119 protein-coding genes (2 of these 119 cut by a window edge) are annotated in these 112,099 nt (G+C 55.1%); 55 read left to right on the top strand and 64 right to left on the bottom strand.

Going from position 1 to position 112,099, the window contains the following annotated elements; translation table 11 throughout:
• The 9 genes in view from AB8B75_RS09585 to AB8B75_RS09625 are tightly spaced (at most 25 nt apart) and all read left to right on the top strand, a layout consistent with a single transcriptional unit that may run on beyond the window.
• Positions 1–766 carry the 3' portion of an ester cyclase gene (locus AB8B75_RS09585; RefSeq protein WP_405361715.1) on the top strand. 284 nt of this gene lie to the left of the window's left edge, so 766 of the gene's 1,050 nt are visible here — the last part of the coding sequence; its start codon lies beyond the left edge, outside the window; its stop codon occupies positions 764–766.
• Positions 763–1,524: an SDR family NAD(P)-dependent oxidoreductase gene (locus AB8B75_RS09590; RefSeq protein ID WP_405361716.1), complete on the top strand. Its 762-nt coding sequence runs from the start codon at positions 763–765 to the stop codon at positions 1,522–1,524. Before AB8B75_RS09585 ends, AB8B75_RS09590 begins: the two co-directional genes overlap by 4 nt.
• On the top strand, positions 1,524–2,540 hold the full coding sequence (locus tag AB8B75_RS09595) for a LacI family DNA-binding transcriptional regulator (RefSeq protein ID WP_405361718.1): 1,017 nt from the start codon (positions 1,524–1,526) through the stop codon (positions 2,538–2,540). Before AB8B75_RS09590 ends, AB8B75_RS09595 begins: the two co-directional genes overlap by 1 nt.
• Positions 2,537–3,505, top strand: a complete 969-nt coding sequence (locus tag AB8B75_RS09600; RefSeq protein WP_405361719.1) for an ester cyclase — start codon at positions 2,537–2,539, stop codon at positions 3,503–3,505. The genes AB8B75_RS09595 and AB8B75_RS09600 overlap by 4 nt, the downstream gene beginning before the upstream one ends.
• A 25-nt stretch (positions 3,506–3,530) precedes the next feature.
• A complete protein-coding gene (locus tag AB8B75_RS09605) occupies positions 3,531–4,142 on the top strand; it encodes a pyridoxamine 5'-phosphate oxidase family protein (protein ID WP_405361721.1) in 612 nt (203 codons plus the stop codon).
• A complete protein-coding gene (locus tag AB8B75_RS09610) occupies positions 4,139–5,104 on the top strand; it encodes a cupin domain-containing protein (RefSeq protein ID WP_405361722.1) in 966 nt (321 codons plus the stop codon). Before AB8B75_RS09605 ends, AB8B75_RS09610 begins: the two co-directional genes overlap by 4 nt.
• Complete coding sequence (locus tag AB8B75_RS09615) at positions 5,092–5,703, top strand: class I SAM-dependent methyltransferase (RefSeq protein WP_405361724.1); 612 nt, start codon at positions 5,092–5,094, stop codon at positions 5,701–5,703. Before AB8B75_RS09610 ends, AB8B75_RS09615 begins: the two co-directional genes overlap by 13 nt.
• A gap of 10 nt (positions 5,704–5,713) precedes the next feature.
• Complete coding sequence (locus tag AB8B75_RS09620) at positions 5,714–6,835, top strand: cobalamin-independent methionine synthase II family protein (protein WP_405361725.1); 1,122 nt, start codon at positions 5,714–5,716, stop codon at positions 6,833–6,835.
• 5 nt (positions 6,836–6,840) lie between these two features.
• The gene (locus AB8B75_RS09625) at positions 6,841–7,536 is read left to right on the top strand and encodes an RraA family protein (RefSeq protein ID WP_405361963.1); all 696 of its coding nucleotides are present in this window, start codon (positions 6,841–6,843) and stop codon (positions 7,534–7,536) included.
• 9 nt (positions 7,537–7,545) lie between these two features.
• Here the strand turns inward: AB8B75_RS09625 and AB8B75_RS09630 are convergent, their stop codons facing one another.
• From AB8B75_RS09630 to AB8B75_RS09665, 8 genes are all read right to left on the bottom strand, one after another.
• Complete coding sequence (locus AB8B75_RS09630) at positions 7,546–8,778, bottom strand: mandelate racemase/muconate lactonizing enzyme family protein (protein ID WP_405361726.1); 1,233 nt, start codon at positions 8,776–8,778, stop codon at positions 7,546–7,548.
• 68 nt (positions 8,779–8,846) lie between these two features.
• Complete coding sequence (locus tag AB8B75_RS09635; RefSeq protein WP_405361728.1) at positions 8,847–9,938, bottom strand: Zn-dependent alcohol dehydrogenase; 1,092 nt, start codon at positions 9,936–9,938, stop codon at positions 8,847–8,849.
• Positions 9,939–10,030: 92 nt separating this feature from the next.
• Positions 10,031–11,251 (bottom strand): MFS transporter, encoded by a 1,221-nt coding sequence (locus tag AB8B75_RS09640; RefSeq protein ID WP_405361729.1) that lies wholly within the window; start codon positions 11,249–11,251, stop codon positions 10,031–10,033.
• A gap of 3 nt (positions 11,252–11,254) precedes the next feature.
• Positions 11,255–12,580, bottom strand: coding sequence for a lyase family protein (locus tag AB8B75_RS09645; RefSeq protein WP_405361730.1), 1,326 nt, complete (start codon positions 12,578–12,580; stop codon positions 11,255–11,257).
• Positions 12,581–12,608: 28 nt separating this feature from the next.
• Positions 12,609–13,397 (bottom strand): 3-oxoadipate enol-lactonase, encoded by a 789-nt coding sequence (pcaD, locus tag AB8B75_RS09650; RefSeq protein WP_405361732.1) that lies wholly within the window; start codon positions 13,395–13,397, stop codon positions 12,609–12,611.
• Positions 13,394–14,395 (bottom strand): threonine/serine dehydratase, encoded by a 1,002-nt coding sequence (locus tag AB8B75_RS09655; protein WP_405361733.1) that lies wholly within the window; start codon positions 14,393–14,395, stop codon positions 13,394–13,396. Before AB8B75_RS09655 ends, pcaD begins: the two co-directional genes overlap by 4 nt.
• The gene (locus AB8B75_RS09660) at positions 14,392–15,216 is read right to left on the bottom strand and encodes an alpha/beta fold hydrolase (RefSeq protein ID WP_405361734.1); all 825 of its coding nucleotides are present in this window, start codon (positions 15,214–15,216) and stop codon (positions 14,392–14,394) included. Before AB8B75_RS09660 ends, AB8B75_RS09655 begins: the two co-directional genes overlap by 4 nt.
• A complete protein-coding gene (locus AB8B75_RS09665; RefSeq protein ID WP_405361735.1) occupies positions 15,216–15,902 on the bottom strand; it encodes a haloacid dehalogenase type II in 687 nt (228 codons plus the stop codon). Before AB8B75_RS09665 ends, AB8B75_RS09660 begins: the two co-directional genes overlap by 1 nt.
• A gap of 181 nt (positions 15,903–16,083) precedes the next feature.
• Here AB8B75_RS09665 and AB8B75_RS09670 point away from each other — a divergent pair, with 181 nt between their 5' ends.
• Positions 16,084–16,512, top strand: a complete 429-nt coding sequence (locus tag AB8B75_RS09670) for a peptidylprolyl isomerase (RefSeq protein ID WP_405361737.1) — start codon at positions 16,084–16,086, stop codon at positions 16,510–16,512.
• 30 nt (positions 16,513–16,542) lie between these two features.
• On the opposite strand, the gene AB8B75_RS09675 is transcribed toward AB8B75_RS09670, so the two are convergent.
• The 4 genes from AB8B75_RS09675 to fabA form a co-directional block, all read right to left on the bottom strand.
• A complete protein-coding gene (locus tag AB8B75_RS09675; protein ID WP_405361739.1) occupies positions 16,543–16,875 on the bottom strand; it encodes a hypothetical protein in 333 nt (110 codons plus the stop codon).
• A gap of 77 nt (positions 16,876–16,952) precedes the next feature.
• Positions 16,953–17,744: an enoyl-ACP reductase gene (locus AB8B75_RS09680; RefSeq protein ID WP_405361741.1), complete on the bottom strand. Its 792-nt coding sequence runs from the start codon at positions 17,742–17,744 to the stop codon at positions 16,953–16,955.
• Between the two features lie 10 nt (positions 17,745–17,754).
• Positions 17,755–18,984 carry a beta-ketoacyl-ACP synthase I gene (fabB, locus tag AB8B75_RS09685; RefSeq protein WP_405361743.1) on the bottom strand — a complete coding sequence of 410 codons (1,230 nt, stop codon included), beginning with the start codon at positions 18,982–18,984 and terminating at the stop codon, positions 17,755–17,757.
• 25 nt (positions 18,985–19,009) lie between these two features.
• Positions 19,010–19,519, bottom strand: a complete 510-nt coding sequence (gene fabA, locus AB8B75_RS09690) for a bifunctional 3-hydroxydecanoyl-ACP dehydratase/trans-2-decenoyl-ACP isomerase (RefSeq protein WP_405361745.1) — start codon at positions 19,517–19,519, stop codon at positions 19,010–19,012.
• A 206-nt stretch (positions 19,520–19,725) separates the two neighbouring features.
• On the opposite strand from fabA, the gene irr reads away from it, so the two are divergent.
• Complete coding sequence (gene irr, locus AB8B75_RS09695) at positions 19,726–20,145, top strand: Fur family transcriptional regulator Irr (RefSeq protein ID WP_405361747.1); 420 nt, start codon at positions 19,726–19,728, stop codon at positions 20,143–20,145.
• Between the two features lie 67 nt (positions 20,146–20,212).
• On the opposite strand, the gene AB8B75_RS09700 is transcribed toward irr, so the two are convergent.
• Positions 20,213–21,082 carry a hypothetical protein gene (locus AB8B75_RS09700; RefSeq protein WP_405361748.1) on the bottom strand — a complete coding sequence of 290 codons (870 nt, stop codon included), beginning with the start codon at positions 21,080–21,082 and terminating at the stop codon, positions 20,213–20,215.
• A gap of 110 nt (positions 21,083–21,192) precedes the next feature.
• On the opposite strand from AB8B75_RS09700, the gene miaB reads away from it, so the two are divergent.
• The 6 genes from miaB to metK all read left to right on the top strand — a co-directional run bounded on the left by miaB (position 21,193) and on the right by metK (position 28,062).
• Positions 21,193–22,521: a tRNA (N6-isopentenyl adenosine(37)-C2)-methylthiotransferase MiaB gene (gene miaB, locus AB8B75_RS09705; protein WP_405361750.1), complete on the top strand. Its 1,329-nt coding sequence runs from the start codon at positions 21,193–21,195 to the stop codon at positions 22,519–22,521.
• Between the two features lie 242 nt (positions 22,522–22,763).
• Positions 22,764–23,780 carry a PhoH family protein gene (locus tag AB8B75_RS09710; RefSeq protein ID WP_405361751.1) on the top strand — a complete coding sequence of 339 codons (1,017 nt, stop codon included), beginning with the start codon at positions 22,764–22,766 and terminating at the stop codon, positions 23,778–23,780.
• A 37-nt stretch (positions 23,781–23,817) separates the two neighbouring features.
• Positions 23,818–24,315: an rRNA maturation RNase YbeY gene (gene ybeY / locus AB8B75_RS09715; protein WP_405361753.1), complete on the top strand. Its 498-nt coding sequence runs from the start codon at positions 23,818–23,820 to the stop codon at positions 24,313–24,315.
• Positions 24,316–24,351: 36 nt separating this feature from the next.
• The gene (locus tag AB8B75_RS09720; RefSeq protein ID WP_405361754.1) at positions 24,352–25,248 is read left to right on the top strand and encodes a hemolysin family protein; all 897 of its coding nucleotides are present in this window, start codon (positions 24,352–24,354) and stop codon (positions 25,246–25,248) included.
• Positions 25,249–25,250: 2 nt separating this feature from the next.
• Complete coding sequence (gene lnt / locus AB8B75_RS09725) at positions 25,251–26,780, top strand: apolipoprotein N-acyltransferase (protein ID WP_405361755.1); 1,530 nt, start codon at positions 25,251–25,253, stop codon at positions 26,778–26,780.
• A 100-nt stretch (positions 26,781–26,880) separates the two neighbouring features.
• Positions 26,881–28,062, top strand: coding sequence for a methionine adenosyltransferase (gene metK / locus AB8B75_RS09730; RefSeq protein ID WP_405361757.1), 1,182 nt, complete (start codon positions 26,881–26,883; stop codon positions 28,060–28,062).
• A gap of 34 nt (positions 28,063–28,096) precedes the next feature.
• Here the strand turns inward: metK and AB8B75_RS09735 are convergent, their stop codons facing one another.
• Positions 28,097–28,975 carry a response regulator gene (locus AB8B75_RS09735; protein WP_405361965.1) on the bottom strand — a complete coding sequence of 293 codons (879 nt, stop codon included), beginning with the start codon at positions 28,973–28,975 and terminating at the stop codon, positions 28,097–28,099.
• Between the two features lie 140 nt (positions 28,976–29,115).
• Between AB8B75_RS09735 and AB8B75_RS09740 the strand changes: the two genes are divergently transcribed.
• The 5 genes from AB8B75_RS09740 to rpsA all read left to right on the top strand — a co-directional run bounded on the left by AB8B75_RS09740 (position 29,116) and on the right by rpsA (position 34,600).
• Positions 29,116–29,817, top strand: coding sequence for a tRNA (guanine(46)-N(7))-methyltransferase TrmB (locus tag AB8B75_RS09740; RefSeq protein ID WP_405361759.1), 702 nt, complete (start codon positions 29,116–29,118; stop codon positions 29,815–29,817).
• A 78-nt stretch (positions 29,818–29,895) separates the two neighbouring features.
• Positions 29,896–31,248: a 3-phosphoshikimate 1-carboxyvinyltransferase gene (gene aroA, locus AB8B75_RS09745; RefSeq protein WP_405361761.1), complete on the top strand. Its 1,353-nt coding sequence runs from the start codon at positions 29,896–29,898 to the stop codon at positions 31,246–31,248.
• 6 nt (positions 31,249–31,254) lie between these two features.
• On the top strand, positions 31,255–31,872 hold the full coding sequence (locus AB8B75_RS09750) for a (d)CMP kinase (RefSeq protein ID WP_405361763.1): 618 nt from the start codon (positions 31,255–31,257) through the stop codon (positions 31,870–31,872).
• A gap of 259 nt (positions 31,873–32,131) precedes the next feature.
• Positions 32,132–32,677, top strand: coding sequence for a hypothetical protein (locus AB8B75_RS09755; RefSeq protein ID WP_405361765.1), 546 nt, complete (start codon positions 32,132–32,134; stop codon positions 32,675–32,677).
• Between the two features lie 141 nt (positions 32,678–32,818).
• Positions 32,819–34,600 carry a 30S ribosomal protein S1 gene (gene rpsA, locus AB8B75_RS09760; protein ID WP_405361767.1) on the top strand — a complete coding sequence of 594 codons (1,782 nt, stop codon included), beginning with the start codon at positions 32,819–32,821 and terminating at the stop codon, positions 34,598–34,600.
• Positions 34,601–34,673: 73 nt separating this feature from the next.
• Here the strand turns inward: rpsA and AB8B75_RS09765 are convergent, their stop codons facing one another.
• On the bottom strand, positions 34,674–36,317 hold the full coding sequence (locus AB8B75_RS09765) for an NAD(P)-binding domain-containing protein (protein WP_405361769.1): 1,644 nt from the start codon (positions 36,315–36,317) through the stop codon (positions 34,674–34,676).
• A gap of 561 nt (positions 36,318–36,878) precedes the next feature.
• Here AB8B75_RS09765 and ihfB point away from each other — a divergent pair.
• From ihfB to AB8B75_RS09795, 6 genes are all read left to right on the top strand, one after another.
• Entirely contained in the window at positions 36,879–37,163 is a 285-nt protein-coding gene (ihfB, locus tag AB8B75_RS09770; RefSeq protein ID WP_405361771.1) for an integration host factor subunit beta, read from the top strand.
• The gene (locus AB8B75_RS09775) at positions 37,163–37,513 is read left to right on the top strand and encodes a lipopolysaccharide assembly protein LapA domain-containing protein (protein WP_405361773.1); all 351 of its coding nucleotides are present in this window, start codon (positions 37,163–37,165) and stop codon (positions 37,511–37,513) included. The genes ihfB and AB8B75_RS09775 overlap by 1 nt, the downstream gene beginning before the upstream one ends.
• A gap of 45 nt (positions 37,514–37,558) precedes the next feature.
• Positions 37,559–38,203, top strand: a complete 645-nt coding sequence (locus AB8B75_RS09780) for a phosphoribosylanthranilate isomerase (protein ID WP_405361775.1) — start codon at positions 37,559–37,561, stop codon at positions 38,201–38,203.
• 45 nt (positions 38,204–38,248) lie between these two features.
• On the top strand, positions 38,249–38,617 hold the full coding sequence (locus AB8B75_RS09785) for a hypothetical protein (protein WP_405361777.1): 369 nt from the start codon (positions 38,249–38,251) through the stop codon (positions 38,615–38,617).
• 29 nt (positions 38,618–38,646) lie between these two features.
• Positions 38,647–39,879, top strand: a complete 1,233-nt coding sequence (trpB, locus tag AB8B75_RS09790; protein WP_405361779.1) for a tryptophan synthase subunit beta — start codon at positions 38,647–38,649, stop codon at positions 39,877–39,879.
• A gap of 114 nt (positions 39,880–39,993) precedes the next feature.
• Complete coding sequence (locus tag AB8B75_RS09795; protein ID WP_405361781.1) at positions 39,994–40,335, top strand: hypothetical protein; 342 nt, start codon at positions 39,994–39,996, stop codon at positions 40,333–40,335.
• Positions 40,336–40,638: 303 nt separating this feature from the next.
• Here AB8B75_RS09795 and AB8B75_RS09800 read toward each other — a convergent pair whose 3' ends face one another.
• The 5 genes from AB8B75_RS09800 to AB8B75_RS09820 form a co-directional block, all read right to left on the bottom strand.
• Complete coding sequence (locus AB8B75_RS09800; protein WP_405361783.1) at positions 40,639–41,013, bottom strand: DUF2237 family protein; 375 nt, start codon at positions 41,011–41,013, stop codon at positions 40,639–40,641.
• Complete coding sequence (locus tag AB8B75_RS09805; protein WP_405361785.1) at positions 41,000–42,187, bottom strand: serine hydrolase domain-containing protein; 1,188 nt, start codon at positions 42,185–42,187, stop codon at positions 41,000–41,002. Before AB8B75_RS09805 ends, AB8B75_RS09800 begins: the two co-directional genes overlap by 14 nt.
• A gap of 1 nt (position 42,188) precedes the next feature.
• Positions 42,189–43,244 (bottom strand): DUF2332 domain-containing protein, encoded by a 1,056-nt coding sequence (locus AB8B75_RS09810; RefSeq protein ID WP_405361787.1) that lies wholly within the window; start codon positions 43,242–43,244, stop codon positions 42,189–42,191.
• Positions 43,241–43,951, bottom strand: coding sequence for an aminoacyl-tRNA hydrolase (gene pth, locus AB8B75_RS09815; RefSeq protein WP_405361789.1), 711 nt, complete (start codon positions 43,949–43,951; stop codon positions 43,241–43,243). The genes AB8B75_RS09810 and pth overlap by 4 nt, the downstream gene beginning before the upstream one ends.
• A gap of 104 nt (positions 43,952–44,055) precedes the next feature.
• Positions 44,056–44,709, bottom strand: coding sequence for a 50S ribosomal protein L25/general stress protein Ctc (locus AB8B75_RS09820; RefSeq protein WP_405361791.1), 654 nt, complete (start codon positions 44,707–44,709; stop codon positions 44,056–44,058).
• A 149-nt stretch (positions 44,710–44,858) separates the two neighbouring features.
• Here AB8B75_RS09820 and AB8B75_RS09825 point away from each other — a divergent pair, with 149 nt between their 5' ends.
• A complete protein-coding gene (locus AB8B75_RS09825; RefSeq protein WP_405361793.1) occupies positions 44,859–46,022 on the top strand; it encodes an MFS transporter in 1,164 nt (387 codons plus the stop codon).
• 34 nt (positions 46,023–46,056) lie between these two features.
• Here AB8B75_RS09825 and AB8B75_RS09830 read toward each other — a convergent pair whose 3' ends face one another.
• Positions 46,057–47,223 carry an L-lactate dehydrogenase gene (locus tag AB8B75_RS09830; protein ID WP_405361795.1) on the bottom strand — a complete coding sequence of 389 codons (1,167 nt, stop codon included), beginning with the start codon at positions 47,221–47,223 and terminating at the stop codon, positions 46,057–46,059.
• Between the two features lie 144 nt (positions 47,224–47,367).
• On the opposite strand from AB8B75_RS09830, the gene AB8B75_RS09835 reads away from it, so the two are divergent.
• From AB8B75_RS09835 to AB8B75_RS09845, 3 genes are read left to right on the top strand one after another with little or no spacing between them, the layout of a single operon-like run.
• Positions 47,368–47,520 carry a hypothetical protein gene (locus AB8B75_RS09835; RefSeq protein WP_405361797.1) on the top strand — a complete coding sequence of 51 codons (153 nt, stop codon included), beginning with the start codon at positions 47,368–47,370 and terminating at the stop codon, positions 47,518–47,520.
• Entirely contained in the window at positions 47,517–48,473 is a 957-nt protein-coding gene (locus AB8B75_RS09840) for an Acg family FMN-binding oxidoreductase (RefSeq protein WP_405361799.1), read from the top strand. The genes AB8B75_RS09835 and AB8B75_RS09840 overlap by 4 nt, the downstream gene beginning before the upstream one ends.
• On the top strand, positions 48,466–48,939 hold the full coding sequence (locus AB8B75_RS09845; protein ID WP_405361801.1) for a MarR family winged helix-turn-helix transcriptional regulator: 474 nt from the start codon (positions 48,466–48,468) through the stop codon (positions 48,937–48,939). Before AB8B75_RS09840 ends, AB8B75_RS09845 begins: the two co-directional genes overlap by 8 nt.
• Here the strand turns inward: AB8B75_RS09845 and trpA are convergent.
• Positions 48,931–49,722, bottom strand: a complete 792-nt coding sequence (trpA, locus tag AB8B75_RS09850; RefSeq protein WP_405361803.1) for a tryptophan synthase subunit alpha — start codon at positions 49,720–49,722, stop codon at positions 48,931–48,933. The genes AB8B75_RS09845 and trpA overlap by 9 nt on opposite strands.
• A 154-nt stretch (positions 49,723–49,876) precedes the next feature.
• Here trpA and AB8B75_RS09855 point away from each other — a divergent pair, with 154 nt between their 5' ends.
• Together AB8B75_RS09855 and ychF are read left to right on the top strand one after the other, a co-directional pair.
• Positions 49,877–50,080, top strand: coding sequence for a hypothetical protein (locus AB8B75_RS09855; protein ID WP_405361805.1), 204 nt, complete (start codon positions 49,877–49,879; stop codon positions 50,078–50,080).
• 45 nt (positions 50,081–50,125) lie between these two features.
• Positions 50,126–51,223, top strand: coding sequence for a redox-regulated ATPase YchF (ychF, locus tag AB8B75_RS09860; protein WP_405361807.1), 1,098 nt, complete (start codon positions 50,126–50,128; stop codon positions 51,221–51,223).
• 163 nt (positions 51,224–51,386) lie between these two features.
• Here ychF and AB8B75_RS09865 read toward each other — a convergent pair whose 3' ends face one another.
• The 4 genes from AB8B75_RS09865 to AB8B75_RS09880 form a co-directional block, all read right to left on the bottom strand.
• Complete coding sequence (locus tag AB8B75_RS09865; RefSeq protein WP_405361809.1) at positions 51,387–54,173, bottom strand: methyl-accepting chemotaxis protein; 2,787 nt, start codon at positions 54,171–54,173, stop codon at positions 51,387–51,389.
• 90 nt (positions 54,174–54,263) lie between these two features.
• Positions 54,264–55,418: an ABC transporter substrate-binding protein gene (locus AB8B75_RS09870; RefSeq protein WP_405361811.1), complete on the bottom strand. Its 1,155-nt coding sequence runs from the start codon at positions 55,416–55,418 to the stop codon at positions 54,264–54,266.
• Positions 55,419–55,746: 328 nt separating this feature from the next.
• Entirely contained in the window at positions 55,747–56,145 is a 399-nt protein-coding gene (locus tag AB8B75_RS09875; RefSeq protein WP_405361813.1) for a hypothetical protein, read from the bottom strand.
• A 13-nt stretch (positions 56,146–56,158) separates the two neighbouring features.
• Positions 56,159–57,361, bottom strand: coding sequence for a pyridoxal phosphate-dependent aminotransferase (locus AB8B75_RS09880; RefSeq protein ID WP_405361815.1), 1,203 nt, complete (start codon positions 57,359–57,361; stop codon positions 56,159–56,161).
• Positions 57,362–57,449: 88 nt separating this feature from the next.
• On the opposite strand from AB8B75_RS09880, the gene AB8B75_RS09885 reads away from it, so the two are divergent.
• From AB8B75_RS09885 to AB8B75_RS09895, 3 genes are all read left to right on the top strand, one after another.
• A complete protein-coding gene (locus AB8B75_RS09885; protein WP_405361817.1) occupies positions 57,450–57,857 on the top strand; it encodes a multiprotein-bridging factor 1 family protein in 408 nt (135 codons plus the stop codon).
• Positions 57,841–58,107, top strand: coding sequence for a succinate dehydrogenase assembly factor 2 (locus AB8B75_RS09890; protein WP_405361819.1), 267 nt, complete (start codon positions 57,841–57,843; stop codon positions 58,105–58,107). The genes AB8B75_RS09885 and AB8B75_RS09890 overlap by 17 nt, the downstream gene beginning before the upstream one ends.
• Before the next feature lie 94 nt (positions 58,108–58,201).
• Positions 58,202–58,714 (top strand): MarR family winged helix-turn-helix transcriptional regulator, encoded by a 513-nt coding sequence (locus tag AB8B75_RS09895; protein WP_405361821.1) that lies wholly within the window; start codon positions 58,202–58,204, stop codon positions 58,712–58,714.
• On the opposite strand, the gene AB8B75_RS09900 is transcribed toward AB8B75_RS09895, so the two are convergent.
• The 3 genes from AB8B75_RS09900 to AB8B75_RS09910 are packed head-to-tail and all read right to left on the bottom strand — an operon-like array spanning position 58,708 to position 60,569.
• The gene (locus tag AB8B75_RS09900; protein WP_405361823.1) at positions 58,708–59,421 is read right to left on the bottom strand and encodes a DUF1194 domain-containing protein; all 714 of its coding nucleotides are present in this window, start codon (positions 59,419–59,421) and stop codon (positions 58,708–58,710) included. The two genes, AB8B75_RS09895 and AB8B75_RS09900, sit on opposite strands and share 7 nt — an antisense overlap.
• Before the next feature lie 6 nt (positions 59,422–59,427).
• Entirely contained in the window at positions 59,428–60,141 is a 714-nt protein-coding gene (locus tag AB8B75_RS09905) for a DUF1194 domain-containing protein (protein WP_405361967.1), read from the bottom strand.
• Positions 60,141–60,569: a VOC family protein gene (locus AB8B75_RS09910; protein WP_405361825.1), complete on the bottom strand. Its 429-nt coding sequence runs from the start codon at positions 60,567–60,569 to the stop codon at positions 60,141–60,143. Before AB8B75_RS09910 ends, AB8B75_RS09905 begins: the two co-directional genes overlap by 1 nt.
• Positions 60,570–60,750: 181 nt before the next feature.
• Between AB8B75_RS09910 and thyX the strand changes: the two genes are divergently transcribed.
• Positions 60,751–61,671, top strand: a complete 921-nt coding sequence (thyX, locus tag AB8B75_RS09915) for an FAD-dependent thymidylate synthase (RefSeq protein ID WP_405361827.1) — start codon at positions 60,751–60,753, stop codon at positions 61,669–61,671.
• Between the two features lie 641 nt (positions 61,672–62,312).
• On the opposite strand, the gene AB8B75_RS09920 is transcribed toward thyX, so the two are convergent.
• Complete coding sequence (locus AB8B75_RS09920; RefSeq protein WP_405361829.1) at positions 62,313–62,519, bottom strand: cold-shock protein; 207 nt, start codon at positions 62,517–62,519, stop codon at positions 62,313–62,315.
• A gap of 184 nt (positions 62,520–62,703) precedes the next feature.
• Here AB8B75_RS09920 and AB8B75_RS09925 point away from each other — a divergent pair, with 184 nt between their 5' ends.
• A complete protein-coding gene (locus AB8B75_RS09925; protein ID WP_405361831.1) occupies positions 62,704–63,021 on the top strand; it encodes an arsenate reductase family protein in 318 nt (105 codons plus the stop codon).
• A 2-nt stretch (positions 63,022–63,023) separates the two neighbouring features.
• On the opposite strand, the gene AB8B75_RS09930 is transcribed toward AB8B75_RS09925, so the two are convergent.
• The 5 genes from AB8B75_RS09930 to thrS form a co-directional block, all read right to left on the bottom strand.
• The gene (locus AB8B75_RS09930; RefSeq protein WP_405361833.1) at positions 63,024–63,572 is read right to left on the bottom strand and encodes a DoxX family protein; all 549 of its coding nucleotides are present in this window, start codon (positions 63,570–63,572) and stop codon (positions 63,024–63,026) included.
• Positions 63,573–64,328: a putative DNA-binding domain-containing protein gene (locus tag AB8B75_RS09935; protein ID WP_405361835.1), complete on the bottom strand. Its 756-nt coding sequence runs from the start codon at positions 64,326–64,328 to the stop codon at positions 63,573–63,575.
• On the bottom strand, positions 64,325–65,179 hold the full coding sequence (locus AB8B75_RS09940) for a DUF692 domain-containing protein (RefSeq protein WP_405361837.1): 855 nt from the start codon (positions 65,177–65,179) through the stop codon (positions 64,325–64,327). Before AB8B75_RS09940 ends, AB8B75_RS09935 begins: the two co-directional genes overlap by 4 nt.
• 85 nt (positions 65,180–65,264) lie before the next feature.
• Positions 65,265–65,567, bottom strand: coding sequence for a DUF2282 domain-containing protein (locus tag AB8B75_RS09945; RefSeq protein WP_405361839.1), 303 nt, complete (start codon positions 65,565–65,567; stop codon positions 65,265–65,267).
• 206 nt (positions 65,568–65,773) lie between these two features.
• Positions 65,774–67,720, bottom strand: a complete 1,947-nt coding sequence (thrS, locus tag AB8B75_RS09950) for a threonine--tRNA ligase (protein WP_405361840.1) — start codon at positions 67,718–67,720, stop codon at positions 65,774–65,776.
• A gap of 194 nt (positions 67,721–67,914) precedes the next feature.
• On the opposite strand from thrS, the gene AB8B75_RS09955 reads away from it, so the two are divergent.
• Complete coding sequence (locus AB8B75_RS09955; RefSeq protein WP_405361842.1) at positions 67,915–68,160, top strand: hypothetical protein; 246 nt, start codon at positions 67,915–67,917, stop codon at positions 68,158–68,160.
• A 430-nt stretch (positions 68,161–68,590) separates the two neighbouring features.
• On the opposite strand, the gene AB8B75_RS09960 is transcribed toward AB8B75_RS09955, so the two are convergent.
• Positions 68,591–69,442 (bottom strand): helix-turn-helix domain-containing protein, encoded by an 852-nt coding sequence (locus AB8B75_RS09960; RefSeq protein ID WP_405361844.1) that lies wholly within the window; start codon positions 69,440–69,442, stop codon positions 68,591–68,593.
• A gap of 23 nt (positions 69,443–69,465) precedes the next feature.
• Between AB8B75_RS09960 and AB8B75_RS09965 the strand changes: the two genes are divergently transcribed.
• From AB8B75_RS09965 to AB8B75_RS09980, 4 genes are all read left to right on the top strand, one after another.
• The gene (locus tag AB8B75_RS09965; protein WP_405361846.1) at positions 69,466–70,218 is read left to right on the top strand and encodes an alpha/beta hydrolase; all 753 of its coding nucleotides are present in this window, start codon (positions 69,466–69,468) and stop codon (positions 70,216–70,218) included.
• Between the two features lie 9 nt (positions 70,219–70,227).
• On the top strand, positions 70,228–70,662 hold the full coding sequence (locus AB8B75_RS09970; protein ID WP_405361848.1) for a VOC family protein: 435 nt from the start codon (positions 70,228–70,230) through the stop codon (positions 70,660–70,662).
• On the top strand, positions 70,662–71,294 hold the full coding sequence (locus tag AB8B75_RS09975; RefSeq protein WP_405361850.1) for a hypothetical protein: 633 nt from the start codon (positions 70,662–70,664) through the stop codon (positions 71,292–71,294). The genes AB8B75_RS09970 and AB8B75_RS09975 overlap by 1 nt, the downstream gene beginning before the upstream one ends.
• Before the next feature lie 208 nt (positions 71,295–71,502).
• Entirely contained in the window at positions 71,503–72,213 is a 711-nt protein-coding gene (locus AB8B75_RS09980) for an alpha/beta fold hydrolase (protein WP_405361852.1), read from the top strand.
• Positions 72,214–72,222: 9 nt separating this feature from the next.
• Here AB8B75_RS09980 and phaZ read toward each other — a convergent pair whose 3' ends face one another.
• Positions 72,223–73,500: a polyhydroxyalkanoate depolymerase gene (gene phaZ, locus AB8B75_RS09985; protein WP_405361854.1), complete on the bottom strand. Its 1,278-nt coding sequence runs from the start codon at positions 73,498–73,500 to the stop codon at positions 72,223–72,225.
• A gap of 108 nt (positions 73,501–73,608) precedes the next feature.
• Between phaZ and AB8B75_RS09990 the strand changes: the two genes are divergently transcribed.
• The 3 genes from AB8B75_RS09990 (at position 73,609) to phaR (ending at position 76,695) form a co-directional block, all read left to right on the top strand.
• Positions 73,609–75,414, top strand: a complete 1,806-nt coding sequence (locus AB8B75_RS09990; RefSeq protein ID WP_405361856.1) for a PHA/PHB synthase family protein — start codon at positions 73,609–73,611, stop codon at positions 75,412–75,414.
• A 137-nt stretch (positions 75,415–75,551) separates the two neighbouring features.
• A complete protein-coding gene (locus AB8B75_RS09995; protein WP_405361858.1) occupies positions 75,552–75,998 on the top strand; it encodes a phasin, PhaP in 447 nt (148 codons plus the stop codon).
• A gap of 133 nt (positions 75,999–76,131) precedes the next feature.
• Positions 76,132–76,695, top strand: a complete 564-nt coding sequence (gene phaR / locus AB8B75_RS10000; protein WP_405361860.1) for a polyhydroxyalkanoate synthesis repressor PhaR — start codon at positions 76,132–76,134, stop codon at positions 76,693–76,695.
• Between the two features lie 4 nt (positions 76,696–76,699).
• Here the strand turns inward: phaR and AB8B75_RS10005 are convergent, their stop codons facing one another.
• From AB8B75_RS10005 to AB8B75_RS10100, 20 genes are all read right to left on the bottom strand, one after another.
• Positions 76,700–77,887: a DegT/DnrJ/EryC1/StrS family aminotransferase gene (locus tag AB8B75_RS10005; protein WP_405361862.1), complete on the bottom strand. Its 1,188-nt coding sequence runs from the start codon at positions 77,885–77,887 to the stop codon at positions 76,700–76,702.
• Positions 77,888–77,974: 87 nt separating this feature from the next.
• A complete protein-coding gene (locus AB8B75_RS10010; protein ID WP_405361864.1) occupies positions 77,975–79,279 on the bottom strand; it encodes an NAD(P)/FAD-dependent oxidoreductase in 1,305 nt (434 codons plus the stop codon).
• Between the two features lie 58 nt (positions 79,280–79,337).
• Positions 79,338–80,696, bottom strand: coding sequence for a glutamine synthetase family protein (locus AB8B75_RS10015; protein WP_405361866.1), 1,359 nt, complete (start codon positions 80,694–80,696; stop codon positions 79,338–79,340).
• Positions 80,696–81,373, bottom strand: coding sequence for a type 1 glutamine amidotransferase (locus AB8B75_RS10020; protein WP_405361868.1), 678 nt, complete (start codon positions 81,371–81,373; stop codon positions 80,696–80,698). Before AB8B75_RS10020 ends, AB8B75_RS10015 begins: the two co-directional genes overlap by 1 nt.
• 7 nt (positions 81,374–81,380) lie before the next feature.
• Complete coding sequence (locus tag AB8B75_RS10025) at positions 81,381–82,715, bottom strand: glutamine synthetase family protein (protein WP_405361870.1); 1,335 nt, start codon at positions 82,713–82,715, stop codon at positions 81,381–81,383.
• A gap of 84 nt (positions 82,716–82,799) precedes the next feature.
• The gene (locus AB8B75_RS10030) at positions 82,800–83,606 is read right to left on the bottom strand and encodes an ABC transporter permease (RefSeq protein ID WP_405361872.1); all 807 of its coding nucleotides are present in this window, start codon (positions 83,604–83,606) and stop codon (positions 82,800–82,802) included.
• Positions 83,603–84,487: an ABC transporter permease gene (locus tag AB8B75_RS10035; protein WP_405361969.1), complete on the bottom strand. Its 885-nt coding sequence runs from the start codon at positions 84,485–84,487 to the stop codon at positions 83,603–83,605. The genes AB8B75_RS10030 and AB8B75_RS10035 overlap by 4 nt, the downstream gene beginning before the upstream one ends.
• Positions 84,488–84,540: 53 nt before the next feature.
• Positions 84,541–85,275 (bottom strand): transporter substrate-binding domain-containing protein, encoded by a 735-nt coding sequence (locus AB8B75_RS10040; protein WP_405361874.1) that lies wholly within the window; start codon positions 85,273–85,275, stop codon positions 84,541–84,543.
• Positions 85,276–85,300: 25 nt separating this feature from the next.
• Complete coding sequence (locus AB8B75_RS10045; protein WP_405361876.1) at positions 85,301–86,077, bottom strand: ABC transporter ATP-binding protein; 777 nt, start codon at positions 86,075–86,077, stop codon at positions 85,301–85,303.
• Between the two features lie 128 nt (positions 86,078–86,205).
• Positions 86,206–86,946, bottom strand: a complete 741-nt coding sequence (locus AB8B75_RS10050) for a phosphate/phosphite/phosphonate ABC transporter substrate-binding protein (protein ID WP_405361878.1) — start codon at positions 86,944–86,946, stop codon at positions 86,206–86,208.
• Complete coding sequence (locus tag AB8B75_RS10055; protein ID WP_405361971.1) at positions 86,943–87,383, bottom strand: TerB family tellurite resistance protein; 441 nt, start codon at positions 87,381–87,383, stop codon at positions 86,943–86,945. Before AB8B75_RS10055 ends, AB8B75_RS10050 begins: the two co-directional genes overlap by 4 nt.
• 37 nt (positions 87,384–87,420) lie before the next feature.
• Positions 87,421–87,858 carry a TerB family tellurite resistance protein gene (locus AB8B75_RS10060; RefSeq protein ID WP_405361880.1) on the bottom strand — a complete coding sequence of 146 codons (438 nt, stop codon included), beginning with the start codon at positions 87,856–87,858 and terminating at the stop codon, positions 87,421–87,423.
• Between the two features lie 101 nt (positions 87,859–87,959).
• Positions 87,960–88,742, bottom strand: coding sequence for a 23S rRNA (adenine(2030)-N(6))-methyltransferase RlmJ (gene rlmJ, locus AB8B75_RS10065; protein ID WP_405361882.1), 783 nt, complete (start codon positions 88,740–88,742; stop codon positions 87,960–87,962).
• A 510-nt stretch (positions 88,743–89,252) separates the two neighbouring features.
• Complete coding sequence (locus tag AB8B75_RS10070) at positions 89,253–90,641, bottom strand: FGGY-family carbohydrate kinase (protein ID WP_405361885.1); 1,389 nt, start codon at positions 90,639–90,641, stop codon at positions 89,253–89,255.
• Positions 90,638–90,952 (bottom strand): L-rhamnose mutarotase, encoded by a 315-nt coding sequence (gene rhaM / locus AB8B75_RS10075; protein ID WP_405361973.1) that lies wholly within the window; start codon positions 90,950–90,952, stop codon positions 90,638–90,640. Before rhaM ends, AB8B75_RS10070 begins: the two co-directional genes overlap by 4 nt.
• A complete protein-coding gene (locus tag AB8B75_RS10080; protein WP_405361887.1) occupies positions 90,952–91,938 on the bottom strand; it encodes an ABC transporter permease in 987 nt (328 codons plus the stop codon). Before AB8B75_RS10080 ends, rhaM begins: the two co-directional genes overlap by 1 nt.
• Complete coding sequence (locus AB8B75_RS10085) at positions 91,935–92,918, bottom strand: ABC transporter permease (RefSeq protein WP_405361889.1); 984 nt, start codon at positions 92,916–92,918, stop codon at positions 91,935–91,937. Before AB8B75_RS10085 ends, AB8B75_RS10080 begins: the two co-directional genes overlap by 4 nt.
• 12 nt (positions 92,919–92,930) lie before the next feature.
• On the bottom strand, positions 92,931–94,463 hold the full coding sequence (locus tag AB8B75_RS10090; RefSeq protein ID WP_405361891.1) for a sugar ABC transporter ATP-binding protein: 1,533 nt from the start codon (positions 94,461–94,463) through the stop codon (positions 92,931–92,933).
• Positions 94,464–94,534: 71 nt separating this feature from the next.
• Positions 94,535–95,536 carry a rhamnose ABC transporter substrate-binding protein gene (gene rhaS / locus AB8B75_RS10095; protein ID WP_405361893.1) on the bottom strand — a complete coding sequence of 334 codons (1,002 nt, stop codon included), beginning with the start codon at positions 95,534–95,536 and terminating at the stop codon, positions 94,535–94,537.
• 40 nt (positions 95,537–95,576) lie between these two features.
• Positions 95,577–96,377, bottom strand: coding sequence for a DeoR/GlpR family DNA-binding transcription regulator (locus AB8B75_RS10100; protein WP_405361895.1), 801 nt, complete (start codon positions 96,375–96,377; stop codon positions 95,577–95,579).
• 187 nt (positions 96,378–96,564) lie between these two features.
• Here AB8B75_RS10100 and AB8B75_RS10105 point away from each other — a divergent pair, with 187 nt between their 5' ends.
• Together AB8B75_RS10105 and AB8B75_RS10110 are read left to right on the top strand one after the other, a co-directional pair.
• Positions 96,565–98,667, top strand: coding sequence for a bifunctional rhamnulose-1-phosphate aldolase/short-chain dehydrogenase (locus AB8B75_RS10105; RefSeq protein ID WP_405361897.1), 2,103 nt, complete (start codon positions 96,565–96,567; stop codon positions 98,665–98,667).
• 8 nt (positions 98,668–98,675) lie between these two features.
• Positions 98,676–99,914 carry an L-rhamnose isomerase gene (locus AB8B75_RS10110; RefSeq protein WP_405361899.1) on the top strand — a complete coding sequence of 413 codons (1,239 nt, stop codon included), beginning with the start codon at positions 98,676–98,678 and terminating at the stop codon, positions 99,912–99,914.
• A gap of 169 nt (positions 99,915–100,083) precedes the next feature.
• Here AB8B75_RS10110 and AB8B75_RS10115 read toward each other — a convergent pair whose 3' ends face one another.
• A complete protein-coding gene (locus AB8B75_RS10115) occupies positions 100,084–101,730 on the bottom strand; it encodes a CTP synthase (RefSeq protein ID WP_405361901.1) in 1,647 nt (548 codons plus the stop codon).
• Between the two features lie 173 nt (positions 101,731–101,903).
• Entirely contained in the window at positions 101,904–102,269 is a 366-nt protein-coding gene (secG, locus tag AB8B75_RS10120; RefSeq protein WP_405361903.1) for a preprotein translocase subunit SecG, read from the bottom strand.
• 323 nt (positions 102,270–102,592) lie between these two features.
• On the opposite strand from secG, the gene nthA reads away from it, so the two are divergent.
• Genes nthA through AB8B75_RS10135 form a run of 3 tightly spaced genes read left to right on the top strand, consistent with a single transcriptional unit; the run spans position 102,593 to position 104,213 of the window.
• Positions 102,593–103,231, top strand: coding sequence for a nitrile hydratase subunit alpha (gene nthA, locus AB8B75_RS10125; protein WP_405361905.1), 639 nt, complete (start codon positions 102,593–102,595; stop codon positions 103,229–103,231).
• A complete protein-coding gene (gene nthB / locus AB8B75_RS10130; protein ID WP_405361907.1) occupies positions 103,228–103,899 on the top strand; it encodes a nitrile hydratase subunit beta in 672 nt (223 codons plus the stop codon). The genes nthA and nthB overlap by 4 nt, the downstream gene beginning before the upstream one ends.
• The gene (locus AB8B75_RS10135) at positions 103,896–104,213 is read left to right on the top strand and encodes a nitrile hydratase accessory protein (protein WP_405361909.1); all 318 of its coding nucleotides are present in this window, start codon (positions 103,896–103,898) and stop codon (positions 104,211–104,213) included. The genes nthB and AB8B75_RS10135 overlap by 4 nt, the downstream gene beginning before the upstream one ends.
• Before the next feature lie 53 nt (positions 104,214–104,266).
• Here the strand turns inward: AB8B75_RS10135 and AB8B75_RS10140 are convergent, their stop codons facing one another.
• Positions 104,267–104,665, bottom strand: coding sequence for a DUF6524 family protein (locus tag AB8B75_RS10140; protein WP_405361911.1), 399 nt, complete (start codon positions 104,663–104,665; stop codon positions 104,267–104,269).
• Positions 104,666–104,839: 174 nt separating this feature from the next.
• Here AB8B75_RS10140 and AB8B75_RS10145 point away from each other — a divergent pair, with 174 nt between their 5' ends.
• Together AB8B75_RS10145 and AB8B75_RS10150 are read left to right on the top strand one after the other, a co-directional pair.
• Complete coding sequence (locus AB8B75_RS10145) at positions 104,840–106,132, top strand: adenylosuccinate synthase (RefSeq protein ID WP_405361913.1); 1,293 nt, start codon at positions 104,840–104,842, stop codon at positions 106,130–106,132.
• Between the two features lie 9 nt (positions 106,133–106,141).
• Positions 106,142–106,366: a DUF2842 domain-containing protein gene (locus AB8B75_RS10150; RefSeq protein ID WP_405361915.1), complete on the top strand. Its 225-nt coding sequence runs from the start codon at positions 106,142–106,144 to the stop codon at positions 106,364–106,366.
• A gap of 49 nt (positions 106,367–106,415) precedes the next feature.
• Here AB8B75_RS10150 and AB8B75_RS10155 read toward each other — a convergent pair whose 3' ends face one another.
• Positions 106,416–108,932 carry a hypothetical protein gene (locus AB8B75_RS10155; protein WP_405361917.1) on the bottom strand — a complete coding sequence of 839 codons (2,517 nt, stop codon included), beginning with the start codon at positions 108,930–108,932 and terminating at the stop codon, positions 106,416–106,418.
• Positions 108,933–109,070: 138 nt separating this feature from the next.
• On the opposite strand from AB8B75_RS10155, the gene AB8B75_RS10160 reads away from it, so the two are divergent.
• Positions 109,071–109,790, top strand: a complete 720-nt coding sequence (locus AB8B75_RS10160; protein ID WP_405361919.1) for a thiamine diphosphokinase — start codon at positions 109,071–109,073, stop codon at positions 109,788–109,790.
• On the opposite strand, the gene AB8B75_RS10165 is transcribed toward AB8B75_RS10160, so the two are convergent.
• The 3 genes from AB8B75_RS10165 to AB8B75_RS10175 all read right to left on the bottom strand — a co-directional run.
• Positions 109,708–110,625, bottom strand: coding sequence for a DMT family transporter (locus tag AB8B75_RS10165; protein ID WP_405361921.1), 918 nt, complete (start codon positions 110,623–110,625; stop codon positions 109,708–109,710). The genes AB8B75_RS10160 and AB8B75_RS10165 overlap by 83 nt on opposite strands.
• A gap of 61 nt (positions 110,626–110,686) precedes the next feature.
• On the bottom strand, positions 110,687–112,060 hold the full coding sequence (locus AB8B75_RS10170) for an L-serine ammonia-lyase (protein WP_405361923.1): 1,374 nt from the start codon (positions 112,058–112,060) through the stop codon (positions 110,687–110,689).
• A protein-coding gene (locus tag AB8B75_RS10175; protein WP_405361925.1) for a glutathione S-transferase family protein crosses the window boundary here: on the bottom strand, positions 112,061–112,099 show its 3' portion. The gene runs 654 nt beyond the window's last position; 39 of the gene's 693 nt are visible here — the last part of the coding sequence; its start codon lies beyond the right edge, outside the window — the gene reads right to left on this strand; it ends in the stop codon at positions 112,061–112,063.

Genomic DNA, 112,099 nt, shown 5'->3' on the forward strand with positions numbered 1-112,099 from the left:
TTATTGCGGGACCTTTCGTGTACCGTGGCTGGACATTCCGGCCACCGGTCACATCGTGCATCTGCGGTTTCATGAGTTCTACCGCATCGTGGATCGTAGGATTGTCGAAATGCAAGCAATTTGGGACATTCCTGAAGTAATGATGCAGGCTGGGGCCTGGCCCATGACGCCATCGCTGGGGCGCGAGTGGCATGTGCCGGGACCAGCCACCAACGACGGCATGGTACCGGGTCCTCACGACCCCGCAAAAGGGGCAGCGACCTGCCACCAAATTATTGATGCCTTGAGTTTTCTCAAAAAACACCCTTCCGAAGGTGGCCCGGAGGTCATGCAGATGGACCGGTTCTGGCACCCTCGGATGATGTGGTACGGACCCTCCGGAATTGGCAGTGGGCGTGGGATTGACGGGTTTCGCAAGTGGCACCAGATCCCTTTTCTCAATGCGATGCCCGACCGGGGTCTCTATCTGGATGAAATCGAGTACCATTTTTTTGGGGACAGAAATTATGCTGCGGTGACCGGTTGGCCTGATATGGTCCAGACCATTACAAACGGCGGATGGCTCGGGGTTGCCCCTGTTGGTCAAAAGATCGAAATGCGTAGCCTTGATTTCTGGCGTGTCGAAAACGGATTGATACGCGAAAACTGGGTGTTGGTGGATCTACTACATATGTATGATCAGATTGGGGTCGATGTTTTTGCACGCATGCGGGAATTCAACAAAGCCCGTGTGGGCTTTGATCCCGAAACAGGAGCAACGGTGTGACGGACCTGCCAAGAACACCAAAATTTGATCTCACAGGAGATCGCGCATTGGTCACAGGGGCGTCCTCGGGCATCGGTTTGGGGTGCGCCATTGCGCTTGCCGAAGCTGGTGCGCATGTGGTCTGTGCTGCGCGACGCATGGATGTTCTGCAGGCGTCCGTAAATGCGATGGCTGCGCAAGGCTGGTCCACTGAAGCGATGCAACTTGATCAGGCCGATTTGAGTGCTTTGCCTGAGGTCTTTGAGCATCCCTTTGACATCGTTATCAACTCGGCGGGTCTGGCCCGCCATGCGCCGGCCGTTGAAACCAGGCCGGAGGATTTCGACGCCGTGATGGATGTCAATTTACGAGGGGCCTATTTCCTCTCTGCACTTGCAGCCAAGGCTTTGATGGCGGCGGGAAAACGAGGGTCCATCATCCATATATCGAGCCAAATGGGGCATGTGGGGGGTATTGATCGCACAGTATACTGCGCATCCAAGCACGCGCTGGAAGGTATGGTGAAATCCATGGCCATCGAGTGGGGAAAGTCCGGCATCCGGATCAATACGATCTGCCCGACCTTCATTCGGACGCCTTTGACGGAAGTGACCTTCAAAAATCCCGAACGATTGGCGTGGATCATGGACAAGATCAAACTTCCACGCGTTGGCGAGGTTGAGGACATCATGGGTGCTGCGCTGTTTCTGGCGTCCGACGCATCAGCCATGATCACCGGGACTTCACTGAAGATTGACGGAGGATGGACAGCAGGCTGATGGGCAAGGTGACCTCATTGGAAGTAGCTGAAAAGGCGGGTGTGAGCCGGTCAGCAGTGAGTCGTGTGTTCACGCCGGGTGCATCTGTCAGTAAGCGTACAGCTGACAAAGTCCGCAAGGCTGCCGCTGACTTGGGATATCGTCCGAATGTGATTGCGCGGTCTTTGATCACCGGGCGCAGCCGGATTATCGGGCTGGTCGTGGCCTATCTGGAAAACCAATTCTACCCCGAAGCCATTGAACGGCTCTCCAAAGCGCTTCAGTCCAAGGGCTATCACGTACTTGTCTTCATGGCCTCAAATGATCATGACGCAACCCAAAGCGTGATCGATGAACTGCTAGACTATCAGGTGGATGCAATTATTGCTGCTTCTGTTGGTCTTTCGAACGACCTGACCCAACGCTGCGAGGACCTGGGTATTCCTATTGTGCTCTTCAACCGGCACCAATATGACACCCGGCTTTCAAGCGTGACATCGGACAATCTGGCCGGGGGTCGAAAACTGGCGGAGTTTCTTGTGGCAGGTGGGCACAAGCGCATCGCCTACATCGCTGGCTGGGAGGATGCCTCCACCCAGATAGACCGTGAAGCCGGTTTCAAGGCAGGTTTGGAAGATGCCGGCCAACAGCTCTTTGCCCGAGGTATCGGCAATTTCAACTTCAAAACTGCTCAGGCTGCCGCGCGCGACATGTTTGACGCTCCAGACAGACCGGATGCTGTTTTTGTGGCCAATGATCATATGGCCTTCGCCGTGATGGATGTGCTGCGCTATGAGTTGGGGTTGCGGGTGCCGGAGGATGTGTCCGTAGTGGGCTATGACGATGTCACGCTCTCGCATTGGCCGAGCTATAACCTGACCACTGTTCGCCAGCCTGCAAATCGCATGGTTGCAGCCACTGTCGACGCACTTTTGGCGCGTCTCAGCGCAGAAGACGTGACACCGCGCCGGATCACTCTCGACGGCCCTTTGATCGTCCGCGGCTCGGCCCGCAAACCGGAAGGAACTGCGCCATGAAAGGCTTCGATCCGAAATTCACGGATTTCCCGGACTACATTATCGGAATCACCAAGGAAATCTGGGAAGATCGCAACATCGCGACACTGCATCACTATTATTCGGACGATATCGTGGTGCGGTCGCCAGCCTCTGTGGTCATCGGAAATCAGAACGTAATCGGGGCGACCATGGCGACTTTGGCCGAATTTCCCGACCGCACCCTCTTGGGCGAAGACGTGATCTGGTCAGGCACCCCGGAGGAGGGCATGCTGTCTTCGCATCGGCTGCTAAGTACAGCGACACATGCGCATGACGGGGTTTACGGTAAGGCGACCGGAAAGAAACTGACCTATCGGATTATGGCCGATTGCCATGCGCACAACAATCAGATCAACGATGAATGGCTGATCCGGGATCAGGGCGCCATTGTGCGCCAGCTCGGATGGGACCCCAAGGCATACGCGGCAGATCTGATCACACGAGAAGGCGGGCCAGAAGATTGCACCAAGCCGCTCAGCGCGGCGACGGACCAACCGGGGCCTTACAAAGGTCGGGGCAATGACAACGAATGGGGCGCAAAATACGCCGATATCGTCATCCGGATCATGGACGCGGATATGGCTGCGATCCCGCTGGAGTATGACCGGGCGGTACATGTCGAATACCCCGGCGGTGCGACAGGACACAGCCATGGCGATGTCGATCAGTTCTGGATGGGGTTGCGTGCATCTTTCCCGGATGCAGATTTTCAGATCGATCACCAGATTGGGCGTGATGATCCATTGATGCCGCCACGCGCGGCGTTGCGCTGGTCTTTGACCGGTAAACATAGCGGCTGGGGCCGGTTTGGCGCGCCGACGGGGGCAGAGGTTTATCTGTTGGGCATTTGCCATGCCGAATTTGGTCCTTGGGGGCTGCGCCGGGAATATGTGATCTTTGATGAAACAACGATCTGGAAACAGATCCTTCTACATACGGGGTGATCGCGTGGAGCATTTTGGGACCCTGATGTTCACTCCGACCGTGCAAGATGCGCAAAAAGCGCACGGCTCTCGGGAGACCTATGCGAAAATGACCGAGCGCCCGGCCCCAGAGGGTTTGGGCGAAGATGAAATCACTTTTTTAACTTCGCGGACTTCCTTCTACATGGCAACGGTGTCTGAGACGGGATGGCCCTATGTCCAGCATCGGGGCGGAACAGCAGGATTTCTGAAGGTGCTTGACCCGCAAACAATCGGGTTTGCTGATTATCGCGGCAACCGTCAGTACGTCAGCACCGGCAATCTGCAGAGCAACGCGCGTGTCTCGATCTTTGCCATGGATTATCCGCGCAAGGCGCGCCTCAAACTGATCGGATACGCCACAGTCAATGATGCCGAGGACGCTCCCGATTTAGCACAAAGCCTGACCACAGAAGGCGAGAGCAAAGTCGAGCGCGTGATGTCTATAAAAGTAGAGGCTTTCGATTGGAACTGCCCCCAATACATCATCCCTCGGTTCGATACAGCTGAGATTGCAGCTCTTGTTGCACCGGAAATAGATCGACTTGAAACCGAAAACGCACAGCTGACTGCTGAATTGGCCAAATTGCGCGACCGACTTGAAAGAGAAACGAAATGACCCCTGCTGACATGGAAGCCCGCATCGTGCGATATGGTGAACTTAAGCCATGCAAAACGGCCTTTATTGACGCCCATACCCCGGGAAGTGACCAGAAGGAGAACTTCACGATCATCGGCGGCGGCGTGTCTGAGAGCCCGGATCAACATGTGCACATCACGATCCCGCATGGCTTTAATATTGGTGCTGCGGGCCAGCCGCCCAAATGCCGCAACTCTCTGCACAGCCATCGAACGGCCGAAGTGTTCTTTGTGCTCAAAGGCCGCTGGCGGTTTTTCTGGGGGCGTTGGGGCGATGCGGGAGAGGTCCTTCTCGAAGAAGGGGATATCATCAACATACCCACCGGCATTTTTCGCGGCTTTGAAAACATCGGTACTGATTACGGGATGATCATGGCGATATTGGGCGGTGATGACGCGGGCGGGGGCGTGCTGTGGGCGCCACAGGTGATTGAAGACGCCAAGGACCATGGCCTCATTCTGGGTAAAAACGGCCAACTCTATGATAGTAAAAAGGATGAGCATCTGCCTGAGGGTGTTCCCCCGATGCCCGTGCTGACCGACGAAGCGCTCAAGGAATTTCCTGAACTGCCGCCAATGGAGGTGGTCGGATTCGGTGTGCGGCGCTACAATGACCTGGTGGCCATGGCCCAAAAATCACCCTGTCTCGTAATTGGCGAAAAAGGGGTGATCCGAGACAAACCAGGGTTCGAAGTGGGGTTCATCACCCGACCCTCGGCCTCGGCAAAAATGCACCAGCATGACCGTGCATCTGTCTTGATGCCGGTGAAGGGTCATTGGAAACTGGTCTGGGAGGGCGGAGAAGTGACGCTTAACCCGGGCGATACGGCATCTGTTCCTGCAGGGCTTATGCACACATCTGTACCCTCCATGACAGGTGAAGCTGCGCTCTATCATATTGTCGGCACAGATGATCCCGCGGGTCCGACATGGCAGGGATAGCGGCAGATCCGGAAAACATCCGGGACGTCTACGAAACGCAGGCTGCGCAATATGACAGCCAACGCTCGCGCGCTCTTTTTGAGGCGCGCTGGCTTGCAAGATTTGCGGCCTGCCTCCCGGTTGGCGGTCAGGTGCTGGATTTGGGCTGTGGAGCAGGAGAGCCAATTGCAAGGTGGTTTATTGCCGAAGGCTTTCGGGTAACCGGTGTCGATTTCGCCGCCGCCATGCTCGACATCGCCCGCACCCGTTGGCCAAACGGCGATTGGCGGCAAGCAGATATGCGAAACTTTGATCTGGAAGAACGCTTTGACGGGATCGTTGCCTGGAACAGCTTCTTCCACCTCACGCAGCAGGAGCAACAGGGGTGTATCGCCCGAATGGCAGCCCACCTCAATGCCGGGGGCACACTGTTGACCACGGTAGGCCCCGATGCCGGCGAAGTAGCGGGCACTGTGGGTGATCGGCCCGTTTATCACGCGTCCCTCTCACCGGCGCAGTATGCCACCTGTCTTGAGGAAAATGGCCTACGCCTAACCGGGTATCTGGCCGAAGACCCGGAAACCAACAAACACAGCGTGCTGATGGCGCGTAAAGTCTAAGGAAACTGTCATGACCATCCAGACCACGCACGTTGGATCTTTGCCGCGAAGCCAAACGGTGGTGGATTTCATCTTTGCTCGGGAAAATGTTGAGGCATACAGTGCCGAAGATTTTGACGCAGCCATGACGCGAGCGGTCTCTGATACGGTCGCAAAGCAGGTTGCGGCAGGTGTCGACATTGTCAGTGATGGCGAGACATCGAAAATCTCCTATGCTACTTACGTCAAGGACCGCTACAGCGGGTTTTCCGGAGACAGTCCGCGCAACGCGCCTGCAGACCTAAAGAAGTTTCCGAGCTTTCTCAAACGTTTGGCTGATGATGGTGGCACACCCAAGTATGCGCGCCCCATGTGCACCGGTGAAGTGGTGTCAAAAGGGCAGGGTGAGTTGCAAAAGGACATCGACAATCTCAAGGCGGCCATGGCGGAGCATGGCGCAATGCGTGGCTTCATGAATGCCGCGAGCCCGGGTGTGATCTCGCTGTTCCTGCAAAATGATTACTACAAGACGCGAGAGGCTTATCTGGCGGCGCTCGCGGATGCGATGCGCGAAGAGTATCAGACCATCGTGGCTGCTGGTCTCGATGTGCAATTGGATTGCCCCGACTTGGCTCTTTCACGCCACATGCTTTTCAACGATCTCAGCGACGCGGAATTCCTCAAGGTCGCCGCAGCACACGTTGAGGCATTGAACCATGCCCTTGAAGATGTGCCCGAAGATCGCGTGCGTATCCACATATGTTGGGGCAACTACGAAGGGCCGCATGTGTGTGACATTGGAATGGAGAAGGTTTTTGATACGTTGATGTCTGCCAAGGCGCGCTATGTGCTCTTTGAAACATCGAATCCGCGCCACGCCCATGAATGGACTGTTTTTCGGGATCGCAAAGCGGACATTCCTGAAAACAAGGTCTTGGTGCCGGGTGTAGTGGACACAACCACCAATTTTGTCGAGCATCCCGAATTGGTCGCGCAGCGGATCGCGCGTTTTACCGGGATTGTCGGTGCGGACCGTGTGATTGCCGGGTCCGATTGTGGTTTTGGGACATTTGCCGGATTTGGCGCAGTCGATCCTGAGATCGCCTTTGCGAAACTGCAAGCGCTGTCAGACGGAGCCAAATTGGTAGGGTGACGATGATGGATGACGCGCTGTTGGATCTGCTAAGACATGTCGATACACCGACGGTCTGCAACGCCATCGAAGTGGCGCAAGGAAAGCGCGGTTTCAATGACTTTACCCGCGGTACGATGGTGGCATCGGACGGTTCGGCTCTGGCCATGGTGGGCTACGCGCGTACCGCCCGCATTCAGGCCGTGAAACCGCCAAGTGAGCCGGCGGACGTGATCAAGGCGCGCCGCATGGGCTACTACAAATACATGTCAGAAGGGCCGCGCCCCGGTGTTGCTGTAGTCCAGGATATGGATGTGCCCAACGCGATCGGGGCCTATTGGGGCGAGGTCAATACCAATATCCACAAGGCATTTGGGCTTTCAGGCGCATTGACCGATGGCGTAATGCGCGACCTCGGAGACTTGCCGGACGGATTTCCGGTGGTGGCGGGTTCAATAGGCCCCAGCCATGGGTTCGTTCATGTGATCGACTTTGATCATCCCGTCGAGATATTCGGCATGTCTGTGCCGCCGGGCGCCTTGGTGCATGCCGACCGCCACGGTGGCGTGGTAATCCCCGATGACATTATCCCGAAACTAGCGGACGCGATCGCGCAGCTCATGCGATCCGAAAAGATAGTTTTCGACGCCGTTAGGGGCAAGCGGATTGATTTTGCCGAGTTCGAAACAGTCTGGGCGGCTTTTGAAGCGGCACGTACCTGAGCGCTGTTGCTAATCTCTCGGTGCGGGTGCACCGCCTTCAAAGGCGTTGCCGTTGGCATAGTCGCAGGGTGCTTCGCGCATCTCCAGATGTAGACCCGCGCCAGAATAGGGGTGCGCGCGCGCGAGCTCTTCGTCCACTTCGATCCCCAAGCCGGGACTTTCAGGTGGCATTATGAAACCATTTTCCACGGTGATGCTGTTTTTGATCAGGGCCCTATGGAAGGGGGTCTCAATGGTTTCCGCCATCAGGAGGTTGGGGACCGAGGTGGCGAAATGAACATTAGCGGCCCATTCAACTGGACCCGCATAGAGATGCGGTGCCATTTGCGCGTTGTAAACCTCTGCCAAAGTGGCGATTTTCTTCGCCTCCCATATGCCCCCTACGCGGCCCAGAGCGGGTTGCAATATCGTTGCAGCACCTGCACGCAATACCGGCGCAAATTCCGCCTTGGTCGTCAAGCGTTCTCCGGTCGCGACAGGGATGCGCACGGCCCGGGCCACCTTGGCCATTTCTTCAACGGCATCGGGTGGAATGGGCTCTTCGAACCAAAGTGGCGCATAGGGCTCCAGCGCCTGCCCAAGCCGGATGGCGCCCGCCGTGGTGAACTGGCCATGGGTGCCAAAGAGCAAATCCGCCTTGTCGCCGACGGCCGCACGGATGGCTTTGCAAAAGGCAACAGATTGAGCAATATCGGTCATTGCAGGCATATGCCCGCCGCGAAGAGTATAAGGGCCTGCGGGGTCGAATTTGACGGCCGTGTAACCTCGGGCAACCATCGCGGCGGCACTTTCTGCGGCCATATCGGGGGATGTCCAAAAGGTGGACAGATCATGCTCTGCTTGCGGGTAAAGATAAGTGTAGGCGCGGATGGTGTCGTTCATACGCCCACCCAAAAGCGCCCAGACGGGCCTGTCTCGCGCCTTTCCCAGAATGTCCCAACAGGCAATCTCCAACCCTGAAAAAGCGCCGATTACTGTCAGATCTGGCCGCTGGGTGAAACCGGAAGAATAGGCGCGCCGAAACATCAATTCGATGTTTTCAGGGTTTTCGCCCAACATGTGACGGGCAAATACGTCTTCGATGACGGCGCGCATGGCATCCGGACCAACGGAAGTGGCATAGCATTCGCCCCAGCCCGTAATCCCGTCATCGGTCGTGAGTTTGACTAAAATCCAATATCGTCCCCCCCATCCGGGCGCAGGTGGGGCCGTCACGATGATGTCCAGATCAGCGAGTTTCATGGGCATGTCCTTTTTCCAGCAAACAGGGCCTGACGCCGACAGGACGGGCGCACACGAACCTGAGGCGGTTATCTTTCGAAAACAATGACATTGCGACGCGCAGCACCTGATTTGGTGTCGGCGATCGCCTCGTTGATCTGGTCAAGGCGCCAGCGGCCAGAGATCAATTCATCCAGTTTCAGGCGTCCTTGACCATAGAGATCAACCATCCAGGGGATGTCCCGCTGGATCACCACATCCCCCATTTTGGAACCAACCATGCCTTGGCCCAATGCGGCCAACACGACTGGTTCATATGTGGAACCTGCACCCGAGTGCGGCATGCCAACCATGATAACTTTGCCACCCTGTGCCAGATAGCGGGGGGCCTGATCATAGGCGGGGATGGCGCCTACAGTGACAATCACAGCGTCTGCGCCCCGCCCGCCAAGCGCTTTGAACGCATCTTTCCAAGGGCTCTCTTGCGTCGCCAATACGCCGTCGGTGGCGCCAAATTCAATCGCGGTTTCCAGTTTTTCGGCACTCATATCGACTGCTACAATGCGCCGCGCCCCGGCGATGCGCGCGCCCTGAATGGCGTTCAGACCGACGCCGCCCGCACCAATCACCACCACGTCCTGCCCCGCCCTCAACTCAGCTGCGTTGACCACGGCACCAACACCGGTGATTACCCCGCAAGCGATCAAGCTGGCGGCTTCCTTGGGAATGTCGGGTGCTATTCGAACCACCTGGTTTTGATCGACCACGACCTTTTCCGCAAAAGCACCTGTTGCCATCGCCTGATGTAATTTACCGCCTGTTGCGGTTTTGATCGGGCCATGATCGCCGTCATAGGGCGTTTCGCACAGCGTCGGTTTTCCACCAGCGCAACTGCCGCACGTACCACAGGCGCGGATCAGGGTCACCACTACGCTGTCGCCTTCTTTCAGGCCGCGTACACCTGCGCCGATTGCGGTAACGATCCCCGCCGCTTCGTGACCATATACTGCTGGCAGCGACCCGCCCCAAGCACCTTCCGCGTAGGAAATATCCGAATGGCAGATCGCCACGGCGTCGAGCGTGATTTCAACTTCGCCCATTTCAGGAGCGCGCAAAACAATTTCTTCGACCATTAAAGGCGCGCCAAACGTATGGCAAACAGCGGCTTTGATTGTCTGCATCGATAGGGTGCCTTTCTCTTTGAGGCCTCAGATTAAGTCAGCCTGCCGTGCTGAGATCGCACACGCAAGCTGCAATCCGACATGACGTGTCGTTATTGTGGATCACGTGTTGCGATGGCGTTTCGTGGCGGGAAACTGATGAAGACTATTAGCCCGGCTACGATCAATCCGGCGGAGAGGATGAAGGGCGCCCCGGGTAGGTAAATCGGCGCGTCATCCCGGGCAAAAGCAGCAAAGACACCCGTCATCATCATCGGTGAAAGGATCATGGCAAGCGCGCTCGCGGATGTAAGTGCGCCTTGCAGTTCGCCCTGTGCATCAGCGGGAACGGCCTTGGACATGATGCCTTGCAACGCCGGTGTGATCACCGCCGCCAGTGCTGCCAACGGTGTCAGGATCAGAGCCAAAGTGCCGTTTGTGACGAAAGCCAAAGCGAGAAAGGCGCCAATGTCAAAGAGATGTCCGTAGACAACGGTGACACGTTCTCCCAGAACACGCAGAACGATGCGGATCAGACCACCTTGCACGATGGCAAGCATAATCCCGAAGAGTGCCAGGCTAAGCCCAATAGTTGCCGGTTCCCAGCCAAAGCGTTCCTTGCCAAAGAACGCCCAGATGGCGGGGTAGACCATAAAGGCCACTTGGTAGAGGAAAAACACCACCAAGAGCGGGCCAACGCCGGGCAGTCGAGCCAACTGGCGAAAACTACCCAAAGGGTTCGCCCGCGCCCAGCGAAAAGGGCGCCGGGTTTCTTGGGTCACTGTTTCGCGCAGCACAAAAAATCCGAAGAGCGCATTGATCGCCGCGAGTGCTGCGGCCGCATAGAATGGTGCGCGGGTGCCATATTCAGCCAGCAATCCACCCAGAAGCGGACCCAGCACAAACCCCAGGCCAAAGGCCGCGCCGACAAGGCCGAAGTTTGCAGATCGATCTTCGGGCTGTGAGATGTCGGCCATGTAGGCGTTCGCTGTGGCTTGTGTTGCGGCCGTGATCCCGCCCACGACACGCCCTAAAAGCAATAATGCGATGCTACCTGCAACCGCCATCACCAGATAATCAAGCGCCATAACCACGAGGGAGGTCAATAGCACCGGCCGCCTGCCGAACCGGTCTGACAGCCCGCCAATGACTGTGCCAAACAGAAACTGCATGACAGCAAAAGTGGTCGACAACACGCCCCCCCACAGAGCGGCATTGCTGAGGTCTGCACCCTGAATTTCCTGAATCAGATCGGGCATCACCGGAATGATCAGCCCGATGCCCATGGAGTCGAGTACCACAGTGATTAAAATGAACAGAACTGCTGGTCGCATCCGTTACAGAGCCCGTGCCCGGGCGACAAAGCTGCGCGCCTCAGCAGGAGCCTGTCCCAACTGCGCGCCTGGGTCAAAGAGCGTTGCATCCAGTTGCGGGTACTTTGCCAGCGCAAGGGCGGAGAGAGGCGTGGCGCTTTCCGCAACCTCGCGACAGAGTGTTTTTACGGCGGCTTGTGCGTCCGGGCGAGGCATGTAGTCTGTCAAAGCGAAGCTGAGAGCTTCTGCGTGAAGCAGGTCGTGGCCTTGCCCGAAAGCCCGTGCCATCTGATTTGGATTAGGCCGAATGCTTTGGCTCAATAAAATGCCATGCTTCAAAGCTGCCGCGCAGCTATGCGCAATTTGGGGCACCAGCATCCATTCGGTAAACCATGAAGCCGCGTCCCGTTGGTGCTGGTGAGAGGCTGCGATCTGCATCGCGCTCAGCAAGCCGCCAATCTGCGAGGAAAGTGCCACCAGCGCAGATGCTCCTACTGGATTTTGCTTTTGCGGCATGGTGGAGGAGGCACCTGCTGCACCAAGTGTTACTTCCGCAACTTCGGTTGCAGTCAGGGCAACTGCTGTCTGTCCTATCGACCCAAGGGTTGCGGTAACCTGCGCCATCCAGCACATGATACGCTGAATTGGGCCCCGATCTGTGTGCCAGGACCTCTTTGGATCAACGAGGCCCAACCCTTCTGCCAAGGCTGCGCGCAGGGACGGGGCATCTTTTCCCAATGCAGAGGCCGTGCCGGACGCGCCCGACAGTGACACCCACAATGATCCGTCGCGCAGGGCGGGCAAAGCGTCGAGCGCATCGATCAAAGGCATTCCCCATCCCGCTAAAACTGCACTCCAACTTGTGGGCGTCGCCTGTTGTCCGTAGGTGCGTGCGGGCATAGGCAAGGCCGCATGGATATCGGCTTGTTCCGCCATCGCTTTAACGATGGTTTTGAGATCTGCCTCTGCCAGCGCAAGGGTCTGGCGCAGGCGTAGCATCAAGCCTGTATCGATGATGTCTTGAGATGTGGCACCCCAATGCAAGTATTGCGCATGTTCGGGAGCATTCATTTCCGCACGAAAGGCGCTGACCAACCCGGGCACGCAGACGCCGTTTTCGCCAGTTGCCTGTGCCAATGCGCCAGGATCGATCTGGATTTCCAGTGTGGCGCGATGAATGGCTGCGGCACTGATTTCCGGGATCACGCCGAGTTTCCCCTGCGCTTTAGCCAACGCTCCTTCGACCAGAAGCATGGCGCGCAACGCGGCGCTGTCGGAAAACAGGCGCCCCGTTTCACCGGTGTCAAAGAGACGTGCATAAAGAGGGCTGTCAAAGACACTGGCCGCCACGGTTCAGACCTGGTTTCTGCTGGCTGCGCTACACATGGCCGACCTCTTTCAAGAACCGTGTCAGCACGTCGGCGTATTCGACGGGTTGTTCAACGCACGGCAAGTGCCCGGCTTTGCGGATCAAGTGGAACTGGCTGCCGGGGACTAACTCCGTGGTTTCGCGGACCAGATCCGGCGGGGTCGCGCCATCATCGGCGCCGGCAATCCCCAGAGTGGGTAGGCGCAGGCCAGCGGTAGTGGTGTAAAAGTCAGTACCCGAAATCGCCGCTGAACAGCCTATATAACCTTGATCTTCCTGACGGGTCAGCATGTTGCGCCAAAGTTCTAGTTCGGGTTTCGACTGGAAGGCTCTGGAAAACCAACGCGCCATTGTCGCGTCCGCAAGGCTTTCTATGCCACCCTTCTCCACACTGGCTATTCGCTCTTGCCATAGCGCAGGGGAGCCAATCTTAGCGCCTGTATTCGACAGAACCATGGCGCGGATCATGTCTAATCGCTTCACCGCCAAACCCTGCGCAATCATGCCGCCGATAGACAGTCCGACAAAAACGGAGTCCCTGATCCCGAGGTGGTCCAACAGGCTTTCGGTGTCTTTCACCAAAGTACCCATCGCATAGGGACCAGAAGGGCAAGAAGACAGACCATGTCCGCGTTTGTCAAACCGGACGATGCGTAGCCCTTCGGGCAGGTGGGGCAAAATCGGATCCCACAGGCGTAAGTCTGTACCCAGCGAGTTGGCGAAAACAAGCGGTGCGCCCGCGTCTGGCCCGTCCACACGGTAATGGAGTCTGACGTGCCCCAGATCGAGAATTTTCATATCGCATCTCCTTTTGGAGAACCCTCATTTGGCGTCCGCAAGGCCTGTTGAAAGACTTCAGCGTCGACATTGCCGCCGGAGATCGTGACAATCACGTCATCCCCCTCGATTTCATCGCCATGAAAAAGGGCAGCGGCCAAAGCCACGGCCCCTCCGGGCTCCGCGACTAGTTTAAGCCGGTTGAAAGCATGTGCAACAGCCCGCAAAGCCTCGTTCTCCGTGACGGAAAACCCCGGTCCGGCAAGTCTTTTGAGTATTGGAAACGTCAAATTTCCAGGCTGCGGGGTTATGATCGCGTCGCACAAGCTGCCAGACAGCTTGCTGTTCCGTTCGATCTTGCCAGACCGCAATGATCGCGCCACGTCGTCAAAATCTTCGGGCTCCGCGGTGCGTACGCGCAGACCCGGCGCCTCCGCTTCCAACGCCAAAGCGATGCCGGAAGAAAGTCCGCCCCCGCCGCAGCAAACAATCACGTCAGCTTGCACCACGCCGACCTCAATGGCTTGCGCGGCAATTTCCAATCCAGTAGTGCCCTGACCAGCAATGACCAGCGGTTCGTCATAGGGTTTGATCAGGGTCAGGCCGCGTTCGCTGGATATCTCGGCACCAATGGCATCTCTGTTTTCACCGGCCGCCCGATCATAAAGTATGACTTCTGCGCCCAGCTTACGGGTATTGTCAATCTTCACTTCCGGCGCGTCGCGGGGCATGACGATCACGGCAGAAGTCTCATGCGCTTTGGCGGCAAGTGCCACACCTTGTGCGTGATTACCGCTGGAAAACGCAATCACACCACGCGCTTTGGCGTCCTCGGGCAAGGCTGAAACCGCAGACCATGCACCGCGAAACTTGAAGCTGCCGGTGTGTTGCAAGCACTCAGGTTTAATCCAGACGCGTCGTCCAGCGATCTCATCGAGAAATGGCGAAGACAACATCGGCGTCCGCCTAACGTGCCCTTCAAGCCTGTCTGCAGCGGCACGAATTTGTTCAATATTCACCGCAGCCTCTCGATCCAGGTTTGCAAAGCTGCAACGGCTTCTGGTTCGTCTAGAAAAGGAATATGTCCTCGGTTGGGAACGGTGACGCTGATCATATCCGGTCTGCGTCTCTCCATCTCAGAAAGCGTTTCAGCCGATAGTAGGTCAGAATTCTCGCCCCGGACGCAAGCTATGGGCAGGCCTTCCACCGCGTCGAAATAGGGCCAGAGATCGGGTGCGGCCTGTGCGCCAAGGGCTTCAATGGCATCGCGCAACTTGGGATCATAGGTGATTTCCAATCCGTTTTTCGTGTTGCGGAAGTGTTTGTGTGCCTCTTCCATCCAACGAGAAAAGGGAACATCCACAAAACCAGTGTAGTTCTGTTGCATCGCGAGCGCTGCATCCGCGTGCGTTTTTGCCGCAGGATTGCGTCCAAGGTATCCCGAGATGAATTCCAACCCCTTCGGATCGATAACTGGGCCGATATCATTCAAAGCAACACCGGACAATCTGTTTTTGGCACCTATGGCCAGGCCCATCGCGTTCAATCCACCCCGTGACGTGCCGATGATGGCCACCTTCTCAAGACCCAGAAAGTCGAGAAGTTCGATCACATCCCGACACTCGACAGGCAATGCATAGTTTTGCCAGTTCGGGTCCCAGTCAGAGTCGCCTCGCCCGCGGTAGTCCAGTTTGATAACACGCGTGCCGTCTAGAAAAGGCATTACGTAATCAAAATCCGCTGTCGTGCGAGTCAAACCAGCGAGGCACAGGATCGGCGTGCCTTCTCCTTGATCCGTATAGTGCAAGCTCAACCCGTCAGATGTGGAAAAATGCGGCATCAAAGTCCCGCCAATTCCGGAACGGTCGTCAGATCATCCAATATGTGATCTGGTTGCCATGGTAGACGATCCACTGGGTCGCCAGCACGATTGACCCAAGCCGTCGTAAAGCCATATCCCGCTGCGCATCCTGCATCCCAACCATTGGAAGATACGAAGAGAACGTCGCTTTTTTCACAGCCGAACCGCTTGGCAACAAGATCGTAAACCCTCCAGTCCGGCTTGAAGACCCCGACGCTCTCAACAGATAGCGTGTCGTCCAGCATTTCGCGTATGTCTGCAGAAGAGACCGCTCCTTCCAGCATATCGGGCGATCCATTTGACAGAATCGCTGTGGCCATCCCACCCGCTTTCAAACGGGCCAGTGTTTCCGGCACCTCCGGATAGCATTGCAGTTCCCAATAGAGCGCCAAAAGGCGTTCTTTCAGGGCCGCGTCGCCATCCAAGCCGGTTTTTTCCAGCGCCCAATCCAGCCCTTCTTGCGTGACATCCCAGAAATCGCCGTGCGCGCCTGTGACAGCGCGAAGCCACGTATATTGCAATTGCTTCAGCCGCCAATGCTCTGCAAGTGCAAGCCAACGGTCCGCGAGCTGCGGAAAGTCCGGCTCCGAGGCAGCCTGTCGTGCAGCAGCAGCCACGTCAAAGAGCGTACCATATGCATCAAAGATGCAGGTTGTGATCGGCATTTCACGTTCCTTACGCATCATCTGAACTTAGAGTGTCACGGCGTGGCTGGGGCGAAAAGGCCCAATTTTGGTTTTTGCGGGTTTACTCGGTTGAATGGGAAAGGCAGGCTGCCCGCAAATCAGGAGATCGCATGCGGTTACGTGGCCTCCCAACCCCTTTATGCAGGTGATCGGAGAATGGATGACCCAAGTTAAAAACGGCGATACCGTTGGTATCCACTACACGGGTACATTTTTGGACGGCACTACATTTGACAGCTCAGATGGGAGCGACCCATTGAAAATCGTGGTGGGATCGGGTCAGATCATATCGGGGCTGGATATGGCGTTGCCGGGTATGGCCGTAGGCGACAAAAAGACTGTCGATATCCCCAGTGAACTGGCCTATGGACCGATAGACCTTCAAATGCGCAAGAGGGTCCCGCGCGAAAGTATTCCTGCCGAAGTGCCCCTGGACATCGGTACAATGCTTAATGTCGAGACCCCTGAAGGACAGGCGATGCAGGTCATGATTGTGGAAGTAGACGAGGCGACGGTGACAATCGACGCCAATCATCCGTTGGCGGGCAAAGACCTGAAATTTGATATTGAGTTGATGTCTATCGCCTGAAAGAGGTCGGTTTGCAGCGATGCGTGTGACCTAGCCGTCAGTTTCCGGTCGGTTAACCGGCGTCCTGGATGTTGGCAGAATGCCTAGTCTTTCATTGACTTCCGCAGCTTTTTCAAGTGCTGCGGCTTGGATGCCACGAGCATCGTCGACGGAAAACTCACCTTCCATTAAGTTGGCGATCATGGGTTTTGCCACCTCAAGACCTTCCATTAGCTTGGGTCTCACGACAGGGTCTGACCACATTGCAGCTGAAAGCGTGGTCAATGTAACAGGCATCAAAAGCCATGCCATACGGCGGGCGCGACCCGCGCGTCGCATGTAGTGCGCTTGCCGCAGTGTTCGGGAATCGGCGTATCTGTACATTCTCGTATGCTGCACAGGGAATATGGCATTACTGGGGCTTCAAGGTGCCATAGAGTGGGCTTTGGACGGCCCTGTCGTTAGATGTTGTCAGCTTGAGGCATGCCCAGAACATGGTATCCCCCGTCTACGCGGATGATCTCGCCGGTTGTGCAGGCGCCTGCGTCTGAGGCCAGGTAAACCGCTGTGCCCCCTACAGCTTCAAGCGTCGCATTGGAGCGCATAGGCGCATTCTGATCGGTGTGTTTGTAGGTTTTGCGCGCGCCACCGATAGCAGCGCCAGCCAGCGTTTTCATCGGACCGGGAGAAATGGCATTTACACGGATGCCTTCTGGTCCCAAGTCATTCGCCAAATACCGCGTGGCACTTTCCAGCGCAGCCTTGGCCACGCCCATGACGTTATAGTTCGGCACTACCGTGTTGCTGCCTTGATACGTCAGCGTCATCAGCGTACCGCCGTTTTCCACCATCATCGGATGCGCCCGACGCGCGACTTCAACAAAGGAGTAGGCGCTTATGTCCATGGTTTGCTTGAAGTTTGCTCGGCTAGTGTTCAAGAAACGCCCTGTCAGTTCAGTTTTGTCGGAAAAGGCGATCGCATGGACAAGGAAATCCATGGTCGTCCAGCGTGCGCCAAGTTGATCAAAGGCTGCATCAAGCGATGAGTCGTCGGTTACGTCCACATCCACCATAAAATCGGATCCGACGGATGCTGCCAGCGGCGCCAAACGTGTCCCGAAGGCGTCACCCTGATAGGTAAAAGCCAGTTCTGCGCCGGCTTCGGCCATGGCTTTTGCGATCCCCCACGCGATGGATCGTTCATTCGCCACGCCCATGACGAGCCCGCGTTTTCCGTTCAATAACCCTGACATGTGTATTCTCTTACCCTAGAAATTTTGACAAGATCATCGATCCATTTGTGCCACCAAAACCGAAGGAGTTCGTCATCACACTGTCCAGAGCGGCGTTATCGACACGTTCGAGTGCAATTTCGCCAGCATCCAGAGCGGGATCAAGTTCGGTGACATTGATCGATTTTGTGATGAAGTCGTTATCCAGCATCAACAAGCTAAAAATGGCTTCCAAAGCACCGGCTGCTCCTTGCGCGTGCCCGGTCATTGATTTGGTCGAACTCACAAGCGGTGTTGACCCTTGCCCAAAGACGCGTCGCACCGCTTCGATCTCACCAACATCGCCTACCGGAGTCGAAGTACCGTGGGCGTTGATGTATCCAACGGCCCTGCCTTCAGGCAGCGTACTGAGCGCAACGCGCATCGCACGTTCCCCGCCTTCGCCGGAAGGGGCGACCATATCATGTCCGTCCGAAGTGGCGGCGTAGCCCGTGACTTCAGCGTAGATTTTGGCACCGCGGGCCAGCGCATGTTCCATTTCTTCAAGGACGACGATGCCGCCGCCTCCCGAGATTACGAACCCGTCGCGGGTTGCGTCGAACGCTCGGCTCGCAGTTTCCGGTGCATCATTGTATTTGCTGCTCATTGCGCCCATCGCATCGAAAAGGCACGACAGTGTCCAATCAAGTTCTTCACCCCCACCTGCGAACATGACATCCTGTTTGCCCAAGATGATCTGTTCCGCGGCGTTGCCGATGCAATGCAATGATGTCGAGCAGGCCGATGTGATCGAGTAGTTGATGCCCTTGATCTTGTAAGCCGTGCTCAGGTTGGCGCTGACAGTGGAGGACATGCACTTGGGCACGGCAAAGGGACCAATACGCTTGGTTGCACCTGTTTTTTTAACCACCTCATGGGCCGCGAGCATGGCAGACGTTGAAGGGCCGCCAGACCCTGCCACAAGCCCGGTCCGCGGATTAGAAATCACGGTTTCGTCGAGACCCGCATCAGCAATCGCCTGTCCCATCGCGATATAGGCGTAGGCGGCCCCTGGACCCATGAAACGCAGCGTGCGTTTATCAATGTGCTCGGACGCGTCGATTTTCAAGGTGCCTGCCACCTGACTGCGAAATCCATGTTCCGCCATTTCAGGGCTGGAGACGATACCGCTTTTCCCCGATTTGAGCGAAGCCAGCACTTCCTCGGCGTTATTTCCGATCGATGAAACAATGCCCAACCCTGTCACAACAACGCGGCGCATGGTGTTCTCCTTCGTTTTCTTGACGTCAACTATCCGACAAGGCGACGCGCATGCCAGTCACTTCGTAAATGGTTTCGCCATCTGCCTCCACCCGGCCATTGGCGACCCCCATTGTCAAGCGACGGGTTTGTAGCGCTTTTGTGAAATCGACGTGATACGTCAGCATTTTGCGGTCCGGGCGGACCATGCCGGTCAGCCGCACCTCGCCCACGCCAACAGCCATGCCGCGCCCGGTCCAGCCGCGCCAACCCAGGTTGAACCCAGTTAACTGCCACAGGCCGTCCAAACCCAAACAGCCAGGCATGATAGGGTTGCCGGGAAAATGACACTCGAAAAACCACAAGTCCGGATGAATATCGAACTCGGCCACCACATGGCCTTTGCCATTGCTGCCGCCGTCGTCCGAAATATCCGTAATCCGGTCCATCATAAGCATTGGCGGCTCGGGCAATTGAGCGTTTCCGGGACCGAACAACTCTCCGCGCGCGCATTTCAGCAGGTCGTCTTTGTCAAAACTGTTGGGGTATTGGGCCATTCTGGCGCGTCTCCTGCTCGGCTATTTTCTTGGTTCAGACCCTCTAGCATTGGGTTTACCGGCTCTGCAAGAGTGCGAGAATTACCGGCATGTTGTCCATGCGCAAGAGCGCCTGCGTCAAACCGCCGGGACAAATTCACCTGAATCAATTGAAAATGACTCGCAATACGCACTATATAGGACGTGAAACGGTGCAAGAGGATGCGATGGCTACTGCACAACAGGACATAGGAGCTTCTTGGCTGGCGACGGCAGGGCTGCGCCCGACACGTCAGCGTGTAACGCTTGCAACACTCTTGATCGGAGATGGTCAGGACCGTCATGTCACGGCCGAAAGTTTGTTTGCCTCAGCAAAAAAGCAAGGCGAGGCGGTGTCCTTGGCCACAGTCTACAACACTTTGCGGGCATTTTGCGATGCAGGGCTGATGCAGGAAGTCACCGTCGATGGATCAAAAAGCTATTTCGACACCAATACCCATGATCACCCGCATTTTTATTGGGAAGATGAGGCGAAATTGACGGATGCGCCCTCTGACCAACTTGTGATTGCGCAGATACCCGATGCGCCCGAAGGTGCGGAAATTGCTTCCGTTGATGTTGTGATCAGGTTGCGCCGCAAGTCCTGAACCCTGGTTGCTAAGCACGAGTGCTGTGGCAATTGATTCGTGTCAGGGCGGGTACAAAATGGTTTTCCTAAAACCACTGGCCGGGTTCGATCAGTCCTAAATCCAGCAACTGCTGCGAATTCCACTCGAACTTTTCGGAGTTGTGCCATCGGAAGGTCTTGATGTCATGTCTACTGCCGGGATTTCGTTTCAGAGCTTTGGCCGCCCGGAAGGAACAGACCGCCGCTGTGATGTTATGGTGCCAAGGGCAGGCATATGTATTGTACTCTTCTTCCGAAAAACTGTGATCTTCGCGCAGAGTGACGCCGGGTTTTGCCCGGAATAAGGAGATTCTGTTGATCTTGCGGCGGCTGGTCGGGACATGCTCTTCGAAACGCCACCGTAAACCGCCGAAGAAATCTAACTGGCGTTCTTTGGGTTGCGCCACGTTTGCGCAGTGATTGCGGGCCAAGGCATAGTAGCCCGATCGGTCCAGATGGGCGTGCCGAAGCGACACCGCATTCGGGCAGGTCGAGAGGTCGTCTGCATAAAGATCGATGACATATGTCAGCATGGCCTCACGCCGCTCTTCTTCATGGAATGACAACATTTCGTTGACGCTGCGGGCTTCACAAAACGGGAAAAACAAATACTCCGCGTTGAAACAAAAGAACATCCAAACACCAGGGGCGGCTGCGGCCACCTGGTTTACGGCCGCCTGGACGTCGCTCTCAAGCGATGCGTCGAAATCAATGCGGTGCACAACGTCTTTTAAATCTGGCGGTAAATCGAATACGTCCGGTATGAATGCCAGCACCTTGGCAAACCCGATTTCCTTGTGATGACGAAGGGTTGATGCAATTTCAATCTCGTCTTCGACAAAAATCATCGCAATGGGCCCCTGTTGGAGGGCCATCGCATTGGATGTCAAAAATTCTGTGAGATGTTTATATTGCATCGAGCGCTCCGACGCGCACCTTGCGGCAGAATCAGTTAACCCCACCTTTATTGCAAGCCTCAGCAGGGGCTGGTAAGCAGCGCGCTAACCTCTTTGACACGGATGTTCCAATGACCGTTCCCAAAAAGCTATTCATCAAGACCTATGGTTGTCAGATGAACGTATACGATAGCGAGCGCATGGCGGAATCACTCTGCGATCAGGGCTATGTGGAGACATCCTCCGCGGAGGGCGCGGACATGATCCTGCTCAACACGTGTCACATCCGTGAAAAAGCAGCGGAAAAAGTCTATTCGGAACTTGGGCGCCTCAAAAGCCTGAAAACGCAAAACCCTGATCTGAAGATTGGCGTGACGGGCTGTGTCGCACAGGCCGAGGGCGAGGAAATCATGCGCCGTCAGCCTGCGGTGGATCTGGTGGTCGGTCCGCAATCTTACCATCGCCTTCCGCAGATGGAGGCGCGTGTGCGCGCTGGCGAAACTGCCCTGGACACGGATTTCCCCGAGGAAGATAAATTTGCAACCTTGAAAGGGCGCACCAAGGCAGCGCGCGCGCCTTCGGCGTTTCTGACCGTGCAGGAAGGTTGCGATAAGTTCTGTGCCTTTTGCGTTGTGCCTTATACCCGCGGTGCCGAATCGAGCCGTCCCGTCCCGCGCATCCTTGACGAAGCCCATGAATTGGTAGAGCGCGGTGTCCGCGAAATCACTTTGCTGGGTCAAAACGTCAATGCCTATCATGGTGCAGGCGTAGATGGATCAGATCAAAGTCTTGCTCAATTGATATGGGCCTTGAACGAGATCGATGGTTTGGAACGCATACGGTTTACCACATCGCATCCCAATGACATGACCGACGACCTGATCGAGGCACATGGCACGTGTGAAAAGCTCATGCCGTACCTCCACTTGCCTGTGCAATCCGGTTCCGATCGCATCTTGAAGCGCATGAATCGCAGCCATACCGCCGAAAGCTATTTACGGGTAATCGACAAGATTCGAGCGGCGCGCCCCGATATCGTTTTGTCTGGTGATTTCATTGTTGGTTTTCCTGAAGAAACCGAGGCTGACTTTCAGGCGACGCTCGAATTGATCGAATCTGTGAAATATGGATATGCCTATTCGTTCAAATACTCGACCCGCCCTGGCACACCGGCCGCAGAGCGCGCGCAGGTTGATGCGCTTGTGGCAGATGAACGTTTGCAGCGTATCCAGGACCTGATTACCCGCCAGCAACACGATATTCTGAACAGTATGGTTGGACGTGATCTACACGTTCTGGTCGAAAAAACCGGACGCAACCAGGGGCAAATGGTTGGAAAGTCGGAGTATTTGCATGCAGTACATATCGAGGATTCGAAGGCCACGATTGGGGAGATCGTGCCGGTGAAGATAACCGAGGCCAAGCGAAACTCTCTGGCGGCCAAGCATATCGTAATCTAGCGGCACATTAATTGAATGTCTCCGAAAGCTTGGATGCTGGAAACGGGGATTTGACGGAACAGATTAACGCTATTTTTCTCGCGAAATCCGGTATTTCGTAATTTCCGGAACTCATCTGGACAGTCTTCAGATTCTTTTCCGAAAAAAGAATGTTTCAACTTTGTGATTACGTTGCGGTTGCTCTTGCGCCGCACGCGTGTAATTGGCACCGTCGTGTGAAATTCATGCTCGAGGAGCAGCGCTTGGCCCCTAGCGACCAAAGTCCAACAGATACTCTTGCCGCGATCCCGGGCGGCACGGTTGAATTCCCTAACAACAGATTGCTGATTGATTTGTGCGGTGCCTATGACGCCAATCTTGCACAAGTTGAAAAGGCTCTTGGCGTTCAGATTATTCGACGCGGAAACCAGTTGGCCGTTATGGGCGACGTGGACTCTCGAACTGACGCAAAACGCGTGCTGCACGCGCTTTATGCTCGACTGGAAAGCGGACGCGCGGTCGAAGCCGCGGATGTGGACCGCGAATTGCGCATGGGTCCTTTTGAAGAAGCAACCGGAACTCAGGATGGGGATCAGTTGGAAATGCCCATCGGAAACCGTATTGAAATCCAGACCCGTAAAAAGAACGTCGAGCCGCGCACCGACGCACAAAAAGCCTACGTGCAGTCCTTGTTTGAAAACGAGCTTGCTTTTGGCATTGGGCCTGCAGGGACGGGCAAGACCTATCTTGCGGTGGCGGTTGGCATATCCATGTTCTTGACGGGTCAGGTTGATAAAATCATTCTGTCTCGACCGGCCGTGGAAGCAGGGGAGCGCCTGGGCTTTTTACCGGGAGATATGAAAGATAAAGTCGACCCCTATATGCAGCCGCTCTATGATGCGCTCAGCGATTTCCTGCCAGGCAAGCAGCTTGCCAAGCTTTTTGAAGAAAAGCAGATCGAAATTGCCCCTTTGGCCTTCATGCGTGGCCGCACCTTGTCAAATGCCTTTGTAGTGCTGGATGAAGCGCAAAATGCCACGTCCATGCAAATGAAAATGTTTTTGACCCGGCTAGGCGAAGGGTCGCGCATGGTGATCACCGGTGATCGGACGCAGGTGGATTTGCCTCGGGGCGTACCGTCAGGGCTTGGGGATGCTGAACGTTTGCTAAAAACGATTCCAAAGATCAGTTTCAACTACTTCACCTCGAAAGACGTTGTGCGGCATCCATTGGTGGCAGCAATTATTGAGGCCTACGAAGCCGAAACACCTCCCACTTGAGGCATCAAAGGCCCGGTATTTTGACCGGACATGCGACATGTTGACTATTGCGATCGAAACAACTGGTTGGCTGGGAATAGATTTGGAATCTTTGGCCGAACGTGCGGTTGCTATGACGCTTGCGCATCTTGAATTGCCACAAAAAGACGTAGAAACTTCATTGCTTGGTTGTGACGATGCGCGGATGTGTCAATTGAATTCGGATTTCAGGAATAAGTCCGTTGCGACAAATGTCCTGAGTTGGCCTTCGGTTGATCTTTCCGCCACTGTCGAAGGGACCCAACCGCAACCGGCAGAACCCGATTTCGAGGGTGTGATCGACTTGGGGGACATTGCAATTGCCTATGAAACCTGCGCAGGCGAAGCTGGTGATTTGGGAAAGTCGCTTGAAGCGCATGCAACCCACCTGATCGTTCACGGTATGTTACATCTTTTAGGCTACGACCACATCCGTGACGGCGATGCTACGGTAATGCAGGCATTGGAAATCGAAATACTTGGCAAATTGGGTTTGGATGACCCATATATGACGTGATCGGTCTAGTGCCGAGCCATTCTAGAACAGGACCCAATGGGCGACAACGACGGACAGTCTGACGCAGCGCAGCGCGCGCATGTCGAGGCAGACACAATTTCAGAACCTGATCCTTCAAGGCCAGGTGGATTTTTCAGCAGGGTCATTGGGGCTTTGAGCCCATCTGAATCCGACATGGCGGCGCCTGTTTTATTGGCTTCGCAGGAACGACCTGAAACTCATGGCATGATGAACCTGCGGCGCATGCGCGTCGAAGATGTTTCCATACCAAAGGCTGATATCACCGCGATTCCGGTTACCACTTCTCTCGAAGAGGTCGTGACGGTTTTCAAGGAAAGCGGTCTTACCAGGCTGCCCGTCTATGACGGGACACTCGATACACCCATCGGTCTGTTGCACCTTAAGGATTTGGCGCTGATCCACGGGTTTAACGGCGATAGCCATAGCTTTGATATGCAGGCGATGTTGCGTCCATTGCTTTTTGTACCACCGTCAATGACCATAGGCGTGTTGCTTACAAAAATGCAGGCCGAACGCCGCCATATGGCGCTGGTCATCGATGAATATGGCGGTGTTGATGGCCTAGTGACAATTGAAGACCTTATCGAACAAGTCATCGGCGAAATTGAAGATGAGCATGATATTGATGAAGGTCTCTATTGGACGCAGGAAAAACCGGGCTGCTACCTCGCCCTTTCAAAAACACCACTTGAAGATTTCGAAGCCGAAATCGGCATGTCGCTGACGGACCATGAGCAGGTTGACGAAGAGGAAATCGACACTCTTGGCGGTCTTGTCTTCATGTTGTCAGGGCGTGTGCCAGCGCGTGGCGAAGTGGTGGTGCATCCGGACGGTCCCGAATTCGAAGTGCTTGACGCAGATCCAAGGCGCATCAAAAGACTTCGTGTTCGCATCGCGGCACCGGTTCTCTAAACGTGAAAACCGTCCCCGATCGGCTTGGACACTGGGAATGGTACAAAAGGTTGCCACTTTCGGGTCAGGCAGGCATAGCGCTCGTATTGGGCGCGATCGCTGCTTTGGGACAAGCCCCATTTAATCAGCCGATCGTCATGTTGTTGAGTTTTGCGCTCGTATTTTTGATCCTAGGCAATTGCCGCCGACGCGGCGACGCGGGCCTGATAGGCTGGTCGTTGGGCGTTGGATACTTTGGCGTAGCACTCTTCTGGATCGTTGAACCCTTTCAGATTGATCCTGATAGGCATGCCTGGATGGCACCGTTCGCGCTCGCTTTCATGAGCATGGGATTGGCTCTGTTTTGGAGCGGCGCCTTTTGGTTTGCACGTTATCTGTCTTCACGCACGTGGCCCTTGGTCTTTACATGGACGGCGGCGGAGGTATTGCGCGCCTATCTTTTCACGGGTTTTCCCTGGGCAAGCCCGGCGCAGGCTTTGGTGTCCGGAGCAGCTGGCCAAGGTCTTGCTTGGGGGGGACCGCATGGGGTGATGCTGTGGCTGATGTCAATCGCTTCGGCGCTTTCTTTTCCGTTGGCATACAGAAAGTGGCGAGTCCTTGGCGTTGTCCAGTTGGTCTTGCTCTGCAGTGCGACAGCTTTGTTCTATAAATCGCCCTCCGCGTCGCCGTCTGCAACGACCGGTCATTGGGTTCGCCTAATTCAACCTAACGCTGCGCAGCATCTCAAATGGCAACCGGATTTTGTACAGTCGTTCTTTGATCAACAATTGCGATTCACCGCAGCGGCCCCGAAAGAAGGAGCCTTGCCGCCCAGTTTGACCGTTTGGCCGGAAACGTCCATTCCCTGGGCCCTGGACCAGGCTCAGCTTGCATTCGACCAGATCGCCTCATCTGCGCGTGGGCAAACTGTTGCACTCGGACTGTTGCGCCGCAGCAATGGCGCGCTTTACAACTCTATGGCAGTTTTGGACGCTACCGGTGCGGCGCAGCAAATCTATGACAAACATCATCTTGTTCCGTTTGGTGAATACATCCCGTTCGGGCATTTTCTGACCCAATTCGGCATTACCGGTCTGGCACAATCATCTGCCATTGGATTTGCCGGTGGTCCTGGCCCCCAAGTGCTTGATTTTGGTGTCTTAGGTCTTGGAGTGCCTTTGATTTGCTACGAAGCTGTATTTGCTCACGGGCTGAATACGACCGGTCCACGCGCTGATTTTTTGCTACAAATCACCAACGACGCATGGTTCGGTCAGAATGCCGGCCCACAACAACACCTCGCCCAGGCGCGCATGCGTGCAATTGAACAAGGTCTTCCGCTGATGCGGTCCGCAAATACTGGTATATCTGCCATGATCGATCCAAAGGGACGTGTCTTGGCTAGCTTGCCGATGGGTGTTGCGGGGTTTCTGGATGCGCCCCTCCCCGCGCCGGGTAAAGTCACCCTTTATGGCAGAACGGGTGATATCCCCATTATTGTGCTGCTGACGCTGGTACTGTTGAGCACAGTGCTGGGTAAATTCCGACGTTGAGAATTCGATTGACGGTCGAAGTTGATCGACGTAAGCACGCCCAACCTTTCCACAACGGCTTCCTGGCGCGGCAAGGCATTTTTTCTTATCGGAGCGTTTCATGTCTCGAAAAAACTACGTCTTCACCTCAGAATCCGTTTCTGAGGGCCACCCAGATAAAGTGTGTGACCGTATTTCTGATGCGGTGTTGGATGCTTTTCTTGCTGTTGAACCTGAAGCGCGTGTTGCAGCGGAAACTTTTGCGACAACCAATCGTGTAGTGATAGGAGGAGAAGTTGGTCTTTCGGATCAGGATACTTTGAAAGATTATATAGGGCGCATTGAAGGTATCGCCCGGGCTTGTATCAAGGACATCGGGTATGAGCAGGACAAATTTCATCACGCAACCTGCGAAATTACCAATTTGTTGCACGAGCAGTCTGCTCATATCGCACAAGGCGTAGATGCCAGCGGCAACAAGGATGAAGGGGCCGGCGATCAGGGTATCATGTTCGGCTTTGCAACGAATGAAACCCCAGAATTGATGCCTGCGCCGATTCACTATGCGCATGCGATCCTGCGCCGACTGGCCGAAGTCCGCAAGGACGGTACAGAACCAACGCTGCGACCGGATGCCAAAAGCCAGTTGTCGGTTCGCTATGAAGATGGCAAGCCCGTAGGGGTGACGTCTATCGTGCTTTCAACCCAGCACGCTGACGAAAGTCAAACGTCTCAAGACATTCAGGCTATTGTTGAGCCGTATATCCGCGATGTTCTTCCCGACGGTTGGATCACGGATGAGACAGAATGGTGGGTCAACCCGACCGGCACTTTCGTCATTGGCGGGCCTGACGGTGATGCCGGTTTGACAGGTCGCAAGATCATTGTCGACACCTATGGCGGTGCTGCTCCTCATGGCGGCGGCGCATTCTCTGGCAAGGATCCGACCAAGGTCGACCGCTCTGCCGCCTATGTGGCGCGTTATTTGGCGAAAAACGTTGTGGCTTCTGGTCTGGCTGACAAGTGTACGATACAATTGAGCTACGCAATTGGTGTCAGCAAACCGCTTTCCATTTATTGCGATACATTCGGCACAGGCGAGGTGGATGATAGCGCCGTCGAAAAGGCGATTGGTCAGATCATTGACTTGACGCCACGTGGTATCCGCGAGCACTTGCAATTGAACAAACCAATCTACCAGCGTACGGCGGCCTATGGACACTTTGGTCGTGCACCGGATGCCGATGGCGGCTTTAGTTGGGAAAAGACAGATCTGGTAGATGCGCTGAAGGCGGCCGTCTGAACACAGTCCCAAAGCTGCTTTGAGTACCGGTATGTTATTTTTTGAGTTTGCTGAACAAACTTGGTTTGGCGGCTTTGTCACCTGACTTCAATGGTGATTTCTTTGCCTGAGGAGCACGAATGCGGCGCGGTTTGGCCGAGATTGACGGCGCGGAATTTTCAGGCTGGTTTTCATCTACGGTGCCTGTGCCCGCAGTTTCCTGAGTGGTCCGTCCCGCGACCGTCTTGTGGTCGAAATCGATGTTTTGACAACGCTCGATGTCGTCCAGGAACAACTTCAATCTCCCGCAGGACCTTTCTATCCGGTTACAGCGGTCCAAAAGCGTTTCGGTCGTGAGTTCAGGTTCTTCGCGCAGTTCTCGGAGTTGGCGAACAATGCGGCTCACAACGGGTTTAACTTCATTGTGACTCTCTTTTGCGAGCCCTTCCAGCAAGGCTTCTAAGTTCTGGGTTTTGCACTGCTGCGTTTCCAGTTTGATGGAAAGCCGTGACTTTTGGAGGGCATTCATGGAAGCACGTCTAAATGAGGAGGGGGTCAGATCGTCCTTTGCGATGTAGTCGCTGCATCCACGTTTCAACGCTTCGATAGCAATGCCATTCTGTCCGTCGCCTGCGATGATTATTGTTGCAGCTTTTTTGTTGTTCGGATCGAATTGAATAGCTTCGAGCGCTTGTAATCCGGTTCCGTCAGGTAAGTTGCAATCCATAAAAATCAGGTCAAATTTATGGGCGTTCAACCTTGATTTCATCGTCGCCAAACAATCCGATTGAACAACATGTGTTTCAAACTCCAATGAGTCAATCAGTCGGATCAAATGCGCCCGTTCGAACCTTTGGTTGTCCACAATCAGTATTTTGGCTGATTTTGGCAGTTCCGCTGCTTCCGGGCGCAGTTTTGCGAAAATTTTTCCCATCTGACTCAAGGCCCATTCTCCCCTGGAGCAACCAAAACTGAAAAGCAACTGTATCGCTTTCTCCTTAATTCTTGGTGAAACCTGCCAGTGGTTCGGCGGTGAGCGTTGCATAGATGTTAAGACCGGGTTAAAGCCCGCCGATGTCTAAAAACATGCGCCCACGCCGGAATTTTTACGGTCGTTTAAAGGGAAAAACCCTCAAGCGTTCGCAGCGGACGTACCTTGATGAAGATCTAGCTGCCTTATCGCCGGGACCTGTCGGTTGGGATGAAAACCCGAAAAGAACACCGCTTGATCTGGTCCAACTCTTTGGTGGGAAAAAGATCTGGCTGGAAATCGGTTTTGGGGGTGGGGAGCATATGGTGCATCAAGCCAGCAACAATCCCCATGTCGGCATCATAGGCGCAGAACCCTACATCAATGGCGTTGCGATGCTCTTGGGTAAAATTCGGCGTGCAGGTGTTGAAAACCTCGCTGTGCATCCCGGAGATGTGCGCGATCTTTTCGATGTCTTGCCGATCGCGTCGATCGATCGCGCCTTTTTGCTATATCCGGACCCTTGGCCAAAAACGCGCCATCACCGACGGCGCTTTGTGACTGCCGAGCATTTGGAACCCTTGGCCAGAACGTTGAAACCCGGCGCAATTTTTCGTGTTGCGACAGACATTGAGGACTACGTGCGTCAGACGCTCGAAGAAGTCCCACAGCACGGTTTTGATTGGTTGGCCGAAGGTCCAAATGACTGGCGCGCGCCTTGGGATGACTGGATCTCTACACGCTATGAGCAAAAGGCGCTGCGCGAAGGGCGGACCCCTCACTATTTGACGTTCCGAAAGACCTGACTTGCCTTTGGATAGGGCTGGACCCTCAGAGACGTAAACGCTAAGCCTGCGCCAAATCAGATCAGTTTGAGAAACCTTATGTCTAGCCACGGCGCGCCTATTCCGATGACCTCACGCCCCTGTGGGCCGTTAACCGGGATGGCGCAAGTGCCGGGCGACAAATCGATCTCGCACCGGTCTTTGATCCTGGGTGCGATGAGCGTCGGGAAAACCGAAATTACCGGCCTTCTGGAAGGCCAGGATGTGCTCGATACAGCGCGGGCAATGCGCGCCTTTGGAGCTGGGGTCACAGATCATGGCGGTGGGACATGGTCCGTTCACGGCGTTGGTGTCGGCGGGTTCGCGGAGCCTGATAACGTGATCGATTGCGGCAATTCCGGCACAGGAGTGCGCCTGATCATGGGAGCTGTTGCGACTTCGCCGATCAGCGCGACGTTCACGGGGGATGCATCATTGAACGGTCGCCCGATGGCCAGAGTTACAGATCCACTTGCGCTTTTTGGAACACAAGCTTTTGGTCGGGCAGGGGGGCGATTGCCGATGACGCTTGTCGGCGCTGCGGATCCGGTGCCGGTGGAATATACTGTGCCAGTGCCGTCGGCGCAGGTGAAATCCGCAGTGTTGTTGGCGGGCCTGAATGCGCCTGGCCAAACCGTTGTGAAAGAAGCAGAAGCCACGCGGGATCACACGGAACGTATGCTCGCCGGTTTCGGTGCGGAAATCACAGTTGAAAAAACGGAAGAAGGCCGCGTGATCACGCTCACCGGACAACCAGAGCTCAAACCGCAAAAAATTGACGTGCCACGCGACCCTTCGTCAGCCGCCTTTCCTGTTTGCGCCGCGTTGATCGTACCTGGCTCGGATGTGCTGGTTCCGGGAATTGGCCTCAATCCCACCAGAGCTGGGCTCTATACGACCTTGCGGGAGATGGGCGCCTATCTTACCTACGAAAATGAGCGGACAGAAGGCGGCGAACCAGTGGCCGATCTGCGAGCCCGCTATTCACCTGACCTAAAAGGCATCGAGGTGCCTCCTTCGCGCGCGGCCAGCATGATTGATGAGTATCCGGTGCTCTCCGTTGTTGCCGCTTTTGCCGAGGGGCAGACCATGATGCGCGGCGTTAAAGAACTCCGGGTAAAAGAAAGCGACCGAATTGATGCCATGGCGGTTGGCCTGCGTGCAAATGGCATTGCGGTCGATGAAGGCCCGGACTGGTGGGCGGTGACCGGTCTTGGCGCTGGTAAGGTTCCGGGCGGGGAGACTTGCGCTAGCCAGCTTGACCACCGGATTGCGATGTCATTCCTGATCCTTGGCATGGCGTCGCAAAACCCAGTCAGCGTTGATGATGGTGGACCAATTGCAACTTCTTTTCCCATATTTGAACGGCTGATGGCCGAATTGGGTGCGCAAATAGTACGCTCCGATTCTTGATCAAGCATGACAGAAACCTTCACAATAGCCGTTGACGGCCCTGCTGCAGCAGGGAAGGGAACGATCGCCAAAGCGCTCGCAGAACACTTCGGATTCGCGCATCTCGACACTGGTCTTTTGTACCGAGCCGTGGGGGCCAAGCACCTACTGGGTGTGGATCCTGCCAAAGCCTCTCAAACGCTGACAGCGGAAGACTTGCAAGGCGATGATCTGCGCGGCCCCGAAGTGGCGCAGGCTGCGAGCAAAGTAGCTGTCATCCCGGAGGTGCGGGCGGCTTTGTTGAGTTTTCAGCGCAGTTTCGCGTGCCGTGCTGGTGGTGCTGTTTTGGATGGTCGCGACATCGGAACCGTTATTTGCCCACAAGCGAATGCCAAGCTTTTTGTGACTGCCAGTCCCGAGACACGCGCCGACCGACGCTTTGCCGAGCTGGCAGCAAAGGGTGCCGCGACCAGTCGCGCACAAGTTTTGGCTGATGTGAAGGAGCGCGATGAGCGCGACCAGGATCGCGTCGAGGCACCGCTCAAACCGGCTGAAGACGCGATTGTTATCGACACAACCGAGCTGGCAATCGATGATGCTATCGCCGCCGCAATTGCAGTGGTGGAACCGCTCCGGGTTCGCTAAAGTGCACTCCAGCGGACGACGCCGGGTTATCAGTATCAAATGGCATTTTGCATGCCTTTGCGTCACGCAAAAGTAAGAGTACGATACGTTGACGTCTTGATCCTTTCTTGGGCCCATCCAGTAGGCATTACATTGCAAAGCCGAGATTTCATTCACTTCACATAGAACACGATATTGCAAATCGATCACCAAACGGTGCTTGGTGTTTGCTGAAAACAGCGTTTAGCTTGAGCCTATGCTGATTTTGAGAGGTTCTATGATGGCACGTTTTTTACTTATGCTTGCATTTACGATTCTGGCTACGCTGAGCCATGCGCAAGAAAATAATGAGCCTGAGGCCGCACCAGCCGTAGAACCGGCAATGACGATAGAACGCTTGGCGGAGATCATCCTAGTGATCGACGCAGATGCGCAGCTGCGTGGTGCCTCGATTGAATTCACTGTTCAGGACATTCCGGTGTTGGTCGTTGCGGATCCCCGTGCGGATCGAATGCGCGCAATGGTGCCCATCCGATCTGCTGAAGGCCTGAAACAAGAAGAGTTGCTGCGAATGATGCAGGCAAATTTTGATACGGCATTGGATGCACGCTATGCCGTGGCGCAGGGCAGGCTTTGGGGTGTATATATTCACCCGCTGTCGCCATTGGAACAGGATCAATTCCTGTCGGCAATCGCTCAGACGGTCAGTGTCGCACGCACATACGGCCAGACCTATTCAGGCGGGGCTGAGATATTTGGCGGTGGCGATAGCAATGGTATCTACCAGGACTTGCTGGAGGAGCTGCGCAAGGGCCAGGCACTTTGACGCGTTTGATCGAAACAAGGTAAAACGTAACGATGGGTTGATCCCATGACAAAATCGATTTATACGCGCGAGCGTTGACGGGGCGGAAACAGCCTTTGCAACTGAGCAAATAGGCAGGGTCGGTAAATACCGGCCCTTCGTTTGTTTGGTGCAGAGGCTTCGACCTTTTCAGCGCATCAAATCCAAAGACCGGCGGAGACAACCGCACGGCCAGAAACAAACGCACAAAGGAAAACACGCTACATGGCGCAAAACGCAACTATGGAAGACTTCGAAGCCCTTTTGGAAGAAAGCTTCGAAATGGACACACCCGAGGAAGGGTCTGTCGTTAAAGGCAAAGTCATCGCAATCGAAGCGGGCCAAGCCATCATCGACGTCGGCTACAAAATGGAAGGCCGTGTCGAACTCAAAGAATTCGCAGATCCCGGAGAAGCGCCGAAAATCGCTGTTGGCGATGAAGTCGAAGTGTTCCTCCGTCAGGTCGAAAACACGCGTGGCGAAGCGGTTATTTCCCGCGAAATGGCGCGCCGTGAAGAAGCATGGGACCGTCTGGAAAAAGCCTACGCCGACGAAGAGCGCGTTGAAGGTGCAATCTTTGGCCGTGTAAAAGGCGGCTTTACGGTTGACCTTGGCGGTGCCGTGGCCTTCTTGCCCGGGTCTCAGGTTGATGTACGCCCGGTACGCGATGCGGGTCCTCTGATGGGTCTGAAACAACCGTTCCAGATTCTGAAAATGGACCGTCGTCGTGGCAACATCGTTGTCTCGCGTCGCGCAATCCTCGAAGAATCTCGTGCCGAGCAGCGTGCCGAAGTTATTGGCAACCTCACTGAAGGCCAAACCGTTGACGGTGTCGTTAAAAACATCACCGAATACGGTGCGTTTGTGGACCTTGGCGGCGTCGACGGCTTGTTACACGTGACAGACATGGCATGGCGCCGTGTAAACCACCCGTCCGAAATTTTGGCGATCGGCGAGACGATCAAGGTGCAAGTCATCAAGATCAACAAAGACACGCACCGCATCTCGCTGGGTATGAAGCAACTGCAAGAAGATCCTTGGGATCTGGTGGCCGCCAAATACCCGCTGGAGTCCTCTCACACTGGTCGCGTGACCAACATTACGGATTACGGTGCTTTTGTTGAACTCGAAGCTGGTGTTGAAGGCCTCGTGCACGTTTCCGAGATGTCCTGGACAAAGAAAAACGTACACCCAGGCAAAATCGTTTCTACAAGCCAAGAAGTCGAAGTCATGGTTCTGGAAATCGATGGGGCGAAGCGTCGCGTTTCCCTGGGACTCAAGCAGACAATGCGTAACCCGTGGGAAGTTTTCGCGGAAACACACCCCGAGGGTACAGAAGTCGAAGGCGAGGTCAAGAACATCACCGAAATCGGTCTGTTTGTTGGTCTCGAAGGCGACATCGACGTCATGGTCCACCTCTCCGATCTGAGCTGGGACGAGCGCGGCGAAGATGCCATTCAGAACTACCGCAAGGGCGATATGGTCAACGCGGTTGTCTCCGAAGTGGACGTTGAGAAAGAGCGCATAAGCCTCTCGATCAAAGGCGTCGGTGGTGACAAGTTCGCTGAAGCTGTTGGCGGCGTGAAACGCGGCTCCATCGTGACCGTGAATGTTACTGCGATCGAAGATGGTGGCATCGAAGTGGAATATGAAGGCATGAAATCTTTCATCCGCCGTTCCGATCTGTCGCGTGACCGTGCTGAACAACGCCCCGAGCGTTTCTCCGTGGGTGACAAGGTCGACGTGCGCATTACCAACGTCGACAACAAGACACGCCGTCTTGGTGTCTCGATCAAAGCACGCGAGATCGCCGAAGAGAAAGAAGCCGTCGAACAATACGGCTCGTCGGATAGCGGCGCTTCCTTGGGTGATATCCTTGGCGCGGCACTTAAAGACAAAGACTGATCCCAGTCTTCAATTAAGCGCAAAAGCCCCGCAGAGTGATCTGCGGGGCTTTTTCTTTGCAGGCCTTGTTTATTTATTCGGCTGCTGTCCGTTTGGCCACCGTACCAATTCCTTGCTGATTAATAAAAGCGATGAGTTGACGATGAGCCACTTCGGACGGCGGCAGCGCTTCCCCGGCATCTTTGAAAGTCATGCGCAAAACTGTCGCCGCATTGGGGTCGCGCTCGATCCTGGGGCGCCAGTCTGCATCCAGATGGTCGGCCAAATGCACTTCGCCGATCTGTGCGCCATCTCGGAAATGACGGATCACCGGATGAATGAAAGCGTCCGGGTTTTTGCCAAATACCTCATGCGAACGCTTTACATGCATCGAATCTGCGCCGAAATCACCGTATTCCAGAGTCACCATCAGGTATTCCCGATCTGAAATCCCTTCTTTGACATGTGCCCAGTCAACCGGCACGTCCTCAAAACAATGACCTTCGGTTGTGGTGTCCATCACGATCACATCACATAGAAATCCCGGTTGCAGAAACACACCTGAACATGTGCTGATCCGGTCTATGATCATACGGGTCAGCGCGTTCGGTTCCATCAGAGTGCGCGCGCTGGGATATTCGGTTTTCTGCAATCTACCTGCGACGAATTCCGCCAGGCACTTCACGTTGTGCCGAAATCCATGCACAAAACCCGACATGGTTTTGCGGTAGTCGCGCGACTGCATAATAGTGCCTGCAAAGAATAATCCCTCGACATTCTCGCTTTCCCACTCTTCCGTCATGGCTGGAAACTTGCCGAAATGCCGCATGTCCGGCCTGATGTCATCAGCAAAAATATCCGCATCGAATTGGAAGCCCGTGCAAGCGATGACCCTATCATAGGTCAGCACGATGTCGTGATCCTGAGCCGCATTCATTTCGGCTGTCACGGTGTAAACACCATCGTGACGTTCAATTTTCACTGCTTTGGCGTCCAGAACTGCGTTTTGGGATTTTAGTTGATATGTATCGAGGAAGTTGTTGTTCACGGCGCGGAGGTGACCAACAAAATGGGTTTGCCAGGCAAAACGCACAGGGTTCGGGCTCATAACGTGGATGGCTGCGGCATGTTCTACCAGTGAATCAGCGGTTTCGAAGGCTGAGTTGCCTTTTCCCAAGATTAGGACGCGCTCGTTTTCGAATTGTTCCGGTGTCGGGTCAAAATCAAAGTAGTTATCGATGAGATCAAAGCCCTCTATCCCCGGATCCCATGGTTGTGACACACCTGTTGCAACGATCACATTGCGAGCGTGGTGCACTGTGCCATCGGCGCAACGCAGGTTGAATACTTCGCCCTCTTTCGCGATTTCCACCACATTGGTGTCGCAAAGAATACGATCTTGCATTTGCGCCGCAAAGGCTTCCGCATAGTCAACGAAGTCCTCGGCGGACGGGAAGTATTTTTTGCTCCAATCCTTGAACAAAAGCCCTTCGTCGTTCATCAGCGAGTTCCAGTCATGCCGCAGCCGGGTTTCTGCATTCGACAGCCCGGTGTGGACCTTGTTGACCGAAATAAACTGACGGTGCCGTGGGAAAGTGCGGAAAAAGCTGCAAACTTCCGATCCGCGCTCTAGAATTAAGAAATCCAATCCCTTTTTCTGGAAGTAGTATCCAGCCTGAAGCCCGGCTGGACCGGAGCCGATCACGCAAACATCGCGTGTTAAACCATTCTGTATCATCCCTAAACGTATCCCTTGCCGTAGCATTTTGTTTCATGGCCCTTTTCTCGAAGCGGAAAATTTATTGGACCATTCATAGACAAGCTAAGCAGACAATAGCTATTCACGCAATGCGAGAGCTGCATCTTGATTACTCTCCGTGACGCTTAGTTCCATAACACGGGCAAATTGCATAAATTATGTGACAATTGCCGGTCGCTTGTCTTGCTTCACAGACAAAGATCAGGTGGTCTCAAGCGTTGAAATTCATCTGGCCGTCAGGTGTTCGGGCTTGATCGGCTTTCACGCCTCTGACTTCAAAATTGAAGATTGCTGGGGCCGGTTCTTCGGAAAAATCCAACACGAATCATACTGTTATGCTGCACTGCGGCAATGCGTATCACCCGGTCATGAACGTCGCTTTTGTCCAGTCAGTGCGGAAAAGTTGCGCGAATACAGGGTCTTCCTTTGAAAAAACTTTCAAACGCAGGCACAGGCTGACTTTCCGAAAGCAACCTTTCTTTCTATAGTTAACTAAATGGGCGCGTCAAAAGCGTCCGATTTCCAATGAGGGGTGCTGCCATGATCCGTTCCGAGCTGATCCAAAAGATCGCAGACGAAAATCCACATCTTTATCAGCGTGACGTAGAGCGAATCGTCAATACTATCTTCGAGGAAGTTACAGGCGCGATGTCACGCGGCGACCGCGTCGAACTGCGTGGATTTGGCGCGTTTTCTGTGAAGAAACGTGACTCTCGTGTGGGTCGAAACCCACGTACGGGCGAGACCGTACATGTTGAGGAAAAGCATGTGCCGTTTTTCAAGACTGGCAAGCTCTTGCGTGATCGTCTGAACGGGAAATCCTAATGCGCTATATCCGTTATGCCTGCATCATCACCTTCGCGGCGGCGCTAATATCAGTGGCCGTGGCCAACCGGCAGATGGTGTCACTGCAATTGATCCCATCCGAAGTCGCCGGGTGGTTCCATATGAACCCTGGTATTGAACTCCCGTTGTTCATCGTGATCTTTGGCGGGATCATCGTTGGCCTTTTGGTTGGTTTTGTCTGGGAATGGGTGCGCGAACACAATCAACGCGCTGAAGCAGCGCGGCAAGCACGAGAGATGCGCCGGCTGGAGCGTCAGATCGCCAAGCTGAAAGGTGAAAAACACGAGGGCAAGGACGAGGTCCTAGCGCTTTTGGACGAAGCCAGCTGAAACCATGCCCTTGCACAGGCGTGATTGCCGTGATCAAACCCGGCTATGGAGCGTGAGGTTTCTATCAAGATATGCGGGCTGAAGACCCAATCCGACGTCGCCGCGGTTGCTTCTGCTGGCGCGGCCTATTGCGGGTTCGTATTCTTCGCTAAATCGCCGCGTAATCTTTCCATTCCAGCAGCGAGAGAGCTCGCCCTCGCTGCGCCGGTGGGCCTGGCCAAAGTTGGTTTGGTCGTAAACGCGGATAATTCTTTTCTTGACGCTCTGACAGAAGAGGTGCCGTTGGACATGTTGCAACTGCATGGCCAGGAAACATCCGAACGGGTCATCGAAGTAAAAGCGCGCTACGGTTTGCCGGTCATGAAAGCGGTGGGTGTGGGTGATCGTTCCGACCTTCACGCATTGGACAGTTATCTCAAAGTGGCAGATCAAATTTTGGTTGATGCCAAGCCGCCAAAAGACGCAGCCCTACCGGGCGGGAACGGGCTTTCTTTTGATTGGCGTTTGATCGCCGGGCGTCGATGGCCGATTCCCTGGATGCTGGCAGGTGGTTTGACCCCGGAAAACGTATCTGAGGCCATCGCCATGACCGGCGCGACACAAATTGACGTCTCAACCGGAGTGGAATCCGAACCTGGGGTAAAGAGCGCGGGTCTCATCAAGGCCTTTGTGGCGGCGGCTGCCGGTTGATCCATCCGCGTTGATCGGGCGTACTTTTCTGCGTGGAGGACGCTAATGTCTCTGATTGCTATTGGCGCTGTCAGGTTGAAACACTGGATTTGGACTCCGGAGTTCTTCTGGCGATCGCATTTGTCTCTCAGACAGGCGCGAGCAAATGGTGATTGCCTACATGCAGAGGTGTTTTCGATGCGGGGCTATTACATTTCCATGACGGGGTGGCGAAATGGCGCGTCAATGAAACGTTACGCGCAATCGAACCATCATGCGCGCGTCATGAAAGCCGCCACACGCATTGCGGTTCCACTGCAACTTCGGCATGTGCAAATGGACAGGGTACCTGACCACGCTGAGGCTTTTGATCTTTGGCATTCCGGTATCTGCGTGGGCGATTTGTCACTGGTCAATCGCCCACACACTCCATAAAACCATCCCAAATGAGGACGGAGACAAGCATGGCCAACGATCTATTCAATTCCTTCATGACAGGACCGGATGAAAATGGTCGCTTTGGTGATTTTGGTGGGCGCTTTGTCTCTGAGACGTTGATGCCGCTGATCCTTGAACTCGAAGAGCAATACGAGAACGCCAAGACGGACGAGAGTTTTTGGAGCGAAATGAACCACCTCTGGACTCATTACGTCGGACGCCCCAGCCCGCTTTATCTTGCCGATCGGCTGACCGAGCATCTTGGCGGCGCCAAAGTCTATATGAAGCGCGACGAGTTGAACCACACCGGCGCGCACAAAATCAACAATGTCCTGGGCCAAATCATCCTCGCACGGCGCATGGGGAAAACACGCATCATTGCGGAAACCGGTGCCGGTCAACATGGCGTGGCTACAGCGACGGTTTGCGCGAAGTTTGGACTCAAATGCGTCGTTTACATGGGCGCGCATGATGTGGAACGTCAGGCACCGAATGTGTTCCGGATGCGCTTGCTGGGGGCTGAAGTGGTTCCTGTTACCTCGGGGCGGGGCACGCTTAAGGATGCGATGAACGACGCGCTGCGCGACTGGGTGACAAATGTCCGCGACCCTTACTACTGCGTCGGCACGGTGGCAGGCCCGCATCCCTATCCTGCGATGGTACGTGATTTTCAGTCGATCATCGGAAAAGAAGTGCGCGACCAGATGACCGCTGCAGAAGGGCGTTTCCCAGACACGCTTGTTGCGGCGATTGGCGGTGGATCTAATGCGATGGGGCTGTTTTACCCGTTCCTTGACGACAAGGAAGTGGGCATCATCGGCGTCGAAGCGGGGGGAAAAGGCGTGAACGCCAAGATGGAGCATTGCGGCGCGCTCACAGGCGGGCGGCCCGGCGTGCTTCATGGAAACAGAACTTATCTTCTGCAGGACGACGATGGGCAAATCCTTGAAGGTTTTTCGATCTCGGCGGGTCTTGACTACCCAGGGATCGGCCCGGAACACGCGTGGTTGCACGACATTGGTCGCGCGCAATATGTGTCGATCACCGACAAAGAAGCACTCGAAGCGTTCCAACTCTGCTGCGAATTGGAGGGTATCATTCCCGCGCTTGAACCCAGCCACGCGCTGGCACATGTGATGAAGATCGCGCCCGACCTGCCCAAGGATCACATCATCTGCATGAACATGTGCGGTCGTGGCGACAAGGATATTTTCACAGTGGCCAAAGCGCTCGGGTTTGAGATGGGTGAATTTGCCTGATCCGACTAGAAGGACGCGTGGAAACGCGCGTCTTTAATCTCGCGGCGACGTGTCTATGCATTTGACTGATTTGAGCCAGCTTATATTGTCGATGGTGTTTCAGGAAGGAATGCCATGTTTTACAAATTGTTGTTTACGTTCATAATGCTCGGGTCAGTTGCACTAGCGGATTCGAACAATCAAATTCCGACGCATCGATCAGTGAAACTGACAGTCGGCGAGTCCGTTGTAGTGAATGGCTATCGTGGCGAATGTGGCAAACGTCCGACAAATGTCGATCCCAATCGAACGCGCGATACCAAATACGGCACTTTGAGCAATGGCAAATGGGGTGTCGTCAAAAGCCGAACCTGTGGCGGCTGGACGCCCGCGGTCGAAGTCATCTTTACCGCAAGGAAGAAAGGCCGCGAGACCATTGAAGTTGCAGGCACAAAAATCAAAGTTGCAGTGAGATAGACTTCCTGCACCTGTGATCTATCGTTTTGGCAACCCGCACCGTGTCCGGAGGTTATGGGTGCTCGAGCATATTAACTTCCTGCGCAGAGTGATTTCGGTTACTGGGCATTTTTCGCTTTCTCTATGGTAGCAGATCTTGCTTTCGGAGAATTTGGCAAAGTTCTGGTATCCACTGAGATTGCAATTGTTGCTGCGGTCCGTGGATCGCAAAAGCATACCGTGATTATTGGCTCAACTCATTTGAGCCGTCCATTTGGATTTTTGAGTCGTAATGAAGATCAGGTGGCCCTTTTAGCGAAACCCTCATGCGGGGAGGGCGTTTTCTTTCAAAATCTCTAGCGGAACGATTTCCAACGCACGTTTGTGCGTTGCGGCCAGATGAACTTTGGGCGCGCAGCCCTCGTCGTGAGCTTGCAGGAACCGGCTGGCGCAAAGGCACCAAGGATCTCCGACGTTGAGACCCAAAAAGCCAAACTCGGGGCGTGGCGTACTCAAATCATTGCCGACGTATTTCGAGTAAGCCAGAAACTCTGCCGTCATCACGGCACAGACTGTGTGGCTGCCCTGATCGGCTTCGCAAGTGTTGCAATGTCCGTCTCGAAAGAAACCGGTCACCGGATCGGTACCGCAAACCACGAGAACCCCGTTCATGGCATTTATGCTGTCATCTTTCTTCATCAGAACCTCCCTGCAAACTGTCGGCAATCTCCCGAAAGAGAACGATATTCTGGCGTTGAACGGCAGCTTCGCGAAATTTTAAATCTGCCGCTGTCAGGGCGATCACCACGCTCTGTTCCTCGTTAATATAGAGGTATTGCCCATAGATGCCACGCCCCATGTACTCGCGTGCACGCGCGTCGCGAGGCATCCACCATTGATACCCATACCCGTATTGGTCCGGGTCCGTGGGTGCCGATGCCGTGGTTGATGCAATCACCCAATCTCGCGGCACAATCTGGCGGCCGTTCCATGCGCCCCCTTGCAGATACATCTGCCCAAATCGCGCATAGTCGCGCGTAGTACTGTTCAACCCCCCCAGAACAAAGGCGACACCGGTGCCGTCTGTCAGATAGTAAGGTGCTTGCTCCACTGCGAGGGGCCCAATGATCTTCTCGCCCATCAACTGGATAATGGATTTACCCGTGGCGCCGCGGATCACCATGCCGAGGACGTGAGTATCAATGGACACATATTTCCAGTCGACGCCAGGATCGGTGAAATTTTCAGTTAACCCGGCGGCAAAACTGTCCATCTCTCCGCCAAGAGCCAACACCCGTCCCATTCGATTGATGTCAGAGTTCTTGTCGAGATAGTCCTCGTCGAAGGTTACGCCTGTTGCCATGTTCAGTACGTTGCGGATCGTTGCTCCGTGGTAAGCCCCGTCGCGCAAAGTTGGTGCATAATCGATGACACGGTCGTCCAAGCTGCCGATGCTTCCTTCCTCCAGCATCACCCCCGTCAATGCCGATATGTAGCTTTTGGCCAGGGACCAACTGATCCGCAAATCTTTGTCAGTGGTGCCTTGGAAATAATCCTCAAACACGAGCTTTCCGTCTTTTAGAACAACGATGGAAGTGACGTTGCGGTCCCTGGTAAACGCTTCAAAACCAGCCGGCATTTCGGCTTTCTTCCCAGTTGGAAAAGACGAGGGGACCTCGTCTACTGATGGTAAAGGTGCGCTTAGGAACGCCTGATCCATGTGGCTGAAGTTGCTGACAATCCGGTCGGGTAGAAAGAGACGGTTCACGGCCATTAGTCGTTTTAACTCGTCATACTTCCACGCGCCCAGAGCGAATAGGGCCACGATCAGTGCCGCGACGACGCGGAAGATCCATCGAAATACAATGCGCATTTTAGGATTGTTCCTGTTCGCCCGTACCGTGCCACTTGACCCAGCGCCCATGAAAATCTACGCGCCCCAGATCATACGTCACGTCGCCAGGCCAAAGGCGCAAGGTCAAAGCCGCGCCAATGGCACCCGTTCGGTCACCGTCACTTTCCATTGCCAACCAGGCCAGCGGCCTTGATTCCGTGGCGGCGCGGCCTGCGGCTTCGATCAGCGCCGTTCCGCGGGCCTGTGCTTCCCGCGGGAAATACTGCCAGGCGACTGTGTGTTGAATCATGTGAACGTTCCCTTCGGGCGCGCTTTCCAACCGTTCTGCAAGCCAGTCAATGGCATCGCCGCGGACAATGGGAGCGGTCATGACGCTGGCAGCTGCTCGGGTGAGCGCCAGACGATGCGGCTGATCCGGCCACAGATACGCGGTCAACCGTAGCAAGTCTTCAGCATTGGCAGGGTCGAGCGGGTTCAGATCCACGCCTGCACGTGTCGCAATCTCCGGCATGACTTTTGGCGGGCTCGGTCCCTCCCAGTCTGGTGTCAGTGTCAAGACTGCGTCGGAGGCACCCAAAGTGCCGTTAGGGACCGATAACGCATAACGGTCCCACATGAGGTTGAGCCCGCTGCTGGCCCCAAGTTCGGACAAGACAATTGGCAGATCAAACCGCCGCGCAACGGTGCATCCTCCGGCGATCAGGGCAGCGGATCTGCGCACTTCATTTGTCTGAGGCGGACTTTCTACCCAGTCCAGAATGAAGTCTTCATGGCTGTGCAATGCGGAGTTCACAGTCTGCCAAAGAGTGTCGTCGTCCACTTTATGGGGCGGGTAGACGGCCACAAGATCGCGCGCGCGCCCGCTCAGAACAAGAGCGTGCAGCCCGCCTGCTGTGCGCAGCGGCAAGGATGCGCCCGCGGGACCAATGTCTCCAGAGAATGAGCAAAGTTTGGCGTCCAGTTTGCTGCCGCCTGTCCAGTTGTCTGCCAGAACGCACAGCAATTGGCCCATAAAAGGTGAGTCCAGTTTTTCGCAGCTTGCAGCCTGTTCGCGAAACGCATTGGCGAGGCTCACCGGAACCGCTCCATCAGTTTTTGCATGGCCGATTTCTGTTCTGGCATGGCTTCGGGCTCAGGTGCAATTGATACCGCATCTTTTGCTGGCAATTCCGCTTCCTTCGCTTTGGGATTTTGCCGTCCAGTGCCGGACCGCTGCGGCGACACGCGCATACCAACCGCATTCATGAATTTCGCGGCATCTCCGGTCGCCAGCCACGGTGCACCATCGCTCACCCCACGCAGTACGTCATCGAGCCAGTCCTCATCCGCTTTGGAAAAGTCATGCAATACATAGGACGGCACGCGATCTTTGTGGCCGGGATGGCCCACGCCCAACCTTACGCGGGCGTAGTCGGGTCCGATGTGCGCATGCACGGACCTCAACCCGTTATGACCGGCATGACCACCGCCCATCTTGTGTTTGACTTTGCCAGGGGTCAGATCAATCTCGTCATGCAGCACGATCACCTCCGACGGCTCCAGTTTGTAAAACCGCATGGCAGCCTGCACCGATTGGCCGGAATTGTTCATAAAGGTCTCGGGCTTAAGCAAGATCGCCCGATCTGAACCAAACCGGCCTTCCGTGATACTGCCTTGATGCTTGCTCTTCCACGGGCCAAATCCATGGTCACCGGCAATACGATCCAGCGCCATAAAGCCGATGTTGTGCCGGTGGCGCGCATATTTGCTCCCGGGATTGCCCAAGCCGACGATCAGTTTCATGGTATCGCTCCTCATGTTGCGATGCAGCATAGCAAAGCCTGTATGCAAACGAAATACGGGGCCGCAAAGGGCCCCGTATTACACTATTCACTTTTAGAAACGCCCTATTCCTCGGTCGCTTCTGCCTCTGCCTCGGATGCATCCTGATCTTCACCGGCATCCTCGTCTTCGTCATCCGAAGACGCCAGACCCGCAGGTGCGGAGAGCTGGGCAATCACGAAGTCGCGGTCAATCGTCGGCGTCGCGCCCTCAGGCAGCGTTACCGAAGAGATCGTGATGTTGTCGCCAATCTCCATTTCGGAGATATCAATCGTAACGTGATCCGGGATGTCACCCGCTGTCACGATCAGTTCGACCTCTGGACGGATCAGGGTGAGAACGCCGCCCTTTTTCAGGCCCGGTGCCACGTCTTCGCCTTCGACTTCAACTGCAATGAAGAGGTTGATTTTAGTCGTCCGCTTGAGACGCATGAAATCGATATGCGTTGGCAAATCCTTAACTACATGGCGCTGCACATCGCGGCAGATTACACGCACGTCGTCGTGGCCATCCACTTTCATGTTGAAAAGGGTGGATTTAAACCGTCCTGCGCGCAGTTTCTTGATCAGCACGTTGAACGGAATATTGATCGGCAGCGGGTCGACATCGCCACCAAATACGATCCCAGGAACCATGCCATCGCGGCGTGCCTGACGAGCGGCGCCCTTGCCTGTCCCCGTCCGTTCCTGAGCTTCAAGATCTGGAACTTCTCCAGCCATCTTTTGTCTCCAATATGTTTAGGGCGGGGCTCCTCCAAGGCTGTAGCTCCGCGTGAAGCCGTGCCTATAGACCGGTTTGTGCGCCAATGAAAGAGGTTTTTCGCGCGCCTTCTCTTGCAGGGGCCGTGGTCGCGTGTCACGGATCAAACATGGGTTTGATAAACGACGTAAAACACTCCCGCAAACCCCTTGCTGGCTTTCTGGTCATCGGGTGCGCCTGGGCAACTTGCTTTGCGCAAATGCCTGCAATCAAAGCCGCTATTGGTGCCTCTGATGCAACCTTGGGAACGGCGATATTGCTGTCTTCCATGGGTGCGCTTGCAGCTCTGTGGTTTGCTCCACTGGCCGATCGTCTCGCGGGCCGCTGGGCATTGCCGGCATTTGCCTGTTTGGTTGGGACCGGGATGCTGGTGGCAGGGGCCGCCACCGAAGTCGTTGCCTTTACGCTCGGCATGTTGCTTGCGGCCACCGGTTCTGGCGTGGTGGATGTCCTGATAAATGTGCGCGTTTCCGAGATTGAGGCCCGTACGGGTCGACCCTTGATGAATTTGAACCACGCTCTTTATTCGTTCACCTACGCTGGTGCGGCTCTGATGACCGGAGCATTACGTGAGCTTGGTTGGTTGCCCTTCCAAGTGTTTTCCGCGCTTGGTCTCGTAATCGTGGTCCTTGCGTGGATGATGCTCGAGCCTCAAACGCCCCCAGAAATGGAAACGGGTATCCCGCAGAACGCTGACGTCCCGCAAGGATTGGTTTGGTTGGCCGGGCTATTGGTCATGGTCGCCTTTCTGTCCGAGGCATCTGCAGAGGGATGGTCTGCCTTGCATTTGGAACGCACGCTCGGTGGCGGTGCCGGCGAGGGAGCACTGGGACCCGCGATTTTGGGTCTGACCATGGGTATTGGGCGTCTGGCCGGGCATGGAATAGCACATCGGGTTTCCGACACGGTCATGATGGTTTGCGCCTGTGTGATGTCGGCCTTTGGTTTGGCGCTTGCGGGAGCCGCGCCAACCCTATGGGTCGCTTACTTCGGATTTGGCCTGGGTGGTTTGGGAATATCTGTTCTCGCCCCTTTGACGCTGGCCTTGGTGGGGCGCATCGTGCCACCCAAAGCGCGGCTTGCCGCGATCAGCAGAGCGTCTGTCCTGGGATATGGCGCGTTCTTTCTCGGGCCACCGTTGATGGGATACACGTCTGAGATTTTTGGTTTGCGAGCTGCATTCTTTGTCATTTCAGGTGTCTTGCTTCTGGCTTGCGCGACCATCGTTCCGGCGCTTTCGCGTGGTGTGCGGCGACAAGCGGAAATTAGCTGAACCAATCAATGCAGTCGCGGATCGCGCTGCGGGTTCATTCTTGCCAGTTTCCTGCAAAATCATGCGGAACCAAAAGGTTGTGACGCCCTAAATCACTTACATTTGTCTCGCCGCACAGCGCCATTGTTGTGTCCAATTCTTTGTGGATCACCTCTAGGGCCTTGGCCACGCCCGCTTCGCCCATGGCGCCCAACCCATGTACAAACGCGCGACCTATGTAGGTCCCTTTGGCTCCCATTGCGATGGCCTTCAAAACGTCTTGGCCAGACCGAATACCGCTGTCCAAATGCACTTCGACCTTGTCGCCGACGACATCCATAATCGGTCCTAACGCCCTGATGGAGGACAGCGCCCCATCCAACTGGCGACCGCCATGGTTGGAAACGATAATGGCATCTGCACCCACGTCCAACGCCTTTTTGGCGTCTTCCCCATCCAGAATGCCTTTCAATATGAGCGGCCCGTCCCACATTTTCTTGATTTCCTTGACCTCTTCCCAATTCAGTTTTGGATCAAAACTTTCCGCAGCCCAGACTGACAAGGATGATAGATCGCTGATCCCGTCAATATGGCCTACAATGTTGCCGAACTGGCGACGTTTCGTTTTGGACATCCCTGCAATCCATCGCCACTTTGTGGCCAGATCCAACAAGTTTGGCAACGTGGGTTTGATTGGGATACTCAGCCCGTTTTTGAGATCCTTGTGCCGCTGTCCGAGGATTTGAAGATCAAGCGTCACCACCAGAGCTGAGCACTTGGCATCCTTGGCACGTTGAATGATGTTTTTGATAAACGTCTTGTCGCGCATCGCATAGAGTTGAAACCAAAACGGTGTGCTTGTGTTCTCGGCCACATCCTCGATTGAACAAATGGACATTGTAGACAGCGTAAAGGGCACACCGAATTTTTCCGCGGCTTTTGCTGCCAAAATTTCACCATCTGCATGCTGCATGCCCGTGGATCCCACTGGCGCCAATGCCACGGGCATAGCTACGTCCTGTCCGATCATTTGGCTGGCGGTGCTCCGCCCTGTCATGTCGACAGCTACGCGCTGACGCAGTCTGATTTTTTCAAAATCCGTTGTGTTTTCACGGAATGTAGTTTCCGTCCAGCTGCCTGATTCAGCATAATCGTAAAACATGCGCGGCGTTCTGCGTCGATGCAGGTCTTTGAGATCCTGGATTGTTGTGATGATCGGCATGCTAACCCCTCAGATTGGTAACTTTTCATTACCAATCGTGCGGAAGAAGATCAATTGGCCATCCGTGATTATCTTTGCCTTGAATGGTACGATTTCGCACTATATAAGAAGTGCGAAATCGTACCAAATGAAAGGATAACCAAAATGACACTGTCTCGCCGCAAAGCAATCTCACTCATCGGAGGGGAACTGTCCTTGCCGCATCTGCTTCTGCTGCTGCTTTTCTCACCACTCGCTCGCCGAAAAATGCACTCGCGCCATGGGATGCAGCGGGTGATTACGACGACCCGCGGTTGAATGCGCTCAGTTTTGCGCTGCTGGCGCCGAATCCTCATAATTTGCAGCCTTGGCAGGTGGCGCTGGAAGGCAATGACACGGTAGTTTTGCGCCAAGATGCCACACGAAGATTACCGGAAACTGACCCTTTTGATCGCCAGATCACCATTGGTCTGGGGTGTTTTCTTGAACTCATGGTGATGGCTGCCGGCGCTGCTGGTTTTGCGGTAGATCTGACCTTTTATCCCGAAGGCGAGAGAGGACCCCTGGCCGTGGCCGTTTTTGCGCCCGGCGGTACTCGCGACCCGCTCTTTGATCACGTGATGGATCGGCGCTCTTGCAAAGAGCCTTTCGAAACCAAGCCTTTAACTCCGGCACATGCCAATGAGCTTGAACTTTTTGCAGACATCTACACCGATGAATCCACTGTTTATGATCTTAAATCAATCACTTGGGAAGCATGGGATGTCGAGGCACGCACTCCGCGCGCAATGCAGGAGTCGATTGATCTCATGCGGTTTGGCAAATCCGAGATCAACGCAAATCCGGACGGAATCGATCTGGGTGGTCCGTTCCTGGAAAGTCTCATGTTGACAGGGCTAATGAGTCGGGAACTTTTGCAAGATCCCGACAGCACAGGATCTCGAGAAGGCGCCAAAATTTATTCGGAAATGCTGGCGGCAACGCCCGCATATGCCTGCTTAACATCTGTGACCAACACGCGCTTGGAACAGCTCGATTCAGGGCGTCGTTGGCTGCGGCTCAATTTGAAATGCAGAGAGCTTGGTGTGTCCCTCCATCCGGTAAGCCAATGCTTGCAGGAATACCCTGAAATGGCGCCACACTATGCACGCGCGCACGATTTGCTGGCCACGAATGGCCAAACGGTTCAAATGCTCGGGCGTTTGGGCTACGGTCCGGAAACACCGCGCACGCCGCGCTGGCCTCTTGAAGCAAAGTTGATGAATGCCTGACAACAACGGTGCCGTATTTTTTGAAGTGTTCAATGAGATCGGCATCATCGAACAACTTAGCCGTACTTTGCTGGAGATGCGCTTGCCTGATGGCTTGATTGCGCCTCACTTTGCCGTCGTCAATCACCTGACGCGGCTGGGCGATGGGCGCGCGCTCATTGATATTGCGCGCGCCTTCCAGGTGCCAAAAACATCCATGACCCACACAATCAAGGGACTGCAGGCTCATGGCATGGTCGAAGTGCGCCCAAACCCAGACGACGGCCGTTCTAAACTGGTTTTTTTGAGTCACAAGGGCCGGGCTATGAGAGGCCAGGTCATTGCAGACCTGGGACCCGACTTCGAAAGACTGGCAAGCGGCATTGATGTAGAGCGATTGCAGGGCATCCTGCCAATGCTGAAAGATCTGCGGATGTTTCTGGATGAGGACCGGAATGGGGTTTCATCCCGCCCATCATCAGGCTGAGTGAGCACCGTCGGCAAGGGATTGCACAAAACGCAACACATCGTTTACCGGTTCGCCTGCAGCAATCTTACTGACTATCGCGGATCCGACGACAACGCCGTCCGCCACGCTCGCAATGGCTCGCGACTTTTCTGGAGTGTTGACACCAAACCCAACAATCACGGGGAGATTGCCTTCTTTCTTAATGCGCGCGACTTCCGGGCCAACATCGCCAGCTTGCGCTTCGGCTGCACCCGTAATGCCGGTGATTGATACGTAGTAGACAAAACCGGAAGTGTTCTGAAGTACCCGAGGCAGACGTTTTTCATCCGTTGTGGGCGTGGCAAGGCGAATGAAGTTCAACCCCGCCGCCTGGGCAGGCAGGCAAAGTTCGCTGTCTTCTTCCGGTGGCAAATCTACAATAATCAGCCCGTCGATCCCTGCGTCTTTGGCTTTTTCTAGAAAGCGCTCGACGCCGTAGCTATAAACCGGGTTGTAGTATCCCATAAGGACAATGGGCGTTGTATCATCTGTCTTTCGAAAGGCGCGTGCCAGATCTAATGTCCGTTCCAGCGTCATACCGCTATCCAATGCGCGTTGGCCGGCGAGTTGTATGGTTGGTCCGTCCGCCATTGGGTCGGTAAATGGCAATCCCAATTCGATCACATCGACGCCAGAAGCGGGCAGACCGCTGACAATTTCTAGGGAAGTATCAAAATCGGGATCGCCCGCCATCACATAGGATACAAATGCTTTCTTCCCCAGTTTGGTAAGCTCTGCAAATTTGGCGTCTATACGGGTCATGAAGGGTGCCTTTTTTAATTTCCCCTGCAATGCCCAAAATAAAATGGGAAATCAATGTGTCACTAAACCCGGTCTTAGGAAAATACAGCGGGGTTATGTTGAAACAAAGGATTTTTACTCTTTTGATTTTCGAATTAGCGCTTAGGTTTTTTCGATGAACTATATTTTCGCCATTCTGCTTCCACCTCTTTCCATTTTGTTCACAGGTCGCCCCATCATTGCGGTTATCGTTTTTTTAATTTGGGTACCGGCGTTGGTGTTTTCGGGTGGATTGAGTCACCCGATGTTTATCCTGCTAGCATGGTTTTTGATCTTTCATGCCCGTGAGGATAGACGCCAGCGTAAGGACTTGTCTTAAGCTGACCAAGGTCCTAGGAACAGCGCCAGCAAAAAGGACGCTGAAATGGGTTTCAAAATGGGTATCGTGGGATTGCCGAATGTCGGTAAATCCACACTTTTCAATGCATTGACACGTACGGCTGCTGCACAAGCAGCTAATTTCCCATTCTGTACCATTGAACCGAACATCGGAGAAGTTGCCGTTCCTGATACACGACTCGACAAATTGGCCGATATCGCACGTTCAAAACAGATTATTCCAACCCGTATGACATTTGTAGATATTGCCGGATTGGTTAAAGGCGCGTCCAAAGGAGAGGGACTGGGCAACCAATTTCTAGCAAATATTCGCGAAGTCGATGCGATTGCGCATGTACTGCGCTGCTTTGAAGATGGTGATGTCACCCATGTTGAAGGGCGTGTCGATCCGGTCGCAGATGCCGAAACCATTGAAACAGAGCTTATGCTTGCCGACATTGAGAGCATAGAGAAGCGCTTACAGACCATCGTGCGCAAAGTTCGGGGAGGTGACAAGGAAGCGGTTCAACAGGAAAAATTGCTGAAAGCCGCTCTTGCTGTTTTGGAGGAAGGTAAACCTGCACGTGAGGTTGATGTGGATGATGACGATTTACGTGCATGGAAACTCTTACAACTCCTAACGACAAAACCAGTGCTATACGTTTGCAATGTCGGTGAGGCAGATGCTGCGACCGGTAATTCGCATTCGCGCAAGGTTGCTGAAATGGCAGCAGTTCAAGGCAATGCGCATGTTGTAATATCGGCGCAAATAGAAGAGGAAATCAGCCAATTGGCGACTGATGACGCGGCGATGTTTCTCGATGAAATGGGCTTGTCAGAAGCTGGCCTCGACCGATTGATTCAAGCTGGATACTCATTGCTTAACTTGGAGACCTATTTCACGGTTGGTCCGAAAGAGGCACGCGCATGGACCATTCGAAGCGGTACAAGCGCGCCCAAAGCCGCCGGGGTTATTCACGGCGATTTTGAGAAAGGCTTCATTCGAGCGGAGACGATTTCCTATGCTGACTACGTTTCTCTGGGAGGAGAAACAGCGGCTAAAGAAGCCGGTAAGATGCGCTCGGAGGGCAAATCCTACGTCGTAAGCGATGGCGACGTATTGCACTTTCTTTTCAACACGTGATCATCGCTTACTGTTTGGGAGATTGAGATTGAACCATAGCTAAAGGCTGATTTTCCGGGCATTCTTCTCCTGTTGTCGAGCATTGGACGAAAGCAGTTTTTCGTTTTTCCAGGATAACCAAATTGGCTCGACTAAGTATCGATGAAAGCTTGACAATCACAGCTCAGGCTCGCTTTTGAATACTCTCTTCCATCAATTCGTCTTCGTCAGCCATGTTTTGATTTGAACTGTTTCGTACTACAAATCCGGAGACCAACTTTGCGAGCTTTCCAGATTCTCCTGTAAGTGCCTGGCTTGCCGCAGTCGTTGTCTCGAACATTGCCGCATTTTGTTGAGTTGAGCGATCCAACTGTTCCATCGCAGAGTTGATTTCGCCAATACCGCTTGATTGTTCGTTCACAGAATTGGCGATTTCGTTAACGTTTTGTGACACGTCAAAGATTCCTTTGAGAATCGTTTCAAGCGCACTGCTCGTTTTGTCGATGAGCGAAACTCCATTTTCGACATGATTTGTAGACTCGGATATCAAATTGCTGATTTGCAATGCTGCTTCTGAGCAACGGTGCGCCAAACTACGAACTTCTGATGCAACTACGGCGAAACCACGCCCAGCATCTCCTGCACGCGCGGCTTCGACGCCGGCATTTAGCGCCAGAAGATTGGTCTGGAATGCGATGCCATCAATGACTTCAACTATTTTCGAAATCTTCGCAGATGATTCCTCTATCTCACTCATTGCTCCGACTGCTTGATGCATCACTTTCCGGCTTGATTGGGCGTCGTTTTTGACAACATCAACCGTAGATGACGCGTTTGAAGCCCCCTTTGCCGCTGTAGACACGCTGCTCGTCAACTCGCTCAGCGCGGCAGCCGTTTCTTCTAAGGTCGCGGCTGATTTCTCTGTACGCCGAGAAAGATCAAGAGATGAAGACGCGATTTCGGCACTGCTTGCATCAATCGATTCGGAACTGTCACCGATCTGGCGCATGAGCTCGGCTAAATTGTTTATTGCTGCGTTGAAGTCTTGGCGCAAAGCTTCGTATGCTCCGGGGAATTCCGTCTCGATCGTATGGGTTAAATCTCCAACAGAAAGACGCTTTAGGCTTTTCGCCAATTCGCTGACAACCGCCTCCTGCTCGTCAGAGCGTGCTTTTCGCTCCGCTTCAGCTTCAGCTCGAATTTTTTCGTTTCTCTCATTTTCTTTTGCTTCACGCTCACGTTCTTCGCGCGCTTGCGTTTCTTTTGCTTCGCGGTCGCGGGCTTCGGCCTCGCGCTGTGCCCTTTCCGCGGCTCGTTCTGATTCAACCGCTTCTGCTTGTCTACGCTTATCTTCGTCCTGCAATTGAATACGTTCCAAAGCGCCACTGCGAAAGACTTGCAGTGCTTTAGCCATTCTTGCTATTTCTCCGTGTCGTGTTCCGACGTTTTCAATTTCGGACAAGTCACCTTGCGCCAAACGTTCGGTTACCGATGTCACCTTGTTCAATGGACGCGTGACCATTATCCAGATCAACAGCGGGGCAAGCGTAACCAATACCAGGCTGGCAAATCCGATCTGCTGCATTCTGGCCCGTGCTAAAGCGACTTCTTTATTCAATGCTGCGGCGGTTTCATCGATCTCGTTTTGTGCGTTGGCGGCGAAGACTCCAATATCGGTTGCTATCTTCTGAACAGCGTTGGCCGCTGAATTTGAGGCGACGGCCGCGCTTGCCTGTGCAGCTAAGGCTGCGCTTCTCGTTGCAGCTATTCCTGTATCCGGAGCAGAGATTTCCAGCATTTGTTCTATTTTATCAATGATTTCTTGCGGTGCACCCGCCATTGCGTCGTGTAGTTCTTCCCGGTTTACAAGCAAGGCATCTTGCAACATCGCGAGTTCGCTTGCATCGCGGGCAAGGGCCGTTTGCATGGCTGCCGCAAAAAAGGACTTCGACGCAGAGTCCAGTGCGGCTTGGGTTCTGATGCGCGTAACCTGGTCATCCATAAGGGTTCTAATTGAGTCTTCATTACTTGTTTTGGCGTCATCGCTGTTAATGACCAACTGAAAATAGATGTCGTCCAAAGCGGATGAGAGTGCAGCGTCGATCCCTTGTCTGAATGACAAGATCCTTTCGGCGGAGACACGTCCGCCCGTTTGAGATAATACTCTTTGAATGTCTGGGAGCGCTTCGACGACAATCAAATGAAGTTCGGCAGTTGCTTCGTTTTGTTCCAGGGTTGGCATCAATTGAGAAACTTGAGCCAGCGCAGCGTTCGCCAAATCCGAAAGGATCGACATCATTGCGGTATCGCTCGTTTTCAACACGCTCATGGCTAAGCCTGTCAATAAATTAACTTCAGCTCGCATCTGAAGAGTTGCTTGATAGAGTGCGAAATCGCTTTCAATCAATTGGGTCAGAGTCGCGTCAATTGTCGAGATTGTCTCATCAGCGCCCATTACGAGGTCAAAATAAGCGTCATCTGTCGCCTGATCGAGTAACGCGCTTGATTCTGTTGCCAAACGCAAAGCATTTTCAACGTCGGCCGTTAGGCTGTTGGCGCGGCTCATCTGGTCCATTTGAGCGGAAAGCAAATCGAAAAGCGCTGAATTTACTTGATCAATGCTTTCCGAAAGTATTCGCGCTTGTTCTTCTCCTAGGTTTTCTGTTGCAGTCGTCAACTCTTCGATCGCAAGCTTTGTTTCTTTGTCTAGATTAATTAGTTCTTCGAAAGTCCGAGCCATTAGGATTTTTGAGAGCAGATCTCCGGCTTGGTCTGCCCTGGTCACAACATGGGCGCTATTGCGCAGTTCAGGTAGTCTTTCGTCAGACAACACCGACATGTTGAGCGCGATGGATTGAAACACCATCCAGCCTACTATAATTGCCGCACCAGTCATGACGGCCATGGCGCCATAGACCAACGCTAGTCGCATCAAAACAGATCCAAAGAAATTCGAAACAACCGAAGACATAGGGTGCCCCTCCAGTGAAGTTTTGCGGGTATCCCCGCAATTGCATCAAGTGGTGAAAAGAGCCCGGTTCTGAACCGGGCTCACCGTTTGTCAGCTACCAGCGCCCATGGCTTCAAAAGATCCATCGGGCAGAATGCGCGTCAGGAACACATCGTCGGATCCTTGATTGTCGCCCGGGCCGAAAGTCAGCGTCATACCGCCAAAATCGACAGTACCGAGATTGTTCATTGCGGTCATGTAGCTGTTTCGGTTCAGATCAGCGCCCGCTTTGCGCAATCCTTCTATTGCCAGTCGACCAGCAACATAACCTTCGAGAGACACAAAACCTGGCTCTGCTGCAGCATCCAGAGCTGTAAGTGCTGCTTGGTATTCCGCAACAATTGGCAGGCTGTCGTCCCATGGCTGCGGTACGACCTGGCTCACAATAACGCCGTCGCCATCTGGGCCCAATTCACTGGCAAGAGCTTTGGAGCCCACAAAAGAAATGGTCACAAAAGTTGGGTCCATTTTCATTTTCCGGGACAGTTTAATGAATTCTGCCAGAGGTTTATACGCTCCAACCATTACAACTGCCTGAGGCTTTGCCTTGCGAATCTCCAAGAGCGCGGATTTGACCGCGACGGTGTTACGCGTGTAGCTTCCTTCAGCCACAAGTGTCATGCCGCGCGCTTCAAGCGCTTTTGTTACACCTGAAAGTCCGACACGTCCAAAGCCGTCGTCCTGATATAGAATTGCAATCTCTGTGAGGCCCATTTCATCGACCAGATGGTCGATCCATGCCTGTGTTTCCGCATCGTAAGTCGCGCGCAAGTTGACAACATTCTGCAAGGACGGATCTCGCAAGAAACCCGCACCAGTGAAGGGCGCAATCATCGGCATCGCAGCTTCTGTCGCGATCGGCTGTGTCGCCTTGGTCGTTGGTGTGCCGACGGGACCGATAAGCGCCAGATAGTTGTCGCCCTCGATGGCTGCACGCACCTCGGTCACGGAGCGGTCAGGCTCATAGCCGTCATCCATGCTTGTCAAGCTCAGCATACGACCATTGACACCGCCGGCGCGGTTGGCCTCTTCAAATGCAGCCATAATGCCTTGACGCATGCCGATACCCAAAGCAGATGCTGGACCTTCCAAAGCTGCGACTTGGGCAAAAGCAATGCTATTGTCGGTGACGCCTTGTTGGGCTGCGGCGGGCAATGCCGCCATTGTCATTGCGGCAAACGCAGCCGCACGCGAAAATTGGAACATAGTTGGAACCCCGAGTGTTGTTGTTACTGAGCAACATTAGAGCCGCCATGCATCAAGAAAGATTTAACAGGGACACAAAGATTTTTGGGATTACGGTTCATCTTGGTCCTGGCCAAATGGATCAGGAGAATTTGACCGCCCGACTGTCCGGTGCCTGCACTGCAACTTGCCAATGAAATAAGAATACTGCATTCGAACTAGCCCGAAAAAATCGCAAATTTGTTCGCGAATTGGTTGCGACCTTGGCGCAAAATTTAGGTAGTTCCACCAGGACGTCAGCAAGGTACGAGACAGGCAAAAGGCACCAAAAGGATTATTTACGCTTTGCTTACTCAGAAAGCCGTTCTGCCTTCCTACGAAGCAAAGTCGAGCGCAGATCGTGCATTGCCAGTAACATTTCGTCTGTCATTTTTTCAAGCTGCGCATCGGTTGCCCGCGATTGTGCCCATTGGGTTGTCAGGTTCATATGGTCGATGGTGCGGTGAATGTCGTCCATATGGCGGTTCGCTAACAATTGCCTGCGCTGATCCAACCAGCGCTGAATTGCGGCCAGATCATCATCAGAGATTTGCACATTCTGGCTTGGCTTGATCTCGCCACTGTCGATATTCACAACAGCAATTTTATCCATTTCGACGCGATGCTGACGATTCTCGGTATCGACACGAAATACAACTGCTCCGTTTTCTCGAATCCGAAAATAGTACCCTGTCACCTCCTCCGCCACAGGTATGCCCTTCCTAGGTTAGTTTTGCGCAAAACGACTGGATTCGGGCACAGGCCTCTTTCAGTGCGTTGTCCGATGTGGCGTAGCTGACGCGAAAATTGGGAGACAGGCCGAATGCGGCACCAAATACGACGGCCACTCCGGTTTCCTCCAACAATGCTGTTGCAAAGGCTTCATCGTCGACAATTTCAGTGCCACCCGCCGATGTCTTCCCAATACAGCCCGCGATCGACGGGTAGACATAGAATGCCCCATCCGGCACGGGGCACCGGATGCCGATCGCCGCATTAAGCATGTCTACCACCAAATCACGGCGGCGCCGGAATGTCTCATTATTTGGAGCCAGGAAGTCCTGAGGGCCATTCAGCGCTTCTACGGCTGCCCATTGGCTTATGCTGCAAGGGTTTGAGGTGCTTTGTGATTGAACCTTGCGCATGGCACCAATCAGCTTTTCAGGACCAGCGGCATATCCTATGCGCCAACCGGTCATGGCATAGGCTTTGCTAACGCCATTAACTGTCAACGTTCGGTCGTAGAGCCGGGGTTCGACCTGCGCAGGTGTGCAAAACTTGAAATCGTCGTAGACCAGATGCTCGTACATATCATCGGTCATCACCCAGACATGCGGATGGCGCATAAGCACATCGGTCAATTGTTGCAATTCTTCCCACGTATATCCGGCACCTGTCGGATTGGAAGGAGAGTTGAAGATCAGCCATTTGGTTCTGTCGGTTATCACGGCCTCCAACTGGTCCGCCGTCAGTTTGAAACCTGTCTGGATCGAAGCTTCGGCCACAACCGGCGTTCCGCCGGCTAGAAGCACCATATCTGGGTAGCTGACCCAATAGGGTGCCGGAATGACAACCTCGTCCCCCTCATTCAGCGTGGCCATCAGCGCGTTGTAAAGGATTTGTTTACCACCTGAGCCCACACTGACCTGGGAAGGGGTGTAAGTCAGATCATTGTCACGTATCAGCTTGTCGCATATGGCTTGCTTGAGCTCAGGAATGCCATCGACAGCGGTGTATTTGGTTTTGCCGGATGCAATGGCCGCGAGTGCTGCGTCCTTGATGTTCTGTGGTGTATCGAAATCCGGCTCACCTGCGCCCAAGCCGATGACATCACGACCAGCTGCTTTTAACTCGGCGGCCTTTGTGGTTACAGCAATCGTAGGAGACGGTTTGACGCGGGCAAGTGTCGTAGACAGGAATTCCATTTCGGCCTCAATTTGATAGGATTACGGTCGAGTATTAGGGGGCGTCCCCCCACCATTCAAGCGAGATCATCGCGAAGGAGAGCAAAGCATGCACGATACGAAAGATTGGTACGGTCCAAAGGCGGCGACATTTGGCGACCGCGTTGCTGCGGCGCGCGAGATGTCGGAAATGACACAAGCGCAGTTGGCACGCCGTCTGGGTGTACGCGTGGCGACACTCCGAGCTTGGGAAGATGACATGAGCGAGCCCCGGGCGCACCGGCTATCGATCATGGCGGGCTTGCTGAACGTGTCAATGATGTGGTTGATCAATGGGCAAGGCGAAGGTCTGGATGCACCTGCGGAAGATGTTATCCTACCGGCGTCGGCAAATGAAATCCTGAACGAGTTGCGAGATTTGCGCGTCGACATGATGGCCCGTGTCGAACAAATGGGGCGGTTGGAAAAGAAATTGCGTACTGCATTGAAAGAAGAGGCACATGAGCGAGCCGCATAACAACCGTGTAAAGCGGTTGAAAATGAGATCGATGCGACGCGGGATCAAGGAGATGGATTTGATCCTGCAACGCTTTGCCGAAGCACGTCTGGACACAATGGATGACGCTGGACTGAGCATCTACGACAATATGCTCAACGAGAACGACCATGACTTATATCAATGGGTTAGCGGGCAAGTTGCAGCCCCGAAGCCCTACAGCGAACTCATACGACAAATCATTGATCAACTGCCCGAAACATCTGTTTGAAAGAGCACCGTACGCCTTCTTTTCCGGCTTTTAACGAATTATTGGCTTTTCCCGCGCAAATTCTGCCCAAATTAGAACGAGTCGGAGCGCGCAGATGAGTATTCAAGACCCAATTCCTTCGGAAACCACATCGGTTTCCCGCAGCCAGGGCTTCATGGTGAACTACCTAGAGGCACTGTCGCTTGTAGAACGGTTGCACCGTTTGCTGCTAGATGTGATCAAGGACGAATTTGAACGCGTTGGCGTTTTGGAGATCAACGCCGTCCAAGCTTTGCTGCTTTTCAATATTGGCGACAATGAGGTAACCGCTGGCGAACTCAAAAGCCGTGGCTACTATCAGGGCAGCAACGTCAGTTACAATCTGAAGAAATTGGTGGACATGGGTTACATGCACCATCAACGCTGCGAAATCGACCGCCGCTCCGTGCGTGTGAAACTGACCGACAAAGGTCAAAAGGTAAGAACTGTTGTTTCCGAACTTTTCGCACGCCACGCAGATGGTCTCGAAGCCAAAGGTGTGCTGGGACCAGACGGCATTGATGACATTACGCACTCGCTCAAACGCATGGAGCGCTACTGGTCAGATCAAATTCGCTACATCTACTGAAGAGCGCTGAAGGCCAAACCATCGAGCTCACGAATTAGCTTTGCAGTCATGGCCTCGGCATAGTTTTCAAATCCTAGGGCCGTCTGCACAAACGCATCCGGTCCCGTAATGACCTCCGACCGGAAGTAGGATGAAAGCTCGGCGATCTCAGATTGTCGGGTATCATCTGCCTCTTGATTATCTGATCCGATTACCAAGGCATTTATTGTAATACCCCGGACTCCAATCGCATTTTTGACATCTCTGGGGCGCGGACCAAGGTTGGACTGACCATCTCCCGAAATGTCCAGGGTTCGTTTCCAACAGCCCTTCTGTTGGTCGAGGAACACTGCACCTAGCGTCATTGCGACCCCAAGCGCCGTACCAGGAGTAGCGTTCCGGCGCTTTGTTTTAGCCAGTGTTTGGGTAATGTTGTCCAGCGCATCAGCGTCGGTCACCGACGTCCAAGGTACCAAAACGGAAGGATCTGTTGGACCACTCCATTCAAAAACCATCAAGGAAACCGGCGCGTTTGGGGCAGCCAACAAAGCGCTGACCACTTCAGGATGACCAAGGGCGGCCACAAGGCCATCCAACTGCAACCTGTATTCACGTAAATCGACTGAGCCGGATACGTCCAACCCGAGTGCCAGCGCTTGCCTGCAATTAGCCACTGCAGCTTGGGAGGCGGCGATGGCTAGTAAGGCGGTATACAGCAGACTGCGCATGGTTTTTTACCCTTTTGGAACACGCGGACCGGTTAGGGAGCCTGATCCGATCACCGAGGGCGTCAATTCTCTTTCAAGCTTGCGACGCATGGCCCGTTCATAATCTTCAAATCCCTGTGCAATTTCCACAAACGCTCCGGGGCCATGAAGAACCTGGCTCTTGAAAAAGGCGATCAGACCTGTTTCTGCCTCATAGTCCGCACCATTTACAACAAGACCATTCACAGTCACATCGGCAAACGGAAACTCTGCATAAGCCGCGGCAGGGCCAAAACCTTCGTTGTTCTGACCATCTCCCGCAATATCCATGGTTTTGTAAAGGCATGAAGGAGCGCGTTGCAGCATCTGAGAGCCAAACCCCAAAGCATAACCCATTGCAGTGGGATAATCATTGTGACTTCGTTTGCTGGAACCAATTATCCTGGCGATATCAGCAATGTCGCCGGGTTCTTGGATGAGGGTCCAATCTAGCAATATTTGCTGATTATATCGTCCAGACCACTCGAAAACCGCCAATGCCACCGGTTGGTCCGTTGCAAAAAAAGCCGCGCGCACTTCAGGCGCAGTTAAAGCGGCCACAAGACCTCCGCGTTGCAGAGCGTCTTCAGTGGCATCAATCGAACTGGAAACATCCAGCGCCAGAACAAGGGCCAGACGACACTCTCCAGCCTCGATCGCTCCCGCATAGAGCGACAACCCTGCAATGCTGGCTCGGATGATCACCAATGGCCGGTGTTTTCCATGCTTGCCCAAGGTTCGGCAGGCGCCAGATTGTCGCCTTCCTGGAGCAACTCAATTGACACGTTGTCGGGTGATCGCACAAAGGCCATGTGGCCATCGCGGGGCGGTCTGTTGATTGTCACGCCGTTGTCCATGAGATGCTGACAAACATCATAGATGTTCCCGACGCGATAAGCCAAATGCCCAAAGTGTCGGCTATCGTCTGGCAGAGCGTCATCGCCATCCCAGTTATATGTCAATTCCACCGGGCACTCGGGTTGATCAGGGGGGGCCAGAAACACCAGAGTAAAACGGCCCCCTTCGCTGTCCATGCGCCGTGTCTCTTCGAGACCCAGCAACTTGTAAAACGCAATTGATGTATCCAGATCTTTTACCCGAACCATCGTGTGCAAATACTTAAGGCTCATTTCGCGCTCCCATTCAGTGATTGCTGACAAAGAACCTAACATGCAGAGCGTCAGATACCAGTGGGATCAGACAGTTGTGATCTATCCCGCACCATTTCAAGAATACCCCATATAGTTGTTCCGCCTTCACTCTCACCCAGATATAGTAAAATCCGACTCACACGCGAAAAGGACCGCCCCCATGCCCCTGAGCCCTGAACAACAGGCCGAAATCGAAGAACAACGCAGCCAAGCCGCTCCAACTCTGCGTGCCGTATCGCCCGGCATGGAACAACATCTCTATAAAGCCCAACCTGTCCTTGACCATGGTTTTGTCCGCGTCATTGACTACATGGGGGACGACGCGGCCATTTGTCAGGCCGCTCGCGTTTCCTATGGCAAAGGCACAAAGTCGGTGCAGAATGATGAAGGTTTAATTCGCTACCTCATGCGCCACTGGCATTCCACCCCTTTCGAGATGTGTGAGATCAAGCTTCATGTAAAACTGCCTGTCTTTGTCGCGCGCCAATGGATCCGCCACCGCACCGCCAACGTAAACGAATATTCCGCGCGCTATTCGATTCTGGACCGTGAATTCTATATTCCGGCACCCGAACATATTAACGCACAATCCGTGGTGAATAATCAGGGACGCGGCGGTGTACTCGAAGGTGCGGAAGCCGCGCGCGTGCTTGAAATCCTGAAATCTGACAGCAATCGCGCGTATGACAACTACGAATCTATGATTTCTGAGGATGGCCCTGACGGTGAAAAACAGGATGGTTTGGCACGCGAACTGGCTCGGATGAACCTGCCCGCGAATGTCTATACACAATGGTACTGGAAAGTTGACTTGCACAACCTGTTCCATTTCCTTCGGCTGCGCGCTGATTCACATGCTCAATATGAAATCCGGGTCTACGCTGACGCGATTTGCGCGATGGTCGCCGACTGGGTGCCTGCTGCCTATGGCGCCTTCGAAGACTACCGGCTGGGCGGGGCCACAATGTCTGGCAAGGCGCTGGAATGTGTTAGACGCATGCTGAAAGGTGATGAGGTAACGCAGGAGACGTCTGGAATGAGCAAAGGCGAATGGCGGGAATTTATGGGTGTAATCGGGTGATTTTCGAGCTGCATGATTGTCGTTCAAATTGCTGATATAACTCCAAAGCGGAGATTTTTGAAATTGCTAGCGAATTCGCCCCGCCGCACCCGTTTCGTTGCATTGGTACTGACCATATAAGTTTCCGTTGGGACGAGATATTAACACCTAAAATCATAGCAAAGATTTTAGAATTGTGGAGCACGTTAGAATAGACGTCAGAATTCAGTAGAGACGTCTGGAACTGACGGGATGATGTTTCGACTTAGTTTGTCAAGCTGTTACACGCGGATGGGGAACGGCAATTGCAGTGGTTCTTTTACCCAGATCGGAGACTACGCATCGTTTTGCCACGTTCGAAATCCTCGTTTCGAAACCATGAGTAACTCTATCTCGATCGGCCGAGCAATTGGGCATTTTTCGGAGATGCATAGAGCTCTGGGGGTGAGAGCATGTCATGGCAATTGAACGAGTGCGACGATAACCAGATGAGGGTCATGCAACATTCTGCGTACAAGGTTTGTATCTTCGATGCGCAAAACACTGCACCATAGTTGCACTGCATGATCCGGGTCAATTTGGGTCTAAGCGACGCCTTTTAAATGATGCCAGATCCTGACGTGCACCATGGAAAACGAACCTGTTCGCCTACGCGTCAAAGCTTAAAGCAGTTTGAGGTCGCTGGCCATTTGTCGGCCATCACGCCCTTCGGACAGTTCAAAGCTAACTTTTTGGTCGTCTGCAAGACCGGTTAGACCCGACCTCTCGACGGCTGATATATGTACAAAAACATCAGATCCGCCATTCTCGGGCGCGATGAAACCGTAGCCCTTGGTTGTGTTAAACCATTTCACGGTGCCGTTTGGCATCAGTCCCGTGCCTCCTTATTCAATCTGCTGCCGCATCAGCTTTTCCGATGCGGTTCTTTTCCGCAGCCTGTTCAAACTTTCTCAAGCTGCCCTTTAAGACATTGGCCTTCGCGTGTAAAAATCAAGCGAAACAAGCCCAAATGCCGCGATTTGAGCGCTGGAAACCCCAAGATGTGAGTAAAATATGCGTTTATACGGATTAAAGACCTGCGACACCTGTCGGAAAGCCCTGAAACTTTTGCCCCAAGCAGAGTTTCTCGACGTTCGCACCGACGGCGTGTCTGACAATGATTTAAAGGCTGCATTGGTGAAGTTTGGTAGCGCCCTTATGAATACACGTTCGACCACATGGCGCGCTTTGGACGAGAAAGATCGTACTTTGCCGCCGATTGACTTGCTGAGAGCCCACCCGGCTTTGATGAAGCGTCCATTAGTCGTGACCGATGACAAGATGTACTTGGGGTGGACCTCTGAGGTGCAAAAGGAGTTGGGCGTTGCCTGAGTTCAAACGACCTGTTTTCGTGCAATGAGCGCGTTGTCCAGCGAAAGTGGCCCTGCGCCTTTGATGACCAAAACGAGCAGCAAGAAAACCCAGAAGCTTCTCTGATCCAAGATAACGCTATCTGGAAAGCGGTCAAACCAGGCACCAAAGGTCTCTTTGTGTTCCAGACCACCATGTCCAATCAGATCGGTCAAAGACTGCACGACGATGAAACCAATCATACCAAGTGCCGACAGGCGCGTTAGCAGACCGATAACGATCAATGCGGGCAGGATGAATTCCGACCACGTTCCAGCGACGACGACAGCCCAATGGAAAAAAGACAATTGAGATGCGTCATAAGTTACTGCTTCCATAGCCCTTGGGAAAATTTGTGCATAGGCTCCGACGGAGGGTTGAAACAGGCCCGTGATCCCTTCGCCCAGCTTTGTCAGCCCGGACACCCAGAAGTACATCAAAAGGGTGCCAGCAAAAATGAGGCGCGCAAGGCTCGCAAGTAACCAATCCGCACGCGACAAGCGCTCTGTCATGGAGAAGTAAAGGGGGGTCATTTAACTGTCCTTTGTCTTGAATTTTGTGAGAACGCCGGCTTGCAGAGCCTGCGAAAGCGCCGCTGCGAGGTCAAATTTGGGCATGGATTTCTCCATTCTTTCATGGGCTTCACCGAATGGGACCCCTTGCCTTAGGAGTTCAAACCAGTCAGCCGCCCCAGTAACAAGCAATTGTGGCGACGGGTCGAATTCGGGGCGCGCAATCATCACGTCTTGAGCAATGGCACGAGGTTTGGGGGCGCCATCGACAAAATTCGCCTGCCAGATGTCGAACAATGGCCAGACCGACCTGACAAGAACTGTTGAGGGGGTGAGCGACAATCTAAGCGGCAACAAATTTTCAGGCCCATAGTTCAAAAACCCGGGGTCTATTGGGTCCATATCGGCCGCATGATATGACTGCCGCATCGCGAGATCCAGACGGGCACAATCTGGCAAATACCCCAGATGCGCCAGTGGTTCGAAGCCTTCCAGGAAATTCGGCATGTCGGCGCCATAGAACACCATCAAGGGCGATCTCGGCGGGTGATCCCGAACGAAAACTGTTGCGAGATTTGCGAAGTTCTGAGTTCCTAGCAGTTTGTAAACCAGCGGAAATGCAGTGCGTAGCGCTTCCATGAGGGAAAAAACAACGTTGTTTCGGTATACAGAATATCTGCTTCCTGCAGGTTTGTTACGCGCATCAAGCAGGCCGGCTGGCACATCTTGATCGGCGTCCAGCAAAGCGCCACGGAAAGCTGACTGCGATACGTTCATGAGACGCAACAAAGAGCCTGCGCTGCTTTGGAGGCTTCGGCTCGCAACGTTTGCCAATCCGGCACATCGTTGTCCCATTCTACAAGAACTGGTCTTGGGCCAGTTTCCGCGAGTGTTCGCTCCAAAAGGAACCAGACAGGATCTGCTACGGGTTTTCCGTGGCTGTCAATCAACAACGGAGCATTATGATCATCAGTATCTTCGTCATGACCGCCCACATGTAGCTCTCCAACGGCCTCAAGCGGAAAAGACTCTATATAGGATTGAGCAGATACACCCAGGTTTGTGGACGAGACAAAAACGTTGTTGACGTCCAAGAGTAAGCCGCATCCCGTCCGTCGGACCAATTCAGAGAGGAAGTCTGTCTCGGACCACGTGCTTTCAGAGAACACCAGGTAACTCGATGGGTTTTCGAGTAACATCTGGCATCCGAGGGTCGTTTGCACTTGATCGATATGTTCCGAAACACGCGCCAGTGTTGCGGTCGTGTAGGGCAGGGGCAAAAGGTCATTTAGAAACTCTGTGCCATGCGTGGACCATGCAAGGTGTTCAGAGAAGCGCGCAGGCTTTGCCCAGCCGACTAGCTTTTTCAAGCGTGCTAGATGATCGGGGTCAAGTGGTGATTCACCGCCAATGCTCAGACCTACGCCGTGGACGGAGAGCGCGAACTGCTCCTTTAGGGCGCGCAGTTGGGCTATTGGTCGACCGCCGTCTCCCATATAGTTTTCCGCATGGACTTCAATCCACTGTACGGGCCCAGGATCTTTCCGCAAGTCATCGAAGTGTTGCGATTTAAATCCAACGCCGGGTGTGGGCGGCAGGCTTTGAAAGCGAGTAGCGCTGTCTAGCATCTTGGCCCTCCGACGTTCCGTTTTGGTCTAATCTCAAGCAAGAAGGTCCGGCGGTTTGGCCGCCAGACCAGATGTGCATCCTGCTTTAAGCGGGCAGGTCGCGATCGAGTTCTTCCAGCGATCCTTCACGTGCTGTGCCATCGGCCATTGCTGGTAGATCAATCTCCGTGCATGTGCCCGCATCAACGAGAGTCCAGGCGTTGCCTTGATAGTCAACCGTAGACGTACCAGCGCATGTGGTGCCCGGGCCTGCGGCGCAATCATTCGCGCCTGCGAGCGAGATGCCGTAGCATTTTTCCTTGGACGCTGCCTGAGCAGTTGTGACTTGCGAGGCCATGGCCGCGGCAACGGCACCAGCGATTGCTACTGTTTTCATCGTGTTGGACATATCTTTATTCCCTTTTTCCGGACCAATAGGCCAATGATGCGATAATAATTACGGGTAGAAGGCCCAACAATCCACTGACGATCCTGTGTTTCACAGAGCTGTTAGCAAATATCATCAGAACAGCGAGTTGTTACACTCAAATCTCGTGAATTGTAACAATTCAGAGCCTCCTTGTGCTCTTTCGCAATTGATCAGACTTTCGATTGTTACAGCTGGTCTGGTGGCGTGGCTTCGATAGAAAGCGCATTAGCTACTTCTTCTAGCGATTGGACGCGTGTTTGTTTTTCACCCAGCCGTCTGATTGTGACGGTCCGTTCGTCCACCTCTCGTGCACCCACGGCGAGGATGACCGGGACCTTGCCTACCGAATGCTCTCGCACCTTGTAGTTGATCTTTTCATTGCGCGTATCAGCCTCCGCTCGAACACCTGCCGCGCGCAATTGAGCAACAACCTCATGCACGTAGTCGTTCGCATCTGAAATAATCGATGCGACAAACACCTGTCGTGGCGCCAGCCAAAACGGCAACTTGCCAGCCGAGTTCTCAATCAGGATACCGATGAAACGCTCAAAAGACCCGAGGCAAGCGCGGTGCAGCATATAGGGGCGGTGCTTTGCACCGTCCTCGGCAACGTAGGTCGCATCCAATCGTTCGGGCAGGTTTGGGTCCACCTGAAAGGTGCCGCATTGCCACACCCGACCGATTGCATCGGTCAATTTGAAATCGAGCTTGGGGCCATAGAATGCGCCTTCTCCTTCATCCAGTGTATAAGGATGGCCGGTTGCCTTGATCGCATTCTCCAGTGCCGCTTCAACGTGATCCCAGCTTTGTTCGGACCCCACGCGTTTTTCGGGCCGGGTGGCGAACATGATCTCAAAGCTTTCAAAGCCGAGTTCTTTGTAGACCGAGGACAGATAGGTGATAAAGGCGGCGCATTCTGCTTCAATTTGATCTTCCCGGCAGAAGATATGCCCATCGTCCTGGGTAAATCCACGTACACGCATGATGCCATGCAATGCACCAGAGGGTTCGTACCGATTGCAGGATCCGAACTCGGCCATGCGCAACGGCAGATCCCTATAGGATTTCAAGCCTTGATTGAAAATCTGTACGTGACAAGGGCAATTCATCGGTTTGAGAGCATTGATCGCTTTTTCGCGTGCATGCTCTTCGTCGACTTCGACGATGAACATATGCTCCTGATACTTATCCCAGTGACCCGAAGCTTCCCACAGTTTGCGGTCTACGACTTGAGGTGTGTTTACTTCAACATAGCCGGCCGCACGCTGTTTGCGCCGCATGTAGTCTTGCAATTCGGTGTAGATCGACCAGCCGTTTGGGTGCCAGAACACCTGACCAGGCGCTTCTTCTTGCATGTGGTAGAGGTCCATCTCGCGCCCCAGCTTGCGGTGATCACGTTTTGCGGCCTCTTCAAGCATGTTCAAATGCGCGCGTAGTTTTTCCTTGCCGGTGAAAGCCACGCCGTAAATCCGTTGCAGCATGGCTCGGTCACTGTCGCCGCGCCAATAAGCGCCTGCGATGGACATCAATTTGAATGCATCACCCGGTACCTGCCCGGTGTGCTGCAAGTGAGGACCTCGGCACAAGTCTTGCCAGTCGCCGTGCCAATACATGCGGAGCGGCTCGTCGCCCGGAATGGCATCTATTAGCTCAACCTTGTAAGGCTCACCCTTGTCCTCGTAGTGCTGGATCGCGCGGGCACGTTCCCACACTTCAGTCCGGACGGGGTCTCGCTTGTTGATGATCTCCTTCATCTTCTTTTCGATCAGACCGAGATCTTCGGGAGTGAAGGGTTCCTTGCGATCGAAATCATAGTACCAGCCATCCTTGATCACCGGGCCGATGGTGACCTGGGTATCCGGCCAAATTTCCTGCACCGCCCGCGCCATGATGTGGGCGAGATCATGACGGACCAGTTCGTTGGCTTGTTCTTCATCCTGAAGAGTGTGGATGGCGATTGCAGCATCTGCTTCAATTGGCCAGGCAAGATCGTAGTGCGCGCCATTGACGGTTGCGCTTATTGCTTTCTTGCGAAGTGAAGTCGAAATGCTCGCAGCGACATCGCCTGCAGTGACACCCGCGTCATAAGAGCGAGCATTGCCATCGGGAAAGGTGAGAGAGATTTGTGCCATCTAGGGCGCTCCTCGTCAGTTTGGCGCCTACGAGACGCCCGGTTGCGGGTTTTATGTGCGAGCCTGATGACCTCTGCATTGCAAACTGTCAAGCGAAGCCGTGGTTGGTATACAGAAGAATACGTTGACTGCGACATTTCACGTGTTACTCCCGACATCAAGGACAACGAACCCGCCTGACCAAAGGACTTGATATGCCGCGTTACAACCGCACCTTCGAGCTTAGCATTCACGACGTTGATGTGATTGAAGAGGCGCTGCGTGCCAGATCTCGCGAATTGTGTAAAATGCGGCGTGCATTGTCGGACGAAAGCCCGGCCGATCTGCGATCAATCGCCGTGATCGAATCGGATCAGCGGGAAAACGAAGAGCTGTTGGGTCGCTTGCACAATCAAAAAGTGTTCTATCGCCCGGATTCTTCACCCTATGTAAGCGGGTAGTTTTCAGAGGTAATTTTGGTTTCGCTGGCGAAATCCTCCAAGAAAGAAACCTGGCAGCTATACAAATGGGTCTAAGAAAACGGCGGTATCTGACTAGGGCGCTGTGCGTCGTAGAAATTTCCATATATAGTTTTGGAAGGTTGTAACCGCGACAGTGTTTCTACGAGCCCGGCAGCGCTAACTGCTTGGTCCATCCTTAAAAGTTAGAAGGTGGGAGAGAACTACGCCTTTGGATGGTGGTTCTAATGCGCAGTTTTCGAACCACCAACTGATAAAGGAAAGCCCAACGGCGGTTTCCACCACGTCAAGTCATTGCACTAAGCCATTGGTGAAAATGTGACCAAGAGAACGCCTGAATTGGGCACAAAGGATAAAGCAAGAAACGCGATTAACTCCGCAATTCGGCCGAATGTGCCTTCAGCGGTATGCCTCACGCCTGTGCTTCATCGTATGCGAAACGAACTGATTGCCCGGTCTCAAGCCATGTTTTTAAACCTGCAAGCGTGCGGTGCCAGCCATCGGCAATACCATCTTGGCCTGCGGGGATGTCATAATGCTCTAACGTAAGCATGCAATTTTCCCCCTGTGGTTCTATTAAATAGACAAAACGCGACTGCTCCAGCGGTACATCGGGACCCGCCCAATGCGGTTCGAACGTGCTTTCAATTCGCGTTTTTGGGGTCAATTTAGTTTCCGTAAGAACCAACATCGCGCTGCCATCGGGAAAGTTGAAAATAAGCTTATTGCCCTCGCGGGTGCAGCTGCCCACAACGAAATTATAGGCGGCATTTGCTTCAGGGTCCGTGAGAGCATGCCACAGCGCATCCTGGGTGCAATGAATATAGGTTTGCATCATGAAATCGGGTTTGGTCATCTTCGGTGATCCTTCAAGTTGAGATTTGAGACTTAGCACCGCTCGCGCCGCTGGTTGTTGGAGTAAGGGTTCAACCCAGCGATCTATGGCTTCCTGCAAAGGAAGCATGTTGAGGTAGTGGTATTTAAACCGACCTTTTTTATGGGTTACGATCAGCTTTGCTTCTGCCAGCACGCCAAGATGTTTCATCACACCAAATCGGGTCATATCGAGTTGCCCTTCGAGGTCCTGCAGGCTTTGCCCTGGCTTGGCGTGCAGACTATCGAGCAGTTTGCGACGCGTGGGATCGGCAAGAGCTTTGAAAATCGAATCCATTGCTATCTTATAAGTGATAAAACAGTCACGTGACAATGTGCTCACATAAAAATTTTCGGATGGGGATTGCCGACCCCCTTTGCTTGCGCGCATGATTGTATCAAAAGGATGTTTCCATGAGCGTACCGCGCATGTGCGACGGGCCAGAAGGCCGCAAAATTGCCTATCACGTGACCGCAGGGCGCGAGCCATGTGTTGTTTTTTTTGGCGGTTTAAAGTCCGACATGGAAGGCACGAAAGCCATTCATCTTGAGACATGGGCAAAAGCTCAGGGACATGCATTCCTCCGATTTGACTACTCCGGACATGGTCAATCATCTGGAAAATTTGAGATGGGGTGCATCGGCGATTGGGCCGAGGACAGCTTTGAGATCGTAAAGCAGAAAACAGAAGGAAAAGTCTTGCTCGTGGGGTCATCTATGGGCGGCTGGCAGGCTCTTTTGTTGGCAAAAAGGATGCCGGACCGCATCGCTGGACTGGTCACAATAGCGGCTGCACCTGATTTTACCGAAGATGGATACTGGCAAAACTTCAGCCCGGCACAAAAGGATCAATTGCGCAAACTGGGGCGGGTTGAATTGCCGTCGGACTACATGGAGCCCTATGTGGTCACGGCAAGAATGATCGACGATGGCCGAAAACAGCTTGTTCTTCGCAGTCCGTTGGATTTGCCATTTCCGGTGCGGTGCCTGCAAGGGACGTCGGATACCGCAGTGAGCACAGAAACAGCATTGCGTCTGATGGAGCATGCAAATTGCCCCGATATGAGACTGACGCTGGTCAAAAGCGCCGATCACCGTTTTTCCGACGGGCCTTGTCTTGGAATGATCGAATCTGCAATCGAGGAAGTTTTGTTGCTAGCCGGTTAGGAGCAGACCTTGGACCAACGTATCAGTCTTGTCACGCTAGGCGCGCGCAATGTTGAGGTACTGGCGTCGTTTTACGACGCGTTGGGATGGCAAAGAACACCGTCGCCGGATGGTGTGATTGCGTATGATTTGTTGGGCCAGACACTTGGGCTTTATCCCCTGGACAAATTGTCGGAGGACATTGGCATCCCCATCGACAGCCTAGGCCATGGCGCGAGTACCTACGGGCATAATCTGGAAACCAAAGAAGAAGTCGCACCGCTCTTGAAGAGGGCTAAAGACGCCGGCGCAACAATTCTCAAGCCAGCCCAAGATGTGTTTTGGGGCGGATACCACGGATATTTTGCGGACCCTGAAGGCCATGTTTGGGAAATTGCGTACAACCCATTTTCACCTCTGCGGGATGATGGTGCCTTTCGCTGGTTAGGGTACGGTACAGTGTGATGCGCAGTCCTAAATCCATGTGGAGCTTGGAAAACCTGGGGCGCGTGCGGCTCTCGAAACACTTCTATATGCGTGATTTTCTATACTCCGAGATCGGGAGCATGCACGGAATCCCGAATGTCCCACCGGACCCAGAGTTGACAATCGCGAATGGCCAAAAATTGTGTTCTGAATTGCTCGATCCTTTGGAGGAAACCTTTGGTCGGATAGCGATACGATCCGGGTATCGCTCTCCAACTTTGAATGGCTATGGGAACGCTCGAAAATTGAATTGTGCGGCTAATGACAACCCAATCGAATGCCACATTTGGGACCGGGGGGCAGGCCGGCAGGCCATTGCGGGAACATCCCTCGTTGTACCCTGGTTTGCGGATCAATATGCTGATGGTCGCGACTGGCGCGACCTGGCATGGTGGATTCATGATTACTTGCCATACTCTGACGTATGGTTTTTTCCGAAACTGGCGGCGTTCAATCTTGTGTGGCGACCCGTGCCTTCGCGTACAATTTCCAGCTATATCGCACCTCGGGGGATGTTGCTGCGCGCCGGAGACGAACCAAATGAAACACTGGCGGATCGCAAGGCGCGCTATGCGGATTTCCCTCTATTTCGCGGGATATGTTTCCCTTAAAGTGCACGATAGTTCCCGTAAACTCCTGCCATTAAGTGAGCAAAAATTTGAGGATGGACGTCATACCAGTTGCCAATTCTGTGTTTTACGCGATCCGTTAAAGCAGGGCTTGTGATCGTGCATGCAGCGGTTAAGATTTGCCTCATAATTATCGTAACAGGACATGACATGAACACCAGCCAGGGTCGATCCAGCAACGAGTGGTACCGTGGCTGAACCTTTGATCCTTCTTCCCGGAATGATGTGTGATGCCCGTCTTTTTGGCCCGCAGATTGCCGAACTGTCCGCTGATACAGGCGTTATGGTGGCTCCGATTACCCAAGGTGAACGGATCGAAGAGATTGCATCGTCGGTTTTGGACCTTTTACCAAAACGGTTCGCGTTGGCTGGGCTCAGTATGGGCGGTATCGTGGCCATGGAAATCCTGCGCCGCGCGCCCGACAGGGTATCACGTATCGCGTTCATGGATACAAACGCATTAGCAGAAACACCGCAATTTGCTGCGGCACGCGAGCCTCAGATTGTCGCTGCACGGGCGGGTCGGATGTTGGAAATCATGCGGGAGGAAATGAAGCCAAATTACCTTGCGCCCGGCCCACATCGTAGTGAGATCTTGGACCTCGTGATGGACATGGCGGAGGTCTTGGGGCCGGAGGTATTTGTGCGTCAATCGCGGGCGCTGCAACGCAGGCGTGATCAGCAAAGCACGTTGCGAAAATGCAAGGTGCCAACGCTTGTGCTATGCGGACGCCATGACGCCCTTTGCCCCGTCAAAAGGCACGAATTCATGTCTGAACTGATTCCATACGCAAAGTTGCGCGTCATTGAAGATGCGGGACATCTGCCCACTTTGGAACAACCTGAAAAAACCACCCAGGCTTTGCGGGAGTGGATGGGTTTGCCTTTGGTTCTGCGGTAGAATCGCAGGTCAGGCCGCGTTTGTATTCGCCGCTTTTCGCTGATTTTTCTGGGGCTCGCCACTGTTAGCGTCGATGAATTCCAGGACGAGAGGGCGGATGTTCTGGCGCCAGCTTTTACCTGCAAAAATGCCGTAATGTCCGGCCCCTTCTTCAAGGTGGCTGGCCTTCAATTCATCCGGTAGACCAGTGCACAAATCCAGCGCAGCAATGCATTGGCCTGGCGCCGAAATATCATCCTTGGAGCCTTCCACGGTTTTGACTGCGACCGTTGTGATCTTTCCAATGTCGACTTTTTTGCCAGCAACCACAAATTCATTGCGCGCGATTTCACCGCTTTTGAATATGCGTTCGACAGTGCTGAGATAGAATTCTGCCGTCATGTCCATGACAGCAAGGTATTCGTCGTAGAACTTGTTGTGCTTGTCATGGTCAGCGGCTTCGCCACGGGCGACCCTGCCGATTTGATCAACAAAGGCTTTTGTGTGTGTCTCCGAATTCATTGAAATGAACGAACTCAACTGCAAAAGCCCTGGGTAAACCATGCGCCCAACGCCAGGGTGTTTGAAACCGACACGTTGAATCATCATCTCTTCAAGTTGGCCCATGGTGACGCGATGCCCAAAGTCTGTCACATCCGTCGGAGTCGCATTTGGATCGATTGGACCACCGATTAGAGTCAAGCTGCGCGGCTGTGCCTTGGGGTCTTCATCCGCCAAGTAAGCCGTGGCCGCAAGTGTTAAGGGCGCGGGCTGACATACAGCGATCACATGGGTGTCTGGTCCCATTTCTCGCATAAAATCGACCAAGTAGAGCGTATAATCTTCAATGTCGAACTTACCGGCACTAACGGGAATATCACGCGCATTATGCCAATCAGTAATGTAGAGATCGGCATCTTGCAGGAGGCTGATCACGGTCGAACGCAACAAGGTCGCATAGTGGCCTGACATCGGCGCCACAAGCAGAACCTTGCGCTTGGGCAAATCCCGTCCGGGCACAACGAAACGCAAAAGATCGCCAAAATCGCGTTGAACGACGACCTCAGTCCGAACCACGTGGTCCTGCCCGTCACTGGTGGGTACCGGAGGAATGTTCCAATCCGGTTTGACTATCATGCGCTGGAATGTACGTTCGGTAACCTCGCCCCAAGCCTGCATCCAGGTCAAAGCCGGATTTGGAATCAGCGCAAAAGCCGGGTAAGCTCCCACGGTAAGCGCCGTTGCACCAAGCCATTGGTTTGTGTTGCGAATGGTCTCCATTAGGTCATAAGTAGCCATGTAGCGCATAGGGGTCTCCTTGTTACTATCCGGTCGAACCGGAACATTCAGTCGCTTCGCCCCCTGAAAGCCAACGACATAATGCTGCACCTGCGAACATACGAGGGAAAGATTAATATGACAACAGGAACTGACAACGACATCATCCCCTCCGGTGAAGCCCTTGAAGTAATGACAGAAAATCTAAAAAAAGTTGAAGAACTGTCGGAAAGACTGCAACGCGTCCTAACCAATCGCCAAACGCATAATGCTGCACTGGACGGCCCAGATCAGCAGCTTTTTGGGCGTGCGGCACAGGCCTATGTGACGGAAGCCATTCATAATCCTTCGAAAATTTTTGAACATCAGATGTCTTTCTGGTCGGACACGATGAAGCATTTTATGCAAGCGCAGCAAGAATTGGCAAAAGGCAAGCTTACGGCTCTGGAGGATCCCGGTCCAAAAGACCGACGTTTCTCAAATCCACTCTGGGATCAGCACCCCTATTTCAACTACATAAAAAAACAGTATCTCATTAATGCCGAGGCGCTGAACAATGCCGTGAAGGACGTCGGTGACCTTGATCCGGTCGAGAAAAACAGACTAACCTATTTCGCCAATCAGATTGTCGATATGATGTCGCCCACCAACTTTCTGGCGACCAATCCCGATGCGTTGGAAAAGGCATTGGAAACCGAAGGTCAGAGTCTGGTCCAAGGATTGGAAAACCTGATCCGGGATCTCGAAGCCAACAAAGGTGAACTCGTCGTCAAGCTTGCGGATGAAAACGCTTTTGAACTTGGCCGCAACATCGCGACCTCCCCGGGTAAGGTAGTGTTTCGTAACAAGATGATGGAACTCATCCAATACACACCATCAACGGAGGAAGTTCACAAAACGCCGTTGGTAATTTTCCCGCCCTGGATCAACAAATTCTATATTCTCGATCTTAAGGCGCAGAATTCTCTGGTGAAATGGCTGGTCGATGAAGGGCACACGGTTTTCATGGTATCGTGGGTCAATCCTGACCCGACATATCGCGACATCGGGATGGAAGACTACATCGAAGATGGCTATCTGACGACGATTTCTGAGGTAAAAAAAATCACCAAGGAGAAGCAGGTCAACGCCGTCGGGTATTGCATTGCTGGCACGACGCTGTGTTTGACACTTTCCTTGATGAAACAACTCGGTGACAAATCGGTAAAATCCGCAACGCTCTTTACTGCCTTGACGGATTTTTCGGATCAGGGCGAATTCACACCATTTTTGACGAATGATTTCATCGACGGGATTGAATTGGAAGTTGAAGAAAAAGGCGTTTTGCCCTCGGTGATCATGGCGCGTACCTTCTCATTCTTGCGCTCCAATGACTTGATCTATGGCCCCGCCATCAAAAGTTACATGATGGGGGAGACGCCGCCCGCTTTTGACTTGCTCTATTGGAATGGGGATGGCGCGAACCTGCCTGCAAAAATGGCGATTCAATACCTACGCGGTCTTTGTCAGCGTAACGAACTCGCTCAAGAGGGTTTTGAATTGCTCGGGCACAGGCTCAGTCTTGAGGACGTGGATGTTCCTTTGTGCGCTGTCGCATGCGAAACCGATCATATTGCTGCCTGGAAAGACAGCTACCGGGGTGTCCAAAAAATGGGCGCAAAAAACAAGACATTCATTGTCACTCAATCGGGACACATTGCTGGCATTGTAAACCCACCCACACGCAACAAGTATGGACACTATACCAATAGCGATTTGTCGCTGGAGCATTCAGACTGGTTGGAGCAGGCGGACTTCACTGCAGGATCCTGGTGGCCAAGGTGGGGTGATTGGTTGCAAAAGCGGTCTGGAAAGATGATTCCCGCACGTATTCCGGGAGATTCGAGCAACAAAATTCTTTGTGACGCACCCGGGACATATGTAGAAAAAAAAGCAACCCTTTAAAAAGTATAGACCTTCCGTACGAAAAATAAAATGCTGCGGCGCAGAAAAATTACTTGAAATGCCGCAGTGCAGCATGTATATCCATTCGCAGACGCAGAAACCCGGGATCATCCGGAAGGCGACGAAAGGACTTAGACATGACAAAGACACCCGACATGACCGCTGTATTCAAAGACGTTCTGGGCGCATTCCCAGTTGACACTGCCGCAATGGAAGACGCGTTCAAAACCACTGCTTCGCTGAACGAAAAACTTTCCGGCGTAGCTCTGACAGCTGCCGAAAAATCCACTGAGATTTCCAGCAAATGGACACAAGACACACTGACCAAATTGGCAGATATGTCAAAAGCCAAAGCCGAACCCGTTGATTACGCTAAAGCAATGACAGATTTCGCTTCTGCGTATTCTGAGACAGCTGCCGAGCATATGGCCGCTTTCGCGGAAGTAGCGAAAAAAGCGCAAATGGAAACAGTCGAATTGATGATGGCTGCAGGCAAGGACATGGGCGAAGACGCAACCGCCGTTGTTAAAAAAGCGACAAAAGAAGCGACAGCAGCCGTGAAAAAAGCCGCAGCCGCTAAGTAATCGAACTCCCAGTTGGCGTCTACTTCCTCCCTGAAAGACGCAAACTAGTAGGGCGGGCTGGTCAAGCCCGCTCTTTCTTTTTATGAATCTGTGTCTTAAGCTGCAGTGCAGCGTTGGACCAGGGAGAAATCGCGTGGCGGAAAAAGACAAACCATTGCTTATCAAGCGATACGCAAGCCGACGTCTCTACAATACTGAAACGAGCGATTACGTCACACTCGACGATATCGCGAGTTTGATCCGGGAAGGCCGCGAAGTTCAAATCGTCGACCTGAAATCCGGTGACGATCTGACGCGCCAATATCTATTGCAAATCATTGCCGAACACGAAAGCCGAGGCGAAAGCGTTTTGCCGGTGGACGTGCTTAATGATCTGGTACGCAGTTACATGACCCCCGGGGCTAGCGTGGTCCCACAGTTCCTGCAGGCGTCGTTTGAAATGTTGCGGGACGGTCAGTCGCAAATGATGGACAAAATGACGAGCATCAATCCGATGGCGAAAATGCCTGGGTTCGAATTGATGCAAGCTCAGCAACAAGCTTTCATGAAGGCCATGACAGGTGGTCTTGGTGCGCCCAGTGGATGGAGCGCGCCTGAAGCGGAAAAGACGGCAGACGAAAGTGAGGGCGGCGAGGATCTCGACGCGATCAAAAAACAACTTGCCGAACTACAGGCTAAGCTTTCCAAGATGAAGTAGCCTTTTAGGCGACGGCGGATCTGTTCGGCGCGGCGACGTCGACAGCTGTGAGCAGCACATTGGCGATCGCATCCAATTCAGCCTGAGTAAGCCGAACCGGCAACCTCACGTCGCACGCCCGGACCAGCATGGCACGCGTCGTGGGTAATTCCGGCAAATCTTTGATGAATTGCCAGTTCCAGAAAGCGCGGGCATTGTCTGCGCTGTGACCAAAAACCTGTACTTTAACACCGGCTGTTTCCGCCGCTTTCGCGAATTTGCTCACTTCTGCATCATTTAGTCCGATCAGGTTGAACTGGATGCTATCGGGTGCACGCTCTTCGCCTTGCAGTGGCGGTGGCACGTCAAAGTAGCTGGATATGTTGAGCCGCGCGGCGACGTAGTCGTGATTGCGACGCCCGTTTTTGACCCGCTGCGGCAGAAGATTCAGCTGTGGACGAATGAGGGCTGCTGACATGTTGTTGAGGCGCAGATTATACAAAGGGAATTGGTTTTGATGGCGTGCAAAAGCTTCCAACAGGACAGGGTGTTTTTGCCAATTGTGTTCATAGGCGCCAGACATTAGGATCGCGCGCGCCACCAAATCGGCGTCTTCGGTGATGAGAATGCCGCCTTCACCTGCGTTGATCATCTTGTAGGATTGGAAGGAGAAACAGCCAATCTTGCCTATGGTTCCGATCTTACGGCCGCGCCAAAGCGTGCCGAGCGAATGTGCGGCGTCTTCGATCACGGGTATGGCTTGGGCATCGCACATTGCCATGATTGCATCCATGTCGGAGGTGTGTCCGCGCATATGGCTGATGATCACGGCGCTGATGTTGTCTGCTAACTTTGCCTCAAAATCAGTCAAGTCGATGCGATAGTTTTGGCCGACTTCGCACAAGACCGGGGTGCAATCTGCGTGGATGACCGCAGAGGGAACGGCGGCAAAAGTAAAGCCGGGGACCAAGACGCGCGAATCGCGGGGGAGGTCCAGAGCTTTGAGAGATAGAAAAAGCGCTGCTGAACAAGATGAGAGGGCAAGTGCGTATTTGCTGCCCATCATTTGTGCAAACTCAGCCTCCAACAGAGCAACCGGCGCATCTTTTGCAGCTGTGTACCGGAAGAGATCACCCGTTTGTAATAGGCGCTCGATCTCAGAACGTGCTGCGTCAGGAATAGGGTCAGCCGTGTGCATATCTGGCAGTGTCATATTTGATTTTCCCAAATCTTACATTTGGATTTAATAAAACAATTGTGCGCCACTTCCAAGTGACACATTTGCGACAGTTTCGAGGTGCTAAATCCCCAGGCGGTCGCGCAAGGCGTACCAAGTCATGGCAAGGACCAACAACGGGCTGCGTAAAGCACCGCCGCCGGGAAAGGCCGGTGTCGGAATGCTACCCATTGTATCGAATCCGTCGCTCTGTCCCTCGATGGCGAGTGCCATCAATTTTCCTGCATGTGTGGCTGTGCCTACTCCATGGCCGGAGTAACCGGAGGCAGACAGGATGTTCGGTGCAACGCGTGCGAGGTAAGGAAAACGCTTCATTGTGATACCTAGTGTCCCGCCCCAGGCATAGTCGACTTTAACGTCCCTGAGATGTGGAAAGACGATCTCCATGGGTTTGCGGACTGTCTTGGCGATGTCCTTGGGGAAGCGGTACCCGTAGCTTTCACCGCCGCCAAACAGCAATCGACCGTCATGGCTGAGGCGGAAATAGTTGACCACAAACCGGCTATCGGCAACGGCAACGTCTTGTGTGAGCACTTGCTTGGTGCGCTCCCCCAGAGGTTCGGTGGCAATGATGAAATTGTTGATGGGCATGACGCGAGCAGATACCGAGGGTGCCAAAGACGATAAGTAACCGTTGCACGCCAGCACAACATGATCGGCCACAACCCGACCGGCATCCGTGCGGATTGTCGCAGGTGTGCCGTGTTCCAGACTATGCACATAAGACCGCTCGTATATCTCTACGCTCGCATCTGCGGCGGCCCGCGCCAAACCCAGCGCAAAGGCTAGGGGATGCAAATGAGCGGCACCTGAATCCAGCACGCCACCCTTGTAGTCCGGCGAAGGGCATACCTCGTAACACTCTGAAGCACTCAGCGAACGAATGTCATCATAGTCATATGTGGTGCGCAGTAGGTCCGCATAGTCATGCAAATGGCGCACATCAGAGGGCGAAGATCCGGCCCAGACAATGCCCGGTTTCAGGTGGCAATCAATTTTATGCTCTTGGATCAGGGATTTGACCAGTGCTTTTGCGTCTTGGCCCAAATCCCAGAGCGCCATTGCCTGGCTGTCTCCGACCATCCGTTGCAAGCTGTCTTGCTCCACGCGTTGACCGCTGCCCAGCTGCCCCCCATTGCGCCCGGAGGCGCCGAACCCCACACGCTGGGCGTCCAAAACCACCACGCGTCGTCCTGCCTGAGCGAGATGTAGTGCCGCAGACAATCCGGTATAACCAGCGCCAATCACACAGACGTCTGTTTTGACCTCGCCCCTCAGGCAATCAAAAGGTGTTAACTCCGGTGTACTGGCTGCATACCAACTCGGCGGATACTGCCCCAACGTGTCATTCGCAAAGAGCAAGTTCATGGTCTTACCTTTCGAATCCTTTCGTGGTGAAAACGCCGCCCGTATGGCACCATTTTGATCAGACGTTCAACAGCAGGTGTTCGCGTTCCCAGGGGGAGATGACCTGCAGGAACTCATCATATTCGGCGCGCTTTATGATGGAATACACGCGGGCAAAATCCGGACCCAAGACTGCGTGAAGATCCGGCGCTTCTTCGAACAGATCCAATGCGGATCCAAGCACGCGGGGAATATCACCTTCACCGTCGTATGCGTCTCCTTTGAATTCATCGCGCGGATTTTGTTTTTGCGTCAGTCCGAGATACCCGCATGCCAAACTGACCGCGATGCCCAGATATGGATTGCAATCCATCCCTGCGAGGCGATTTTCCACACGCCGTGCCCCAGGTCCGGAAAGTGGCACACGAATGCCCGTCGTTCTGTTGTCCCGACCCCAATGCAAATTAATCGGTGCAGCCTGATCTTTGACGTAGCGGCGATAGCTGTTCACATAGGGCGCAAGGACCGCAAGCGCCGAGGGCATGTGGTTTTGCATTCCCGCGATGAAATGGAAAAACGCTTCTGTTTCTCCACCTTGGGTATCGGAGAATAGATTTGTCCCACTTTTCGAATGCAAAACAGAGTGATGGATATGCATGGCGCTGCCTGGTTCGTCCGCAATGGGTTTGGCCATGAAAGTCGCAAAGCAATCGTGGCGCAATGCGGCCTCTCTGATGAGGCGCTTGAAGTAAAACACTTCATCCGCAAGTTTTACGGGGTCACCATGAAGAAGATTGATTTCCAATTGGCCTGCACCGCCCTCTTGAGTGATGCCATCGATCTCAAAGCCCTGCGCTTCTGCAAAGTCATATATGTCGTCTATGACGGGTCCAAATTCATCAACAGCGGTCATGGAGTAGGCTTGGCGCGCGGCGGCTGGCCTTCCAGAGCGGCCCATCATTGGTTTGATGTCATGTGCCGGATCAATGTTACGTGCGACTAGAAAGAATTCCATCTCCGGCGCTACAACCGGTTCCCAACCCTTGTCGCGGTAAAGTTGACACACACGCTTCAATACGTTGCGTGGACTGAAGGGCACAGCTTCGCCCGCTCGATCGTATGCGTCGTGGATCACCTGAAGGGTCCAATCGCCGGTCCAGGGGGCTGCCGTTGCCGTGGTCATATCGGGCTTCAGGATCATGTCTTTTTCGATGAATCCATCGTCGCCTGCGGCTTCGCCCCAGTCGCCTGTGATTGTCTGGTAAAAGATACTGTCGGGCAGGTGAAAGTACTCCTGCCGCGCGAATTTCGAGGCCGGAACAGCCTTTCCGCGCGCGATACCGGGCAAATCAGATATGATGCATTCGACCTCATCTAACCGGCGCCCTTCGAGATAGGTGCGTGCGGCTTCTGGGAGCCTGTTTGTCCAATCGGCCATCAGGCCCTCTCTTTCTTGAAGAACTCTGCCATTTCTCTGGCCACAGGGTCCCGATCCACTGGTCGTTTCAAATCCGCGCGGGCCTTTTGCAATAACGCGTCCGGAACGATGCCCTTTCCGCGGTGTTTGATCAGCCCTTCGATGAAGTCCGCTCCATATTCAGGGTGCGGTTGTATCGTCCATATTCGGTCGCCATAGAGCAAGGCTGCGTATTGGCAAAAATCGCTGCTGCCCATGACAACCGCTGCAGCGGGTTTTACAACCACCTGATCCTGATGCCAGGCATTTATGACGGTCAGCTCGCCACCCATCTGATAGTCTGTCGCGCCGATGGACCATCCGCCCTTGAACTTTTCAACGCGCCCGCCCATGGCCTGAGCAATGATCTGGTGGCCAAAGCATACGCCGATTATCGGTCGTTTTGCTGCATAGGCTGCACGGATGAAATTCTCGAGCGGTGGAATCCAAACATGGTCTTCGTAGGCGCCGTGTTTCGACCCTGTGATCAGCCATCCGTCTGCATCCTCCACTCCGTTTGGAAATACGCCATCCACAACAGACCAGGCTTCAAATGAAAACCCGTGCCCATCCAAAAGACGAGCAAAATATTGATCATAAGAGCCACCTGCCATCATCTCTTCAGGTGGGTGACCAGTTATGAGAATTCCGATCTTCATGGTCGCTTCACACTGTATCGAGATAGATGTTGACCTGTTCGGCCGGTGTCAATTCTTTCATGCAGCGCAGCTCTTGTCGCTTGGTTAGCACGAGGTTTTGTATCAGTTCGGGTGCGAAAATGCGTGCGACTTCTGGGTCCTTTTCAAAGGTGTCAATGGCCAGTTTCCAATCGCTGGGGATTTGGGGGAGATCAGCGGCGTAAGCGTTGCCGGAAATGGGGTCAGGCGGGGCTTTTGCGTCTTCGATCCCATTGATGGCTGCGCCCAAAACTGCAGCCAGCATCAAGTAGGGATTTACATCTCCTCCTGCCACCCGGTGTTCGATACGGCGCGCAGCGGGGCTGCCAGAGGGAATTCGGATGGCCGAAGTCCGGTTTTCATAGGCCCAACTGACCCCTGTCGGAGCATGTGAACCAGGCACCATACGGTCAAAACTATTGGCGTGGGGCGCAAAGATGAGTGCCGAGCCCGGCATCGCATTCAGGCATCCGGCCACAGCATGGCGTAGCCTATCCGTGCCATCCGGACCGTCGTCGTCAAAAACATTGTTGCCATTCTGATCCAACACGGAGAAATGCACATGCAATCCGGAGCCGGAATAGTCTTCATATGGTTTCGCCATGAAGCTTGCAGCAAACCCGTGTCGACGCGCCAGCCCTTTGACCAACATCTTGAAAAGCCAGGCGTCGTCGGCGGCGCGCAATGCGTCATCGCAGTGCATCAGATTGATTTCAAACTGACCTAAACCGGCTTCGGAGATCGCAGTATCTGCAGGAATATCCATCTCTTCGCAGGCGTCATAGAGATCGGTAAAAAACGTATCGAACTGATCCAGAGCCCGGAGAGAGAGTATCTCACCCGCCATGCGCCTTTTGCCTGATCGTGGCGAGGGTGGTACTTGGAGGTCGCGACTGGAATCGTCGATTAGAAAGAACTCGAGTTCCATTGCACACACGGGCGTCAGGCCCAGTGCTTTGTATCTGTCCAACACGGCCCGAAGCGCATGGCGCGGGTTTCCGGCATATGGTCGGCCATCTTCATGGAACATCCAGATTGGCAATAGGGCGGTCGGCGCGTCCAGCCACGGCATGGGCATGAAGCCTCGCTCGGTTGGCTTAAGCACACCATCCCGGTCGCCGGTTTCAAAGACCAAGGGGCTGTTTTCGATGTCTTCGCCCCAAATGTCCAGATTGAGCACTGACATCGGGAACCGCGTGCCGCCTTCTACGGCCTTGTCAGCAAATCGTGACGGAATGCGCTTGCCGCGGGCCTGACCATTCAAATCCGATGCGGCAACACGAATTGTGCGGACCTGAGGGTTCTTACGGAGCCAGTTTTTCATCAATCACCAGAGGTTGCGCTGGTATGGGGCGCGTGTGCCTGTGCCATGATCGGCGCCGTTAATAATTTGATCAAATTATGGATACTACCGGATGAGGTTCGGGCGCAACCTCAATTTACGGCGCATGTTTTGCGGCAAGTGTCTGTTAAGGCGAGTGTTCACCAATCCGAATGTTCCAACCACGGCAAGTGTCAGCAAGATGAAATAGAATGCCAGTATCGGATAGGGCACGAAGGGGTTGAATGTCTTGTCCGCGAAGTAATTCGCATAGTACAAGGCATCACCGCGTTGCTGCCATGCCGGAAATCCGGAAAAGAAAACCAGCGCTGTGGCATGGAACAAAAAGATCGCTTCGTTTGTGTAGGCGGGCCAGGCCAGGCGCAACATGGTGGGCCAGATCACCCGTCTGAAACGGGGCCATCCCGACATACCGTATGCATCCGCAGCTTCGGTATCGCCCTTTGGGATCGACAGCAGTGCGCCGTAGAATATCTCGCCGGAATAGGCGGCAGTGTTACAGAACAGCACAATCAGTGCCCCAAGCCAGGCGGCAGTAAATGGATCGAAAAACGGGGAGACCGATTTCAGGTTGAGAAAGAGAAAATAACCGAAAAAGAACTGTATAAACAATGGCGAGCCGCGAAAAATGAAAATGAACCATTCAGCTGGTTTGCGAAAGAGCGCACGCGGCGAAGCCTTGCCCACGGCCAGTGCTGTGGCCAGGAAAAAACCCATGCTTAGCGCGAACAAACCAAAATAGATGTTCCAGATCATGCCCGAACCGATGAGGGTAAACTGTTGGCAAAGGGTGAAGTCCTCTCGTGGCAAGAGCCTTTCGCCAATGCCGACGGCCCGCAAACCATAGTCCTGTATCGTTTGCCAGCAACTCATGCGGGGGCCTTCCTTTGCGCTTCACCACCGGCGGTAGCTTGGCCGCGGGTCAGGCGTCTCATGACCCGTTCCAGCACAATCTCGGAGACCCTTGTAAAGGCCAGGTAGAAAACCAGCAAAGCCAGGAAGTACCACATGCGCCAATCTCCATGGGGGTAATCCGTGAAACGTGGTGTCTTTGTGCCGCCCAGTTCGCGCGCCCAATAGACAATATCTTCGACGCCCAGCAGGAACAGGAGCGGTGTTGATTTTATCAAAACCATCCAAAGGTTGCTCAGGCCGGGCAGAGCATATACCCACATTTGAGGCACCAAAATCCGCCAGAAGGTTTGCCGCTCTGTCATCCCGTAGGCTTCTGCGGTTTCGAGTTGCGCGCGGGGGACGGCGCGCATCGCGCCAAACAGAACGTTGGCCGCAAAGGCGCCAAAGACGATGGCAAATGTCAAAACGGCGAGCGAAAACCCATAGGTTTCGTGAACCCACTGCGGCGAGTTACCCAAGGGCATCTTAGCGGCCTGGCAAACGACAAAATCATTGCCTTGCCAGATGGGTTCGGACCATTCTGGGCACATGGCCTTGTGCCGCAGGTATTCGATGCCCTGATCGAGCGCGATTACAAAAAACAAAAAGAATGCGATGTCAGGCACGCCGCGCACGATGGCGATGTAAGATTTTCCAAACCACCGGAGCGGGGCGAGATTCGAGCGTGCAGCGGATGCCCCGCCAAAGCCAAAGGCCAAGGCCACTGGGGCTGTGATCGCCAAAAGCAAAAGAACCGTAAAGACAGATATGTAGATGGACATGTGCTTGCCTGTGGTCAGGTAACACGACATCCATTGCCATCCGGTCAAAATACTTGGGTCAGTGCAGAAACTAAAAATGGGGACCTCAGATAGTAAAAGGCCGGGTGCTGTATGCGCCCGGCCTGCAAGGATCAGAAGGTGAGTGTGCCTTCGCCAAACCATCTAATGATCATTTCGTTCAGCGTTCCATCTTCCTTCATCGACGAGATGGCGGCGTCGAATTTGTCTTTCAGCTCGGTATCACTTTCGCGCAGGCCCAGACCGATGCCGCCACCCAGTGGCACGTCATCGCCCGTGAACATCAGTGTGTCCGAAGATGCCTCAACGATCGGCACCAAGAAGTCCTTGTCTGCAAAAACTGCATCCGCTTCACCATTGCGCACAGCGGCAATTGTCTCTTCTGGCGTTGCAAATTCCACTAAGGTCGCGCCGCTGTCAGCGACATGAGCGGCCTGGATGGTTGCGGTTTGCGCCGCGATCACACCGCCGACCAGATCCACGCCTTCGCTGGCGGCAACATAGGCCGATGCAGCCGGCGGAGTATAGTTTTGCGTGAAGTCAATAACCTGGTCGCGTTCATCGGTGATGCTCATGCCGGCCATAATGGTGTCGTAGTTGCCGGATACCAGATTTGGAATGATGCTGTCCCATTCGTTTTTGACCCATTCGCAGGTCAGCTCTGCACGCAGGCAAAGTTCATCGCCCAATTCGCGCTCAAAGCCGTCGACCTCGCCAGCATCGTTGATGAAGTTATAGGGCGGATAAGCGCCTTCGGTGCCCATACGCACTGTTTTCTCATGGCCATCAGCCAGCGCCAGTCCCGTTGCCATCGCAAGAGCTGCGGATGCAAGGATAAGTGATTTCATTGTGTTACTCCCTGTCTTTTTTAGGTTACGCCGCGTGTGTTGACGAAAGGAACCCACGCAATCGTTCGGATTTGGTCGCGCCAAAGAGCGTCTCTGGCGGCCCTTGTTCTTCAATTAGACCATGATGCAGAAAAACCACGTGATCAGAGACGTCAGCGGCCAGTTTCATGTCGTGTGTCACGATCAACATCGTGCGCCCTTCGGCCGCGAGGTCCTTGATGACCTTGATAACTTCCTGTTCCAGTTCCGGGTCCAGGGCGGATGTCGGTTCGTCAAAGAGCAAGGCCTCGGGTTCCATGCAAAGACCGCGCGCGATAGCGGCACGTTGTTGCTGGCCACCCGAAAGTTGCGCCGGATAGGCATCGCATTTGTCGCCAATGCCCACCTTATCAAGATAACCGCGCGCCGCTTTTTCAACCTCATCCCTGTCGCGTTTCAGTACCGTCAGCGGGGCTTCCATAACGTTTTGAAGAATGGACATATGCGCCCAGAGATTGAACTGCTGAAACACCATCGATAGATTTGTGCGGATACGCAGAACTTGACCGGCTTCGGCGGGGTGGCGGTTGTGACCTTCGCCCCTCCATGACACTGGCTCGCCTTTGAAGACGATCTCGCCTTGTTGGCTATCTTCAAGCAGATTGCAGCACCGCAGCAAGGTCGATTTGCCTGATCCTGAAGAACCTATCAACGAGATCACATGGCCCTTTGGCGCGGTAATGCTCACGCCCTTGAGAACCTCAAGCGATCCGTAGGCCTTGTGCAGGTTTTTGATCTCAATAACCGGAGGTTGAGTGTTCAAGGTGGGTCGTCTCTTCTCTACTTCGATGAGATATAAGGGGTGAAAAAAGTGGCATTTGCAACGCTGAATGCGTCGTGATTGTCTTTAAGCGGGGCGAGGTGGCTAATTTTTGGCCCTTCGCAGGTGTTTTACATCGGCGGCAGCGGTTCGGCCAGGTAAGTGTCCGCCGGTATGGCAATGAGGTCTTTCACGAGCAAGCGGGCCTTGTCGCGGCGGGTCAGTGTGTTGATCGCGCATGTGACGGCGCGAAACAGGTTATCCGTGTTGTTGCCAAGTTTTGATATCAGCGGTAGTCCGGGCGTGGGTCTGGTCGACAGGAGTACGCGCAAGTGCCCGCTGATGGACGTCTCGCGTTTTAGCAGGGTCCATGTAACCGCATCGATCGATGCGATGTCGGCGCCGCCAGAGATAACAGCAAGCGATGACGTTGCATGGCTGCCTGTGTCCAACACATTGTTGCGAAAACTGAAACCCATGTCGTGGTCCTTCAAATGCCCCTCAACGGCCGCCCAGCCAGATTGTGAACCGATATCGTTGCGCGCAAGCCTCGCGCCCTTGAACGCTTCCAGATGGCGGCGTGGGTCGCTTTTGCGCACAACGATGTAGGATTTGTAGTATCCCGGGGGGCATCCTCTGACGCCGTAGTCAGGTGTGCCAACAAGCGCGACGCGTCCGTGCAATCGGCTCCGGTAAGGCAAGCCGCAGGTCTGCGAGAGCAGGAGTTTTGGGTCCGTCCAGGTGCTTTGTAGATCCGATGTGCGGTCCAGTTCCTGAGGTCCATAGCCCAGTTGGTTCCTGATGAGTGTCCAAAACCTGTCGTTCGCGCCCTGAGTGGTCGCGGTGTCATACATCGGCAGACTGGCGATCATGTGCCGGTGTCTACGGCCTGACGGGCAAGGGCGGAATCACGATCACTGACGCCGAGAAAATTGGTGACCATTCGAACCAGAGCATCCTCTTCCTTGGCGCGTTCTCCATCAGCCAGAACAACTTGCCACAGAGCCTGGACAACCGCGCGGCGCTCTTCGTAGGGGACCGCATCCTTGATCGCGCGGGTAAAACGCACGGTATCGGGGGCTTCTGCCTCCAGGGCTTCTGCCTCAGATCGCAATGCGGTTGTGGCGCCGGGTCCAAGGCCGTAGCGACGCGCCGTAATCTGGTCAATCCGCTCCTTTTCCCGATCACTGTAGTCATTGTCAGAGCGCGCGATCCGCACCAAGAGAGCTGTGAGCGCCAGACGTGCGTCCTCATCGGGAAGCGCTTCGGGGTCGGGTTGTGTCAACCGCTTTAAAAAATCTGCAAACATAGGCGCGATATAATCCGGAATGGCGCGGCTGCCAATATCATTTGGCGTCGAGCGCATTTTGCCGCGCCGCCGCAATATCCGCGTCGCTTAATCCAAGCGCCGTTTCGATCTCCAGCAATTGAGCCTCCTCGTCGCCATCCCGTTCGCCATCCGCCAGAGCGACCGACCACATCGCATCGGCCAGAGCCTTGCGGTCCTCATAGGACACTTCATCGCGCAGGATTTGAGCAAACTCCGGCGTTCCGGGCGCATGCCGTTCCAGCGCTTCGCAATTTGCCCGCAACTTGGCCGCGTCCAGTGGTTTGAGATCAAAGGTTGTCGCGAGAATGCGGTCAATCTGACCCACTTCGGACGCTTGGTAATTGCGATCTGCCAGAGCCACCCGGACCAGCAAGGCACCGAGCGCCAGTTGCGCATTGGGTTGTGGTAAGGCTTGTGGATCGCGTGACTTGCGGGGAAAAAGCTTTTCAAACATAGCGTGTTAGCCAAAATATCTGTGATCGGATGCCGGTGGTTGACCCATCTTGCCATGCATTTCCGGCGCTGCCCAGTCAGGAAAGCTTGCGCGCGGTTTTTCTAGGCTTTCAGCGTCTTGAAACAATCGGACAGCCTTTGGGTCTCCGCATCAAGGCCAAAGGGCGCATTGATCACAAAAATACCAGATCCGACCATGCCATGCCCCGGACGCGCGGGCGGAAACCTGACTTCGTGGCTAAGGCCATCCGGGTTCTGCTGGTGCAGGACCTGTACCATCGGCAAGTGGCTTTGGGACGTCAGGATCGGATACCACAAGCAGATTACACCAACATTCCACGCGCGCGAAACGCGGGAAATATGTCGGGGTATATCGTTGTAATCGCTCTTTATTTCATAACTGGGGTCGATCAACAGCACACCGCGTCGCGGGGTGGGCGGGCAGAGCGAATGGGTCAGTTCGAACCCGTCGCGCTGGTGGCATTTGGCGCCATAGGGCGACATGGCAAAGCTGAGGGCTGCGTGCTCTTGCGGGTGCAATTCGGCCAGATGCATGGTGTCGCCGGGCCGGAGCAATTGGGCCGCAATCAAAGGTGATCCGGGATAGCTTTGGACGCCATGCGCGGCACGGGTGCGGGTGAGCACGCGGGTAAAAGGATGGTCCGCCCCGAACCAGGCGGCGGCCTTATTGATGCCTTGTGCGGCCTCGCCGGTTTTCAAGGCGGAAGGATCACTCAGATCGTAAAGGGCGCGCCCGGCGTGGGTCTCGATATAGCTCAGCGGCTTGTCCTTGCGGGTCAGATAGGCCAGCATCCAGGACAGCAGCCCGTGCTTGTGCACATCCGCGAGATTGCCGGCGTGGTAGATATGTTGGTAGCTGAGCATTCGCTTGTCTAACGGTGAACGCAGCGGACGCGCAACGGGAAAGAGCGCGGCGGGTGAAGATGGCCCATCGGCCTGGGTTAACGCCTGTGTTTCATGGCAAAACCCTGCCGCACAACCCGTATACACTCTGTGCACAACCTGTGCACCAACTATACGCCAAGTTGACGCCTTACATTACGTTCGGCCGGGTTCGTTGAGTCAGTGTTAACAGGGGTGGTGCCGCTTTTGGCCAACCTGCCGTCTCTCTTCTGGCCAGACACCGGGATGCGCAGAAAGCCGGTTTTTCAATATGTTTGGGCCTGTTTGCTGCGAGACGCTTTCTGCCAGTTCCGCGCACAGATGGTTGGCCGTGAAGTACACCACGGCGACGCCTGCACCGGTACTCCCCGTCAATAACCGTTGTTGAGCGGCGGTGGTGCCAGATGGGTGGGCGAAACGGCTTGGCCAGCCTGGGTGTCGGGCGGGCTGGGGCCTCATGCGCCATGGCGCATTCTGCCGGGGTTTAGCGGGTTACAGCTGCCGGGCTCGATCCTGCACCGTCTGGCGCCACAGAGAGGCGTAGGCCTTTAGGGATGCGCTGTTTTCCGGGTGGATCGATAGGGGCGCTTCTTGAATGGGCAGGGCCGTCGGGCCGGGTATGAGCATGGCGGCGCCCGCACTTGTCCCTGTGGTGCCCGCCGCCCCATGGACATCGGAGCCCGTCGCAACAGCCAGCATTTCAAGATAAAGCCGATTGGCCGCAAAGGGACCTTCGACAATGATCTTTCCTTTGTGCCCGATGTTGGACAGACATTCGGCGGTGACCAGCGCCAGGTAGAGCGCGACCGCTGCCCCCCTTGCGCCTGTTCCGACCTTTGGCTCGGGCCCTATCCAGCCCGACGGATGCCCCTTGAAAGGCCCGGTCTCAGCGGCGACGGCGGGCACCAGCATGATCCGGTTGGCGTGAACGTGGTGCAGATCCTCTGCCGTGGGGTCCGGGTAGGCATCTCCGGTGGCCAGGTCATGTTCGCGGCCACCCATGAAACGCGCCGAAGGTGCGGGGTGACCCAGGGCGGTGACATTGATCAAGGTGTCGAGATCGGGGTCGAGCGGCACGGATGCTCCGCCGATGGACATGGCAATGACCCAGGTGCCTGTCGAAATAACGCTGAAGGGGGGCGTTTCCGACAGAACATAGGGCAGAAGCGAGGCATTGGAATCGTGAATGCCGCAATAGACGGGGGTGTCGGGCGGCAAGCCGATCTGCTCTGCGACCACCGGCAACAGGGTCCCCAGAACGTCCGAGGGTTTGCGAACGGGGGCCAGTTTGTCCGCAATGCCGAGCCTGTCCACCAGTGAAGAAAAGCCGCCCCTCTGCGGGGACCAAAGATCCGTATGGCATCCAAGCGACGTGACATCGGTGGCGGTGATGCCGGTGAGTTTTGCTCCCCAGAATTGCGGATATGTGACGATCTGATGCGTCCTGTCCTTGATTTCCGGATTGGTTTGGAACTGCCAGAACAACTGTGCGCCGATGTTCAACCCGCCTGCGAGGCGCGGTGCGCCGGTTTCGGCAAAAGGCGGGCGGATCGCGTCATAGGCCGCCGCCACCGTGTCCGGGCCGTTGAATTCATAATCGAGAATAGGGGCTGCAAGATGCCCGGTTTTGTTGAGTAGGGCGGCACAGGCGCCGTGGGTGGTGATTGATATGGCGTCAATGCCATGTGCGGCGTGAAAATCGTGCAACCCGGCCAGAAGAAATTCCCAATGCCCTGCGACGTCAAAATGCGGCCAGGGCGGGCCGGGCAAAACTGTATTTGGCCGCGTGATGACCGCGATCTCGGTCAGGCTTGCGCGGTCCATCAGAACCAGTTTTGCATTGGTTTTCCCGATGTCTATGACGGCGACATGCTGCGTCATGGCATGTGAAAGACTGTTTCAAGCGGGATGGCCACGGGTTCATTGTCGGGATGCGCCTGCATGATATCGGCCATGTGCGCCCACCATTTCTGCATCACCGGGTGCTTGGGCAGATCATCCATCCCGTGCCCGTCTTCACGCCACAGAACACCGAAGAGAATATGGGTGTCGGCATCCAGATGGATCGAGTAATCCTTTATGCCTGCCTCTTTGAGCAGGGTGACCAGCTCCGGCCAGATCGCGTCATGGCGTTTTATGTATGCTTCGCGACAGCCGGGTGTAAGATGCATCTTGAAGGCAAACTTCTCCATCACCTTGCCCGCCACATGGACCACAGGCGCGGTATCGCGATGACACCGATCAGAAGGGCGCCGATAACGATCGACATGACGATGCCGGGCACGTTCAACAGGCCCAGCCCAAAAGTCACCAGCCCCATGACAAAAGCGGCAATGACAACCCCAACAATGGTGCCCGAACCGCCCAGAATACTGACGCCACCGAGCACGACCATGGTGACGATCTCAAGCTCCCAGCCGGTTGCAATGGACGGGCGGGTTGAGCCAAGGCGAGCGGTCAGGCAGATCGCGGCAACCCCAGACATCAGGCCCGTCAGCAGGAACAGAATGAATTTGACCCGCTGCACGCGGATGCCGGAGAACAGGGCACCGGTTGCGTTGTTGCCGATGGCATAGACCGCGCGGCCGAAGTTGGTCTTGTGCAAAAGCACTGCGTAGATGAGCGCGATGATTGCGAAGAGGACAAATTCGAAGGAGATCACCCACCAGACATAGCCCTGTCCGAACCACGAAAAGCTGTCTGGATAGCCGCGGAACGCCTGATCTCCCAAAACGATGTAGCTGATGCCGCGAAACAGGCTCATGGTGCCTATGGTCACCACGATCGAGGGCAGCCCCATGCGGGTCACAAGCACGCCGTTGAACGCGCCGCAGAGCAGTCCGACACCGAGACCGACCAGCACCAGACCGGCTGTGCCGACACCCATCTGAACGGCCGCACCCATCGCGGTTGAGGCAAGTGCGATGATGGAGGCCACGGAAAGATCGATCTCACCAGAGATGATGAGCAGCGCCATGGCAAAGGCGATCATCGCTTTTTCGGTGAAGTTGAAAGTCGCGTCGCTGAGGTTCCAGGCATTCAGGAAATAGGGCGACGCAAAGCTGTTGGCGATGAATATGCCGATGGCGACCAGCAAAAGTAGCGTTTCCCAGCTTTTCAGCCGTTGTTCCAGCGGTGATCGCAGGCGATCGGGAAGGATACGGTCGGTGGGGCTCATGCCGCCTGCTCCGCGCGTTTGAGGATAATGCGGCCCTTTTTGCGGGTTGCCTGCGCGTTCAGCGCAACCGCCACGATGATCGCGCCGCCGGATATGGCCAGCTGCCAGAAGGGCGAGATGTCGACGACCGGCAGCGCGTTCTTGATGATGCCAAGGAACAGCGCGCCCAGCAGCGCCCCTGCCACCGTGCCGATGCCGCCCATGATCGACACGCCGCCGATCACGCAAGCCGCAACCACGTCGAGCTCAAAGCCGCCAGCGATGTCAACGAAAGAGACCGCAAATCGCGACACCCAGAGATACCCCGTCAATCCCGCCAGAGCGCCGGAGATCGTAAAGGCCCAGAATTGCGTTTTGCCCACATTGATGCCCGCGTAGGTCGCGGCATGCGGGTTGCCACCTGCGGCATAGAATGCCCGGCCCAGCGTCGTGCGGGTCATCACAATCGTGAAGAGTATCACGGCCAGGATTGCGATCCACCCCAGGATCGGCAGCCCGAGTATTTCGCTGCGCGGGAACGCCTTGAACGCCGGGCTCATCTCGTGGCTGTTGACCCATTTCCCATCTGAAATGACAAAGATGATGCCCCGAAAAATGGTCATGGTGCCCAGGGTGACCACGATGGGCGGGATGGCCAGTTTCCACACCAGAATGCCGTTGATCATGCCCAGCACCGTGCCAAGTCCCATGGCGAGGGCGAGAATGACCACAATCGGCAGACCGGGTGCTGCCACATTGACCATCGACACGACCATGCCCGTAAGTGCCAGATTGGCGGCCACGCTGAGGTCGATGCATTTGGTCAGGATGACGATCATCTGACCGATGGCCAACAGGATCAGAGGCGAAGTGTCGTTGAACACATTGGCTAGGTTGGCCGGGCCGACAAAACCCGGAAAGCGTGCGGATATGATCGCCAGCAGCAGGACAATGGCCCCGACCAGAAGGGCCTCGCGCGATGTGATCAGTCGTTTCAGCATGCGGTGCTCCCCTCAGATACCGGCGGCATGGCGGACAAGCGTTTCAGGTTGCAGATCCGTGCCGGACAATTCTGCGACCATCCGCCCTTCGCGCATGACGATGACCCGATCCGACATGCCCAGAATTTCCGGCAACTCGGAGCTGACCATGATAATGGCAAGCCCTTGTGCGGCCAATTCGGCCATGAATTCATGCACGGCGGCTTTCGACCCGATGTCGACACCTTTGGTCGGCTCATCGAGAATGATGACTTTGGGCCGGGTCGCGAGCCATTTTGCGATGACGACTTTTTGCTGGTTGCCACCTGACAGATTGCCGACATGGGTGTCCAGTGACGCCGCGCGCAGATCAAGCCGCTGGGTATAGTCCCGCGCGAGCTTGAACTCCTCGGCCAGCTTCAGAAAGCCCTTGCCGGAAATTCGCCCCAACGACGGCAGGGTCACATTCTGAAAAATCGGCAGATCAAGTATCGCGCCTTGTGTGCCGCGATCTTCGGGCACGTAGACGATGCCATGGTCCACAGCATCTGCTGGTGAAGTGATCTGCGCCGCTGCACCGTCGACTTTTACCGTTCCGGCGGAGGGGCGCGTGATGCCAAAAAGCGCCTGCATGAACTCGGATCGTCCGGCGCCCACCAAGCCGTAAAACCCCAGGATCTCGCCCTGTCGCAGGGTAAAACCGATGTCTTCGAATTCTGTGGGATGGCAATAGCCTGCCACCGTCAGCACCGTGTCACCGGGAGTGGGGGTCCGCGTGGGAAAGATCTGGCTGACATCGCGGCCGACCATCATCTTGACGAGCTCTGTCTCGGTGACATCCGTGATCGCCCCGTCGCTAATCAATTGCCCGTCGCGAAAGACGGTGTAGTTGTCGGCGATGCGGAAAATTTCGTCGAACTTATGGCTGATGAACAGGATCGCCTTGCCCTGCGCCTTGAGGTTTTCGACCAGTTCGTAAAGCTCTTCGATCTCCTTGTGAGACAGCGCGGCCGTCGGTTCGTCCATGATGACAACGCGGGCATCAATCGACAGGGCGCGGGCAATGGCCACAAGGTGCTTGTTGGCAATCCCAAGGTCCTTGAGCTTGTGATCGGGGTCAATGCGCGCGCCGACCCCTGCCAGGATGTCGCCTGCCCGCTCCGTCATCGCCTTGCGGTTGATGAGCCCGAATGCCCCGCGGGGCGCATGGCCTAGAAAGATGTTTTCTGCCACCGAAAGTTCGTCAAAGAGCACTGTTTCCTGATGGATCGCGGTCACGCCGCTGTCGGCAGCCGCTTGTGGTGCGGCAAAAACTGTGGGCTTGCCATTGACCAGAATGGTCCCGCCATCGGGCTGATAAATGCCGGTCAGGATCTTCACGACTGTTGATTTGCCGGCCCCGTTTTCCCCGACCAGCGCGGTGACCTGCCCCGGGATCAGCCGCAGCGAGACCTCGGACAGGGCTTTGACACCCGGAAAGGTTTTCGTGATCCCGTCGAGCGCAAGAACTGCGGTTTGCGTCGTCGACCCTTCAGACGGCACGATGGTGTCTGAGTGTTTCAGCATTGCGGGTATCGGCCTTTACGGAGGGGCGTTGGCGCGGCCACCGGAGCCGCGCCTGAGGTCACTTCAGACGATCAGAAGATCGATTTGAACTGATCGATGTTGGAGGCATCATAGATGAAAGGGTCCGCCATAGCAGCGGCGTTGGTTTCATCCAGGGTGATTGCGCCGACCCGACCAATGGAGATTTCAGCGCCGGGTTCTGCCGTTGCCGCACCTGAGGCTAATGCATGGGCAATCATCGCCGCAGAATATCCAAGATCAATCGGGTTCCAGATCGCAAAGGACTGCGACGCGCCGCTTTCGATGGCACCCGCCATCTCGGATGGAAGCCCGAGGCCGGTGACGTTGACCTCACCGACTTTGCCGGCGTCGACAACAGCCTGTGCCGCCGCCACGATGCCAACGGATGTGGGCGCTATGATGGCGTCAAGATCCGGGTAGGATTGCATCAGACCGGTGGCTTCACGATAGGACTTGTCCGCCAGATCGTCACCATAAACGGTCGAGACCACATTGATATTGGGATAATCGCCCATCACCTTGGTCATTTCTTCGATCCAGACGTTCTGGTTTGTCGAGGTCGTGGTGGCCGACAGGACCGCCACGTCACCGCCCTCTGGCAGATGATCCGCTGCAAGCTTGATGATCATATTGCCGATCAACGCGTTTGACGAGGGGTTAAGGTGCATCTGACGCCCCTCTTCGGCCACACCGGAATCCCAGGAAATGACCGTGATGCCGCGCTGCATGGCCTTTTTCAGGGTCGGTACAAGCGCATCGGTATCATTTGCCGATACGGCGATGGCATCGACGCCCTGGGCGATCAGCGAGTTGATCACCTCGATCTGACCTTCCGCCGTTGTGTCAGTGGGGCCGGTGTAGATGATCTCGACGCCGCCGAGTTCCTCGGCCGCCTCCTGCGCGCCTTCGGCAGCGGCCTCAAAAAAGCCGATACCTAGGGCCTTGACGACAAATGCGATGCGCATGTCGTCCTGGGCTATTGCTGTGGTTCCGAAAAGGCTTGCTGCAAGGCCAAGGCCTGCCGTGAGCGTGGTGAAAGTGCGACGTTTCATTGGAATCCTCCCTAAAGTACGTTCGCTTGTTTAGCCCCTTTCAGGAGGCCACGTTTTTCTGAGCGCTCCCCGTCTGGGTAACGATCAGCGTCACTTCGGCGGCTTCGAGCATGATGGCCGCCTTGTCTGTGATCCGGTCATCGGTGATGACGGTTGTGATCCGGTTCAGCGGGCATAGAACCAGGCTTGAGCGTTGCTGGAATTTTGTGCTGTCCGCCAGCACGACCAACTCGTCTGCCTGCCCGATCAGTTTCTGCTCCGCCTGAATGAGCAGCGGGTCCGCCTCCATCAGCCCGAGCGGGCCCAAACCCTGCGCGCCCATGAACATGCGCCGGGCGCAAAAGTTGCGTGTCACGTCGTTGTCAAAGGGCGACAGAATGATGTTCTGTTCGCGGTAAATGGTGCCGCCGGACAACATGATCGTGTTCTTTGAGTGTTTGAGCAGATGCTCGGCAATCGGAAAGGAGTTGGTGAACACCTGCAACCGACGACTGGCCAACGGGTGTACCATTTGGAATGTGGTCGTCCCACCGTTGATGATGATCGCATCGCCATCCGCACAAAGATCGACGGCGGCGGCCGCGATGGCCTGCTTTTCCTCGATATACATGGCTTCGTTGACCGAAAACGGACGCCCGGCCAGCCCAACGAATTGCGGCGGGCTCAGGGCTTCGGCACCGCCACGCACACGGCGAAGCAGCTTATCCTCGTCCAGCGTTGCAATATCGCGCCGGACCGTTGCCTCTGACGCGCCGGTCAGATTGCAAAGTTCGATCACTGTGACAACGGGCCGTTCTTCGACCGCTGACAGAATGATCGTGTGGCGTTCCTTTTCGTGCATTGCTGGCCTCCCTGATCTCACAAACTGTCGAGATTCGCGGTATCTGTCAATCAGTTTCGATCAATATCAACCATATTGCAGTGCAGCATGATTGCTTATGATTGTTTGTGATTGACAAACCGCCGCACTCCGACCAGCTTAAATGAGATCATCAGTGATGGGCGCAAAGCGTCGACCGGGAGGAAACATGTTGAAAACAGTGCAAACGCAGCTTCTTGAAAGCCGCTGGGATGACGATGTGGCGCGCGGGATGAGCGAATCGGACCTGTTGCTTTATCGCTCCAACATTCTTGGCTCGGACAAGCGTGTGACCAACTATGGCGGCGGCAACACATCGGCCAAAGTGATGGAGACGGACCCTCTGACCGGTGACGACGTCGAGGTGCTGTGGGTCAAGGGTTCGGGCGGCGACATCGGCTCGATCAAGATGGACGGTTTTGCCACGCTCTATATGGACAAGCTGCGCAGGCTGAGGTCCCTGTACCGCGGCGTGGATTTTGAGGATGAGATGGTGGGTTACCTGCCGCACTGCACGTTCAACCTCAATCAGCGGGCGGCCTCGATCGACACCCCGCTGCATGCCTATGTGCCGCGCAAGCATGTGGACCACGTGCATGCCGATGCCATCATTGCCATCGCCGCGTCGAAGAGCTCCAAAGAACTGACGCAGGAGATTTTCGGCAAGCGCATTGGCTGGCTGCCCTGGAAGAAGCCCGGGTATGAACTGGGCCTGTGGCTTGAGACATTCTGCCTGGAAAACCCGGATGCCGACGGCGTGGTGCTCGAAAGCCACGGCCTTTTCACTTGGGGCGACACCGCCAAGACCTGTTATGACCAGACCATCGACGTCATCAATGTGGCAACCAAATGGCTGGCAGACCGCAGTGATGGTGTGGCCGCCTTTGGGGGTCCTGTTCACCACAGCCTGCCGCCGGAGGAGCGGCGTGCCATCGCAGCGCGTCTGATGCCGGCGATCCGGGGTTTCGTGTCCGGCAATCAGCATATGGTGGGCCATTTCAACGACAGCGCGGGCGTTCTTGAGTTCGTCAATGCACGGGATCTGGAACCGCTTGCCGCCCTGGGCACATCCTGCCCTGACCATTTTCTGCGTACAAAAATCCGCCCGCTGCTGATCCCATTTGACCCCGCCACCGGCAATATTGACGCGGTTCTTGACGGGCTGCCCGATCGGGTAGACGCCTACCGTCGTGATTATGCGGCCTACTACGAACGGTGCAAACATGACGACAGCCCGGCACTGCGAGACCCGAATGCTGTGGTGTATCTAGTGCCGGGCGTTGGCATGATCACCTTTGCCAAGGACAAGGCGACGGCGCGCATCTCGGGCGAGTTTTATGTCAATGCAATCAATGTGATGCGCGGTGCCTCTGCTGTCAGCGAATATCAGGGTCTGCCCGAACAGGAGGCTTTTGATATCGAGTACTGGTTGCTGGAAGAAGCCAAGCTGCAGCGCATGCCAAAGCCCAAGTCACTCGCCGGTCGGGTCGCGCTGGTCACAGGCGGTGCCGGTGGTATCGGTGCGGCCACGGCCAGGCGCTATCTGGACGAAGGTGCTTGTGTGGTGCTGGCGGACATCAACGAGGACGCGCTGGCATCGACCCAGGAAAGTCTGGCCAATACCTATGGCAAGGACGTGGTGAGCAGGATCAGCATGGACGTCACCAGCGAAGATGCGGTTGCAGCCGGTTTTGCCGATGCGGTGGTTGAATTCGGCGGCGTTGATATTCTGGTGTCCAATGCGGGCATCGCCTCTTCGGCCCCGATCGAAGACACCTCTTTGGCGCTTTGGAACAACAACATGGATATCCTGTCTACTGGATATTTTCTGGTCAGCCGTGCGGCGTTCAAGTTGATGCGGGTGCAGGACATGGGTGGTGCGGTGGTATTTGTGGCCTCCAAGAACGGCCTCGCGGCCTCGCCCAATGCAGCGGCCTATTGCACGGCCAAGGCGTCGGCCATTCATCTGGCACGGTGCCTTGCCCTTGAAGGTGCCGAAGCGGGCATACGCGTCAACGTGGTCAACCCGGACGCTGTGCTGCGCGGTTCAAAGATCTGGGAAGGTGACTGGCTGGATCAACGCGCAGACACCTATGGCACCGACAAGGACGGGCTGGAAGAGATGTATCGCCAGCGATCCTTGCTCAAGCGCTCGGTCTTGCCGGAGGATATTGCCGAAGCGTGCTATTTCTTTGCGGCTGAGACGTCTTCCAAATCAACCGGTAACATCATCAATGTGGATGCCGGCAACGTCCAAGCCTTCACGCGATAGGAAAAGCCATGAGCTATGAAACAGCCAAAGCGGCATTTTCCGATTGGGGCGTTGATACCGAAGCCGCATTGCAACGGGTCCGGTCAATCCCGATTTCGATGCACTGCTGGCAGGGTGATGACGTGGTGGGGTTCGAACAGAGATCCGGATCCTCCGGGGGCGGCATACAGGCGACGGGTAACCATCCCGGCCGGGCCCGTACACCAGATGAATTGCGCGCCGATCTGGAATTTGCCTACGCGATGATCCCGGGAAATCACCGGTTGAACCTGCATGCGATGTATCTGGACACCGATGCAAACCCCGACCGCGACGCAATAGAATACCTGCATTTTGCCCCTTGGGTCGACTGGGCCAAAGATCTCGGCATCGGTTTGGATTTCAACCCGACCTTTTTTGCGCATGCCAAGGCGGACGACAACCTGACGCTGAGCCACCCCGATCAGGGCATTCGCGATTTCTGGATCGAACATGGCCAGCGTTCCCGAGAGATCGCAGCGCAAATGGGCGCGGCTTTGGGATTGCCCTGCGTCAATAACATCTGGGTGCCCGACGGGTACAAGGACACGCCTGTCGACCGGATGTCTGCGCGCGCACGGCTGGAGGCGTCGCTTGACGCCATGCTGGCCCCGCCGCAGGACAAGGCACAGATGCTGGACGCCGTCGAAAGCAAGCTTTTCGGGATCGGTGTGGAGGCATGTACCGTCGGCAGCCATGAGTTTTACATGGGCTATGCCATCCGCAAGGGGACGCTGTTGTGCCTGGATATGGGTCACTTCCACCCAACCGAAAACATCGCCGACAAGCTCAGTGCCGTCGCCTTGTCACTGGACGAAATCCTGCTGCATGTTTCACGCCCCATGCGGTGGGACAGCGACCATGTGATCCTGCTCAACGACGATATCCTTCAAATGGCGCAGGAGCTTGTCAGCGCAGATCTGCTTGGCCGCACGCACATCGGGCTCGATTTCTTTGATGCGACCATCAGCCGGACCGCAGCATGGGTCATTGGCACCCGCAACATGCAAAAAGCTTTGCTGCGCGCGCTGTTGATGCCGCTGGAAACCCTGAAATCAGCCGAGACGGCGCTTGATTTTACAACGCGGTTGACGGTCACTGAAGAGTTCAAAGACATGCCGTTCGGGGCCATCTGGAATGAGTTTTGCATGCGCGAGAGTGTTCCGACCGGTCGGAAACTGATTGAGGAACTGGATCGCTACCAGCGCAGCGTGTCAGGCCGCGGCTAGAGGATTTGTAGGGGCAAAACTGGCGCGAGATGAGTGGCATTTGGATAGCCTGGAGTGAAGACCGCGCCCCTTGGGGCAGGGTGCAATCCGCGCGACATGGTTTTTTTGCCGTTGTGGCCGTAAGTGGAGAATGGGCAATATTGTCCTGCTGCCCGCGAGAGCGCCGGGCTCAGACCAGCCGCGAGATATCCTTGGCCGCGCGCACGAAATCCTTGAAGAGCGGGTGCGGGGTAAAGGGTTTGGATTTCAGCTCGGGATGGAACTGCACCCCGATGAACCATGGGTGATCCGGCCACTCGACGATCTCGGGCAGCTTGCCATCGGGCGACATGCCGGAAAACCTCAGCCCTGTTTTTTCAAGCTGGTCGCGGTATTTGATGTCGACCTCATAGCGGTGCCGGTGCCGTTCGTCGATAGTGGTTGTGCCGTAGACCTCGGCCACTTTCGACCCTTCCGACAGGACTGCATCATAGGCGCCCAGACGCATGGTGCCGCCCTTGTCGTCGCCGACTTTGCGGGACACTTTGGCGTTGCCCTGCACCCATTCCTTGAGGTGGTACACGACGGGTTCAAAGCGTTTCTTGCCAGCTTCGTGGTCAAATTCCTCTGATCCGGCGGATTTGATGTCCGCCACATTGCGGGCGGCTTCGATCACCGCCATCTGCATGCCGAGGCAAATGCCCAAATAGGGCACTTTGCGGGTCCGGGCGAATTCGGCCGCCTTGATCTTGCCTTCGGTGCCGCGCTCGCCAAAACCGCCGGGCACCAGAATCGCGTGGTAGCCTTCGAGATGCGGGGCGAGATCTTCGGCCTGGTCGAAGACCTCGGCATCGACCCATTCCACCTTGACCTTGACGCGGTTGGCCATGCCGCCATGGGTCAGCGCCTCGGCAATGGATTTATAGGCGTCTTCGAGCTGGGTATCTTTGCCGACAATCGCGACTTTGACCTCGCCTTCGGGGTTGTGCACCCGGTCAGAAACGTCACGCCAGACAGACAGGTCAGGTTTGGGCGCGGGCGAGATGTCGAAGGCGTCCAGCACGGCCTGATCGAGCCCCTGTTCGTGATAGGCCAGCGGCGCGTCGTAGATGGTCTTGAGATCATAGGCAGCCACCACAGACTCTTTCCGCACATTGCAGAAAAGCGCGATCTTTTCGCGTTCCTTTTCGGGGATTGGTTGCTCAGAGCGGCAGACCAGAATATCGGGCGCGATCCCAATGCTTTGCAATTCCTTGACCGAGTGTTGCGTCGGTTTGGTTTTCAATTCACCAGAGGCCGCGAGATAGGGCAGCAGGGTCAGATGCATAAAGATGCACTGGCCGCGCGGTTTGTCGTGGCTGTATTGCCGGATGGCTTCGAAAAACGGCAGCCCCTCGATGTCGCCCACGGTGCCGCCGATCTCGCAGAGCATGAAATCGACCTCATCCCCGCCCACATCCAGAAAGGCTTTGATCTCGTTGGTCACATGGGGAATGACCTGAATGGTTTTGCCCAGATAGTCGCCCCGACGTTCTTTTTCGAGCACGGTGGAATAGATCCGCCCCGAGGAGACGGAATCAGTATGGCGGGCGGAGGCGCCTGTGGAGCGTTCGTTGTGGCCCGGATCAAGATCGGTTTCCGCGCCATCATCGGTCACGAAGACCTCGCCATGCTCGAAGGGCGACATGGTGCCGGGATCGACGTTGAGGTAGGGATCAAGTTTGCGCAGACGCACCGAAAAGCCACGCGCCTGCAACAGCGCGCCAAGTGCCGCCGAAGCCAGACCTTTGCCCAGCGAAGACACCACACCACCGGTGATGAAGATATAACGTGCCATGGTTCGGTATGCTCCCGTGCATCTTGGCGGTGTGAGAAAGACCGCGCGAAAAGACTGTGAAAATCACAGCTCCACGGGACTTAAGTGTAACAGGATTCGTAGTGGAAAAGCAAGGAGTACCGCAACATGATGTTGCGAATTCTCGCAGTTCCGCAAGGGGTTGTAGTTGGAACTCAGTCTGCCAGGGGTACAAGCGGCGCGTCGTCACCCGGTCCGGGGGGCAGCAATGCGTCGCTGTCCGGCACCGCTGGCGTGCTGGATTCATTGAGTGCAGGAGGCGTGATGCCCAGGCGGTCAACCACCGAAGACCCGGACGCATTTTCAGCGGCGAAAATCGTCAGCGTGATGGAGGTACAGATGAAGGCGATCGCCAGCAACCAGGTGAGTTTGCCCAATGCGGTTGCCGCCGCGCGCCCTGTCATGGCACCACCGCCACCGCCGCCCATGCCCAGGCCACCGCCTTCGGAGCGCTGCAGCAGAACAACAGCGATCAGGCTCAGCGCCAGAATAAGGTGGACGATCAGGACGACATTTTCCATTAAGGACCTGCGGGTTTGTTTTCGCTTTCGCGGTATCTAGGGAAGTTTCTTCCCGCTCGCAAGGGAGGAAAGCGTCAAATCCGGCGGGGGTTACACGAGGCAAGACCGCCACCATCGGTTTGATCCGGGCGACGGTCTGTCGAAGCTACTCTCTCATGCACGCAGACTAAGAGGGTTATCCTGGAATTGAGGTGCTGCAGACTCGCTTCATGCAAACACACTACCATAAATTGCATTGAAAATCTCATTTAAATTTCAGCCTGTGGATAAGTCTGCCTTTGAAGAACTGGACAATACCCGAGTTGCGCCGCAAAGATGCACCCATGCCCCATGATGATCCCGATCACCCGCATAGTTTGTTGCCGCCTGAACCGGCTCTGCGCGTCAAGGCGTTGGAGACGATCCTGACCCGCAAGGGTCTGATTGATCCTGCGGCTTTGGATGCCATCATCGACACCTATGAAAACAAGATCGGGCCGCGCAACGGTGCCCGTGTGGTGGCGCGTGCCTGGAGCGATCCGGCGTTCAAGGCGCGGCTTCTGGAGGACGCGACGGCGGTTGTGTCCGAGATGGGCTACTACGGTCGGCAGGGTGAACATATGGTGGCGTTGGAGAACACCCCCGAGATCCACAACATGGTCGTTTGCACGCTGTGCAGTTGCTACCCATGGCCGTTGCTGGGCATTCCGCCCACGTGGTACAAATCCGATGCCTACCGGGCGCGCACCGTACGCGCGCCGCGCGCCGTGCTGGCGGATTTTGGCGTTGTGCTGCCTGACGAGGTCGCCGTGCAGGTCTGGGATTCAACAGCTGAGATACGGTATCTGGTGATCCCGCAGCGCCCGGCGGGCACTGATGGTATGGCCGAAGAGGCGCTGATGGCACTTGTGACCCGGGACAGCATGATTGGTACGGGTCTGCCGCTGCCGCCGGGTGATGCATCACAGGAGGCCCCGGGATGAGCCGACCGCACGATATGGGCGGGCGCTATGGCGACGGGCCGGTGATCCCGGAGCCGGAAGGGGACGTTTTCCACGCGGATTGGCACGCGCGGGCGCTGGCCGTCACTCTGGCTGCCGGGGCACACGGGGCCTGGAACATCGATGTGTCACGCCATGCGCGCGAAAAACTGGCTCCGATGGATTACGCGGGGTTTTCGTACTACGAGAAATGGATGGCCGGTCTGGCGGATTTGCTGGTTGAAAAGGGGCTTGTGAGTCGCGATGAACTGGCTGCCGCAGATGCCGACCCGCAGCCGCGCGCGGACAGAACCCTGGCGGCGGACAAGGTGGCGGCGGTGCTGGCCAAGGGCGGGCCTGCGGATCGACCCAGCAAGGTCGCGGCCCTTTTCAAACCGGGAGATGCCGTGCGGACGCGACGGACTGCGGCCAACACATTTGTCGATGGCGGGCACACCCGGTTGCCGCAATATGCCGCCGGTGCTGTGGGCCGGGTGGTGCGGTTTCATGGCACGCATATCTTGCCGGATCTGTCCGCGCATCAGCTGGGTGATGGGTCCGAGCCGCTCTATGCGGTGTCCTTTGCCGCGTCGGAGCTTTGGACACATCCGGAACACCCGGGCGACCGCGTTGTGCTGGACCTGTGGCAAAGCTATCTGGCGCCCGCGTGAATGGCCCGCCGGAACCCGCGTTTGTAGCACCATGGCATGCTGAGGTTTTTGCCATCACCGTGGTTTTGCACGAAGCGGGTCATTTCGCCTGGCCGGATTGGGCCGCCCGTTTTGGTGCCACGTTGAAACGCAGAGGGCTGGACCGGGAGCTGGATGGCGGCGATGACTATTTTGCCGCATGGCTGGAAACGCTGGAAGATTTGCTGGCGAGCATGGGCATGGCGGATGCAGGCGATTTGAGCACCACCAAGGCGGCTTGGGAAAACGCCTACCTCAGCACGGCGCACGGGTCACCAGTTCGGTTGTACGACTAATGCTTGAGTCGCGAGGTTCAAGTTCAAAACGCCGTGACGGACAGGATGCAGCGTTAATCGTCGATGTCATCCACATCTGACTGACCTGACAATGCCCGGCGCACATGGCTCCAGCTCAACCCGATGCCCAGGACCAGCGACAAGGCGAAAAGCGCCAGCCAGACGTTCACATGCGGGCTGTTCAAGTGCAGCACGCCCAGATCGTACAGCACCCAGACCCCCGCGCCGACGAGCGCCAGAACAAGAGCCATGCCAAAGGCACCAATCGAGCGCAGTGTCGCGCGCAGATAAATTATGTAGCCGACCGCCAGGATGAGGGCCAGCAGCACCGCGACGGAAAGGTTGATCGACCCGTATGTGCCCACCCAAGCCACATAGTTATATTGTGTAGGGTTGAACGTCAGCGCCAACAGCGCGAAAGCGAAAAACCAGCGTGTCAAAAACCCTATCATGATGGTTCCAAATCCTTGCGTTGCCTGCTTCGGTAGTTACCTGCAGGGGGGCAGATTTGTCCATGGCCCGAGGGTCGCGAATTTACATATGGGGCGAGACTCTTTTCGCCTTTCCCCGATGGAACGACGCGGCTATACCGGCGCGGGTTTCAAGTACATGAAAAAGGACCAGTCATGGCAAATGTTGTCGTTGTCGGCGCTCAATGGGGCGATGAGGGAAAAGGCAAGATCGTCGACTGGCTCTCAGAACGCGCCGATATCATTGCGCGGTTCCAGGGCGGGCATAACGCCGGGCATACGCTGGTCATTGATGGCGAGGTGTTCAAGCTGAGCCTGCTGCCCTCGGGCATTGTGCGCGGCGGTAAATTGAGCGTCATTGGCAACGGTGTGGTTCTTGATCCCTGGCATCTGGAGAATGAGATCAAGGGATTGCGGGGCCAAGGCGTTGAAATTACGCCTGAAACACTGATGATTGCGGAAAACACGCCCTTGATCTTGCCGATCCACGGAGAGCTGGACCGTGCGCGCGAAGCGCAGATATCGGTTGCCAAGATCGGCACAACCGGGCGCGGGATTGGCCCGGCCTATGAAGACAAAGTGGGCCGCCGGTCGGTGCGTGTTGCAGATCTGGCCGATGAAGCCACGCTGGCGTTGCGTGTGGACCGGGCGCTGGTGCATCACGATGCGCTGCGTCGGGGGCTGGGATTGGAGCCGGTGGATCGGGATGCCCTGCTGGTCGCGCTGCGTGAGATCGCCCCGACCGTTTTGGAATACGCCGCACCGGTGTGGAAAGTGCTGAACGAGCAGCGCAAGGCGGGCAAGCGCATCTTGTTTGAAGGCGCGCAAGGGGCCTTGTTGGACATCGATTTCGGGACGTACCCTTTTGTGACCTCCTCGAATGTGATCGCAGGGCAGGCGGCAACGGGCACGGGCATCGGACCGGGTTCGATCGATTTCGTCCTGGGGATCGTGAAAGCCTATACCACGCGCGTCGGAGAAGGGCCGTTTCCGGCAGAACTTGATGATGCCGATGGCCAACGGCTCGGTGAGCGGGGGCATGAATTTGGCACGGTGACGGGGCGCAAGCGCCGGTGTGGATGGTTTGATGCGGTGCTTGTGCGCCAGACCTGCGCCACGTCCGGCGTGAATGGCATCGCTTTCACCAAGCTGGACGTTCTGGACGGGTTTGACACTTTGAAGATTTGTGTGGGCTACGAATTGGATGGCGCAGGTGTGGATTATCTGCCGACAGCGGCGGATCATCAGGCCCGCTGCACGCCGATTTACGAGGAAATGCCAGGTTGGCAGGAGTCGACAGAAGGCGCGCGCAGTTGGGCTGACTTGCCTGCCAATGCGATCAAATACGTGCGGCGGGTGGAAGAGTTGATCAATTGCCCGGTCGCGCTACTCTCTACATCTCCGGAGAGGGAAGACACAATTCTGGTCACGGATCCGTTCGCCGATTGAGAAAGCGCCATGAACTTCAGCTATAAAGCCCGCCGCCGACTTTCCTTGTTGATCCTGTTGATCGGACTGCCGGCCTACGTCGTTGTGGCAGTGACAGTGGTGAACTGGATCAACCGCCCCTCGTTGTGGGTTGAGCTCTTGGTTTATGTGGTGCTCGGCATTGTCTGGGCGCTACCGTTTAAATTCGTCTTCAAAGGAATCGGGCAGGCGGATCCGGAAAAGCCGGAAGGCTGAATTCTGACAAACTTTGCGACGCAGGGTGCCTGAGACGGCGCTAGGCCTTTTAACCTACTGCCAGTTCTTCTGGCTGAAACCCGATGCCATCGGAGGCGGTAAAACGGCCTCCTCTGATTTTTTCGATTTTGCCGGTCCGCAAGAGTGTACCGAATGAGCGCAAACCTTCTTCACGGCTGAACGGGTCACAGTCTATTTGCAGCAACTGACTCATCAATTGCGGACGAGAGAATTGTTCATACCCCGCCACGAATGATAGGTAGGATGCAGCGGCTTCAATCAGCTCCGGCAATTCGGTTGCGCCGACTTCCTCGACAAATTCTACAAAACCGGGCTCGAGCAGTTGATCAATGTCGTCCTCCAACGCACCGGCTACGCGGCGGGGCATGACAGGTGTTGTCTCAGTTATTCCGGTATCGATGCGTTGTTCTGCAACCAGTTTGAGAGGTGCGGCGGCGGCCTCTGCCGGTCGCTCGGTGCGATTGCCACGCGCAACCGGACGGCGGGGCGTGACCGCTTCGGCAAGATCGTCGCGATAGGCCTGGGTTGTTTCTTCTTCGTTGGGTTGATCCTTCAAGGTGCTGTCGGCGAAACGTGCTGCAACGGCGGCGCGCAGATGTGAAAATGCGTTACGCCGGGTGGCGCCATCGGGGTCTTCCATCTGGTGATCGGCTTCAGCCATCAAACGAGAGACATCTTCGCTGGAATCATGGCCGACCGATGGCAGGCCCTTGCTTGTCGGTGGGTCGTTTTGTGTTCCGGTGCTTTGATCATTTGCGTCACCGGTAATCGCAGCCAGCTCACGTTGCAGATCATCCTCTTCGGCATCGGAAAGGGTGGGCGTGTCTGCGTCTTCGCATTCTTCAAGATCACCGGCTTCGATCGCTGCCGCCAATTCGGCGCGATCCACTTTCATGACGCGTCCTTGAACCAGTGCAACCGTCTCTGCGTCCGTGTTTGATGTCGGCGGAGTCGTGTCATCCGATGAAAGCACCGCGTCGGCATCCTCCTCGTGAGTCAATTCCCTTGAAAAAAGGTTTTCAGTTTCGTCATCGCGTGCAAGCTCACTCGCCTGCGCTGCCTGTGGCTCATCTTCACCCTTTGCCGTGATATCGTCGTTTCCCGCTTCGAGGCGGTTTAAAATGTTGGCGAGTTCATCTGCTGGTTCCGGCGGCTCGGACTCATAGATGATCGGCGCGTCAACAGTGAGCGCATCATTGATTTCTCCGGCCACAGCTTCGAACAATGCATGCCGTGGGTCCTGTTCAACTTCGGGTTCTGACGCGGTCTCTTCGACAGACTCGTCTTTGTCATCCCCTTTGGAAACTGGCTGATGATCAAGCGCGTCTGCGGTTTCAGACGCGGTCTCGGGCTCTTCGGCCACGACGTCGCGAATCCGCTCAAGCTTGGCCTCCATGCTGTCTGTCAGAAGGTCAGAGGAGACCTGTGACGTGCTTACTTCCGCAGTGGTCTCAAAAGAGACTTCTATTTCCAGATCATCAGCGTCGGTCGGTGCGTCACTTTCGGATGCATCGCTCGCAGTGCCCTGCGCCAATTCAGTGTTTGCGGTCAACGCAAGGTCTTGTGTTTCGATCTCGTCGGCGAAATCATCCTGCTGGGAGCGCATCTCGCCAAATTGAGGGGTCTCCGGCGCATCGCTGCTGGCTTCGACTGGGTCAATTTCTGTTTCGACCTCTGCATCGTCTTCCGCATTGTGAATCTCTGCGTCGGTTTCTTCCGCGTGGTCGACTTCGGTATTGGTGTTGCTGGGCTCATCCGTATCGGATTGCGCATATTCGCCTGCTGGGTCGGTCTCGACCGAGGTGTCGGAGTCCGTGTCTTGGGCTTCATCCGGCTCGGTTGCCTCTGCCGCTTCGGCTTCTTCAGTCTCTGGTTCGGTTACGGCGGGATCATCCTCGTTTGATGACGTTTCCACAACCTCTTCGGTGTGATCGACGGCGGTTTCGACCTTAACGGACTCATCCGGATCGAGTGACGCACTGGCCTCCTCGACGGCGGCGTCACTCACTTCCGGATCAACCGTTTCTTTTGCAATGGTGGGTTCAGATTCCGATTCCTGAAGCGGTTCACTGTCAGAGCCAATGGCGGTCGATGCGTCGATCCCGGCAGATTCGACGGCCGCGTCGGGCTCATCAACGGGTGGCGTCGCTGCCGGAACTTCCTCCTCGGCCGAGGCCTCGGGGTCCGCTTGGTGAGCGGTTTCCGTGGCTTCTGGCTCCTCAGTAGGCGCGGTATCTGCATCGGCGTGTGCGTCTGGTGCCGGGTCTTGCGCTGCTTCTGGCGCCGTATCAGCATGAGCTTTCAGCAAAAAATGCCCGCCTTCTTTGCGGGCTTCCACACGTTTCGACACCTCACGTTCTGCAATGCGCGCCAGCATTTCGGCATCCGGCTGGGTGGGTTCCGCCCCAAAGAAACGGTCATCGGCTGAGAGATCCCGAAAATACTCGGCAATGGCCTTCATGGTGTCAAAAGAGTCCTCAAACCCTTCCAGGGTACAGGAGAACGTCCCGTAGGAGACCGTGAGTATTCTATTGTTATTCGTCATCCGAGGGTTTTCCTCTGCGTAATCTCAACGAACTGTTCACCGAATGAGACAGGTCCAGAGCGAAACGAATCTGTGCTCTAAAACGTACCATTCCGTGGCATTGTTGTGTTCTGTTTCTAAAAAGGACATTAAACTTCGGTGAACGAAAAAATTTTAATTGAAGTTGAAGCAGTCACTTTGGTCGGAGGCGGCGCGGTTGGATCGGACGATTTGCGAGCCGCACTCGCTCTGGCGCCGGTTTGTGTCGCGGCCGATGGCGGTGCGGATGTGGTCCTGCGTACAGGTGTCGAACTGGCCGCTGTGATCGGCGATATGGATTCGATTTCGCAAGAGGCCCGAGCCCAAATCCCAGAGGACCGATTTCACAAGATCCCTGAACAGATGAGCACGGATTTCGACAAAGCGCTGCGCAATATCGATGCGCCGTTCGTGGTGGCCGTTGGGTTTTCCGGCCGTCGGATCGACCATCAACTGGGCGTGCTGCACACCCTTGTGATGCGGCCTGATGTGACTTGCGTGGTCTTGGGCGCCGAGGACATCATCTTTGTGTGTCCACGCAACTTCGCACTGTCGATGCCTGCTGGCACCCGGGTATCACTCTTTCCAATGGGGGAGGTGACAGGTCGCTCAGAGGGATTGCAATGGCCCATAGACGGTTTGGCCTTTTCGCCCGCGGGCGTCTCAGGCACGTCTAATTGTGCAACCGGTGACATCGCTCTGCAGGTGGATGCCCCCCATATGCTATGTATTCTGCCGCGCCATTTTTTGGCCGCCGTTACAAAACAGCTTGCTGCGCTTCCAGCTCACGGGCGCTGGCCCGCTCGCGCAGAACCACATAGAGACCTGCCGCCATGGTAATCATGATGCCAACCGAGGCCATCGGGTTGGGCCAGTCGCCAAAGACCAGAAAGCCAATCAAGGTTGCGAAAGGAATTTCCAAGTACTGCATGGGTGCCAGGGTTGCTGATGGTGCATATCGCAACGACCAAGTCATCAACAGATGCGCAATTGTGCCCAAGAGTCCGATGCTGAGCAGGAGCGATCCTTCATAGGCGCTGACGGCAATCACCTGAAGCTGTGGAAGACCGGTGTCCTGAAAGACCCACAAAACCGGGATCATAATGCCGACTGCCATGACGCCGCTCACGGCCTGAAGGCCGATCGGGTCGGTTTCCTTGGCAATCTGGCGGGTCACTAGCATGAAAAGCGCAAAATTCACTGCCACCGCCAAAGGCAGCAGTGCAGGCCAGCCCACTTGGGAAAAACTGGGCTGTACCACCAGAAGTGTGCCGATAAATCCGACCAGACAGGCCAGCATGCGCCGCGACCCGACCTCTTCGTTCAGTGCGTAACGCCCCAAAAGCAGCATGATGAAGGGCATGACAAAGGCGATGGCTACGGCGTCGGCGAGCGGCAGGTATTTGAGTGCGGTGACCATCGCACCGATCCCGAGGATGTGCAGCACTGTTCGCGTAAACGTCAGAGCCAGAACCCGGCCGCGCATTTTCCATATCCGTTTGGTGCCCCAGACAATGGGAATCAGTACCAGTGCCTGTACGGCAAAACGCACCAGCACCAATTGTCCCACGGGCACGGTTTGCCCCAATATCTTGGCAATGGCGTCGCCAACAGGTGCCAGGATGCAAAATCCGAGCATCAGGGCGATGCCGAGGAGGGGTTTGTCTAGGGCCATTGCACAAGCCTAAAGACGGCTTTCAATCAATGCAAGAATACCTGAGGGTTGAACACAATTTTTAGCAGTTTGGTACATTTACGGCCAAACCACCGAGAGAGGTTTCCTTGTATTTCTCGGACATGTCCAATCCGGTCTGTCGCATGGTCTCGATACAGGCGTCGAGCGGCACAAGGTGGGTGCCGTCGCCGCGCAGAGACAGAGAGGCCGCGGAGACGGCTTTTATGGCGCCGAGGCCATTACGTTCGATGCAAGGCACCTGCACCAGTCCTTTGACCGGATCGCAGGTCATGCCGAGGTGATGTTCCAGCGCTATTTCGGCGGCGTTTTCGACCTGCTTGGGGGTGCCGCCCAAAACAGCGCAGAGCCCGGCGGCGGCCATGGCAGCAGCGGACCCGACCTCGGCCTGGCACCCGGCTTCTGCCCCGGAGATGGAGGCGTTGTATTTCACCAGACCTCCGATCGCCGCCGCCGTGAGCAGGAAGTCCTCAATACGGGCCTCGGATGCACCCGGAACATGATCGAGGTAGTACCGAAGCGTGGCGGGCAAGACACCGGCGGCCCCGTTGGTGGGGGCGGTGACAACCTGACCACCTGCGGCGTTCTCTTCGTTCACGGCCATGGCGTAGACGCTCATCCAGTCGTTGATGGTATGGGGCGCGGTCAGGTTCATGCCGCGTTCTTGCAGCAGTTTGTCGTGGATGCCCTTGGCGCGCCGTTTGACCGACAATCCGCCGGGCAGGATGCCATCGGTGGTGAGACCGCGCTCGATACAGTCGTTCATGACCTGCCACAAGCGTTTGGTGCCTGTTTTGAGGTTATCCACACCGCCGCGCGCGGTCTCGTTGGATCGTTTCATTTCGGCAATTGTGCGACCGGAAGCTTCGGACATCTCAAGCATTTGGGCCGCCGTTTTGAAAGGGAAGGGTATGGGCGGACCTTCGTCTGTGGCTTTACCTTCGGCCAGTTCGGCCTCGGTTAGTACGAACCCGCCGCCAATGGAATAATAGGTCTCGCGCAAGGTGACATCGCCCTGCGCATCCGTGGCCATCAGCATCATGCCATTGGCATGTCCGCTTAGCACCGTGTCAAAATCGAACATCAGATCCTGCGCGGGATCGAAGGAGAGCGCAGGTAGGCTCTCGGGATGTATGCGGTGGGTGACTTTGATCTCGGCCAGTGTTTTTTCGGCTTGCTCCGCGTCATAGGTATCAGGCGTGAACCCGGCAAGGCCGAGAATGGTTGCGCGGTCGGTCGCATGACCAACCCCCGTAAAAGCCAGTGAGCCATGCAGAGAGGCGCGCACGCCGTGAAAGGCAAAGGGTGAGGCCCGCATCAGCTCGAGAAAGCGCGCGGCAGCCACCATAGGGCCCATGGTATGGGACGAAGAAGGGCCGATCCCAACCTTGAACATATCAAAAACAGACAGAAACATCTAAAGTGCACTTCCCTCGGGCGGACGGGGCGCGCGTGG

The organism is Roseobacter sp. (assembly GCF_045106495.1).
In the GTDB taxonomy this organism is placed as follows: domain Bacteria; phylum Pseudomonadota; class Alphaproteobacteria; order Rhodobacterales; family Rhodobacteraceae; genus Roseobacter.

What these genes read in the sequence shown, in the direction of transcription:
- AB8B75_RS09595 (WP_405361718.1), top strand. Translation starts at nt 1,524, where the DNA reads ATGGGCAAGGTGACCTCATTGGAAGTAGCTGAAAAGGCGGGTGTGAGC.
- AB8B75_RS09600 (WP_405361719.1), top strand. Translation starts at nt 2,537, where the DNA reads ATGAAAGGCTTCGATCCGAAATTCACGGATTTCCCGGACTACATTATC.
- AB8B75_RS09605 (WP_405361721.1), top strand. Translation starts at nt 3,531, where the DNA reads ATGTTCACTCCGACCGTGCAAGATGCGCAAAAAGCGCACGGCTCTCGG.
- AB8B75_RS09610 (WP_405361722.1), top strand. Translation starts at nt 4,139, where the DNA reads ATGACCCCTGCTGACATGGAAGCCCGCATCGTGCGATATGGTGAACTT.
- AB8B75_RS09615 (WP_405361724.1), top strand. Translation starts at nt 5,092, where the DNA reads ATGGCAGGGATAGCGGCAGATCCGGAAAACATCCGGGACGTCTACGAA.
- AB8B75_RS09620 (WP_405361725.1), top strand. Translation starts at nt 5,714, where the DNA reads ATGACCATCCAGACCACGCACGTTGGATCTTTGCCGCGAAGCCAAACG.
- AB8B75_RS09625 (WP_405361963.1), top strand. Translation starts at nt 6,841, where the DNA reads ATGGATGACGCGCTGTTGGATCTGCTAAGACATGTCGATACACCGACG.
- AB8B75_RS09630 (WP_405361726.1), bottom strand. Translation starts at nt 8,778, where the DNA reads ATGAAACTCGCTGATCTGGACATCATCGTGACGGCCCCACCTGCGCCC.
- AB8B75_RS09635 (WP_405361728.1), bottom strand. Translation starts at nt 9,938, where the DNA reads ATGCAGACAATCAAAGCCGCTGTTTGCCATACGTTTGGCGCGCCTTTA.
- AB8B75_RS09640 (WP_405361729.1), bottom strand. Translation starts at nt 11,251, where the DNA reads ATGCGACCAGCAGTTCTGTTCATTTTAATCACTGTGGTACTCGACTCC.
- pcaD (WP_405361732.1), bottom strand. Translation starts at nt 13,397, where the DNA reads ATGAAAATTCTCGATCTGGGGCACGTCAGACTCCATTACCGTGTGGAC.
- AB8B75_RS09660 (WP_405361734.1), bottom strand. Translation starts at nt 15,216, where the DNA reads ATGCCGCATTTTTCCACATCTGACGGGTTGAGCTTGCACTATACGGAT.
- AB8B75_RS09665 (WP_405361735.1), bottom strand. Translation starts at nt 15,902, where the DNA reads ATGCCGATCACAACCTGCATCTTTGATGCATATGGTACGCTCTTTGAC.
- AB8B75_RS09670 (WP_405361737.1), top strand. Translation starts at nt 16,084, where the DNA reads ATGACCCAAGTTAAAAACGGCGATACCGTTGGTATCCACTACACGGGT.
- AB8B75_RS09675 (WP_405361739.1), bottom strand. Translation starts at nt 16,875, where the DNA reads ATGTACAGATACGCCGATTCCCGAACACTGCGGCAAGCGCACTACATG.
- AB8B75_RS09680 (WP_405361741.1), bottom strand. Translation starts at nt 17,744, where the DNA reads ATGTCAGGGTTATTGAACGGAAAACGCGGGCTCGTCATGGGCGTGGCG.
- fabB (WP_405361743.1), bottom strand. Translation starts at nt 18,984, where the DNA reads ATGCGCCGCGTTGTTGTGACAGGGTTGGGCATTGTTTCATCGATCGGA.
- fabA (WP_405361745.1), bottom strand. Translation starts at nt 19,519, where the DNA reads ATGGCCCAATACCCCAACAGTTTTGACAAAGACGACCTGCTGAAATGC.
- irr (WP_405361747.1), top strand. Translation starts at nt 19,726, where the DNA reads ATGGCTACTGCACAACAGGACATAGGAGCTTCTTGGCTGGCGACGGCA.
- AB8B75_RS09700 (WP_405361748.1), bottom strand. Translation starts at nt 21,082, where the DNA reads ATGCAATATAAACATCTCACAGAATTTTTGACATCCAATGCGATGGCC.
- miaB (WP_405361750.1), top strand. Translation starts at nt 21,193, where the DNA reads ATGACCGTTCCCAAAAAGCTATTCATCAAGACCTATGGTTGTCAGATG.
- ybeY (WP_405361753.1), top strand. Translation starts at nt 23,818, where the DNA reads ATGTTGACTATTGCGATCGAAACAACTGGTTGGCTGGGAATAGATTTG.
- AB8B75_RS09720 (WP_405361754.1), top strand. Translation starts at nt 24,352, where the DNA reads ATGGGCGACAACGACGGACAGTCTGACGCAGCGCAGCGCGCGCATGTC.
- metK (WP_405361757.1), top strand. Translation starts at nt 26,881, where the DNA reads ATGTCTCGAAAAAACTACGTCTTCACCTCAGAATCCGTTTCTGAGGGC.
- AB8B75_RS09735 (WP_405361965.1), bottom strand. Translation starts at nt 28,975, where the DNA reads ATGGGAAAAATTTTCGCAAAACTGCGCCCGGAAGCAGCGGAACTGCCA.
- AB8B75_RS09740 (WP_405361759.1), top strand. Translation starts at nt 29,116, where the DNA reads ATGTCTAAAAACATGCGCCCACGCCGGAATTTTTACGGTCGTTTAAAG.
- aroA (WP_405361761.1), top strand. Translation starts at nt 29,896, where the DNA reads ATGTCTAGCCACGGCGCGCCTATTCCGATGACCTCACGCCCCTGTGGG.
- AB8B75_RS09750 (WP_405361763.1), top strand. Translation starts at nt 31,255, where the DNA reads ATGACAGAAACCTTCACAATAGCCGTTGACGGCCCTGCTGCAGCAGGG.
- AB8B75_RS09755 (WP_405361765.1), top strand. Translation starts at nt 32,132, where the DNA reads ATGGCACGTTTTTTACTTATGCTTGCATTTACGATTCTGGCTACGCTG.
- AB8B75_RS09765 (WP_405361769.1), bottom strand. Translation starts at nt 36,317, where the DNA reads ATGATACAGAATGGTTTAACACGCGATGTTTGCGTGATCGGCTCCGGT.
- ihfB (WP_405361771.1), top strand. Translation starts at nt 36,879, where the DNA reads ATGATCCGTTCCGAGCTGATCCAAAAGATCGCAGACGAAAATCCACAT.
- AB8B75_RS09775 (WP_405361773.1), top strand. Translation starts at nt 37,163, where the DNA reads ATGCGCTATATCCGTTATGCCTGCATCATCACCTTCGCGGCGGCGCTA.
- AB8B75_RS09780 (WP_405361775.1), top strand. Translation starts at nt 37,559, where the DNA reads ATGGAGCGTGAGGTTTCTATCAAGATATGCGGGCTGAAGACCCAATCC.
- AB8B75_RS09785 (WP_405361777.1), top strand. Translation starts at nt 38,249, where the DNA reads ATGTCTCTGATTGCTATTGGCGCTGTCAGGTTGAAACACTGGATTTGG.
- trpB (WP_405361779.1), top strand. Translation starts at nt 38,647, where the DNA reads ATGGCCAACGATCTATTCAATTCCTTCATGACAGGACCGGATGAAAAT.
- AB8B75_RS09795 (WP_405361781.1), top strand. Translation starts at nt 39,994, where the DNA reads ATGTTTTACAAATTGTTGTTTACGTTCATAATGCTCGGGTCAGTTGCA.
- AB8B75_RS09800 (WP_405361783.1), bottom strand. Translation starts at nt 41,013, where the DNA reads ATGAAGAAAGATGACAGCATAAATGCCATGAACGGGGTTCTCGTGGTT.
- AB8B75_RS09805 (WP_405361785.1), bottom strand. Translation starts at nt 42,187, where the DNA reads ATGCGCATTGTATTTCGATGGATCTTCCGCGTCGTCGCGGCACTGATC.
- pth (WP_405361789.1), bottom strand. Translation starts at nt 43,951, where the DNA reads ATGAAACTGATCGTCGGCTTGGGCAATCCCGGGAGCAAATATGCGCGC.
- AB8B75_RS09820 (WP_405361791.1), bottom strand. Translation starts at nt 44,709, where the DNA reads ATGGCTGGAGAAGTTCCAGATCTTGAAGCTCAGGAACGGACGGGGACA.
- AB8B75_RS09825 (WP_405361793.1), top strand. Translation starts at nt 44,859, where the DNA reads ATGGGTTTGATAAACGACGTAAAACACTCCCGCAAACCCCTTGCTGGC.
- AB8B75_RS09830 (WP_405361795.1), bottom strand. Translation starts at nt 47,223, where the DNA reads ATGCCGATCATCACAACAATCCAGGATCTCAAAGACCTGCATCGACGC.
- AB8B75_RS09835 (WP_405361797.1), top strand. Translation starts at nt 47,368, where the DNA reads ATGACACTGTCTCGCCGCAAAGCAATCTCACTCATCGGAGGGGAACTG.
- AB8B75_RS09845 (WP_405361801.1), top strand. Translation starts at nt 48,466, where the DNA reads ATGCCTGACAACAACGGTGCCGTATTTTTTGAAGTGTTCAATGAGATC.
- trpA (WP_405361803.1), bottom strand. Translation starts at nt 49,722, where the DNA reads ATGACCCGTATAGACGCCAAATTTGCAGAGCTTACCAAACTGGGGAAG.
- AB8B75_RS09855 (WP_405361805.1), top strand. Translation starts at nt 49,877, where the DNA reads ATGAACTATATTTTCGCCATTCTGCTTCCACCTCTTTCCATTTTGTTC.
- ychF (WP_405361807.1), top strand. Translation starts at nt 50,126, where the DNA reads ATGGGTTTCAAAATGGGTATCGTGGGATTGCCGAATGTCGGTAAATCC.
- AB8B75_RS09865 (WP_405361809.1), bottom strand. Translation starts at nt 54,173, where the DNA reads ATGTCTTCGGTTGTTTCGAATTTCTTTGGATCTGTTTTGATGCGACTA.
- AB8B75_RS09870 (WP_405361811.1), bottom strand. Translation starts at nt 55,418, where the DNA reads ATGTTCCAATTTTCGCGTGCGGCTGCGTTTGCCGCAATGACAATGGCG.
- AB8B75_RS09880 (WP_405361815.1), bottom strand. Translation starts at nt 57,361, where the DNA reads ATGGAATTCCTGTCTACGACACTTGCCCGCGTCAAACCGTCTCCTACG.
- AB8B75_RS09885 (WP_405361817.1), top strand. Translation starts at nt 57,450, where the DNA reads ATGCACGATACGAAAGATTGGTACGGTCCAAAGGCGGCGACATTTGGC.
- AB8B75_RS09890 (WP_405361819.1), top strand. Translation starts at nt 57,841, where the DNA reads ATGAGCGAGCCGCATAACAACCGTGTAAAGCGGTTGAAAATGAGATCG.
- AB8B75_RS09895 (WP_405361821.1), top strand. Translation starts at nt 58,202, where the DNA reads ATGAGTATTCAAGACCCAATTCCTTCGGAAACCACATCGGTTTCCCGC.
- AB8B75_RS09900 (WP_405361823.1), bottom strand. Translation starts at nt 59,421, where the DNA reads ATGCGCAGTCTGCTGTATACCGCCTTACTAGCCATCGCCGCCTCCCAA.
- AB8B75_RS09910 (WP_405361825.1), bottom strand. Translation starts at nt 60,569, where the DNA reads ATGAGCCTTAAGTATTTGCACACGATGGTTCGGGTAAAAGATCTGGAT.
- thyX (WP_405361827.1), top strand. Translation starts at nt 60,751, where the DNA reads ATGCCCCTGAGCCCTGAACAACAGGCCGAAATCGAAGAACAACGCAGC.
- AB8B75_RS09920 (WP_405361829.1), bottom strand. Translation starts at nt 62,519, where the DNA reads ATGCCAAACGGCACCGTGAAATGGTTTAACACAACCAAGGGCTACGGT.
- AB8B75_RS09925 (WP_405361831.1), top strand. Translation starts at nt 62,704, where the DNA reads ATGCGTTTATACGGATTAAAGACCTGCGACACCTGTCGGAAAGCCCTG.
- AB8B75_RS09930 (WP_405361833.1), bottom strand. Translation starts at nt 63,572, where the DNA reads ATGACCCCCCTTTACTTCTCCATGACAGAGCGCTTGTCGCGTGCGGAT.
- AB8B75_RS09935 (WP_405361835.1), bottom strand. Translation starts at nt 64,328, where the DNA reads ATGAACGTATCGCAGTCAGCTTTCCGTGGCGCTTTGCTGGACGCCGAT.
- AB8B75_RS09940 (WP_405361837.1), bottom strand. Translation starts at nt 65,179, where the DNA reads ATGCTAGACAGCGCTACTCGCTTTCAAAGCCTGCCGCCCACACCCGGC.
- AB8B75_RS09945 (WP_405361839.1), bottom strand. Translation starts at nt 65,567, where the DNA reads ATGTCCAACACGATGAAAACAGTAGCAATCGCTGGTGCCGTTGCCGCG.
- thrS (WP_405361840.1), bottom strand. Translation starts at nt 67,720, where the DNA reads ATGGCACAAATCTCTCTCACCTTTCCCGATGGCAATGCTCGCTCTTAT.
- AB8B75_RS09955 (WP_405361842.1), top strand. Translation starts at nt 67,915, where the DNA reads ATGCCGCGTTACAACCGCACCTTCGAGCTTAGCATTCACGACGTTGAT.
- AB8B75_RS09960 (WP_405361844.1), bottom strand. Translation starts at nt 69,442, where the DNA reads ATGCGCGCAAGCAAAGGGGGTCGGCAATCCCCATCCGAAAATTTTTAT.
- AB8B75_RS09965 (WP_405361846.1), top strand. Translation starts at nt 69,466, where the DNA reads ATGAGCGTACCGCGCATGTGCGACGGGCCAGAAGGCCGCAAAATTGCC.
- AB8B75_RS09975 (WP_405361850.1), top strand. Translation starts at nt 70,662, where the DNA reads ATGCGCAGTCCTAAATCCATGTGGAGCTTGGAAAACCTGGGGCGCGTG.
- phaZ (WP_405361854.1), bottom strand. Translation starts at nt 73,500, where the DNA reads ATGCGCTACATGGCTACTTATGACCTAATGGAGACCATTCGCAACACA.
- AB8B75_RS09990 (WP_405361856.1), top strand. Translation starts at nt 73,609, where the DNA reads ATGACAACAGGAACTGACAACGACATCATCCCCTCCGGTGAAGCCCTT.
- AB8B75_RS09995 (WP_405361858.1), top strand. Translation starts at nt 75,552, where the DNA reads ATGACAAAGACACCCGACATGACCGCTGTATTCAAAGACGTTCTGGGC.
- AB8B75_RS10005 (WP_405361862.1), bottom strand. Translation starts at nt 77,887, where the DNA reads ATGACACTGCCAGATATGCACACGGCTGACCCTATTCCTGACGCAGCA.
- AB8B75_RS10010 (WP_405361864.1), bottom strand. Translation starts at nt 79,279, where the DNA reads ATGAACTTGCTCTTTGCGAATGACACGTTGGGGCAGTATCCGCCGAGT.
- AB8B75_RS10015 (WP_405361866.1), bottom strand. Translation starts at nt 80,696, where the DNA reads ATGGCCGATTGGACAAACAGGCTCCCAGAAGCCGCACGCACCTATCTC.
- AB8B75_RS10020 (WP_405361868.1), bottom strand. Translation starts at nt 81,373, where the DNA reads ATGAAGATCGGAATTCTCATAACTGGTCACCCACCTGAAGAGATGATG.
- AB8B75_RS10025 (WP_405361870.1), bottom strand. Translation starts at nt 82,715, where the DNA reads ATGAAAAACTGGCTCCGTAAGAACCCTCAGGTCCGCACAATTCGTGTT.
- AB8B75_RS10030 (WP_405361872.1), bottom strand. Translation starts at nt 83,606, where the DNA reads ATGAGTTGCTGGCAAACGATACAGGACTATGGTTTGCGGGCCGTCGGC.
- AB8B75_RS10040 (WP_405361874.1), bottom strand. Translation starts at nt 85,275, where the DNA reads ATGAAATCACTTATCCTTGCATCCGCAGCTCTTGCGATGGCAACGGGA.
- AB8B75_RS10050 (WP_405361878.1), bottom strand. Translation starts at nt 86,946, where the DNA reads ATGATCGCCAGTCTGCCGATGTATGACACCGCGACCACTCAGGGCGCG.
- AB8B75_RS10055 (WP_405361971.1), bottom strand. Translation starts at nt 87,383, where the DNA reads ATGTTTGCAGATTTTTTAAAGCGGTTGACACAACCCGACCCCGAAGCG.
- AB8B75_RS10060 (WP_405361880.1), bottom strand. Translation starts at nt 87,858, where the DNA reads ATGTTTGAAAAGCTTTTTCCCCGCAAGTCACGCGATCCACAAGCCTTA.
- rlmJ (WP_405361882.1), bottom strand. Translation starts at nt 88,742, where the DNA reads ATGCTCAGCTACCAACATATCTACCACGCCGGCAATCTCGCGGATGTG.
- AB8B75_RS10070 (WP_405361885.1), bottom strand. Translation starts at nt 90,641, where the DNA reads ATGACGCAGCATGTCGCCGTCATAGACATCGGGAAAACCAATGCAAAA.
- rhaM (WP_405361973.1), bottom strand. Translation starts at nt 90,952, where the DNA reads ATGGAGAAGTTTGCCTTCAAGATGCATCTTACACCCGGCTGTCGCGAA.
- AB8B75_RS10080 (WP_405361887.1), bottom strand. Translation starts at nt 91,938, where the DNA reads ATGAGCCCCACCGACCGTATCCTTCCCGATCGCCTGCGATCACCGCTG.
- AB8B75_RS10085 (WP_405361889.1), bottom strand. Translation starts at nt 92,918, where the DNA reads ATGCTGAAACGACTGATCACATCGCGCGAGGCCCTTCTGGTCGGGGCC.
- AB8B75_RS10090 (WP_405361891.1), bottom strand. Translation starts at nt 94,463, where the DNA reads ATGCTGAAACACTCAGACACCATCGTGCCGTCTGAAGGGTCGACGACG.
- rhaS (WP_405361893.1), bottom strand. Translation starts at nt 95,536, where the DNA reads ATGAAACGTCGCACTTTCACCACGCTCACGGCAGGCCTTGGCCTTGCA.
- AB8B75_RS10100 (WP_405361895.1), bottom strand. Translation starts at nt 96,377, where the DNA reads ATGCACGAAAAGGAACGCCACACGATCATTCTGTCAGCGGTCGAAGAA.
- AB8B75_RS10105 (WP_405361897.1), top strand. Translation starts at nt 96,565, where the DNA reads ATGTTGAAAACAGTGCAAACGCAGCTTCTTGAAAGCCGCTGGGATGAC.
- AB8B75_RS10110 (WP_405361899.1), top strand. Translation starts at nt 98,676, where the DNA reads ATGAGCTATGAAACAGCCAAAGCGGCATTTTCCGATTGGGGCGTTGAT.
- AB8B75_RS10115 (WP_405361901.1), bottom strand. Translation starts at nt 101,730, where the DNA reads ATGGCACGTTATATCTTCATCACCGGTGGTGTGGTGTCTTCGCTGGGC.
- secG (WP_405361903.1), bottom strand. Translation starts at nt 102,269, where the DNA reads ATGGAAAATGTCGTCCTGATCGTCCACCTTATTCTGGCGCTGAGCCTG.
- nthA (WP_405361905.1), top strand. Translation starts at nt 102,593, where the DNA reads ATGCCCCATGATGATCCCGATCACCCGCATAGTTTGTTGCCGCCTGAA.
- nthB (WP_405361907.1), top strand. Translation starts at nt 103,228, where the DNA reads ATGAGCCGACCGCACGATATGGGCGGGCGCTATGGCGACGGGCCGGTG.
- AB8B75_RS10140 (WP_405361911.1), bottom strand. Translation starts at nt 104,665, where the DNA reads ATGATAGGGTTTTTGACACGCTGGTTTTTCGCTTTCGCGCTGTTGGCG.
- AB8B75_RS10145 (WP_405361913.1), top strand. Translation starts at nt 104,840, where the DNA reads ATGGCAAATGTTGTCGTTGTCGGCGCTCAATGGGGCGATGAGGGAAAA.
- AB8B75_RS10150 (WP_405361915.1), top strand. Translation starts at nt 106,142, where the DNA reads ATGAACTTCAGCTATAAAGCCCGCCGCCGACTTTCCTTGTTGATCCTG.
- AB8B75_RS10155 (WP_405361917.1), bottom strand. Translation starts at nt 108,932, where the DNA reads ATGACGAATAACAATAGAATACTCACGGTCTCCTACGGGACGTTCTCC.
- AB8B75_RS10165 (WP_405361921.1), bottom strand. Translation starts at nt 110,625, where the DNA reads ATGGCCCTAGACAAACCCCTCCTCGGCATCGCCCTGATGCTCGGATTT.
- AB8B75_RS10170 (WP_405361923.1), bottom strand. Translation starts at nt 112,060, where the DNA reads ATGTTTCTGTCTGTTTTTGATATGTTCAAGGTTGGGATCGGCCCTTCT.